74 protein-coding genes (1 of these 74 only partly in view) are annotated in these 81,936 nt (G+C 62.7%); 48 read left to right on the forward strand and 26 right to left on the reverse strand.

Annotation, left to right across the window (positions count from 1 at the left end):
• The 5 genes from HOP51_RS14930 to HOP51_RS14950 form a co-directional block, all read left to right on the forward strand.
• Window positions 1-157 carry the 3' portion of a TRAP transporter substrate-binding protein gene (locus HOP51_RS14930; protein WP_234274701.1) on the forward strand. 842 nt of this gene lie to the left of the window's left edge, so the window shows 157 of its 999 coding nt (coding positions 843-999); the start codon falls outside the window, past its left edge; the stop codon is at window positions 155-157.
• Between the two features lie 73 nt (window positions 158-230).
• Complete coding sequence (locus tag HOP51_RS14935; protein WP_234274702.1) at window positions 231-818, forward strand: TRAP transporter small permease; 588 nt, start codon at window positions 231-233, stop codon at window positions 816-818.
• On the forward strand, window positions 815-2,089 hold the full coding sequence (locus HOP51_RS14940) for a TRAP transporter large permease (RefSeq protein WP_234274703.1): 1,275 nt from the start codon (window positions 815-817) through the stop codon (window positions 2,087-2,089). Before HOP51_RS14935 ends, HOP51_RS14940 begins: the two co-directional genes overlap by 4 nt.
• 61 nt (window positions 2,090-2,150) lie before the next feature.
• Window positions 2,151-3,611 (forward strand): aldehyde dehydrogenase family protein, encoded by a 1,461-nt coding sequence (locus HOP51_RS14945; protein ID WP_234274704.1) that lies wholly within the window; start codon window positions 2,151-2,153, stop codon window positions 3,609-3,611.
• Window positions 3,612-3,657: 46 nt separating this feature from the next.
• Window positions 3,658-4,539: an NAD(P)-dependent oxidoreductase gene (locus HOP51_RS14950; protein WP_234274705.1), complete on the forward strand. Its 882-nt coding sequence runs from the start codon at window positions 3,658-3,660 to the stop codon at window positions 4,537-4,539.
• A gap of 2 nt (window positions 4,540-4,541) precedes the next feature.
• On the opposite strand, the gene HOP51_RS14955 is transcribed toward HOP51_RS14950, so the two are convergent.
• Window positions 4,542-5,360 carry a M90 family metallopeptidase gene (locus tag HOP51_RS14955; protein ID WP_234274706.1) on the reverse strand — a complete coding sequence of 273 codons (819 nt, stop codon included), beginning with the start codon at window positions 5,358-5,360 and terminating at the stop codon, window positions 4,542-4,544.
• Between the two features lie 3 nt (window positions 5,361-5,363).
• Window positions 5,364-6,935 (reverse strand): bifunctional GNAT family N-acetyltransferase/carbon-nitrogen hydrolase family protein, encoded by a 1,572-nt coding sequence (locus HOP51_RS14960; protein ID WP_234274707.1) that lies wholly within the window; start codon window positions 6,933-6,935, stop codon window positions 5,364-5,366.
• 203 nt (window positions 6,936-7,138) lie between these two features.
• Between HOP51_RS14960 and HOP51_RS14965 the strand changes: the two genes are divergently transcribed.
• The 4 genes from HOP51_RS14965 to HOP51_RS14980 are packed head-to-tail and all read left to right on the forward strand — an operon-like array spanning window position 7,139 to window position 11,481.
• A complete protein-coding gene (locus HOP51_RS14965; RefSeq protein ID WP_234274708.1) occupies window positions 7,139-8,392 on the forward strand; it encodes an ABC transporter ATP-binding protein in 1,254 nt (417 codons plus the stop codon).
• Between the two features lie 41 nt (window positions 8,393-8,433).
• A complete protein-coding gene (locus HOP51_RS14970; RefSeq protein ID WP_338073050.1) occupies window positions 8,434-9,693 on the forward strand; it encodes an ABC transporter substrate-binding protein in 1,260 nt (419 codons plus the stop codon).
• Between the two features lie 38 nt (window positions 9,694-9,731).
• Window positions 9,732-10,619: a carbohydrate ABC transporter permease gene (locus tag HOP51_RS14975; RefSeq protein ID WP_234274710.1), complete on the forward strand. Its 888-nt coding sequence runs from the start codon at window positions 9,732-9,734 to the stop codon at window positions 10,617-10,619.
• Between the two features lie 13 nt (window positions 10,620-10,632).
• A complete protein-coding gene (locus HOP51_RS14980; protein WP_234274711.1) occupies window positions 10,633-11,481 on the forward strand; it encodes a carbohydrate ABC transporter permease in 849 nt (282 codons plus the stop codon).
• 37 nt (window positions 11,482-11,518) lie between these two features.
• On the opposite strand, the gene HOP51_RS14985 is transcribed toward HOP51_RS14980, so the two are convergent.
• A complete protein-coding gene (locus HOP51_RS14985; RefSeq protein ID WP_234274712.1) occupies window positions 11,519-12,487 on the reverse strand; it encodes a LysR family transcriptional regulator in 969 nt (322 codons plus the stop codon).
• A 107-nt stretch (window positions 12,488-12,594) separates the two neighbouring features.
• On the opposite strand from HOP51_RS14985, the gene HOP51_RS14990 reads away from it, so the two are divergent.
• From HOP51_RS14990 to HOP51_RS15030, 9 genes are all read left to right on the forward strand, one after another.
• Window positions 12,595-13,704 (forward strand): ABC transporter ATP-binding protein, encoded by a 1,110-nt coding sequence (locus HOP51_RS14990; protein WP_234274713.1) that lies wholly within the window; start codon window positions 12,595-12,597, stop codon window positions 13,702-13,704.
• Window positions 13,705-13,744: 40 nt separating this feature from the next.
• Window positions 13,745-14,443 (forward strand): HAD-IA family hydrolase, encoded by a 699-nt coding sequence (locus HOP51_RS14995; protein WP_234274714.1) that lies wholly within the window; start codon window positions 13,745-13,747, stop codon window positions 14,441-14,443.
• A 1-nt stretch (window position 14,444) separates the two neighbouring features.
• On the forward strand, window positions 14,445-15,752 hold the full coding sequence (locus HOP51_RS15000; RefSeq protein WP_234274715.1) for an NAD(P)/FAD-dependent oxidoreductase: 1,308 nt from the start codon (window positions 14,445-14,447) through the stop codon (window positions 15,750-15,752).
• A 65-nt stretch (window positions 15,753-15,817) separates the two neighbouring features.
• On the forward strand, window positions 15,818-16,873 hold the full coding sequence (locus HOP51_RS15005) for an ABC transporter substrate-binding protein (RefSeq protein WP_234274716.1): 1,056 nt from the start codon (window positions 15,818-15,820) through the stop codon (window positions 16,871-16,873).
• Between the two features lie 8 nt (window positions 16,874-16,881).
• Window positions 16,882-17,094, forward strand: a complete 213-nt coding sequence (locus HOP51_RS15010) for a hypothetical protein (protein WP_234274717.1) — start codon at window positions 16,882-16,884, stop codon at window positions 17,092-17,094.
• The gene (locus tag HOP51_RS15015) at window positions 17,091-17,993 is read left to right on the forward strand and encodes an ABC transporter permease (RefSeq protein ID WP_234274718.1); all 903 of its coding nucleotides are present in this window, start codon (window positions 17,091-17,093) and stop codon (window positions 17,991-17,993) included. The genes HOP51_RS15010 and HOP51_RS15015 overlap by 4 nt, the downstream gene beginning before the upstream one ends.
• The gene (locus HOP51_RS15020; RefSeq protein ID WP_234274719.1) at window positions 17,990-18,778 is read left to right on the forward strand and encodes an ABC transporter permease; all 789 of its coding nucleotides are present in this window, start codon (window positions 17,990-17,992) and stop codon (window positions 18,776-18,778) included. Before HOP51_RS15015 ends, HOP51_RS15020 begins: the two co-directional genes overlap by 4 nt.
• A 52-nt stretch (window positions 18,779-18,830) precedes the next feature.
• A complete protein-coding gene (locus HOP51_RS15025) occupies window positions 18,831-19,682 on the forward strand; it encodes a GNAT family N-acetyltransferase (protein WP_234274720.1) in 852 nt (283 codons plus the stop codon).
• 16 nt (window positions 19,683-19,698) lie between these two features.
• Entirely contained in the window at window positions 19,699-20,622 is a 924-nt protein-coding gene (locus tag HOP51_RS15030) for a 2-hydroxyacid dehydrogenase (RefSeq protein ID WP_234274721.1), read from the forward strand.
• Window positions 20,623-20,669: 47 nt separating this feature from the next.
• On the opposite strand, the gene HOP51_RS15035 is transcribed toward HOP51_RS15030, so the two are convergent.
• Complete coding sequence (locus tag HOP51_RS15035; RefSeq protein WP_234274722.1) at window positions 20,670-21,602, reverse strand: LysR substrate-binding domain-containing protein; 933 nt, start codon at window positions 21,600-21,602, stop codon at window positions 20,670-20,672.
• A 135-nt stretch (window positions 21,603-21,737) separates the two neighbouring features.
• Between HOP51_RS15035 and HOP51_RS15040 the strand changes: the two genes are divergently transcribed.
• From HOP51_RS15040 to HOP51_RS15070, 7 genes are all read left to right on the forward strand, one after another.
• A complete protein-coding gene (locus tag HOP51_RS15040) occupies window positions 21,738-23,267 on the forward strand; it encodes a UxaA family hydrolase (RefSeq protein ID WP_234274723.1) in 1,530 nt (509 codons plus the stop codon).
• 37 nt (window positions 23,268-23,304) lie between these two features.
• Entirely contained in the window at window positions 23,305-24,780 is a 1,476-nt protein-coding gene (locus HOP51_RS15045) for an NAD-dependent succinate-semialdehyde dehydrogenase (RefSeq protein WP_267957761.1), read from the forward strand.
• Window positions 24,781-24,812: 32 nt separating this feature from the next.
• On the forward strand, window positions 24,813-25,634 hold the full coding sequence (gene hpaI / locus HOP51_RS15050) for a 4-hydroxy-2-oxoheptanedioate aldolase (protein WP_234274724.1): 822 nt from the start codon (window positions 24,813-24,815) through the stop codon (window positions 25,632-25,634).
• Window positions 25,635-25,712: 78 nt separating this feature from the next.
• Window positions 25,713-26,663: a tripartite tricarboxylate transporter substrate binding protein gene (locus HOP51_RS15055; RefSeq protein ID WP_234274725.1), complete on the forward strand. Its 951-nt coding sequence runs from the start codon at window positions 25,713-25,715 to the stop codon at window positions 26,661-26,663.
• Between the two features lie 59 nt (window positions 26,664-26,722).
• Complete coding sequence (locus HOP51_RS15060; RefSeq protein ID WP_234274726.1) at window positions 26,723-27,199, forward strand: tripartite tricarboxylate transporter TctB family protein; 477 nt, start codon at window positions 26,723-26,725, stop codon at window positions 27,197-27,199.
• 15 nt (window positions 27,200-27,214) lie between these two features.
• A complete protein-coding gene (locus HOP51_RS15065) occupies window positions 27,215-28,717 on the forward strand; it encodes a tripartite tricarboxylate transporter permease (protein ID WP_234274727.1) in 1,503 nt (500 codons plus the stop codon).
• A 181-nt stretch (window positions 28,718-28,898) separates the two neighbouring features.
• Window positions 28,899-29,666, forward strand: coding sequence for a glutaredoxin (locus HOP51_RS15070; protein ID WP_234274728.1), 768 nt, complete (start codon window positions 28,899-28,901; stop codon window positions 29,664-29,666).
• A 23-nt stretch (window positions 29,667-29,689) separates the two neighbouring features.
• On the opposite strand, the gene HOP51_RS15075 is transcribed toward HOP51_RS15070, so the two are convergent.
• Both HOP51_RS15075 and HOP51_RS15080 read right to left on the reverse strand, forming a co-directional pair.
• Entirely contained in the window at window positions 29,690-30,259 is a 570-nt protein-coding gene (locus HOP51_RS15075; RefSeq protein ID WP_234274729.1) for a gamma-glutamylcyclotransferase, read from the reverse strand.
• Complete coding sequence (locus HOP51_RS15080; protein WP_234274730.1) at window positions 30,256-31,155, reverse strand: DMT family transporter; 900 nt, start codon at window positions 31,153-31,155, stop codon at window positions 30,256-30,258. Before HOP51_RS15080 ends, HOP51_RS15075 begins: the two co-directional genes overlap by 4 nt.
• A 218-nt stretch (window positions 31,156-31,373) precedes the next feature.
• Here HOP51_RS15080 and HOP51_RS15085 point away from each other — a divergent pair, with 218 nt between their 5' ends.
• Window positions 31,374-31,778, forward strand: coding sequence for a hypothetical protein (locus tag HOP51_RS15085; protein WP_234274731.1), 405 nt, complete (start codon window positions 31,374-31,376; stop codon window positions 31,776-31,778).
• 30 nt (window positions 31,779-31,808) lie between these two features.
• On the opposite strand, the gene HOP51_RS15090 is transcribed toward HOP51_RS15085, so the two are convergent.
• The 4 genes from HOP51_RS15090 to betC form a co-directional block, all read right to left on the reverse strand.
• A complete protein-coding gene (locus tag HOP51_RS15090) occupies window positions 31,809-32,075 on the reverse strand; it encodes a DksA/TraR family C4-type zinc finger protein (protein WP_234274732.1) in 267 nt (88 codons plus the stop codon).
• A gap of 170 nt (window positions 32,076-32,245) precedes the next feature.
• On the reverse strand, window positions 32,246-34,306 hold the full coding sequence (betT, locus tag HOP51_RS15095) for a choline BCCT transporter BetT (protein ID WP_234274733.1): 2,061 nt from the start codon (window positions 34,304-34,306) through the stop codon (window positions 32,246-32,248).
• Between the two features lie 12 nt (window positions 34,307-34,318).
• Entirely contained in the window at window positions 34,319-35,971 is a 1,653-nt protein-coding gene (locus HOP51_RS15100) for a SulP family inorganic anion transporter (protein ID WP_234274734.1), read from the reverse strand.
• A gap of 5 nt (window positions 35,972-35,976) precedes the next feature.
• Window positions 35,977-37,503, reverse strand: a complete 1,527-nt coding sequence (gene betC, locus HOP51_RS15105; protein ID WP_234274735.1) for a choline-sulfatase — start codon at window positions 37,501-37,503, stop codon at window positions 35,977-35,979.
• A gap of 136 nt (window positions 37,504-37,639) precedes the next feature.
• Between betC and HOP51_RS15110 the strand changes: the two genes are divergently transcribed.
• Complete coding sequence (locus tag HOP51_RS15110; RefSeq protein ID WP_234274736.1) at window positions 37,640-38,557, forward strand: choline sulfate utilization transcriptional regulator; 918 nt, start codon at window positions 37,640-37,642, stop codon at window positions 38,555-38,557.
• Between the two features lie 60 nt (window positions 38,558-38,617).
• Here the strand turns inward: HOP51_RS15110 and HOP51_RS15115 are convergent, their stop codons facing one another.
• On the reverse strand, window positions 38,618-38,869 hold the full coding sequence (locus tag HOP51_RS15115; RefSeq protein WP_234274737.1) for a hypothetical protein: 252 nt from the start codon (window positions 38,867-38,869) through the stop codon (window positions 38,618-38,620).
• Between the two features lie 283 nt (window positions 38,870-39,152).
• Here HOP51_RS15115 and HOP51_RS15120 point away from each other — a divergent pair, with 283 nt between their 5' ends.
• Entirely contained in the window at window positions 39,153-40,757 is a 1,605-nt protein-coding gene (locus HOP51_RS15120; protein WP_234274738.1) for a BCCT family transporter, read from the forward strand.
• Between the two features lie 84 nt (window positions 40,758-40,841).
• On the opposite strand, the gene HOP51_RS15125 is transcribed toward HOP51_RS15120, so the two are convergent.
• The 4 genes from HOP51_RS15125 to glcD all read right to left on the reverse strand — a co-directional run bounded on the left by HOP51_RS15125 (window position 40,842) and on the right by glcD (window position 45,296).
• Window positions 40,842-41,243, reverse strand: coding sequence for a GlcG/HbpS family heme-binding protein (locus HOP51_RS15125; RefSeq protein ID WP_234274739.1), 402 nt, complete (start codon window positions 41,241-41,243; stop codon window positions 40,842-40,844).
• Between the two features lie 166 nt (window positions 41,244-41,409).
• Window positions 41,410-42,660 (reverse strand): glycolate oxidase subunit GlcF, encoded by a 1,251-nt coding sequence (gene glcF / locus HOP51_RS15130; RefSeq protein WP_234274740.1) that lies wholly within the window; start codon window positions 42,658-42,660, stop codon window positions 41,410-41,412.
• A 20-nt stretch (window positions 42,661-42,680) separates the two neighbouring features.
• Entirely contained in the window at window positions 42,681-43,787 is a 1,107-nt protein-coding gene (gene glcE, locus HOP51_RS15135; protein ID WP_234274741.1) for a glycolate oxidase subunit GlcE, read from the reverse strand.
• Window positions 43,788-43,799: 12 nt separating this feature from the next.
• Window positions 43,800-45,296, reverse strand: a complete 1,497-nt coding sequence (gene glcD / locus HOP51_RS15140) for a glycolate oxidase subunit GlcD (protein WP_234274742.1) — start codon at window positions 45,294-45,296, stop codon at window positions 43,800-43,802.
• 203 nt (window positions 45,297-45,499) lie between these two features.
• Between glcD and glcC the strand changes: the two genes are divergently transcribed.
• From glcC to HOP51_RS15165, 5 genes are all read left to right on the forward strand, one after another.
• Window positions 45,500-46,276 (forward strand): transcriptional regulator GlcC, encoded by a 777-nt coding sequence (glcC, locus tag HOP51_RS15145; protein ID WP_234274743.1) that lies wholly within the window; start codon window positions 45,500-45,502, stop codon window positions 46,274-46,276.
• A gap of 34 nt (window positions 46,277-46,310) precedes the next feature.
• The gene (locus HOP51_RS15150; protein WP_234274744.1) at window positions 46,311-46,835 is read left to right on the forward strand and encodes a gamma carbonic anhydrase family protein; all 525 of its coding nucleotides are present in this window, start codon (window positions 46,311-46,313) and stop codon (window positions 46,833-46,835) included.
• Window positions 46,836-47,074: 239 nt separating this feature from the next.
• A complete protein-coding gene (locus tag HOP51_RS15155) occupies window positions 47,075-49,897 on the forward strand; it encodes a T6SS effector BTH_I2691 family protein (RefSeq protein WP_234274745.1) in 2,823 nt (940 codons plus the stop codon).
• Between the two features lie 3 nt (window positions 49,898-49,900).
• Window positions 49,901-50,941 (forward strand): DUF6708 domain-containing protein, encoded by a 1,041-nt coding sequence (locus tag HOP51_RS15160; RefSeq protein ID WP_234274746.1) that lies wholly within the window; start codon window positions 49,901-49,903, stop codon window positions 50,939-50,941.
• 55 nt (window positions 50,942-50,996) lie between these two features.
• Entirely contained in the window at window positions 50,997-52,019 is a 1,023-nt protein-coding gene (locus tag HOP51_RS15165; protein ID WP_234274747.1) for a DUF6708 domain-containing protein, read from the forward strand.
• Between the two features lie 336 nt (window positions 52,020-52,355).
• On the opposite strand, the gene HOP51_RS15170 is transcribed toward HOP51_RS15165, so the two are convergent.
• Window positions 52,356-54,203 (reverse strand): L-lactate permease, encoded by a 1,848-nt coding sequence (locus HOP51_RS15170; RefSeq protein WP_234274748.1) that lies wholly within the window; start codon window positions 54,201-54,203, stop codon window positions 52,356-52,358.
• 360 nt (window positions 54,204-54,563) lie between these two features.
• Here HOP51_RS15170 and HOP51_RS15175 point away from each other — a divergent pair, with 360 nt between their 5' ends.
• Together HOP51_RS15175 and HOP51_RS15180 are read left to right on the forward strand one after the other, a co-directional pair.
• Window positions 54,564-55,271 (forward strand): glutathione S-transferase N-terminal domain-containing protein, encoded by a 708-nt coding sequence (locus HOP51_RS15175; protein ID WP_234274749.1) that lies wholly within the window; start codon window positions 54,564-54,566, stop codon window positions 55,269-55,271.
• Between the two features lie 142 nt (window positions 55,272-55,413).
• Window positions 55,414-55,767 (forward strand): phasin family protein, encoded by a 354-nt coding sequence (locus HOP51_RS15180; RefSeq protein WP_234274750.1) that lies wholly within the window; start codon window positions 55,414-55,416, stop codon window positions 55,765-55,767.
• A gap of 95 nt (window positions 55,768-55,862) precedes the next feature.
• Here HOP51_RS15180 and HOP51_RS15185 read toward each other — a convergent pair whose 3' ends face one another.
• The 3 genes from HOP51_RS15185 to uraD all read right to left on the reverse strand — a co-directional run bounded on the left by HOP51_RS15185 (window position 55,863) and on the right by uraD (window position 58,830).
• On the reverse strand, window positions 55,863-56,474 hold the full coding sequence (locus HOP51_RS15185; RefSeq protein WP_234274751.1) for a phosphoribosyltransferase: 612 nt from the start codon (window positions 56,472-56,474) through the stop codon (window positions 55,863-55,865).
• 135 nt (window positions 56,475-56,609) lie between these two features.
• Window positions 56,610-57,995: a uracil-xanthine permease family protein gene (locus tag HOP51_RS15190; RefSeq protein WP_234274752.1), complete on the reverse strand. Its 1,386-nt coding sequence runs from the start codon at window positions 57,993-57,995 to the stop codon at window positions 56,610-56,612.
• A 304-nt stretch (window positions 57,996-58,299) separates the two neighbouring features.
• Window positions 58,300-58,830, reverse strand: coding sequence for a 2-oxo-4-hydroxy-4-carboxy-5-ureidoimidazoline decarboxylase (uraD, locus tag HOP51_RS15195; protein ID WP_234274753.1), 531 nt, complete (start codon window positions 58,828-58,830; stop codon window positions 58,300-58,302).
• Between the two features lie 191 nt (window positions 58,831-59,021).
• Here uraD and uraH point away from each other — a divergent pair, with 191 nt between their 5' ends.
• From uraH to HOP51_RS15210, 3 genes are all read left to right on the forward strand, one after another.
• Complete coding sequence (uraH, locus tag HOP51_RS15200; protein WP_234274754.1) at window positions 59,022-59,375, forward strand: hydroxyisourate hydrolase; 354 nt, start codon at window positions 59,022-59,024, stop codon at window positions 59,373-59,375.
• Window positions 59,376-59,585: 210 nt separating this feature from the next.
• The gene (locus tag HOP51_RS15205; RefSeq protein ID WP_234274755.1) at window positions 59,586-60,797 is read left to right on the forward strand and encodes a urate hydroxylase PuuD; all 1,212 of its coding nucleotides are present in this window, start codon (window positions 59,586-59,588) and stop codon (window positions 60,795-60,797) included.
• A gap of 127 nt (window positions 60,798-60,924) precedes the next feature.
• A complete protein-coding gene (locus HOP51_RS15210; RefSeq protein ID WP_407061814.1) occupies window positions 60,925-61,671 on the forward strand; it encodes a GntR family transcriptional regulator in 747 nt (248 codons plus the stop codon).
• Window positions 61,672-61,704: 33 nt separating this feature from the next.
• Here the strand turns inward: HOP51_RS15210 and HOP51_RS15215 are convergent, their stop codons facing one another.
• The 3 genes from HOP51_RS15215 to HOP51_RS15225 all read right to left on the reverse strand — a co-directional run bounded on the left by HOP51_RS15215 (window position 61,705) and on the right by HOP51_RS15225 (window position 65,797).
• Complete coding sequence (locus HOP51_RS15215) at window positions 61,705-63,675, reverse strand: tripartite tricarboxylate transporter permease (protein ID WP_234274756.1); 1,971 nt, start codon at window positions 63,673-63,675, stop codon at window positions 61,705-61,707.
• A 71-nt stretch (window positions 63,676-63,746) separates the two neighbouring features.
• The gene (locus HOP51_RS15220; protein ID WP_234274757.1) at window positions 63,747-64,841 is read right to left on the reverse strand and encodes a type 2 periplasmic-binding domain-containing protein; all 1,095 of its coding nucleotides are present in this window, start codon (window positions 64,839-64,841) and stop codon (window positions 63,747-63,749) included.
• A 71-nt stretch (window positions 64,842-64,912) separates the two neighbouring features.
• Entirely contained in the window at window positions 64,913-65,797 is an 885-nt protein-coding gene (locus HOP51_RS15225) for a fumarylacetoacetate hydrolase family protein (RefSeq protein ID WP_234274758.1), read from the reverse strand.
• Window positions 65,798-65,955: 158 nt separating this feature from the next.
• Here HOP51_RS15225 and HOP51_RS15230 point away from each other — a divergent pair, with 158 nt between their 5' ends.
• Window positions 65,956-66,735 carry a FadR/GntR family transcriptional regulator gene (locus tag HOP51_RS15230; RefSeq protein ID WP_234274759.1) on the forward strand — a complete coding sequence of 260 codons (780 nt, stop codon included), beginning with the start codon at window positions 65,956-65,958 and terminating at the stop codon, window positions 66,733-66,735.
• 74 nt (window positions 66,736-66,809) lie between these two features.
• Here HOP51_RS15230 and HOP51_RS15235 read toward each other — a convergent pair whose 3' ends face one another.
• From HOP51_RS15235 to HOP51_RS15245, 3 genes are all read right to left on the reverse strand, one after another.
• Complete coding sequence (locus tag HOP51_RS15235; protein ID WP_234274760.1) at window positions 66,810-68,267, reverse strand: NCS1 family nucleobase:cation symporter-1; 1,458 nt, start codon at window positions 68,265-68,267, stop codon at window positions 66,810-66,812.
• Window positions 68,268-68,334: 67 nt separating this feature from the next.
• On the reverse strand, window positions 68,335-69,660 hold the full coding sequence (locus HOP51_RS15240) for an NCS1 family transporter (RefSeq protein WP_234274779.1): 1,326 nt from the start codon (window positions 69,658-69,660) through the stop codon (window positions 68,335-68,337).
• A gap of 179 nt (window positions 69,661-69,839) precedes the next feature.
• Window positions 69,840-70,586: an aspartate/glutamate racemase family protein gene (locus HOP51_RS15245; RefSeq protein ID WP_234274761.1), complete on the reverse strand. Its 747-nt coding sequence runs from the start codon at window positions 70,584-70,586 to the stop codon at window positions 69,840-69,842.
• Between the two features lie 580 nt (window positions 70,587-71,166).
• Between HOP51_RS15245 and puuE the strand changes: the two genes are divergently transcribed.
• Complete coding sequence (gene puuE / locus HOP51_RS15250; protein ID WP_234274762.1) at window positions 71,167-72,102, forward strand: allantoinase PuuE; 936 nt, start codon at window positions 71,167-71,169, stop codon at window positions 72,100-72,102.
• 78 nt (window positions 72,103-72,180) lie between these two features.
• Here puuE and HOP51_RS15255 read toward each other — a convergent pair whose 3' ends face one another.
• Entirely contained in the window at window positions 72,181-73,620 is a 1,440-nt protein-coding gene (locus HOP51_RS15255; protein WP_234274763.1) for a YfcC family protein, read from the reverse strand.
• 232 nt (window positions 73,621-73,852) lie between these two features.
• Between HOP51_RS15255 and HOP51_RS15260 the strand changes: the two genes are divergently transcribed.
• From HOP51_RS15260 to HOP51_RS15295, 8 genes are all read left to right on the forward strand, one after another.
• Window positions 73,853-74,716, forward strand: a complete 864-nt coding sequence (locus tag HOP51_RS15260) for a MurR/RpiR family transcriptional regulator (protein WP_234274764.1) — start codon at window positions 73,853-73,855, stop codon at window positions 74,714-74,716.
• 205 nt (window positions 74,717-74,921) lie between these two features.
• A complete protein-coding gene (locus HOP51_RS15265) occupies window positions 74,922-75,755 on the forward strand; it encodes a bifunctional allantoicase/(S)-ureidoglycine aminohydrolase (protein WP_234274765.1) in 834 nt (277 codons plus the stop codon).
• 87 nt (window positions 75,756-75,842) lie between these two features.
• Window positions 75,843-76,328 (forward strand): ureidoglycolate lyase, encoded by a 486-nt coding sequence (locus tag HOP51_RS15270; protein ID WP_234274766.1) that lies wholly within the window; start codon window positions 75,843-75,845, stop codon window positions 76,326-76,328.
• A 175-nt stretch (window positions 76,329-76,503) separates the two neighbouring features.
• Complete coding sequence (gcl, locus tag HOP51_RS15275) at window positions 76,504-78,279, forward strand: glyoxylate carboligase (protein ID WP_234274767.1); 1,776 nt, start codon at window positions 76,504-76,506, stop codon at window positions 78,277-78,279.
• Between the two features lie 155 nt (window positions 78,280-78,434).
• Window positions 78,435-79,205 (forward strand): hydroxypyruvate isomerase, encoded by a 771-nt coding sequence (gene hyi, locus HOP51_RS15280; protein ID WP_234274768.1) that lies wholly within the window; start codon window positions 78,435-78,437, stop codon window positions 79,203-79,205.
• Window positions 79,206-79,376: 171 nt separating this feature from the next.
• Entirely contained in the window at window positions 79,377-80,261 is an 885-nt protein-coding gene (locus tag HOP51_RS15285) for a 2-hydroxy-3-oxopropionate reductase (protein WP_234274769.1), read from the forward strand.
• 220 nt (window positions 80,262-80,481) lie between these two features.
• Window positions 80,482-81,786, forward strand: coding sequence for a glycerate kinase type-2 family protein (locus HOP51_RS15290; protein WP_234274770.1), 1,305 nt, complete (start codon window positions 80,482-80,484; stop codon window positions 81,784-81,786).
• Window positions 81,783-81,936, forward strand: a 154-nt coding sequence (locus HOP51_RS15295) for a pyruvate kinase (RefSeq protein WP_234274780.1), incomplete at its 3' end; no start/stop codon positions are given. The genes HOP51_RS15290 and HOP51_RS15295, both read left to right, overlap by 4 nt.

Here is an 81,936-nt window from a genome sequence, read left to right on the forward strand (position 1 = left end):
GGGCGTGGCACTGCTGCGCGAGAACGGCATGACGGTCAACACGGAGATCGACATCGGCCCCTTCCAGCAGGCCGTGGAGCCGGCCTACGAGATCTTCACCAACCAGCATGGCAGCGAGATGCTGGAGAGGGTGCAGGAGAAGGCCAGTAGCTGTTGAGGCTCCTCACGCTAAATCTCCATGCATGTCCTCGGCGTGATGCCGGGGACATGCCAGCAGGAATCTTGCGCTCATGGTGGACCTGTTTCTTCGTTTCGAACGTCAGTTGACGCGCCTGGCCATGGCGGTCGCGGTGGTCATGCTGGTGGTGTCGGTCTCCTTCAGCTTCTATCAGGTACTGACCCGGTTCGTGTTCAATGCGCCCTCCACCTGGTCGGAGGTGGCGGCACGCACGGCAATGATCTGGTGCGTGTTCATGGCGGCCGCCGCGACCTTCCGCGGCGGCTACATGATGGCTGTGGAAGCGATCTACAAGGTGGTGCCGGGGCGCCTGTTGCCAGTATTGGAGATCGCCATCGTGTTGTGCTGCCTGTTGGTGCTGGCGGTGCTGATCCACTTCGGCATCCTGATGACCCAGCGGGTCAGCAACCAGACCATGTCGGGCATGAACGTCTCCATGGCCTACGCCTATGCTGCGATCCCCGTTGGTGCCGGTTTCGCCATGGTGGCGGTGCTGGCGCGACTCCTGGCGCAGCTCAGCGGGCGTGAGGCGCTTGGTCCCGACCTGGGCGACGCCTCGCCGGAAGTGGAAATGCACGACCCGAGGCAGACGATACCCGAAAGCAACGACGCTCCCCGTCGGGGAGGGACACGCCCATGAATCTGGTCATCGGCCTGTCGCTGATCATCCTGTTCGCCTTCGGTGTGCCGATTGCCGTATCGATCATGCTGGCTTCGATCATCGGCATCGAGTTCTTCACCCGGCTGCCGCTGCTGCTGGTGCCCCAGCAGATGTTCATCGGCATCGACAAGTTCCCGCTGATGGCAATCCCGTTCTTCATTCTCGCCGGCAACCTGATGGCGGCGGGCGGCATCTCCCAGCGGCTGGTGGATCTGGCCAAGTCGATCGTTGGCGGCGTGCAGGGCGGCCTGGCGATGACCTGCGTGCTCACCTGCATGATGTTTGCCGCCGTGTCCGGCTCCAGCGTGGCGACTACCTTCGCCATCGGTGCCATCCTGATCCCGGCGATGGTGCGCCACGGCTACCCCAAGCCGCTGGCGGCCTCGATCCAGGCCTCTTCGGCGGAACTCGGCGTGCTGATCCCGCCGTCGATCCCGTTGATCCTGTTCGGCGTCAGCACCGACACCTCCATCGGTCAGCTGTTCCTGGCCGGCGTGGGGCCGGGATTGCTGATCGGCATGGCGCTGATCCTGTTTCTCTACCTGTTCTGCAAGGTGCGCGGCTACGGCCTGGAGGATCACAAGGACAGCATCAGCTTCGTGGTCTCCTTCAAGCGCGCCTGGGCGGCACTGCTGATGCCGGTGGTGGTGATCGGCGGGATCTACGGTGGCGTGTTCACCCCCACCGAGGCGTCGGCGGTGGCGGTGTTCTACGCCTTGCTGGTCGGCGGGTTCTACTACCGCGAGCTGAAGGCCGCCGACCTGTGGCCGATCCTGCGCCAGAGCGTGATCTCGACGGCTGCGGTGATGCTGATCATCGCCGCCGCCTCGCTGTTCAGCTTCCTGATCAGCCGCACCGGCCTGCCGGGCCACATCGCCGGCTGGGTCACCCAGGTGTTCGACAGCCCGATGACCTTCCTGCTGGCGGTCAACGTGCTGCTGCTGCTCGTCGGCATGTTCATCGAAACCTCCGCTGCCATTCTGGTGCTGGCGCCGATCCTCACGCCGATCGCCATGCAGTTTGGCGTCCATCCGGTGCACTTCGGCCTGATCATGGTGGTCAACCTGGCACTCGGCATGATCACCCCGCCGCTGGGCGTCAATCTGTTTGCCGCCTGTGCGGTGGCCAGGATATCCATCGACCAGATGCTGCCCTGGTTGGCGCGTTTCGTACTGGTGGTGTTGGCTTGCCTGGTGGCGATTACCTACCTGCCGTGGATCTCCATGGGCTTGGTATGGCTGGTCTATTAGCGAAGAAACGAGGCTTCGCTCGAGGAACGACAACGACAATGACAAGAGACAAGGAGGAAACATGACCGCTTTGCCCGTAACCCCCCCGAGCGACGCCCTGATCGGCGGCGAATGGGTGCCGACCCAGGCGCTGCTGGAGGTGCAGACGCCCTCCAGTGGTCAGACCATTGCGCAGATCGCCCGCTGCCAGACGGAGGAGATCATGGTCGCGGTGGATGCCGCGAGACGCGCCTTTGCCGGCAGCGTAGGCAATTGGGCCCGCTGGACGGCCCGGCATCGTGGCGAGTGGCTGCTGGCCTTCGCCGACGCCATTGACGCCGACCGCGACAACCTGGCGGCGCTGGAGTGCGCCGACACCGGCAAGCCGATGACCCAGGCACGCGGCGACATTGCCGCCTGCGCCCGCTATTTCCGTTTCTATGGCGGCGGGGCCGACAAGCTGCACGGCGAGACGATCCCGTTCGACGAAGGCTTCGCCGTGCTTACCCTGCGCGAACCCTATGGCGTATGTGCCCAGATCATTCCCTGGAACTATCCGGCGCAGATCTTCGGTCGCTGCGTGGCGGCGGCCTTGGCTGTTGGCAACACCGTAGTGCTCAAGCCCGCCGAGGACGCCTGTTTGAGCGTGCTGCGGCTGGCCCAGTTGGCCCAGGAGAACGGCTTGCCGCCCGGCGTGTTGAACGTGGTGCCGGGGCTGGGGCATGAAGCGGGGGCGGCCCTGGCGTCGCATCCGGCCATCGACCACCTCTCGTTCACCGGCTCGCCCGAGACAGGCACTCATGTGGCCCAGGCCGCAGCGGCGCACCATGTGCCGGTGACGCTGGAACTGGGTGGCAAGTCACCGCAGATCGTCTTTGCCGATGCCGACCTCGAGGCCGCGCTGGAAGCGGTAGTGCGCGGTATCGTGCAGAACGCCGGCCAGACTTGCTCGGCCGGCAGCCGCCTGCTGGTGGAGGCGAGCTGCGCCGAGGCGCTGTTGCGAGCGCTGGCCGAACGTTTCTCGACGCTGCACTGTGCTGCCGGCGAGGCGGATGCCGACTGCGGGCCGTTGATCAACGCCCGCCAGAAGGCCCGGCTGGAGGCGAGCCTGGAAGCCGCCCAGGCCGATGGCGTGCGGGTGGCGGCCAAGGGGCAACTGGCCGAAGGAGCACCGAGCGGCGGTCACTTCGTCGTGCCACAGTTGCTCACCGACATACCCGCTGGCCACGCCGTGCTACGCGAAGAGCTGTTCGGCCCCGTGCTGGCGGTGCAGGTCTTCCACGACGAAGCTGAGGCGCTGCGGCTGGCCAACGCCACCGACTTCGGTCTGTGTGCAGGCATTTGGACCCGCGACGGGGGTCGTCAGCTGCGCCTGGCCAAGGGCATTCGCAGCGGCCAGGTATTCATCAACAACTATGGTGCGGGCGGCGGCATCGAGCTGCCGTTCGGCGGCGTGGGGCGCTCCGGGCACGGTCGCGAGAAGGGCTTCGAGGGGTTGCGCAGCTATACGCGACTGAAGACCGTGGCACTGAAGCACGGATGATCCGAAAGCGGCCGGCAACGAGACATCGGTGAAGAGGAGAAGTGGCATGAAGCAATCACGCAAGGTTGGCCTGATCGGAGTCGGCCTGATGGGGCATGGCATCGCCGCCAACATTCTGCGCGGAGGGCATGCACTGTGCTTCCTGGATCACCCGGGCAACCAACCGGTGGAGGACCTGCTGGGCGCTGGTGCGGTGGCCAAGAGCAACGGACGCGAGGTGGCCGAGGCCGCCGAGGTAGTGATTCTGTGCGTGACCGGCTCGCCCCAGGTGGAGGCGGTGCTGTTCGAGCCGGGCGGGGTGCTCGAAGGACTGGCGCCCGAAACGGTGATAATCGACTGTTCCACGGCGCTGCCGAGCTCCACCGAACGGGTTGCCGCCCGAGTGGAAGCGGCGGGCGGGCGTTTCATGGACGCCGCCATGACCCGCACGCCCAAGGAAGCCGAGGAGGGGCGGCTGAACCTGATCGTCGGCGCGCCGGAGGCGCTGTTCACCGAGGTGCGCCCGCTGCTCGAGTGCTTCGCCGAGAACATCGCCCACGCCGGGCCGGTAGGAGCGGGCCATACCCTGAAGCTGTTGCACAACTTCGTTTCGCTGGGCTTCACCGCGGTATTGGCCGAAGCCGCGGCAGCCTCGCGCCGGGCCGGCATCGACGACGCGGCGCTGCTCGACGTACTGGGCAAGGGCGGCGGCGGCGGAGTGGTGCTCGAGCGGCTACGCCCTTACATCGAAGCCGACGATCCTTCGGGGTTTCGCTTCAGCGTGGCCAATGCGCTCAAGGACATCGGCTACTACCGCACCATGACCGAGGATCTCGCCGCCGAGCATGGCGTGGCCGAGGCGGTGCTGGCGCTCTATCGGCAGGCCAGCGACTCGGGTCATGCCGAGCGGCCGGTGCCTGAACTGGTCAGCCTGCTGGAGGGAAAATGAACTCAGGCGTGCGTGGTGGCGTCAGCTTCGGGCAGACGGCGTAGCGGGTCCTGGCGGAAGTAGCGCCTGAGCAGGTCGTAGAGTTCGGAGTAGGCGCCGCTGAGCACGTCGGGGGCGCTGAAGAAGTACTCGCAGCATACGGCGAAGCACTCGCCGGGGTGGGTGGCGGCGTAATCGTCGATGGGCGGCGCCTCGCCGCGTTCGAGGTGCGCCTGCAAGTCATCCCACACTGCGGTGAAGACGCGGTGCCACTCCTTCGGGTCCAGGTCGCGAGGCAGCGGCGGGAAACCATCGACGTCGAGCGAGTTGCTCATGTCGAGCTTGTGGGCCACCTCGTGAATGACCACGTTGAAGCCGGTGAAGTCGCCGCTCTCCATCAGGTCGGGAAAGGCCACCACCACCGGGCCCTGGTGCGAGGTCTCTCCCGCCCGCTCGTCCTCGTAGGCGTGCATCACGCCGAATTCGTCCATCTCCTCCACCTGGCGGTGGAAGGCGTCGGGCAGGATCAGGATTTCGTGAAAGCCGCCGAACGCCTCGTCGTGGTCATCTTCCGACCAGCCCAGCGTCAGCAGGCAGGCCTGGGCAGCCAGAGCGAGCTGCGCGGGCTCGTCGAACGGTGTGCTCGCGGCCAGGTCGGGGTGCATGCTCAGGCGCTTGGCATGCAGGAAGCGCCAGGCACGCCGCCCCAGACGCATGGCCTCGTCATCGCCGAGGAAGGCCAGCAGCGGCAGGCGTGAGCGGGCCTCGGCCCAGGCCTTCGCCGGGAACGGGTGGCGGGCCTCGAAGCGTTCGGCCCGCCAGCGGCGCAGGCGACCAAACATGGCTCAGCTCTCTTCCTGCCGTGCGCCGGACTTCCACGACCAGTCGCGCCAGCGCAGGTCGAAGAGATCCTTGCGTCGGTCCTTGAGATTGGTTACCGAGCCCTCGGCGCGCACCACGGTGAGCCGGGTGAGGTCGAGGTCCGAGAAGATCACCATCTCGGTGTTGGGCGTGGTCTCGGAGAGCACGGCGTCGTGAGGGAAGGCGAAGTCCGAGGGCGAGAACACCGCCGACTGGGCGTACTGGATGTCCAGGTTACGAATCGACGGCACGTTGCCCACGCTGCCGCACAGCACCACGTAGCACTCGTTCTCGATGGCTCGCGCCTGGGCGCAGTGGCGCACCCGCAGGTAGCCGTTCTTGGTATCGGTCCAGAACGGCACGAACAGGATGTCCATGTCCTGGTCGGCCAGCAGTCGGCCGAGTTCGGGGAACTCCACGTCATAGCAGATCAGGATGCCGACGCGCCCGGCGTCGGTCTCGAACACGCGCAGTTCGTCGCCGCCTTCGATCACCCACTCGCGACGCTCCTGAGGGGTGATGTGGAGCTTGGACTGGTGCTCCACGTGGCCGTCGCGGTGGCACAAGTAGCTGACGTTGTAGAGCCGGTCGTCCTCGCCCACCTCGATCATCGAGCCGGCAATGATGTTAATGTTGTAGGAGACCGCCATGCGCGATATCTCGGTCTTGAACTGCTCGGTGAAACCGGCCAGGTAGCGAATGGCGGCGAGCTGGTCCTGCTGGGTGGCGCGGTCCTGCAGGCCCATCAGCGGTGCATTGAACAGCTCCGGGAAGACGGCAAAATCGCTCTGGTAGCTGGAGATGGCGTCGACGAAGTACTCCACCTGCTGCAGCACCGACTCCACCGAGGCGCACTCGCGCATCTGCCACTGCACCGCCCCCACGCGCACCTGGGTGGGGCGGTTCTCCAATACCCGCTCGGCGGGTTCATAGAGAATGTTGTTCCACTCCAGCAGAGTGGCGTAACCCTGGGATTTCTCGTCTTCGGGCAGATACTTGCGCAACAGCCGCTTGACCTGGAAGTCGTTGGCCAGTTGGAACGACAGGATCGGGTCGTAGATCGCCTTACGTGCCACCTGTTCGATGTACTCGGTGGGCGAGAGCTCCCCGGCGTGTTCGTGGTACTGGGGGATGCGCCCTCCGGCCAGTATCGCCCGTAGGTTGAGCGAGCGGCACAGCTCCTTGCGCGCTTCGTAGAGGCGTCGGCCCAGGCGGTAGCCGCGATAGGCGGGATGGATCAGCACGTCCAGCCCGTACATGGCATCGCCTTCGGGGTCGTTGAGGATGATCTCGCGGTTACCCACCAGGTCGTCATACTTGTGTGGATTGGAGAACTCGTCGTAGTCGACCCGCACGGTCAGCGCCACGCCCACCAGCCGCTCGTCGTCCTCGATGGCGATCTGGCCGTCGGGGAACTCCTGGATCAGCCGGTCGATGGAATGCTGCGGCCAGGCGCCACCGATGTCGTCGTAGACGGCATCCATCAGCTGCTTGAGCTGAGGGTAATCGTCCTGCGTCAGGTTGCGGAGATTGAGATGCAGGTCGTCAAGGGACATTGCGCTCGGTTCCTGATCAGGGGAAAACCGCCATTCTAGCATGCGGTAAGGCCGCCAGGACGTCGCCATCGGTCGTCATTCCGTCATCGCTTCGTCATCGAAAGGCGCCAGGATGGCCGCAGATTGTCGAATTACCGGCTACGCTGAGTTCGGGAGAATTGATGACAGCCATGCCACGCCTTCACGGGCAACGCGGATGCAGCATGAACCCAGACAATAACAATCAGCGACGCCAGAGTTCGCATGTCGACCTGAGGAACCGTCAGCAAATCCGGCTCGAGAGCGTCAGCAAACGCTGGGGCGAGACCGTGGCCGTCGACAGCATCGGCTTCGACGTGGCGCCGGGCGAGTTCGTCATCCTGCTCGGTCCCTCGGGCTGTGGCAAGTCGACCACACTGCGCATGATCGCCGGGCTCGAGCAGGCCAGCGCCGGGCGTATCCACATCGGTGAGCGTGACGTTACCCACCTGCCGCCTGGCGACCGGGGCATCAGCATGGTGTTCCAGTCCTACGCGCTATTTCCCCACCTCAACGTGGCCGACAACATCGTCTTTGGCCTGCGCAGCCGCAAGGTGCCCAAGACCGAGCGGCGCGATCGGCTGGCGCGAGTGGCCCAACTGGTCGATCTCGAAGCTTATCTCGAACGCAAGCCGGCGCAGCTCTCCGGCGGCCAGCGCCAGCGGGTCGCCCTGGCTCGGGCGATCATCTCCGAACACCCCATCTGCCTGATGGACGAGCCACTCTCCAACCTTGACGCCCGCCTGCGCGGCGAGATGCGCCGCGAGATCAAGGCGTTGCAGCAGCGTCTCGGCATGACGGTAATCTACGTCACCCATGATCAGGTGGAGGCAATGAGCATGGGCGACCGAGTGATTCTGATGCAGGACGGCGGCATCGTGCAGGATGGTACGCCTGAAGAGCTCTACGCCAAGCCGGCGACGGCGTTCGCCGCCGGTTTCATTGGCGGCCCGGCGATGAACCTGGTAATGCTCGCCGCTGCCGCCGACGGTGCGGTGATCGAAGGCGAGCCTCACTGCAGTGTGGCGGCTCACGAGGCCAAGGGCCACTGGCTGGGTGTGCGTCCTGAGGATATCCGCTTGCTGCCGGCCGACGCCCACGGCGTGCCCGCCGAGGTGGTCGACGCCGAATACCTTGGTGCCGACAGCATCGTACGGCTCAAGGTCGGCAGTCAGCAGTTGCGTGCGCGGCTCGACGGCAAGCCGGCCGTCACTGCCGGTTCGGCGTGCCGTCTGCAGTGGCGCCGCGAGGCGGCGCATTTCTTCGACGCAAGCGATGGGCGGCGGCTGGCGATTGTGGGACACGACCTTGCCGCGCCTCCCGGACGTCACCGTATCGAGCCGGGCCTTTCCACCGCGGCGCAGGCGCCATTGCAAGACAACGAGGCCCGAGCCTCGTCCAACCACGTAGGGAACGACTCTTCAGGAGTGAACCGATGAACGCACGCTTCACGCTCACCAAGAGCGGCCGGATGAGCGCAATGGCCCTGGTCGGCCTGCTGGCAAGCGGCCCGCTGACCGCCCAGGCCCAAACCGAACTGACCATGTACTATCCGATCTCTGTGGGTGGGGCCCTGACCGACGTGATCGATGGCTTGGTGGCTGAGTTCGAGAACGAGCATCCCGATATCTCGGTGAATGCCATCTACGCCGGTAACTACGACGATACCCGGGTACGGGCCATGTCGGCCATCGAGGCGGGTAATGCGCCGCAGCTCTCTGTGCTGTTCTCCATCGACCTGTTCGACCTGCTGGAGCAGGACGCCATCATCGCGTTCGATGAAGTCATCGAGACCGACGAGGAGCGCGAATGGCTCGATGGTTTTTATCCGGGGCTGATGGAGAACGGCCAGATCGACGGCCAGACCTACGGGATTCCGTTCCAGCGTTCCACCATCGTGCTCTACTGGAACAAGGACGCCTTCGAGGCAGCCGGGCTCGATCCGGAGACGCCGCCGGAGAACTGGGAGGAAATGGCCGAGATGGCCGCCGCGGTGCGCGAGGCAAGCGGCGGAGAGCAGTGGGGCGTGATGGTACCCTCCACCGGTTATCCCTACTGGATGTTCCAGGCCTTCGCCTTCCAGAACGGCCACCGACTGATGAACGAGGAAGGCACCGAGGTCTACTTCGACGACCCGGCCGCCATCGAGGCACTGGAGTATTGGGTGTCGCTCTCTCGCGATCACCAGGCCATGCCCGACGGCACCATCGAATGGGGCACGCTTCGCCAGAACTTCATTGAGCAGGCCTCCGCCATGATGTGGCACACCACCGGCAACCTCACTGCGGTGCGTAATGAGGCGGGCTTCGATTTCGGCGTGGCGATGCTGCCCATGAACACCCAGCGCGGCAGCCCCACCGGCGGCGGCAACTTCTACCTGTTCAAGGACAGCAGCGAGGAGGAGCAGCGCGCGGCGATGACCTTTATCCGCTGGATGACGGATCCCGAGCGTGCCGCGGCCTGGTCGATCGAGACTGGCTACATGGGCGTAAGCCCGGCGTCCTATGAGACCGAGGCACTGCGCAACTACGTCGAGGAGTTCGCGCCAGCGGCGGTGGCCCGCGACCAGCTCGAGCATGCCACGGCGGAGCTGGCCACCTATCAGGGCGGACGGGTGCGCCGGGCGCTGGACAATGCCGTGCAGGCGGCGCTGACCGGGCAGATGTCGCCGGAGGAGGCGCTCAAGCAGGCCCAGGCCGAAGCCGATGCTGCCTTGCGCCGCTACGCACGCTCCCGCTGAGGTAATGAGACGACGCTAGCAGGGAGCCGGGGCAAGCCATGCTGATCCACAACGCCGACCGACGCATGCAGATCTACGGTGCGCTGTTGCTGCTGCCGGCGGCGGTGTTGCTCGGTACCTTTGCCTATCTGCCCACCGTGGCGACGTTGATCAACAGCTTCTTCCTGCCCGGCTTTCGTGGCGCGCCGCCGGAGTTCGTCGGGCTCGAGAACTACACCGTGCTAATGGAGGACCGTACCTTCTGGCGGGTGGCGCGCAACAACCTTCTCTATGCGCTCGGCACCATTCCGACTTCCATTGCCCTGGCGCTGGGCATGGCGCTGTTCGTCAACGCCCGCCTGCCGGGGCGCGGCCTGGTGCGTATGGCCTACTTCACCCCGACCATCCTGCCGATGATCGCCGCAGCCAATATCTGGATGTTCTTCTACGCGCCGCAGATCGGCCTATTCAACAAGCTGCTCGGCGCGCTGGGGCTCTCCGGCGTCAACTGGCTGGGCGACCCCGGCGTGGCGTTGACCTCGGTGATCGTGATGACGGTGTGGAAGGAGGCCGGCTTCTTCATGATCTTCTACCTGGCGGCGCTGCAGAGCATCCCGCCGGAATTGAAGGAGGCCTCGGACCTGGAAGGTACCAGCCGCTGGAGCTTCTTCTGGCGGGTGACTTTCCCGCTGCTGATGCCGACCACACTGTTCGTGCTGATCAATGCGCTGATCAATGCCGTGCGGGTAGTCGACCACCTGTTCATCCTGACCAAGGGCGGGCCCAACAACGCCACCAACCTGCTGCTCTACTACGTCTACGAGAACGCCTTCTCGTTCTTCGACCGCACCTATGCCGCCACCATCACCGTGGTGATCCTGCTGGTGCTGGCGATGGTGGCCACGCTCAAGTTCACCGTGATCGATCGCAGAACGCACTATCAATAAAGGTCGCGAGACAATGAACCAGACCGCGATTCCAGCTACTGCTCGTAAGTCGTTTCTCTTGAGGATACCGAGCCTCGAGACAACGGCCGCCTGGCTGCTGGCCATCGTCTGGATATTTCCGCTGCTCTACGCTATCTGGGCCGCCTTCCATCCGCCGGCCTACATGGTGCGCTTCGACCTATTCGCCCCGCTGACGCTGGATAACTTCGCCAACGCCTGGGCCCAGGCGCCATTCGCCCGCTACTACCTCAATACCTTCCTGCTGGTCACCGGCGTGGTGCTGGCGCAGTTCGTGGTCTGTACCCTGGCGGGCTTCGCCTTCGCCCGCTTCCCCATCCCCGGTCGCGATGCGCTGTTCATGCTGGTGCTGATTCAGCTGTTCGTTTTTCCCGAGGTGCTGATCGTCGAGAACTATCGTATTGCCAGCGGCCTGGGGCTAGTCGATACCATTACCGGGATCGGGCTGCCTTACGTCGCCAGCGCCTTCGGCATCTTCCTGCTGCGCCAGACCTTCAAGACCATCCCCCGCGAGCTGGAGGAGGCGGCCCGGGTGGAGGGCTGCGGCTGGATGGCGATCCTGCTCAAGGTCTACGTGCCCTTGGCTAAGCCGACCTACCTGGCCTACGGCCTGGTCTCGATTAGCCATCACTGGAACAACTTCCTGTGGCCGCTGGTGGTGACCAACTCGGTGGAGAGCCGCCCGCTCACCGTAGGGCTCGGCATCTTCTCGGCACCCGAGACCGGCGTCAACTGGGCCACCGTCAGTGCCGCTACGCTGCTCAGCATCGCCCCGCTGCTGGTCGCCTTCCTGCTGTTCCAGCGCCAGTTCGTGCAGTCGTTCCTCAGGGCGGGGATTCGCTAGGAAGCATCGTAGTTGCCGGGGGGGCGTACCAAGAAGATCAGCGACGGGTGGGCGCTATCAGCGCTTCCAGTTCAAGTTCTGGATAACGGCTGGCCACCTTGGCGACATCCTTGCGGGTTTCCTCGATGATCCAGTCGCGCACCTCGGCGGCAGCCGAGCTCAGTGGCTTCTTGCGTGAGTGGATGAGATGACAGAGGCGTTCGGTTGCGATGGCGGTTGACTTGGCGGGAGCCGGCATCAGCGCGCCGGTGTCCAGCCAATACGAGACGACATTCATCCAACCTACGGCAATGCCCTGGCCTAGCAGGGCGGCCTGCAACACAACGGCATAGTCCGAGAAGACCAGCGAGTGGGCGCTGCCCAGCGCTTCGCTCTGGAAGCCGGGGAACAGTTCGAACCAGTCGATGCGGCTATCACTCAGGCTGATGAGCGTGACGCCTGAGTCGCGGTGTTCACCAGTCAGATGTTGTTCGTGATAAGCCGGGCTGCACACGGGCACCAGTATCTCTGGCAGAATCAGTGCAGCCTGGTGGTGGACGTCCTCCCCGCTGACGAACCTCATGCCCAGATCGACATCTTCCACCGAACCACCCACCGAACCGGAGATCAGTTGGAAGCGCAGGTCGATGGAAGGAAACTCGGCTTGGAGCTTGTGCATGCGCGGCATCAGCCAATGGGTGGTGAAGGCGGTCGACACCGATAAGGTGACCGTCTCGAGCCCTGTGCTACGGGCTCTGATTTCCTGGATTGCCCTCTCGATGCTCTGAAAGCCCTCAGTGATTCCCTGATACAGAATCTTGCCATTCTCGGTCAGCACGGTGCCGTTTGGCGTGCGCAGGAAGAGCTGCACCTCCAGATGACTCTCCAGAAGCGACAGCATGCGGCTGACCGCCGGCTGGGTGACTCCCAGTTCGGCAGCCGCCTTGGTGAAATTGCCGCAGCGTGCGGCCGATTCGAAGACGAACAGGGCGTTGGCGCTGGGTAGTTGGCGGCGTAAGGTTGGCATGACATAAGGTTATGGAAAGGCAAAGAATTTCGCAATTGCCGGCTATCTTTCGATCTGCTGTACTCAATTCCAATAGCTATTTACACAATAATAAGACGAGGTTTTCCATGAAAAAACGAGACAGTGTCGGCGTCTCTATCCGCTCGGTCAGTAAGCGCTATGGCGGTACGACTGCCCTGGATGACATAACTTTAGATATTGAGCCTGGTGAGTTCGTCTCGCTCCTCGGCCCCTCGGGGTCGGGCAAGACCACGCTGCTTGGTGCCCTCGGTGGGTTCGTGTTGCCTTCATCCGGCTCGGTGTGGGTTGGCGATCAGGACATGACCTACATGCCGCCTCACAAGCGCAATATTGGCGTGGTTTTCCAGAGCTACGCGCTGTTCCCACACATGACGGTCGGCGAGAACGTTGCGTTTCCTCTACGTGCCCGAAGGCTTCCCAAGTCCACCTGGCCGGAGCGAGTGCGCCAGGCGCTGGCAATGGTGGAACTCGACGGCTACCAGGAGCGTGGCATCTCACAGCTCTCGGGTGGGCAGCGCCAACGGGTGGCCCTGGCTCGAGCCATGGTTTTCGAGCCTCGCTTGATCCTGATGGACGAACCGCTGTCTGCGCTGGACAAACAGCTGCGCGAGACGATGCAGATCGAGCTGCGCCAACTGCATCGCAAGCTGGGCGCGACCATCGTCTACGTAACCCATGATCAGCGTGAGGCGCTGACCATGAGCGATCGAGTGGCGATTCTCAAGGACGGCCGGCTGGTGCAGATCGGCACCCCTGAAACGCTGCACAACGAGCCCGAGGATTCCTTCGTGGCAAGCTTCATTGGCGACTCCACATTGTTGCCGGTGACGCGAGTCGATGCGCACAGAGTCAAGCTTGGCAAGCTCACTCTGCACTCGGCAAGACCGCTGCCACCGCATTCTGAACTGCTCCTTGCCGTACAAACCGAGAAGCTGTTGATCGATGACGGGCACCACGAGGCCGGGGTCAACCGCCTGCACTGCCGCGTGCGTGAAATCGTCTACCAGGGTGACAGCCTGCGGCTGTTTCTCGAAATGGACGATGGCTCCGCCATCAGCCTACGCCAACCCAGCCACCATATGGGGCAGCAGAAGATTCCACCGATCGGCGAAAGCCTGACAGTGGTCCTGCATCCGGAGGACACCATCGTCGTGCCCCGCACCGGATGTCGACACCCGGCGGCACACGTCGCCTGACGTTATCTCGAAGCACAAGAAACAGGAGTCATTGACGATCATGGAACTTTCCAACTTCAAAGTTCTGACTTTCGATGTCGTGGGCACGCTGATCGATTTCGAAACGGGTGTGTTGGACGCGGTTCGTCGACTGGGTGGAAGCGCGGCCCTGGACCTGAGCGACACCGCCATCTTCGACGCCTACAAGCGTGGGCGTGACCGCTTCCCGGGGCGGTCGAGCAGCGCCATGGCCGATGTCTACCGCTCCCTGGCCGAGGAGCTGAAGCTGCCTGCTGAGCCAGCAATCGCGGAAGCCTTCCAGATGGCGGTGTTTCGCTGGCCGGCGTTCGAGGATTCGGTGGATGCCCTCAAACGCCTGCGCAAGCACTACCGGCTGGTAGCCATGACCAATGCCGATCGCACCGCCTTTTCATGCTACTCCCATACCCTGGAAGACCCGTTCGACGATAGCGTCACTTGCGACGATACCGGAGTGGCCAAGCCCAACCCCCAGTTCTTTGCCTACAACCGGGGACGTCAGGCGGCCAATGGCTACAAGTTCTCGGAAATCCTGCACGTTGCCCAGAGCCAATACCACGATATCGGCGTTGCCAGCGAGCTTGGCTACACCACCTGCTGGATCGAGCGGCGCCAAGGGCAGCAAGGCTTTGGCGGCACCCCCGAGCCCAAGCAAGTGACTCGACCGGACTTCCACTTCGCTACGCTCAAGGCATTGGCCGACGCCGTGGAGGGCGTGTGACATGAGTGGGCCGTGGCCGGACACCGGCATTGCCTCGCTATGGTGCGACATGGCGGATACAGAGCTCGACCTGCCGTGTCTGCGGGGCGATGCTCAGGCCGATGTCGTCATCATCGGTGCTGGCTATACCGGCCTGACTGCGGCCCATCGCCTGGCACAGCTCGGCGTCGCTCCCCTGGTGGTGGACGCCAAGTCGGTCGGCTGGGGGGCCAGCGGCCGCAATGGCGGCGTAGTATCGGCTAAGTTCCGCCTGGCGTTTCCCGCCATCGCCCAGGGGCATGGCATGGAGGTGGCACGTCGTATGCACCGTCTCGCCCAACAATCGGTGAATGAGGTGGAGTCCCTGGTCGAGGAGTATGGCCTGGTGGGCGCCCGCTTCACCCGCTGCGGCAACCTGCGTTGTGCGCATACCGAGCGGGCGTTTGGCTACATCGCCGAGGAGGCGGAGTGGATGCGCCGTGAGCTGGGCGATGATTCGCTGTTTACGTTATCGGCGAGTGAGGTGGCCGAGGAGACGGGGTCTAGCGCCTTCACTGGCGGTGTCTTGAGTCGTGGTGTCGGCACCCTGCATCCCTTGAACTACGTGCGCGGTCTGGCCGAGGGCCTGACGCAACGTCACGGTGCGATCCTCTTCGAGCGCACACCGGTCACCGGCATTCGTCGCGATGCCAATGGAATTCGGGTCGTGACCGAGCAGGGGGAGATTCGTGCGCGCCAGGCCATCATGGCGACCAATGCTTACTCCGACCTCACCCCAGCAAGCAGCATGGTCAAGTCCCGGTTGGTGCCGTTTCGCAGCTCAATCATCGCCACCGAAGTGCTGCCGGCGGCGCTGCAACAACGACTGCTGGTCCATGCCAGGAGCTATGGAGAAACACGCCGCATGATGCGCTGGTTCCGCAAGGTAGATGGCCGCATCGTATTCGGCGGGCGTGGCGCTTTTGGTAAGCGCGATTCGAAGGCGGCGTTCGATGCCCTGCAGTGGGCGATGGTCGGGCTGTTTCCTGACTTGGCAGAAGTGTCTGTTACCCATCGCTGGTCGGGGCATGTCGGCATGACCATGGATGCGTTACCCCATGTGGGGCGGTTCGACGATCGACTCAGCTATGCGGCCGGCTATAACGGCGCGGGCGTGGCGATGTCCACCCTGCTGGGTCGTTTGGCGGCGGATTTCGCCATTGGCGAATCGCCGAACGTGGCGCTTCTGGAGGCGAGTCGTCTCAAGGCCGTACCGCTCTACCCTTTGCGGGAAGTGGCGGTGCGGCTAGTAGCGGGTTGGTATCAATTTCTCGACGCGATCGGACGCTGAGCCACATATGCAGCTCCTCTGAGTGCATATAGATCGCAAATGTCATCAGCAGCGGAGACAACAAGATGAAACAGACGCATGGCTTGAAGACTTTGATGGTAACCAGCGTGGCCCTAGCGGGAACAGTGGGAGTTTCCCACACCATGGCCGCGGGACAGATCACTTTCGTTTCCCAGGGCGGCGCCTATCAGGAGGCCCAAACGGTGGCCATCCTGGACCCCGTTGCCGAGGCGCTGAATATCACCATTCATCAGGAGAGCGCCCCGGATGCCTGGCCGATGATCCGCACCCAGGGAACCACCGGACAGGCCGTGTGGGACGTAGTCGACACGCCGCCGCTGAACTGCGTTCGTGGCGGCAACCAAGATCTGATCGAGCCGCTCGATTTCAGCCGGGTCCCCAACGCCGAATCGATGCCCGAGGAGTACAAGACCCCTTACTCCGTCGCCTATGAGTTCTATTCCAGCGTGCTGGCTTACAACCCCGATGCCTTCAATGGTAACCCGCCTGAGACGTGGGCGGATTTCTGGAACGTCGAGGAATTTCCCGGCAACCGCGCCCTGCGCAACCACCCCCTGGGAACGCTGGAAGCAGCGCTGCTGGCGGATGGGGTGACACCGGACGAGTTGTATCCACTGGATGTCGATCGCGCCTTCGAGAAACTGGAGGAGATCAAACCGCATATTTCTACCTGGTGGACCTCGGGAGGCCAGTCTGCCCAACTGCTCTACGATGGCGAAGTCGACATGTTGATGATGTGGAACGGGCGCGTCAGTGCCATCATGAACGAGGGCGCCAACGCCGATTTCACCTATAACGAAGGCATTCTTCAGAATACCCACCTCTGCATCATCAAGGGGGCGCCCAACCTCGATATGGCAGTCGAATTCCTCAATGCGGCCATCGACCCGCAATACCAGGCCAACCTGCCGCTGCATATCGACTATGGCCCGGGCAATCCGGCCGCTTTCGATATCGGCAAGATTCCAGAAGAGCGTGCCCGGGAACTGCCGAGCTACCCGGAGAACGCCGAGCGTCAGGTGCTGATGTCCTACGAGTGGTGGTCCTCTGCGGAAGGTGAGCAGGCCGAGCGTCGCTGGCTCGAGTTCATGCAGCAATGAGAACGCCGATGCCGCACACCTTAGGCCTTGTCCGAAAACTGGCTGCGCTCGGCCATACGGCGTTAAAAATCGGCTCAAAGTACTCATTTACACCTCGTAAACTCCATCTTTTTGCCGATTTTTGCCTTGTCTGGCCTTCGCTCGCCGACTTTTCAGACAAAAGCTTGGTGTGTGGCATCGGCTGTGTCGCCTCCACTGTCACGACAGGAGAAGCGCCTTGAAAGCCACCGCGATTCATGACCGCTACGCTGCCGCAAATGCCATCGACCCATCGCTGCGCCATCGGCGTCGTGAGCATGTCTTGATGATGATGCTAATGTCGCCGGCCGTGCTGGTGGTGTTTGCATTACTCATCGTGCCCTTGAGCTGGCTGATCATGCAGTCCTTCTATGCCGATGGTGCACTCAGCCTGGAGCATTACCGGCGAATCTTCACCGAAGGTATTTACTGGAACACCTTTTTCCTTACTTTTCGAATCAGTGTCATCGTTACCTTGCTGGCATTGCTGATGGGTTACCCGGTTGCCTATGCCGCCTCGATATTGCCGCAACGCTGGGCGATGCTGATTCTGGCCCTGGTGATCCTACCTTTCTGGACCAGTGTGCTGGTCAGGGCCTATGCCTGGCTGATCCTGCTGCAGCGCTCCGGCGTGGTCAATCAGACCCTGATAGCCAGCGGCCTCACCGATTCGCCGCTGGCGCTGATGCACAACGAGCTCGGCACTATCATCGCCACCGTGCACATCCTGCTGCCGTTCATGGTGCTGCCGTTGTACGCCACCATGCAGAAGATTCCTCAGGACCTCGTGCAGGCGGGGGCCAGCCTGGGTGGAAGCCCGTTGCACGTTTTCATGCGGGTGTTCTTTCCCTTGTCGCTGAGCGGTGTGTTGGCGGGGATGACGCTCGTGTTCGTGCTGTGCCTGGGTTTCTACATCACACCGGAGCTGGTGGGCGGCGGCCGTACAGTCATGGCATCAATGTTGGTCAGTCGCAATATTCAGCTGTACAGCGATTGGGGTGCCGCCAGTGCCGTCAGCGTGGTGCTGCTGATCTGTGTGCTGGCCATCTTCTATGTGGTCAGCCGCCTGGTTCCCCTTGAGAGAATACTCGGTGCGAAATGAATAAATTATCCTTGGGTCGGATCGTCTTCATTGGTTACGTGGCGTTGGTGCTGGTCTTCCTGATCTTGCCGGTTCTCATCGTGCTACCCATGTCGTTCTCGGACAGCCGCTTCCTCTCCTTTCCACCATCCAATTACTCGTTTCGTTGGTACGAAACGTTCTTCGGCAATCCTGGCTGGATGGCGGCGGCAAAGACCAGCCTGATCGTGGCATTTTCTACGGCCCTGATCGCCACACCGATTGGTATAGCGGCGGCCTATGCCATCAATTGCTCGACGCACCAGCTGATGCGCTACCTGAAGATCGTACTGTTGTTACCGCTGATCGTGCCGATCATCATCGTCGCCACGGGCGTGTTCTTCATCTATGCGTTGTCGGGGATGCTGTACACCATCCCCGGCTTGATCATGGCCGATGTGATGCTGGCGCTACCCTACGTGATCACGGCGGTCACTGCAGGCCTGCATGGATTCGATCAAACGCAAGAAATGGTGGCGAGAAGTCTGGGCATGAACCGCTTTCGCAGCTTTATGGTCGTTACCCTGCCGCAAATCATGCCCAGCGTGGTGACCGGGGCGATCTTCGCCTTCATCCAGGCACTGGATGAAACCATGGTGGCGTTGTTCATTTCCGGTGGTCAGAACCAGACTCTGACGGTGCGTATGTTCACCGCGCTGCGTGATGAGATAGACCCGACCATTGCCGCCATCAGCACGTTGCTGACTGCCACATCATTTGCGCTTGTGATGTTGATGGTCATGGCGCGTAAGCAGGTACCGGCATGAAGGCGGTAATAGACTTGGCAAACCAACCTTGGCTTCGGGGAGAGGAGACTGCATGAGCGCTCGACTCATCCGGTTGGAAAAGCATCATATAGCTCAGGCCGTGAGACTCTCCACCGAGGTGGGCTGGCCACATCGTATCCAGGATTGGCATCTGCTGATGACCCTTGGCCAGGGCTATGCGCTAGTCGAGGAGCAAACGCTAATCGGGACGGTGCTGTACTGGTCGTTCAGCGCCCAGCTTGCGACATTGGGATCCGTCTTGGTGTCTCCAGTCCATCAGCGAAAGGGATTAGGAAAGCGTCTTGCCGAGGCGGCAATGGCGTCGATCACGGCGTCACGCATCGAGCTGTATTCCACCACTGAAGGTATTGGCCTGTATCGTGCTCTGGGGTTTAGCCCGTCTGGCTGGGTTCATCAGTGCCAAGGCATGTCGCGACGTGACGGCGATACGCTGCTAGGGGCTAATCCCTTCCCGCCGCATGGTGTGCGACTGGTCCTGTCAAGAGATGCCAAAGCGTTGTCAGCACTTGATGTCCAGGCCGTAGGCAGTCCGCGTCATGAGCTACTGCATGCCTTGCTGGAAGAGGGGGAAGCCTTGGTAATGGAAGAGCCAGGTGGCCAATTGGCCGGCTTCGCCTTGAATCGAGAATTCGGCCACGGCCATGTCATCGGTCCGGTGATCGCGCTGACCCCGAGAATAGCCCAGACACTGATCGATGCCTGGCTCGAGCAACTGGCGGGGCGTTTCGTAAGACTGGATACCCCAGATGCCGAACTATCCAACTGGCTCGCAAAGCGAGGGCTTAAAGAGGTCGGGCGTGTTCAATGCATGGTGGCTGGCGACACTCTGCCTTCAACAGGGCCCGCATGTCGTTATGCTCTTGCGAGTCATGCTCTAGGCTAAAATGGGAGTTATTTTGGTGAGTTTCGTCTACAACGCCGACCCTGAGCGCGGCTGGGAGTGGCAGCGCTTGTTTGCGCAGCGTGCGCCGGATATTGATTTTCGCTTGTGGCCGGATATTGGTAGTCCCGAAGAGGTGCGCTATCTAGGCACCTGGGCGCCGATAGAAGATCTGGCTCGTTTCTCCAACCTTGAAGTCGTTTTCTCGCTCGGGGCCGGTGTCGATCAGTTCGATTTCGCTGCCATACCCCCCCAGGTACCGCTGGTGCGTATGCAGGAACCAGGCATCGTTGCCACTATGCAGGAGTATGTGGCCATGGCGGTGCTGGCGCTGCATCGCAACCTGATCGATTACATCGCCCAGCAGCGCGAGGCGAACTGGCAGGCCTGGCGGGTACGCCCCGCCTCGCAGTGCCGCGTGGGCATCCTCGGGCTGGGGCAGTTGGGCGCCGCCGCAGCTCAGCGCCTGACCGCCCTGGGCTTTGCCTGTCAGGGTTGGAGCCGCACACGCCGTCAGCTCGAAGGTGTGGCGTGTTTTGCCGGTGACGACGAGTTATCGAGCTTCCTGTCCAGCAGCCAAGTACTGGTCTGTCTGCTGCCGCTGACCGCCGAGACCCGAGGCATTCTCAATGCCGAGCTGTTCGCGCAGTTGCCCCACGGTGCCTCGCTGGTCAATGTTGGCCGCGGCCCGCACCTGGTCATGGCTGACTTGTTGGAGGCGCTGGACAGTGAGCATCTATCGGCAGCCGTGCTGGATGTGCTCGACCCCGAGCCACCTCCCGCGGATCACCCGCTGTGGCGCCATCCGCGTGTTTTGTTGACGCCTCACGTGGCCAGCATGACCCAGCCCGAAAGCGCGATCGAGATGGTGCTGGATAACATTGCCCGACACCGCGTAGGGCAGAAGATGGTAGGCACCGTTGATCGAACGCGTGGCTATTGAGCGATTCTTTTGCATCGTTGGCTCGATCTGCGTGTCGCCCGCGCTCGCTATTGTTCTGCTGCCACCTGACGCAGGCACTCGATCGCCTGTTGGCAGGTGGGTGTCTTCATTTTGCCGCGCAGGGTGATGATGCCCACTGGTGGGAGTTCGATGGGAATCTCCAGCGGCAGGATCTTGAGCAGCCCTTGCGTCTCGAAGTGGTGTGCCACGCCATATGCTAGGTAGCCGATGGCGGGACGCTGCTGCACGAAGGTCAGGGTGGCGAGGAAGGAGGCTGTTTCGATCAGATCGGCAGGCGGATTGAGGCCATGCTTGTAGAACATCTGGTTGAGTTTCACCCGTGACGAGGCCCAGGGGGGAGGCACTACCCAGGCCAGCTCGGCAAGGTCGCCCCATTGAGGTGAAGGGTTGGCGGCAATGGGGTGTGAAGGGGTGGCGACCACGCACATCGCTTCGTCGTAGAGCGCTTCGGTCTCTAAGTCTGGTGCTGCGTAGCCGGGTTCGAGACGGCCGATCAGGAGATCTAGTTCACCCACACGCAGGCGTGGCAGAAGGCGCTTTAGATCGCCCTCTTCGACGAGCGCTGTGCTGTTGGGGGAGTGTGCCTTGAGCCGCTGCATGGCGTGAACCAGCAAACCTGGCGTTGCCACTACCATGGCACCGATGCTAACGCGGCCGGCAGCGCCGCTCTCGACAGCGGCGATCTCGTCCCGCGTGCGGCCGTAATCGGCCAGTACCGAGCGGGCGAAGCGCACCACCGTTTCGCCGTAGGCCGTGGGCTCGGTGCCGCGGGTCGAGCGCAGGAACAGCTTGAGACCGAACATGCGTTCGATTTCGGCCAGCATCTTTGACACGGCGGGCTGGGTCAACGACAGGAACTCGGCGACGCGTCCGATATGACGAAATTCGTCTAGCGCGACCAGCAGCTGTAGATGGCGGAGCTTCAGGTTGGAACGTAGGACGCGATCGATATCGCCCATGACAGTGCACCCCTCCTCTTCATGCCATTAAGGTTATGAAGAGAGTCTATAGTTTCATTTTAACGTCATATAGGGGCAGCTCATACTCAGCGCAACTATATTCCAGCGCCCGACGAAGGAGCCAGGCCTTTGACCATGGAAACTCCCTCCCTCCCGTTGATCCGGCTACATGCCAATGACAATGTTCTGATAGCCCGAGACGGCTTGGGTCTCGGTCAGTGGTTGCCCGAGCTGGGCGTAAAGTCCCGGGCCCAGGTGCCGGCAGGGCATAAGATCGCGGCCCGTGAGATTGCGGCCGGCGAGGCGGTCAAGAAGTACGATACGGTGATCGGTGCGGCGAGCCGCGACATCGCTTCTGGGGAGCATGTGCATACCCATAACGTTACCCTGACCGAGGTCGACCGCGATCCGGCCTTCTGCCAGGAGGTACGACCGGTGGAGTACGTACCGGAGGCTGAGCAGGCCACTTTTCAGGGTATCGTTCGGCCGGACGGCCGGGTCGGCACGCGCAATTTCATCGGTATTCTCTCCTCGGTGAACTGCTCTGCCACGGTGATCAAGCATATCGCCGACCATTTCACGGCGGAGCGACTGGCCGACTATCCCAATGTGGATGGCGTGGTGGCCTTCGCCCAGACCAGCGGCTGCGGCATGTCCTCACCGAGCTATCACTTCGACCTGCTGCGCCGTACCCTGGCCGGCTATGCGCGGCACCCCAATTTCGCCGGAGTGCTGATCGTGGGGTTGGGCTGTGAGCGTAACCAGGTAGCGGGTCTCGTCGAATCCCAGGGGCTTGAGTTGGGTGCCCAGGTGCGCACCCTGGTGATGCAGGAGAGTGGCGGAACTCGTGAAGCCATCGCCGCCGGCATCGCTGCCATCGAGGCGATGCTGCCCGAGGCCGACCGAATCGAGCGCCAGTCGGTAAGTGCCAGCCATCTCAGTATCGGGTTGCAGTGTGGCGGTTCGGACGGCTTCTCTGGAATCTCGGCCAATCCGGCACTGGGGGCAGCCATGGATATCCTGGTGCGCCATGGGGGTACTGCCATCCTATCGGAAACGCCGGAGATCCATGGCGTCGAATTCATGCTCACGCGCCGCGCGGTGTCGCCCGAAGTAGGCCAGAAGCTGCTCGACCGCCTGGCGTGGTGGAAGGAGTACACCCACGGCCACAGCGGCCAGTTCAATGGCGTGGTGGGGCCTGGCAACCAGGCCGGTGGCTTGGTCAACATCGTCGAGAAATCCCTAGGCTCGGCGATGAAGGGCGGTACCACGCCATTGCAGGAAGTGTATGAATATGCCGAACCGATCAAAGCCTCGGGACTGGTATTCATGGACTCACCGGGCTACGACCCGGTATCGGCAACCGGCCAGATTGCCAGTGGCGCCAACTTGATCTGCTTCACCACTGGGCGTGGATCGATGTTCGGCTCCAAGCCGGCGCCCACCATCAAGCTGGCTTCCAACACCGCCATGTTCGAGCGCCTGCGCGACGACATGGACATCAACTGCGGTCAGGTCATCGACGGCACCGTTAGTATCGAGGCGATGGGCGAGCAGATCTTCGCGCATATTCTGCGTGTGGCCTCTGGGGAGCGCAGCTGCAGCGAGCGGCTTGGACTCGGGGACCATGAATTTGTGCCGTGGCACGTCGGCATAGTCAGCTGATGGCAACGTCGACCAAAACAGAGAGGAGCGCGTGACAATGACCCTGACGCTGGAGCGTGGCGACCTGATACTGAACAGCAACTATATCGCCGGGCGCTGGTGCGAAGCCGCCGATGGAGCCACGTTGACGGTATCCAACCCCGCCGACATGCAGCTTATCGCAGAGGTGCCGGACAGTAGCGCCGAGGAGGCACGGGCAGCGGCAGATGCCGCCCATGAGGCCTTCGCTGCTTGGCGTGCGACGCCGGCCAAACGGCGTGGCGAATTGCTCAAGCGCTGGCATGCCCTGGTGATGGCGCATCAGGAGGACCTGGGGCGGCTCATCTCGCTGGAGCAGGGCAAGCCCCTCGTCGAAGGCCAGGGCGAGGTGCTCTATGCGGCCAGCTATATTGAGTGGTTTGCGGAGGAGGCGCCGCGGATAGCCGGAGAGATGATCGCAGCTCCGGTCGCCGGGCGACGCATGCTGGCTGTGAAGGAGCCGGTCGGCGTAGTGGCGGTAATAACACCCTGGAATTTTCCGGCGGCGATGATTGCACGCAAGATCGCGCCGGCTCTGGCGGCGGGATGCACGGTGGTGGCCAAGCCCGCCGAGGACACGCCGCTCACTTCCTTGGCGCTGGTGCGCTTGGCCGAAGAAGCAGGCATTCCTGCCGGAGTAATCAATATCGTCTGCGCCTCGCGTGGACGTACGCCTGAAGTGGTCGACGCCTGGCTCGAGGACGCCCGGGTGCGCAAGATCAGCTTCACTGGCTCCACGCCGGTGGGCAAGCATTTGGCTCGAGCGTCGGCCGATACGCTCAAGAAGCTCTCGCTGGAACTGGGTGGCAACGCGCCCTTCATTGTCTTCAAAGATGCCGATCTCGACGCCGCCGTAGAGGGTTTGATGGCCGCCAAGTTCCGCAACGGTGGCCAGACCTGCGTTTGCCCCAATCGCGTCTACGTGCAGGATGCAGTGCTCGGTGCTTTTGCCGACAAGCTGGCTGTACGTGTCGCCGCTTTGCGGGTGGGGCCGGCCAGTGACCCGGCAAGCCAGATCGGACCGATGATCAATACCCGGGCGGTGGACAAGATTCTGGTGCATATCGACGATGCCCTGACCCAGGGGGCACGCCTTCTGGTGGGTGGCGAGCGGGTGCGAGCCGACTTGGGACCGAACTACGTGTCTCCCACGCTGCTAGCCGATGTCGCGCCCGCCGCGCGGCTGTGCCATGAAGAAACTTTCGGCCCGGTGGTACCGCTGCTGCGCTTCGAAGCGGAGGAGGAAGCCGTGGCCGCATCCAACGCCACACCGTTTGGGCTCGCCAGCTACTTCTACTCGGAGAGCGTTAGCCGTATCCATCGCGTCGCCGATGCGCTGGAGGCCGGCATCGTCGGCATCAATGAAGGTGCCGTGGCGTCCGAAGCGGCGCCTTTCGGTGGCATCAAGGAGTCGGGCTACGGTCGTGAAGGCTCGGTCCATGGCCTTGATGACTATCAGCACATCAAGTACCTCTGCCAGGGCAATCTGCGCTGAGCCGGGGCGAATAGAAAACGACTGGAGTCGCCATGAACTCATCCCACAACGCCGGCCCGGCGCCGGGCAATCCGTTCAAGCGGGCACTGACCGAGGGCAGGTCCCAAGTTGGGCTGTGGCTGTCAATGGGCGATGCCTACAGTGCTGAACTCTGCGCCACGGCGGGTTTCGATTGGCTGTTGATCGACAACGAGCACGCTCCCAACGACGTGCGCAGCACGCTCGCCCAGCTGCAGGCGGTGGCCCCCTATGGCGGCCAGCCCGTGGTGCGTGCGCTGCAGGGCGAGGCGGCGGCGATCAAGCAACTATTGGATATCGGTGCCCAGACCCTGCTGGTACCCATGATCGATACCCCGGAGCAGGCTGCCGCTGTGGTCGCCGCCACACGCTATCCCCCACACGGCATCCGTGGTGTGGGGGCGGCGGTGGCGCGAGCCTCACGCTGGAACGGGCGCCCCGATTATGTGCATCACGCCAATCAGGAAGTCTGCCTGCTGGTGCAGGCCGAAACGGCGACGGCACTCGATAACCTCGAGGCGATCTGTGCGGTGGATGGCGTCGATGGCGTCTTTATCGGCCCGGCAGACCTAGCGGCCTCAATGGGGCACCTCGGGAACCCAGGCCATCCCGAGGTGCAAGCTGCCATCGAGGCGTCGATTCACACCATCGTGTCCTGCGGCAAGGCCGCCGGGACCTTGACCGGCGATGTCGAGCAGGCTAGGCGCTTCCTCGAGCTTGGCGCGACGTTCGTGGCAGTGGGGCTGGACGTCACGCTATTGGCTCAGGCGGTTCGCCAGCGTGCTGCGGATTTCGGACTGAATTGCGGTACGGAACCGTCAGTTGGGCCGTACTGAACCATTTGGGTAGCCTGGCCGGCTCCAGACGGCCATTGATTGCGTCACACGATTAAAACAACGCATGGAGAAAACGTCATGACTCACAAGACCGCTAGATTGCCCGTTCTTCTCGGTGGCCTGCTGGCAGCAGGCATCGCTTTTGCCGATTATCCCACCAAGACCATTACCATGGTGATCCCCTACGGCGCCGGTGGCGGGACCGACGTGCTGGCGCGAACGCTGCAACCTGCATTGGAAGAAGCTCTGGGACAGACCATCGTGGTGTCCAACGTGCCGGGTGGCGGCGGCATTCTTGGTTTCACCCAGGTGGCCAATGCCAAACCTGACGGCTACACGGTAACCATCCCCAATAACGTGATCTTCGCTACAGAGGGAATGGGCAATGCTACCTACACCTATTCGGACTTCGATTACCTCGGCAATGTCATGACAGAGGACTACGTTGTGGCGGTTCGCGCCGATGGCCCCTGGGATAGCTGGGAAGCGTTGGCCGAGGAGATGCAGGCCAACCCAGGCTCGGTGAGCTTCGGCTTCTCTGGTGCTGGCGGCTCGACACATGTAGCGAGCGAGATCCTGGCCGATATGGCGGGCTACCGGGCCCGACAGATTCCCCATGACGGCTCCTCGGATGCGGTGGCCGCCGCCATGGGCGGCCACATCGATGCGCTGATGCTCAATCTGGCCGACCTTGCCTCCGGTCTGCGCTCCGGCAGGCTAACACCGCTGGTCAGCCTCGGCGCGGAGCGTTTGGCGGAGTATCCGGACGTTCCTGCCCTCAGCGAACTCGGTCACGACCTGAACTTGACCAACTGGCGGGGTATTGCGGCACCGGCTGGCGTGGACGAAGAGGTCAAGGTCGCTTGGGCCGAGGCCTTGGAAGCGGCGACCAGCGATCCCCAGGTGCAGGAGGCGATCGCCAACCAGGGGGCCGCGGTGGATTACATGCCGCCCGGCGAGAGGTTGGACGCGCGCATGGCGGAGTTGGCTGAGTCCTTCATCCGCACCGCACAGCGGCTCAAGCAGTAATGACAATGGCCCGGCCCCTTGCAAGGGGCCGGGCTCGATGACAACAAGTGGAGCCCGCCATGACGAGAGTTACCGAGAAGCAGAGCTTCTACCTCTTGCTGATTCTGGGGGCCGGGTATTTCCTTCACCTGGCGAGTACCATCCCCACGATGATGAGGGTGGTTGGCGATCCGGGGCCAGGGTTCCTGCCGTTCTGGGTCAGCGCCATCATCATGCTGCTGATGGGCTACCTGTTGGTCGTGGAAACACTGATCAAGAGAGAGTCCGGCGAGACCGTTCGGCTCGCCCGTCGTGAAGCCGTCACGCTGACGGTGACGCTGACGGCGATCGTGCTCTATCTGGTCATGCTGTCGCTCGCCGGTTTCTTCGTGAGCACCTTGGCCTTCCTGTTCGTCTTTCGCCTGATCGTCAACAGGTTCCTCAACGATGCCTGGCCGACACCGCGAACGCTGCTGGCCTCAGCGCTATTCGCGCTGGCCTCGACCAGCGCCATCTATCTGGTGTTTTCCGTACTTTTCGGATTGTCCATGCCCTGAGGGAGGGAGTTGGTCATGTTTTCCCATTTTGCCGAGGCGGCGACGCTGTTCAATAACGGCTACATCTTCCTGGCGATCGCCGCCGGTACGGTACTTGGCCTGATATTCGGCTCACTACCAGGGCTGACTGCCACCATGGGAATCGCCCTATTGCTGCCCTTGACTTTCGGCATGGAGCCCGTCACCGGCATGGGCATGCTGCTGGGCGTCTATTGCGGTGCCATCTCCGGCGGCTCGATTCCCGCCGCCCTGCTCAATATCCCCGGTACTCCATCGTCGGTAGCCACCACCTTGGATGCTTTCCCCATGGCGCGCAACGGCGAGCCGGGACGCGCACTGGGGCTGTGCATCGTTGCCTCCATGATCGGCGGCATGGTCAGCGTGCTGATCTTCGCCTTCATGTCACCACTGATCGCCGAGGCGGCATTGCGTTTCAGTGCCATCGAGTATGCAACGCTGGGTCTGTTCGGTCTCACAATCATCGCTTCGGTGTCCGACAAGTCACTGATCAAGGGGATCGTGGCAGGCCTGATCGGGGTGCTGATATCGCTGATCGGCATCGACTCGCTGACCGGTGTGGTGCGCCTGACCGCTGGTATCCCCGCTCTGATAGGTGGGGTCGATTTCATGGCGGCATTGATCGGTCTTTTTGCGCTGTCGCAGATCATTACCGATACCACTACGTCGCGTTCCGACCAGGCAAGCGAAGGGCGAGTACGTGTCAACAACGCTTATCCGCGCTTCCGCGAGACCTTCCGGCGTTGGAAGATATGGTCGAGCAGTTCGCTGATCGGTTCGCTGGTCGGGGCGATTCCCGGAGCCGGTGGCAGCATCGCCTCCTTTTTGGCCTACGATCAGGCCAAGAGGATTTCGCGCACGCCTGAGAAGTTCGGCAAGGGACACGATGAAGGCATCATCTCCTGCGAATCGGCCAACAACGGCATGACCGGTGGCGCCCTGATTCCGATGATGACACTGGGGATTCCCGGGGACGCCTCGGCGGCGATCCTGATGGGTGGGCTCTTGATCCATGGGCTGCAACCGGGCCCGATGCTGTTCGATGAACAGGCCAATATCGCCTACGGCATCATTATCGCCTTCTTGGTCGCCAACGTTTTCATGTTCAGCTTCCAGTCGGTGGGCATCAAGCTCTTCGTCAGGGTGCTGCAGATACCGCGCACTTACCTGCTGCCGTTCATCATGGTGATGTGCATCCTCGGCGCCTACGGCATTACCGGTAGCCTGACCTCGGCCTGGATACTGCTGTTCTTCGGTATCTTCGGCTATTTTCTCAACCGCCACGGCTTCAGTGCCGCCCCGGTGGTGCTGGGAATGATCCTGGGCTACATGGTCGAGTCCAACTTCCGGCGCGGCATGACCATGCACGACGGCGATTGGAGCGTCTTCTTCACCCGCCCGATCAGCCTGGCCTTCGTTTTGCTCTCTATACTGGCCATTGCGCTGCCGCTGTATCGCCACCACCGGGGCAGAAGAACGCGCAAGTATGCCAATCCATGATTGCCGCCCTCTGCTTGCCCGATGACGAGCCTGATAAAGATCTCACCAGTAGTGTTCGACGGCCGGTGGCTGTCGGACACGACGTGCCAGCGCCAGTTCGTGCAATCGTTCCTGGGGGAGGTCGCTGATTGAAACCGATTGTCTACCCTTGGGGTGAATGCATGATCCAAGGAGAGATCTCATGGCAGAAGGACAGACGGCAGGACGGGGCAAGACCGCCCAGCTCTACCGCATGGTCATGGAAGAGCACCTGTGCCCCTTCGGCCTGAAGAGCAAGAACCTGCTGGAGCGCAAGGGCTTCGAGGTGGAGGATCACCACCTGACCACACGGGAGGAGACGGAGGATTTCAAGGAGAAGCACGGCGTTGACACGACGCCCCAGGCCTTCATCGATGGCCGGCGCATAGGCGGTTACGACGAGCTGCGTGAGTATTTCGGGTTGGATTCTCCAGGCGGGGACGAGACCACCTACCAGCCGGTGATCGCCTTGTTCGCCACGGCGTTGCTGATGGGGTTCGCCGTGAGCTGGACCGCGACTGGCGCCCTGTTTAGTCCCAGGATGCCGGAGTATTTCGTGGCCATCGCCATGGCCCTGCTGGGGCTGCAGAAGCTCAAGGACGTGGAGAGCTTCAGCACGATGTTCCTCAACTACGATCTGCTGGCTCAGCGTCAGGTGCGCTATGGCTACGTCTATCCCTACACCGAAACGCTGGCGGGTATCCTGATGTTGGCCGGTGCCCTGGTCTGGCTGGCCGCGCCCGTGGCGCTGTTCATCGGTACGGTGGGCGCCGTCTCGGTATTCAAGGCGGTCTATATCGACAAGCGTGCACTCAAGTGCGCCTGCGTCGGCGGTGACAGCAAGGTGCCGCTGGGTTTCGTCTCGCTGACCGAAAACCTGATCATGATCGGCATGGGCATCTGGATGCCGTTGCGCGCATACCTCCTCTAGAATTAGTACTCCGTGAATTCGTTTCACTCAGCACAGCAGTGCCTGACACGTGCGGCCAGGGCAAAAACATGGGGATCATCGGCTCCGAGATCCTCCAGGGCAATGGCCAGGTTGAGCAAGTAGTCGCAGTTGGGGCCGCTCGGGCCGTGGGCGGTGGCAATCTGCCGGGCCATCTCCTCTAGCGGGGCATCGCCGAGGAAGGCGGCGTTATCCTCCGTGGCAAGATAAATCAGCCCTTCGGCGTGGCTGCCGTCGGGGAAATGCAAGACCGCGAGCTCTCGCAGATAGCCGTTCTTCTCGCGAATATCCAGCTGTGCCAGGGTCTCGGCGTCGATGCGGTAGGCCATGCCCTGGCAGACGGTACCGGGTGACTCGACTAACGTGACCACGCGGCCCGGGGCCTCCGGCGTGCCGCGATGATCGTGCGATCCCTGCCAGAAGCGCCGTGTCCAGCCCACGATGTGGGCGGGCCGGCGTTCGTGGTAGTCAAACTCGGCCTTCCAGATCAGAGAGCCATAGCCAAACAGCCAGATCGTCTCGTCGGGTTCGAAGAAGATTCGCTCGCGATTGAGGTGCGTAGTGTCGAGGATCATGATGGACTCGGCGTCTTGCGTACCAGGGGTTGGGTCAGGGTCTGCGCCATGATCACGCCGGCGAGCACCAGCAGGCCGCCGATGAGATGGAACGGTGCGATGTGCTCGCCGAGGAAGAGCATGGCGATCAGCGCGCTGAACAGCGGCATCAGGTTGATGAAAATGCTGGCTTGACTGGCGCCGATCTGGCGGATAGCGCGCATCCACAGGAACGTCGTTACGATCGAGGCGGGAATGCCGGCGTAGAGGATCAGCCACATGTTCTGGCCGTCGACCGGCGTCATCGGTCCCATGAGGTAAGGGGGCAGCAAGAACAGTACGGCGAACACTACCTGAGCGTAGAGCACCACCCAGGGCGGCAGGCCCAGGGGCCAGCGCTTGAGCATCACGCCATAGAGCGCGTAGCAGGTGGCGGCCACTACCATTAGCAGGTCGCCGAGTGCCACCTGCAGATCCAGTATCGCGAGCGGATCACCTCGCCCCAGCAGCACCAGCACACCGAACAGCGCGAGCAGGCCACCGACCGTACCGCCGAGGCTGGGCGCCTCGCGCAGGATCATGGCGCTGAGCAGCACCGTGAGCAACGGTACCATAGCGGCAAGAATGCCCATGTTGGTGGCCGTGGTCGTCTCGGCGGCCACGTAGGCAAGTCCCTGCCACAGCCCCATGCCAAGGAGACCCAGTACGGCCAGCTTGGGCCACTCGCGGCGCAGCGCTTCGCGGTGGCGCCAGGCGGCGGGCAGCACGAAAGGGGTAAGCACGGCCAACGCCAGTAACCAGCGCAGGAAGGCAATGCTGCTGGGAGCGATGGCTCCCACGGTGAGCTGGTTGATGGTCATGTTGCCCGACCAGATCAGCACGGCCCCGAGGGGCGGCAGAAAATAGAGCAGCGGCATGGCGACCTCAGGAGCATGAAGAAGCCCCGCTGAGATCGGGGCTTGCAAAGGCACCATGATATCGAGCCGTCACGGCACTGCAAATGATAAGGAAGCTAAGTGGGTGTCGCGAGGCGCGGTAGCGGCCGCGCGCCTTACCGATAAACGATTCGTGACTATGATGGTAGCGAACGGACAATCTTGACAAGCAGACACGATGAAAGCGCCGAGGTGACATCATGGAGGCAAGGCATTACGCATGGATGACGCTGTGTGCCGCTCTTGTGCTGACCGGCTGTGGCGACGAGCAGGCCGCAGCGCCGGACGATGAGACGGCGCTCCAGGATGCCGTTGCGTATGTGGGACGCTGGGCTGCCGAGCCCGCCTGGTGCGCGCAGGGCGGTGAAGAGCGAGCGATCACGCTTTCTCCTTCGCGCTTCGAGGGATACGAGAATACTTGCAAGATGGAGGCATCGCAGGAGTCCGAGGGCACGTGGACGGCACGGCTCGAATGTTCGGGCGAAGGGATGGAAAGCAGCGAGCGGATTCGCATGCGGCTCGAAGACCACAAGGCGATGACGCTGACCTGGCTCGACCGCGACGATGCCGAGGTGGCACTCATGCGCTGTCCTTTGAGCGAGTAGCCTAAGGCGGCAGTGCATTCCGGCAGGCCGTCAGCGCAGTTGGCTGTCCTTGCTGCCACGCCGGTTGTAGCCGCTGTAGACCGTACGCCGCTTGTCCTGCTCGCTCTGGCAGGCGATGCACAGGCGTACGCCGGGCATGGCCTCGCGGCGAGCCTGAGGAATCGGCTCTTCACACTCCTCGCAGTGCGTCAGGCTCACGCCTCGGGGCAGCTCGCTGCGCGCTCGCTGCAACGCATCCTCTATGGTGCTGTCGATCTGCTCTTGTACCGCTCCGTCTCGCGACCAGCCACCCGCCATGTTTGCCTCCTTCGGCGCTTCGCGTGCCGACTTTCTGGCCTTTCAGTTTGGAGTATCCGGTGGGACCTTGCCAACAGGCGGGGCCTGGTCAACCGGCGGAACCTTTGCAATAAGACGAGCCCCACCTCGGTGGGGCTCTGTTGGTTCAGGCGTTACCGTGAACGGATCGGTTAGGGCGCGGGTTCGGCTTCGGCTTGTGGGACGTTATCCCCTCCCGTGGGCTGGTTGGGAATGGTTTCCAGGTACCCTTGCTCGCTGGCGTGGGCCAGGAAGCGCAAATGGCGCTGATACTCATTGAGCACGTCATGCACGACCTGCATGCGCGTGTAACCGTTAAGGTCCTGGCCCAGGCCGCCTTCGGCCAGATGAACGTCGAGGCGCAGGTAGTAGTCATCGTCCGCGGGCAGGAAGCTCGGCGGCTGCATGCGCTGCGGGCGTATGCCATATACGAAGCTGGGGGCGCCCTCGAAGTCGATCTGTAGGGTCGGGCAGAGCAGTTGGGTGCCATCCACTTGCTGTTCGGTGACGGTGGCCTTCTGGCCGCGGCGGTTCAATTCCTCGGCCAGCTCGATCAGTGCCGGGCGAATGGCATGACGCAGCGTACCCTCGGCGCCGTTCTGCGTGGTGGCGTCCAGAGTTCGATCGAGACGCTCGCGCCAGTCGCTGGTGGCGGCGGCGCTGGCAAGGATGTGATGGCGAGCATCGGCCTTGCCGGTCTCGACCTTCAGCGAGCGGTACATGCTGAACATGGTCAGGAAGATGATCGCCGAGAACGGCAGGGCGGCAATCACCACGGCGCTCTGCAGGGTGCGCAGTCCGCCGGCGATCAGCAGTGCCAGGGTGATCAGGCCAATGATCGCCGACCAGAAGATCCGCAGCCGGGCGGGGGCGTCGTGGTTCACGTCGCGCAGTACATAGGTGAAATTGGATAGTACCAAGGCACCGGAATCGGCCGAGGTGACGAAGAACACGATGCTCAGCATCAGCACCAGGGAAGCGGTGAGTCCGACCAGCGGTAGTTGCTCGAGGAAGGTGTAGATGGTGGCCGGGGGCCGGTTCACGGCCTGCTCCCCGAGTACCACCAGGCCCTGTTCGACCATGTCGATGCCGCTGTTGCCGAACACGGACATCATGATCATCACGAAGATGAGCGGGATGAACAGGGCGCCGGCGACGAATTCCCGGATGGTGCGACCGCGTGAGATGCGCGCCAGGAACAGGCCGACGAACGGTGCCCAGGCGATCCACCAGCCCCAGAAGAACACCGTCCAGCCGCTGAACCAGCCTTGTGCTTCGGGCGAATAGGCATAGGTGTCGAAGCTCTTGCCGGTCAGCGCCACCAGGTAGTCACCGGTGTTCATGACCAGCATGTTGAGCAGCCGGAGCGTGTCGCCCTGGAGCAGCACGAACAGCACCAGGCCCGCGACCAGCAGCAGGTTGAGTTCCGACAGCCGGCGGATACCCCGCTTCACGCCGCTCACCACCGACAGGGTGGCCAGGGTCACCACCAGCAAGATCAGCATGATCTGCGCGGGCAGCCCCTCGGGTATGCCGAACAGGTAGGTCAGCCCGTAGTTCATCTGCATCACGCCGATCCCCAGTGCCGTGGCGATGCCGAACACGGTAGCCAGCACGGCGGTGATGTCCACGGCATCGCCAATGGGGCCGTAGATGCGCTTGCCCAGCAGCGGATAGAGCGTCGAGCGAATCGCCAGGGGCAGCCGATGACGATAGCTGAAATAGGCCAGGGCCATGCCCATCAGCACGTAGAGCCCCCAGCCCGTAATGCCCCAGTGCATGAAGGTCTGCACGATGGCTTGCCGCTGCGCCTCGGCGGTACCGCCTTCGCCGAGGGGCGGATTCAGGTAGTGGGTCAGCGGTTCGGAGACCACGAAGAACAGGATGGCGCCGCCCAGGCCGGCGGCGAACAGCATCGCCGACCAGGATAGCAGCGAGAACTCCGGCCGCGAGTGGTCGGGGCCCAGGCGGATCTTGCCGAATCGCGAGAAGCCGATCATGACCACGAAGACCAGATAGGCGACGACCGCCAGCATGTAGTACCAACCGAACGTGTTGCCGATCCAGTCCAGCCCGGCATTGAAGAATGCCGTGGCGTGGTCGGTGAAGGCGATGGCATAGATCAGGAAGAGCGCTATGCCGGCTACCGAGCCGTGGAACACGGTGGGGTTGAGCCGATTAGTCGACTCGCTGTCGGGGTGTGGGTGTGTCATGGGGAAAGCCTCTCATATTGTTATTGCCATTGGCTTGTCGGGGTTTCGATCGTTGTCGTCAGCGACGAGGCCAGCTCGTTGCAAGCGGGCCATGACGTCGGGCTTGGTCCAGACCAGGTACAGCCTTCCGCCCCGGGCCTGACAGCGACGCGCCTGGCCCTGGAGCAGATGGAGGCCGCTCAGGTCGATGAAGTTGATGCCCGCCGCGAGTACTACCAGGTTCGGCCGGTCGTGAGACTCGAGTTGCCGGGCAACCGATTCGCAGGCGCCGAAGAACAGTGATCCGTCGATCCGGACGACGGTGCAGCATGGCTCCTCCAGGGCCTGCTGCATCTCCGGAGGGGTTTGGGAAAGCGCGCATACGACCACCGGCGGGCGAGTGGTCCTGCGCAGGTAGACGGCCAGCGAGGCCAGTACGCCGAAGTAAATGGCAAACTCCAGCGCCAGCAACAGGGTGCTGAAAAAGGTGATCAGCAGGATCGCCGTTTCCGAGCGGCTGATTGCCAGGGTCTCGCGAATGCCGTGCCGATCGACCAGATTGGCGGCAACCAGCAGCAGCAGGCCGGCCATGGCCGACATCGGCACATGGTGCAGCAGGGGAGCGGCGACCAGCACCATCGGTATCAGGAACACCGCCGACAGTACCGCCGCCAGCGGTGAGCGGGCCCCGGCACTGGCGTTGAGTCCCGAGCGGGTGAACGAGCCCGACGAGACGTAGGCGGAGAAGAAGGCTCCGCCGATGTTGGAGAGCCCCTGGCCGATGAATTCCTGGTTACTGTCCAGTCTTTCGCCCGAGCGAGCGGCGAAGGCCCGCGCGATCGCGGCGGCTTCGACCAGGCCGAGGAGCCCCAGGGCGATGGCGCCGGGCGTCAGCAGGCGCAGGGTGTCGAAGGAGAACTCCGGTGCCGAGAGCGGTGGCAGGCCGGCAGGCACCTCGGCGATACGCAGGATCTCGTTATGCGTAGGATCGAGCCAGGCGGCCAGCAGCGAGGCTGCCACGAGCGCCAGCAACATGCCCGGCCAGCGTGGCAGCCAGCGCTGAAATGCCAGGCAGAGGGTGAGCGTGACGCCGGCGATCAGCACGGCATCGGGACGGATGTCGCCGACCCGGGCGAACAGTTGGGGCCAGGTATCGAGAAAGCCGCTGCTCGCCATGGGGGCCAGCCCCAGCGCATAGGGGAGTTGGCTGGTGGCGATGATCAGCGCCGCGCCGGCGGTGAAGCCTGTCACCACCGAATGCGAGACGAGATCGACCAGCACCCCCAGCCTTGCCAGGCCCAGCAGCAGCTGGAAGGCACCGGCAAGAAAGGTCAGGGTCAACACCAGGACGATGAACTCGCCGCTTCCCGCCTCGGCGAAGGGCTGCAAGGTGGCGAATAGCGCGATCGACAGAGCCGCCGTCGGCCCGCTGACCATGTGCCGCGAGGAGCCGAACAGGGCCGCCAACACCGCCGGGACGACGGCGGTATACAGGCCGTATTCTGGGGGCAGCCCAGCCAGCAAGGCATAGGCCACCCCCTGGGGCACGACCAGTACCGCACCGGTCAATCCGGCGATGGCATCGGCACGCAGCGAACGCGATGTCTGCCGCGGCAGCCAGCCGAGAAACGGCAACCAGCGCTTGAACCTGGCCGGTTGCCGGCGAAGGTCGGTCGCGGTTTCCATCACGACTATTCGACGGAGGCCGCCGGGAAGCGCGCACGCCGCTCGAGATCGTCCAGATCGATGGTGTTGCGCATGTACTGGGTACTGGCGTCGAACGTCGGCTGGTGGTCCCAGGGCGTGACCCTACCCTTCATGAGTGCACGGGAGACGAGCTTGCGCCGCCGCTGGCTGGCGATCACCTCAGCGTGCAGCCGTGCATAGTCCCAGCGGCGGGCGACCTCGTCGCGGAACTGCTTGCACAGGTCCAGGCAGGCAGGGTCTTGCGCCAGGTTGTGGAGCTCCAGCGGGTCGGCCTCGAGATCGAACAACTGGTCCGGATCCGGCGCGCTGTGAACGAACTTGTAGCGCCCGCGGCGGATCATCAGCAGTGGCGCGACGGCACCTTCGCCGAGGTATTCGCCGATCACTTCGTCATGGCCGCCGTTGCCGGTCAGGTGTGGCAGCAGGCTGCGACCGTCGACGGGGACGGCGTAGTCCGGCGCGATACCGCCATGGGCGAGCTCGGCAAAGGTCGGCAGCAAGTCCATGGTCGATACCGACTCGCGCACCCGGCCCGGGGGGAAGCGGCCAGGCGCGTGGACGACCATCGGCACCCGGGCCGAATCCTCGAACCAGCTCATCTTGTACCAGAGGCCGCGCTCGCCAAGCATGTCGCCGTGGTCGCCGGAGAAGACGACGATGGTGTCCTCGTCGAGCCCGGTCTCCTGGAGGACCTTCAGTACGGCGCCGATCTGGTCGTCGACATAACTGATCGCCCCATAGTAGGCGTGGCGTGCGTTGCGGATCTGCGCGTCGCTGAGGGTGTCTTCGTCGAGCTGGTAGACGTGGCGCAGGCGCCTGGAGTGCGGGTCCATCAGCTCGCGGGAGTAAGGCACTCGCGGCATGTCGATGGCGTCGTGGTCGTAGCGGTCCCAGTACTCCTGCGGAATGGTGTAGGGGTCGTGGGGGTGAGTCAGCGACACGGTCAGGCAGAAGGGGCGTCGCTCGCCATTCCTTGCGTAGTCGTAGAGGAAACGCTTGGCGCGGAAAGTGACCTCATCGTCGAAATCGAGCTGGTTCGAGCGTACGCAGGGGCCGGCCTGGGTGACCGAGGACATGTTGTGGTAATAGCTTGGCCGCTCGTCGAAGTTTTCCCAATCGACGAACCAGCCGAAGTCCGCCGGGTAGATGTCGGTGGTCAGGCGTTCCTCGAAGCCGTGGAGCTGGTCAGGGCCGCAGAAGTGCATCTTGCCCGACAGGGCGGTGAGGTAGCCGGCATCACGCAGGTAATGCGCGTAGGTGGGGATATCGGCGGCAAAGTCGGCGGCATTGTCATAGGCACCGATGCGCGACGGCAGCTGGCCGGCCATCAGGGCGAAGCGCGAGGGGGCACACAGCGGGCTGTTGCAGTACGCCGAGTCGAACACGACGCCTTCCTCCGCCAGGCGTGACAGGTTCGGTGCCTTGACCAGTGGATGGCCGTAAAAGGGCAGGGCCGATGCCGTCATCTGGTCGGCCATCAGGAACAGGATATTGGGCTGCTTGCAGGTCATGGGTCCTCCTGTCGTTGTAAAAATCGGGTTGAACAGAGGCTCGAGCCGAACCTTGACTGGCTGTGACGACAGTCTCCCTGCTAATCTAAAGGCCTGTAAACTCGTTGAATTTTAATGGGAGGCATTAGCTGAACTAATGTCGCAGATAGCTAGATCGGTGTCGCCCAGCGGACTTCGGGTGTTCGAGGCGGCGGCGCGACATCTGAGTTTCACTGCTGCAGCGCGCGAACTGCGTTCTACCCAATCGGCAGTCAGCCAGCAGGTGCGCGCACTGGAAGAGCAACTGGGCTTGCCCTTGTTCGAACGCATCTACCGTGGCGTGAGGCTGACCGAAGCGGGGCACGCGCTATTCGTCAGCGTGCAGGAGGGGTTCGCGACCATCGATCGCACCATCGAGCGACTCCAGCACAAGCATCGCCATCCCCACGTGAACATCCTCACCGACTTTTCGTTTGCCGCGTATTGGCTGATGCCGCGGCTGCCGCGATTCCGCGAGCAGCATCCGCATATCGACGTGCGCATCGTGACCAACCAGGGCGTGCTCGACTGGCGAGCCCAGGAAGTCGACGTGGCGATCGTGTTCTGTGACGAGCGCACCCTTGCCGGAGGCGTTCCCCTGCTCATTCGAGAAGAGGTCTTTCCGGTCTGCAGCCCGAGCTTCCTGCAACGCCATGGACCGATCGAAAACCTGGAGGCGCTCAGCCAGGCACCGCTACTGGCCCTGACCGCCGAGCAAGGGCAGAGCTGGCTGGACTGGCCGAGCTATTTCGAGCAACTGGCGGGAACCAGCTATCTGGAATCGCCAGAGCTGACGTTCAACAACTACACGCTGCTGATCCAGGCGGCGATCGCCGGACAGGGCATCGCCATGGGCTGGCATGGCCTGGTCGACGACCTGCTCGCGAACGGCATGCTGGTAGGGTTGAAAGCGCTTCGCTTACGCTCGCCACGGGGCTATGGGCTGATCGATGCACGATCGGACCCACCCGGTAAGGCAAAGCGAGCCTTGCAGGAGTGGGTACTGGAATGCGCAGCGCAGGAGCATGGGGTGTGAGCGAAGGACGAGAGAATAGCGCGGGAGAAGAGATGCCGGGCTGCACGCCCGGCATGAGCATCAAACGCCCAGTATCTCCTTGGCCTCGTTCAGGGCATCGACGGATTGGTCGTGCTCGCCGTCGTTGTGATACTGCTCGCCTTGCTCGCGCAATTCGCGTACGCGTGCGAGTTCATCCTCACTGAGCTGGGAAACCTTGGCGTCATCCTCCAACGCTTGATCGATATCGGACATCAGTGTCGGGCACATGTGCGCCCAGGCGGGCGCCATGAAGGTCATCAGCACCAGTGCGGCAAAGAGTTTCTTGATCATTGCGGTTCCTCCCGTTAGACGCGGCCTTGGCATTGCCATTTGGCCGGCCCTGCAATTTGTCGATACCCGCTAATGTCTGGGCACCACCTTAGGCTGGTGATGCACCGTGTTCTGGTCTGGTGCTGTCAGTATAGATGGCCGCTGTGCTTCCTACCGAAATGATGAAACGGCAATCAACGGACGGGAGCATGTGACAGGATGTATAATAAATTCTTATTCATTTTGGGCAAAAGAGAAGAATATCGTTATGGATAGTCTAGGCGATCCAGCATCGACCAGCGACATGCACACGGATTACACCGTGGGCCAGGACAACATCGAGGGGCGGCTGGGACCTATCGGCTTCGACATACACAATCGGGTCTTCGTCGTCTCGGCGCTCGCCTCCGTCGTTTTCATCATCCTTACCCTGCTGTTCCCGGAAAGAGCGGGTGCCGTCTTCCAGGCCATCGTCGGTTTCGCCACCGGTACCCTCGACTGGTACTTCATGGTGGTGGTGGACTTCTTCATCCTGTTCTGTATCGCGCTCGTCCTGCTGCCCTACGGCTCGGTGCGCCTGGGTGGGCCCGATGCCCGTCCGGATTACGGCTATCTCTCCTGGTTCGCGATGCTGTTTTCCGCCGGTATCGGGATTGGCCTGCTGTTCTTCGGCGTGCTGGAGCCGGTCTATCACGCTAATGTCTCCCTGCCGCTGGGTATCCCTTCCCCATTCGGCGCCGACGGCGAGCTCGACCCGGCGGCCATCCCTGAGGCGACGGCCCTGGGCCTGGCCGGCACCTACCTGCACTGGGGCATTCACGGCTGGGCGGTTTACGTGGTGATGGCGCTGGCTCTGGCGATATTCACCTACAACAAAGGCTTGCCGTTCTCCATCCGTTCGGCCTTCTTCCCGATCCTGGGTGAACGAGTGTGGGGCTGGTGGGGGCATGTGATCGACATCCTGGCGGTGTTCTCCACGCTGTTCGGCCTGGCCACCTCTCTGGGGCTGGGGGCGCAGCAGGCCAATGCGGGGATGAATTTCGTCTTTGGCCTCGAGGTCAGTGCCACGGCCCAGGTGATCATCATCCTGCTTGTCACGGCGGTGGCCCTGGTGTCGGTATGGCGAGGGCTGGAGGGCGGTGTGAAGAAGCTCTCCGAGTTCAACATGATCATGGCGGTGCTGTTCTTCTTCTTCGTGCTGCTGGCCGGGCCGACGCTGGTGGCCCTGAGCGGCTTCTGGACGGGGCTTGTGACCTACGTGACGGAGTTCGTGCCGCTGTCGGCTCCCTTCGGGCGCGAGGATGATGCCTATCGTCAGGACTGGACGATCTTCTACTGGGCCTGGTGGGTGAGCTGGGCGCCGTTCGTGGGCATGTTCATCGCCCGGGTGTCGCGAGGGCGCACGGTGCGTGAGTTCGTCATCTGCGTGCTGTTGATCCCCAGCCTGTTCATCTTCATCTGGATGGGAGTGTTCGGCAGCGTCGCTCTCGATCAGCTCTATGCCGCGCCGGAGATCAGTCTGGTCAAGGAGTACGTGATCGACAGCTACCGCCCCGAACTGTCGCTGTTCGGCATGCTCAACGAGCTGCCGCTGACCGCGCTGATGTCGACCGTTGGCATCGTGCTGGCCTTGATTTTCTTCGTCACCTCGTCGGATTCCGGCTCGCTGGTGATCGACACCATCACCGCCGGCGGCAAGATCGATGCGCCCCGGCCGCAGCGCATGTTCTGGGCCACGGTGGAGGGGCTGATCGCCATTGTGCTGCTGCTCGGCGGCGGTCTTGCCGCGCTGCAGGCGGGGGTGACGGCCACGGCGATTCCGTTTTCCATCGTGATGCTGTTGATGTGCTACTCGATCGTCAAGGCGTTGAACGGCGAGCTGCGTCACCGGCGTCCCGGCAAGGCGTGATCGAGCGCAGCGAAGGCGCATGAAAAAGGCCGGTCGCGGCACCCTGTATCGGCAGGGAACCGCGCCGGCCTGTTGGGCTGCGCCTCAGGCGACGGCGGCGATGCCGGCCTTGGCGACCTGTACGTCCTGGTCGGGCTTGACGCCCGATACCCCGACGGTGCCCGCGACCTCACCGTCGACCAGCACCGGAACACCGCCGGTGAGCAGGCCTGCAAGGGGGGCGGAGAGGAAGGCGTTGCGACCGCCGTTGATCATTTCCTCGAAGACTTGGGTCTCCTTGCGACCGAGAGCGGCGCTACGCGCTTTCTGTGTGGCGACGTCCGGCGTCATCGGCGCGGCCCCGTCGAGGCGGCGCAGGCCGAGCAGGTGGCCGCCGTCGTCGGCCACGGCGATGGTCACTGCCCAGCCGTTGGCTTCGGCTTCTTTCTGGGCCGCGTCGAGGATGGCGTTGACGTCGGTCAGGGTGAGTACGGGTTTGGTCTTCATGGGAATCTCCTTGGTTCGGCTAATGTTGCTGGTGATGAGCTTCCCGTCGACAAGCCTTCGCGAGGGCGCTGTGAACCCTTCCCTGGGCGCTACTTTTGCCATCCATGGCAAAAGACCCTCGCTCCGCCTTGTCCCCGGCGCTCATCTGATGCGCTGCTGATACTCTCTAAGCACTGCCCGCCGAGCCGGGCAGGGCAGCATCGACGATTTCGATCCAGTGCCTGACCGGGGTGCGCCCCGCGCCGTTGAGGTGCGTCTGGCAGCCGATGTTGGCGGTCACGATGGTTTCCGGGTTGCCGGCCTCGAGAGCGTTGAGCTTGTTGTCGCGCAGTTGGGTGGCCAGCTCCGGCTGGGTGATCGAGTAGGTGCCTGCCGAGCCGCAGCAGAGATGGGCGTCCTGGACCGGAGTGAGGGTGAAGCCGAGCTTGACCAACACGCCCTCCACCGCGCCGCCGAGCTTCTGGGCGTGCTGCAGGGTGCAGGGGCAGTGGAAGGCCAGCCGGCGGCCTTCGTTGACCTGGAGGCTCGTCAGTTCCTCGTCGCGCAACACCTCGACCAGGTCCTTGGCCAGGGCGCTGACGCGCTTGGCCTTGCCGGCATAGGCGGGGTCGTCCTTGAGGATATCGCGATATTCCTTGACGAAGGCGCCGCAGCCGCTGGCGGTCTGTACGATGGCTTCTGCGCCGGCCTCGATGTATGGCCACCAGGCGTCGATGTTGGCCCGCGCGCGGGTGCGGCCGTCGTCCTGGGCGTTGAGGTGGAAGTCGATGGCGCCGCAGCAGCCGGCTTCAGCCACCGGCGTGAGGCCGATGCCCAGGCGGTCGAGCACCCGCGCCGTGGCGGCGTTGGTGTTGGGCGAAAGGCCCGGCTGCACGCAGCCTTCGAGAATCAGCATCTGGCGTGCGTGGCGCTTGTGGTCGGGGCGTGTGCCGGCATCCACCGGCTTGGGCGGAAGCTTATCCTTGAGCTTGCCGGGTACCAGCGGGTGGAAGGTCTGGCCCAGCTTGAGCAGCGCCTGGAAGCGCTTGGGCTCCACCAGGGCCTTGCGCAGGGCGTAGCGCTGGGCGCGGTCGGCAGCGCTGCGCGGTACACGGCGCTCGATCTCGGCGCGGCCGATGTCGAGCAGCTTGTGGTACTCCACGCCGGAGGGGCAGGTGGTTTCGCAGTTGCGACAGGTCAGGCAGCGGTCCAGGTGCAGGCGGGTCTGCTCGGTGACGTTCTCGCTATCGTCCGGGTTCTCCAGCATCTGCTTCATCAGGTAGATGCGACCGCGCGGCCCGTCGCGCTCATCGCCCAGCAACTGGTAGGTGGGGCAGGTGGCGTTGCAGAAGCCGCAGTGCACGCAACTGCGCAGGACGCGGTCGGCCTCCTGGATGTGCGGCTGCTTGAGGGCTTCCTCGGTGAAATGCGTCTGCATGTCGAAAGATCCTGTACGTCTCAGAGCGCTGCGTAGAGCCGGCCGGGGTTGAAAATGCCCTTGGGGTCGAGCTGGGCCTTGAGGTTGCGGTGGTATTTCATCAGCACCTCGGGCAGCGGTGTGAAGGGCTCCACGTTGGTCGGTCGCGGGCCGCAGCAAGTGGCGTGGCCGCCGGCGGCCTGGCAGGCGCGGCGCAGGGTGTCGGCGTCGAGTTCGGTATGCAGCCAGCGCTGGGCGCCGGCCCAGTCGTGAATCATTAGCCGCTCGTCGACATCGGGCAGTTCCAGCGCCGGCGTGCGGTGGGGCAGCGAGAGTCGCCACAGCGGTGCTTTGGTTTCGTGGAGCGAGCCGGTGCGGAAGAAGGGCAGGCGCTGATCGCGCAGGGCAGCCCAGAAGCCGTTGTCGAGATCGTTGCCGCCGATGCGCGCGCGGGTGGCGGCCACCGAGCTTGGGCCGCCTTCCAGGCGCAGGTGGAGGGCGCCATCGAGCCAGGCGGCGGCGCTGATCGGCAGTGGTTCGCGCCCCCATTCGGCCAGGCGTCGGCGGGCCTCGTCGAGGGAGAGCTCCAGGTGCAGGCTGTGGGTGGCCCCGGGCTTGGGCAGCACCTTGAACGAGACCTCGGTGATCAGCCCCAGGGTGCCTTGGGCGCCCACCATCAGGCGCGACAAGTCGTAGCCGGCGACGTTCTTCATCACCTCGCCGCCGAAGCGCTGCTCGTTGCCCTCGTGGTTGATCACCCGGACGCCCAGCACGAAGTCGCGCACACTACCGGCCCAGGGACGACGCGGGCCGGACAGGCCTGTGGCTACCATGCCGCCCACGGTGCTTGCTGCGCCATAGCGGGGCGGCTCGAAGGGCAACATCTGGCCATGCTCGGCCAGGGCCGCCTCGAACTCGCCCAACGGCGTGCCGGAGCGTACCGAAACCACCAGCTCCACCGGGTCGTAGAAGCTGATACCGCAGTGCTCGCGAGTCGACAGCTCGTTGCCTTCGACCTCGCGACCGTAGAAGAAGCGCGTGTCGCCGCCGACGATGCGCAGCGGGGCGCCCTCGGCGTTGGCCTCGCGAATACGCTCGGCCAAGGCTGCGCTGGCGTCATGGTCGGAGAGATACGTTGCGTTTGCCATGGTCACTCCAGTTCAGCCATGCAGGGTGCCGGGGGCGGTGTCGGCGCTCGCACTCTTGATGGTGCGGAACTCCGAGCAGCGCGCCGGGGTGGGGATGTTCTTGCCCGGGTTGAGCAGGTCGTTCGGGTCGAAGGCCGCCTTGGCGGCGCGGAAGGTGGCCAGTTCGTCGGGGCGGAACTGGGCGCACATTTGGTTGATCTTCTCGCGGCCGACGCCGTGCTCGCCGGTAATGGTGCCGCCAACCCGGACGCACAGCTCGAGGATCTCGCCGCCCAGTGCCTCGGCTACGGCCAGTTCGCCCTCGCGGTTGGCATCGAACAGGATCAGCGGGTGCATGTTGCCGTCGCCGGCGTGGAACACATTCGCCACGCGTAACCCATAGCGCTCGGAGAGGTCGCTGATGCCCTTGAGCACGCGGGCCAGCTCGCGCCGTGGGATGGTGCCGTCCATGCAGTAGTAGTCGGGTGACATGCGCCCCACGGCGGGGAAGGCATTCTTGCGCCCGGCCCAGAACCTGGCGCGTTCGGCGTCGTCACGGGCCTGCTGGATGCCGGTGGCGCCTGCTTTCTCGAGTACCGCGCGCACGGTCTCGCAGTCGTCATCGACATCGGCCTCGACGCCGTCGAGTTCGCACAGCAGGATGGCCTCGGCATCCACCGGATAGCCGGCGCCGATGAAATCCTCTGCGGCGATGATGGCGAGCTTGTCCATCATCTCGAGCCCGCCAGGGATGATGCCGGCCTCGATGATGGCGCCGACCGCGTTGCCGGCCTTCTCCACGTCGTCGAAGCTGGCCATCAGCACCTTGGCGACTTCGGGCTTGGGCAGCAGCTTGACGGTGATTTCGGTGACTACGCCGAGCATGCCCTCGGAGCCGTTGAACAGTGCCAGCAGGTCGAAGCCCGGCGCGTCGAGCGCCTCGCTACCGAGCGTCATGCGTTCGCCTTCGATGGTGAGAATCTCGACCTTGATCACGTTGTGCACGGTGAGGCCGTATTTCAGGCAGTGCACACCGCCGGCATTCTCCGCCACGTTGCCGCCAATCGAACAGGCGATCTGCGACGAGGGGTCGGGGGCGTAGTAGAGCCCATAGGGCGAGGCCGCCTCGGAGATGGCCAGGTTGCGTACGCCAGGCTCGACCCGAGCGATGCGCGCCTCGGGGTCGATCTCGAGAATGCGCGAAAAGCGCGACATCACCAGCAGCACGCCGTGCTCCAGCGGCAGGGCACCGGCGGAAAGCCCGGTGCCGGCGCCGCGGGTCACCACCGGCACGCCGAGGCGATGGCACTCCACGAGCAGGCGCTGTACCTGATCGAGCGTATCAGGTAGTGCCACCAACATGGGCAGGGTGCGGTAGACCGAGAGCCCGTCGCACTCGAAGGGACGCATGTCCTCCTCACGGTGCAGCAGGGTCATGTCTGGAATGGCCTGGGTGAGGCTGTCGCGAATGGTTGCCCTGTCCAGCTCCGGCGCCGGGCCGTCGAGTCGTTCGTCATAGAGGATGTTCATGCAAGCGCCTCAATTGCGAGTCTTGGCGGCAAGGTTGTCCTTGTGCAGGCCCCCAATCTGCGCCTTGCGGGGCCACCTGTCCAGTCTGCGGTCTACTGGTATGACCAGTTGTTTTTGGCTATGTTGGAAATTATTTTCATGATAAACCATGGCGCATTCGGCCGAGCGACTCAAGGTGAACTTCACAGGCCCGGGAGGAAGGCATGTTTCAGGATAGTGAACAGATGCTGCCGATGCGCACGCCCGATGCGGTGGCGGCGCGCCTCGAACGGCTGATCCTCGATGGCGTGTTCCGCCCGGGGCAACTGCTGCCTTCGGAGCGACGCCTGTGCGATCGCCTCGGCGTCTCGCGGACCTCGTTGAGGGAGGGGCTTCGCGTACTACGCAGCAAGGGCATCATCGTTACCCGGCAGGGGCGTGGGTCGGCGGTAGCGGCACTGGTACCGGGACGAGACGACAGCCCGCTGATGCACCTTTTTCGCGACCACCCACGCACTCTGTACGACCTGCTGGAAGTGCGCTCACTGCTCGAGGGTGAGTCGGCCAGGCTCGCAGCGGAGCGTGCCACCTCGGCGGACCGGGTGATGATCCAGCGTCGCTACGAGGCGATGGTCGAGTACGTCAAGGCTGGCGAAGCGATCGACGTGGAGCGGCTGGCGCATCTGGACCACGCCTTTCATCTGGCGATCTGTCAGGCCTCGCATAACCCGGTCCTGGTGCATACGCTGCAGTCGCTTACCGACCTGTTGCTCAGCTCCGTGTTCGCGTCGGTGAAGAACCTCTACCATCGCGAGGTGCCGCGGCAGATGATCAACCGCCAGCATGCCCGTCTCTATCGGGCAGTGATGGAGAGCAAGCCCGAGTCGGCCCGTCGCGCCGCGCTCGATCATCTTGCCGGCATCGCGGCACAGCTGCGCGAGATCGAAGCCGAGGACCAGCGCCTGGAGCGTTCGGCCATGCGACTGGGGGAGTGGGGGTGAGCATCGGCTTGACAACCAGCGAAGAGGAGGCTGTATGGCAATTTACCGATTCGGCGAACATCGCCCTGATGTGCATGACGAAGTCTACGTTGCGGAAACCGCCGATGTGATCGGGCAGGTGACCCTCAGGCGCGGTGTCAGCATCTGGTATCAGGCGGTGCTGCGCGGCGATACCGAACGCCTGGAGGTCGGCGAGGAGAGCAATATTCAGGATGGGGCCGTGCTGCACGCCGATCCCGGTTTTCCACTCAAGGTCGGCAAGGGCGTGACCGTGGGTCACCAGGCGATGCTGCACGGCTGCACCATTGGTGATGGGAGTCTGGTCGGTATCCAGGCGGTGATCCTGAATGGCGCGATGATCGGTGAGAACTGCCTGGTGGCGGCGGGAGCCGTGGTCAAGGAGGGCGCCGAGTTTCCACCGAACTCGCTGATCGTGGGAGCGCCGGCTCGAGTGGTGCGGGAACTCGACGATGTGGCCATCGAAGGCTTGCGTCTCAATGCGGCGGTCTACGTGGAAAAAGCGCGCCAGCACGAGCGCGACCTCGAACGCATTGGCTAGCCTGGATACTTCATTAGCATCGCAGGCCGGCGCTTTGATGGGCTGCCAATCGGTACCTCCCTCGGCTCTTCACTACGTGGAAAGGGGGCGGTTGGCGTGATACATTCTGTTCTTTCGAATGTTGCGGTTGATTCTTGTTTGCCAAAACGAGAGCGGCGGCATTGTTGTCGTGGACATCGGTGTATTATTGCCAGCCAGGTTGCCGCACTGGAATGAGAACGGCACCCAAAGGAGGCCCCATGAGCGACGCGACCCGACAGCAATCCATCGCGAACTGCCCCTACTGCCAAAAGCGGGGCTTGCCGATCCTGCCTCTGCGTTACGCGATCACCCGTACCGACAGCGAGAGCTGGGCGCCTGCGGGGCCGGCACTGGGAGGGGCCTTCGGTGACGGGGTGACCGATGTCGCCTTGCCGGACGGACAAGCCTATACCCTGCGCCTGCTGCGTGGCGGCTACCTGTACGTGTTCAACGAAGTACGCGGAAGCTGGTCCGGCTATGTCGTGACGGAGCGGGGCTATCTGTTCCCCTATATCAGCGGCATCCAGCACGATGCCCTGGTGCGGATGAATCCGGACCAGGTGCAGGGCATCGACTCCCTGCTGCAACCGCCGCCCCGGGAGGAAGAGTTCACCTGCGCGCTCAACCCGGAGCACCACTATCCGGGCCGCTGCCTGACCATTCCCAACGCCGACCGGGCCGGGAATATCTACCTGGCCTTTTCCGATACCGCCTGGACCAAGCGAGTGTGGCACGAGCATGCCACCAACGCGCCGGTGGGCGACGGCGGCCTGCGGCGGCGGGACCACATGCGAAAACTCTCGCTGGCCGAATGGCGTGGCGGTAGTGCCGATCACGCCGCCCCTCTGGCCGAGCTGGAAGAGCGTGTCGCCGAAGCCGGCTACCCCTGGATACCCGCCGATATGCCGGCGTCCGTTTCTGACGAAGACAGCGTTCCACCGCCCACCCCCTTCGGTCACAGCTTGGCTCCCATGAACGGTATCGAGGAGCAGATCGAGGGTCTGCAACGCTGGGCCGATGCCCAGGCCGAGCCGCTCGGCATGTCGCCGGTGATGGTGGCGCTGGAGGATCCGGTGGGCATTGCCGCCGATCTGGCGGGGCTGATGAATGCCAGACTGAATGACTTCATGCGGCAGGACCATCTGCAGCGTCCGCTGGCGATCTCGACCCTGATCGACACGCTGCAGGAGTCGATCAGCAGCCAGGCCGAGTTGCGGCACATTCAGCAGCGTCAAGAAAGTGAGCTTCAAATGCTGCATATGTCGCCCGTACATTATCGCGGCATGTCCAGACAAGAGCGCGAGGAGTATCAGCGGCAACTTGAGCGGCGGGACCGGCTGAGGAGTGATAACGCCTTCCGCAAGGAAGAAGAAGCGCAAGCCCGGCAACGGGCAGTGGATCGGCTGTCGGCCAGCGACCTTGACGATGCCGCCGAACGTGGCTGGCGCCGATACCGCAGGACACTCGAAGAGGGGCAGCCCGAGCAGTGGCGCAACGATGTCTATCAGAAGGAACTGCAGGACTACGACCGGCAATACCTGACCCCTCTCGCCGAAGTGCACCAGACATGGCTGCAGAGCGAAGCGATGGTGAAGTCCTTCACCTGCAACCATGACGACGCCGATGCCGACTCGGGGACCGGTTACCTCCAGGCGCTGCTGCTGTGCCTGCAGGACACCCAGCAGAACCAGGTCTGCTTCGACAACTACCAGACCTGGCTGGAAGCGGGCACGGCCAATGACGGCAACCTCCTGCAACGGGCGCTGCTGCATAACCAGCAGGCAGTGCTCGACGCCATCGGCGAGGCCGACCTGTCGGCCCGGGCACTCTCCCATGAGCAGTGGGTCAGCCTGATCCGCTTGTACAACGAGACCCTCAAACACCTTGATGTGGCAGGCAAGAACCTCGTTGCGCAACTGATCGCAGCGGTGGGCGGCCCGCTCATGAAGGTGCTCGACCCCATGATCGACCAGGGTATCGGACGGCCCCTGATCTTCCTGGGCGTCATCGGCGAGGCGCCGATCAGCGTGGTCCAGCATCGCGGCACGGTCAGTCAGGCGCTGGATGTGCTAGTGGACATGATGACAGAACTCAACCCCGAAGCGCTGCAAGGCGTGGACACCGAGCTGCTCAAACGGCGGCTGGAGATCCGCTCACGCGGCCAGCGGCGCCAGGTCGGGCTGGAAGGCGGTGAGCAGCAGGTGCGGATGCGCTTCGACCGCTTCGCCTTGGTGCAACTCGACGGGGAAGGATTGGAGCCGCGACAACTGGCCAATCGGGCGGCGGGCACCCTGCTGGAAATGGATGACTGGCCAAGAAACCAGATGGCCAGATTCCGCGCCATGTTCGGCACCCATTCCCGGCTGGCGGTGATTGGGCTGATCCTGGAAGGCTTGGCTGCAGGCCAGATGGCGAAGAAACTGGATGACAGCATGGCCCATCAGCGCACTGAAAATACTTGGCGGCTTAGTGCCAGTGCCGGAGCGATCATCGCGGGGGTAGGGAACCTGATCCATGATGGAATCCGGAACGGCGCCCAGGCGGGAAGTATCCGGCTGGCCCGGATGGCGAACAAGGCTTGGGTGGAATGGATGGGTAGGTTGTCCCGCGGTCTTGGGGTTGTAATGGCAGGGCTGATGGCGGTTCTTGACTTGAAAAATTCAATCCAGGAGGGTTTGAAAGGGGATTTGAGATTGTCTGGGCTTTATTTCTTCTCTGGCGTGGCGGGCATTGGAGCGGCAATTCTATTTACCACATGGGGAGCATCTCTATTCGGGCTCACTGTGGCGGCTGCTACCGGTGTTGGTATCATCCTAGTATTGATTGGTATCGGGGTTTCACTACTGATTGACTATTTCAAGAACAACGCCTTGCAAGATTGGATGGAGCGTTGCCATTTTGGAAAGCTAGTGAGTGACCGATATGAAGGTTTGAGAGTGGAGACGGAAAAATTTGAGGAGGCGATGAAGGCGCTTGGTGTCGAGGGTGAAGGTGAGAGAACGAATAACGTAGCACTGGGCCTCGTCCCGCAAGCGGAGTAAGTTATGGATTACACTGGCTTTGGGAAAGATGGCAAACATAATTATAAGCGAGATTATAAGATAAATCGTTCTTTGACAGAAAAAGAGCGACAAGAAAAGTTGGAGAAGAGTGAGGTCGCTAGTGAGCACCCTTTAGATTGGATGTCGGTGATAAAGATAAATAATACTTTTCTGGAGTTGGTGGATCGTTGGTACCCTGTTAAAGGGTTCGCTGCTTGGCAAGGGGTGATGATTTTAATAATCTCTATAGGAGGGCTTGTTGCCTTTTTATGGTTGGCTATGAAAATGAATGAGCTGGGGTTCTGGGTTCTTTCAGCTATTACGACCTTGTTTTTTTTGTTTTTTATTTGGGTGGGGTATAAGGGTTTACGTTTTGATGTTTTTCGCTTTACTCATTATCCAATTCGTTTGAATCGTAAGGCGCGCCAGGTCCATGTTTATAGACCTCGAGATACAGTCTTGACAACCTCTTGGGATGACTTGTTTGTCTGTGTTATGGAAAATGATATGCCTCTCTTCGATAAAAGTTTTGATATTCGCGCCCATGTGCTTGATGAAGATGGTGAAACTGTTAGAGATACCTTCACCTTGGGTTATGCATATATGGGAGATAAAGAAAGTATTCTGCAGCTTTGGGAATATATCCGGCGCTATATGGAAGAGCCGAATGGAGTGGAGGAAAGTTATAAGTTAACAGAGTTGTGCTTGCCCATTGACGGCCGTCGAGAAGGGGCCGCATTCGGTATTCTTCGCACCTTCGCTCCTGCTGCAAACCGCCCCATCCCTCAATTATTGTTATCTCCAATGGCAGCCTTGATTATTCTTGGCCGCTGGTTTGCCATGTATACCTGCAAGGTGCCTCGCTGGCCGGAAGAAGTGGAGGCGGCGTGCCCCATTGAACCCAACGATCCTTACCGCAAGGACTGGCGCGACAATGGCAAGTACGACTTCTGGGAGCTGGGCTGGCCGCTGATCTGCTTTGTGGTTGGTCTTGCCGTGCTTGGCATTGGCGCTGTGTGGCTGGTGCGGGCGTGGTTCTCCTGATGGCGGACGAGCGTCTGGCATTGAGCGGGCTTGCTCCCGCAAGCGGAGTCAGCAGATGGACTTTACCGGGCTAAATAGATTCCACGCGTACAAGCTTGACCGGCCCTTGACCGAGGAGGAGCGAAAAAGTCAGTTGAATCCCAAGAAGCCCGCCAGCGACGACCCTCTGGACTGGTTGTCGGTCATCAAGATCAATAGCACCTACCTGGAATTGGTGGATCGCTGGTATGCAGGCAAGGGGTTCGCCACTTGGATGGGAGGCATGTTTGCAGTTCCGTTCACGCTGGGGCTTTTTTATATCATATATTCGTCTATCAAGCAGGCCAGCCCGGTCATGTGGATGCTTGACCTGTTATTCTCCTTGGCCGTTATTTTTTTTGCGTGGGTCGGCATTTGGATAATGCGCCATGAAGTGTTTCGCCAAACCCATTACCCCATCCGTCTGAACCGTAAGACCCGACAGGTCTATGCCTATCGACCGGACGGCACGATACTCCGAACTGACTGGGACAAGCTCTTTATATGCGCCATTACTACCGGCTCGTCGGAGATGACCCGTATCGAAGATATCCGTGCTCATGTATTGGCCGAGGATGGCGAGACGGTCAAGGATACCTTCACCCTGGGATACCCCTATCTGGGAAATCGAGAAGGTATGTTGCAGTTGTGGGAGTATATTCGGCGTTATATGGAGGAGCCGGATGGAGTGGAAAAAAACTACAAGCAGACCGAAATTTGCATGCCTCTTGATGGCCGCCGTGAGGGGTTGGTCTTTGGTTTGGTTCGAACTTTTGCACCAATGGCAAAGTGGCCGCTCATGCAACTTCTGGTTTCGCCGTTGTGGGCCTTGACGACCCTAGGCCGCTGGTTTGCCATGTCCACCTGCAAGGTGCCTCGCTGGCCGGAAGAAGTGGAGGCGGCGTGCCCCATTGAACCCAACGATCCTTACCGCAAGGACTGGCGCGACAATGGCAAGTACGACTTCTGGGAGTTGGGCTGGCCATTGGTCTGCTTCGCGGTGGGGCTCACCGTGCTTGGCATCGGCGCTGTGTGGCTGGTGAGGGTGTGGTTCGTCTGATAGTAATGCACGCGATAAGAGGGAGAGCCCGGAGCCCGCTTTTCCTTCTTGATAGGAGGCGGCGCAACCATTTGTAAGGTATGCGGGCACTGACACTCCACGCCAGGGTTTCTTTCGGCTGGAGCCCTTCTTTCAGAATTCTGTGGATCAGTAGGGCCCGGTCATAGGGCATGAGGTGAATATCCATCTGGGCCTCTCGGAGCTGAGTTATTCCGGGTAGGTTTCGGATGAGCAGCCTAAAAGAGAAATCACAGCTAGCTTGTGAAACCATGCACAGATTCTAAGGACGAACGCCCCCGGAGTCGGGGGCGTTGATGGTGGCGTCGCCTCGGGTCGTTACTCTTCCGTGGCGTCGTCCTCTACCGGCGACGGGGGCTCGTCCTCCATGGGCTCCTGCTCTGCCCCATCTAACGTCTCCTCTTGCGGTTCCGTCGCATCGGCTGCTTCAGCAGGCTCCATCTCCTCGATGATGGGCTGCTCCATCTGGCCCACTTCCAACAGCGGGTCGCTGACATTGAGCACGTAGAAGCCAACCATGGCGATCGCACCGGCAAACACCAGGTAGTAGATGGTCGGCAGGATGGTCTTGCGGATCGTCTCACCCTCGCGGCCAAGCAGGCCGACGGTGGCCGAGGCCGCGACTACGTTGTGGATGGCGATCATGTTGCCCGCAGCGGCACCCACGGCTTGTAGCGCCACCATGAAGGCAGTGGAGAGGCCAAGTTGCTGGGCCACGTTGAACTGGAACTCGGCCAGCATCAGGTTGGAAACCGTATTGGAGCCGGCGATGAAGGCACCCAGTGCACCCACGGCGGGGGAGAAGAAGGGATAGATGCCACCCACGCCGTCGGCCACGAATTGGGCCATGGTCACCGGCATGGAGGCGAGATCGGCGGCGTTGACGCCTGAGTTGATCAGAATCCGCACCATGGGCACGGTGAAGATCAGCACGAAACCGGCACCGAAGATGGTCTTGGTCGATTCGGAAACCGCCGCGCTCAGCTTGCGGCCGTTCATCTGGTGCAGGAAGAAGGTCACCAGCACCACCATCAGGATGATGCCGCCGGGCAGGAACAGCGGTTCGATGCTGCCACTGATGCCTTGCTCCCCGAGGATGTTGGCCCAGCCGAAGCTGACGCTGTTGAGCGCGGCGCGCAGCGGCTCGATGGTGCGTGAGGCAACCAGGAAGATGGCCAGCAGGACATAGGGAAGCCAGCCGCGCAGGGGCGACATCGGAGCCTTCTCGCTGAGCTCGTCGAGCTTGATCTGAAAGCTGCCGATCCAAGAGTCGGGCCAGGAGCTGGTTTCGGGGAAGTCCCAGGTATCCTTGGGCAGCAGGAAGCCGCGGCGAGCCGCCGGTACGACGATGGCAAGACCCACCATGGCGCCGATCATCGAGGGGAATTCCGGTCCCAGGAACACGCCCACCAGGACGTAGGGAATGACGAAGGCGAAGCCGGTGAAGATGGCGAACGGGGCAATGGAGAGGCCTTCTGTCCAGGAGCGGTTGGCGCCGAAGAAGCGCACCATCACGGTCACCAGTATCAGCGGCATCAGGATACCGACGATGCCGTGCGTGATGGCGACCTCACTGGTGACAAGCTGGAAGAAGACGTCCCAGCTCGAGCCGCCGGCTTCCAGGGCTTCAGTGATGCTGGCCCGGTCCAGACCGCTCGAGACCCCCACCACGATGGGCGTCCCCACGGCGCCGAAGGAGACCGGAGTCGATTGCAGCATCATGCCGACGACTACTGCGGCCAGTGCGGGGAAGCCCAGCGCCACCATCAGCGGTGCTGCCACCGCGGCGGGCGTACCGAAGCCCGAGGCACCCTCGATGAAACAGCCGAACAGCCAGGCCACGATCAGGGCCTGCACGCGACGGTCGGGACTGATGCCGGAGAAACCGTTGCGAATCGCGGTGATTCCGCCGGAATGCTTCAGTGTATTCAGAAGCAGGATCGCACCGAAGATGATCCATAGCAGGCCAGCGGTCTGGATCAGGCCCTGAAAAGTCGATGCCGCGATGCGGGTAAAGCTCATCTCCCAGGCGGTGAGGGCAATCAGGGCCGTTACCAGGAAGACGATGGGCATGGCGATCTTGGCCGCCACGCGAAAGCCGATCAACAGCACGCCGGCCAGTATCAGTGGCGTAAAGGCGAGTAGTGCTAGGGTTGTATCCGTCATGACGTTTCCTCGGATTTCTCCTTGTTAGAGTCCGGCAGGCGAAGGCCGCCCATCGAAGCGTGTCTACCTGTGCCGGCCGCGGAGGCAACGATACGAAGTGCGCTTAAAAGTTACCATCCTTGGGTAATTGGTATTACCAATCTGCTGCGTAGTGACATCCCATGAGGGCTTCTTGATTTGCATTTCAAATCATGTGGATAAGAGGAATATCTGCGCGTCGCCAAGCATCTGGAAGCCATTCGTTATTAGACTAATGGACAGACTTATGGCTCCAGCGTAGTCGAGCCTGCTGCGGTTGGCATCCTGCCACCAAGGCTGGCACTATCCAGAGACTACTAACGACGTTCCCCAGGAGGCACCATGGCAAGGGTTCTCTTTGACCTCTGCGGTATCGATGAAGGTCTGCGTTTTTCCCCATACTGCTGGCGTGTGCGCTATGCGCTCGCTCACAAGGGACTCGAGGCGGAGACGCGTTCCTGGCACTTCACCGACAAGCAGGCCCTGGCATTCGCCGACCACGACAAGGTGCCGGTACTGGTCGATGGTGACGAGACGGTCATTGATAGCTACGAGATCCTGCGCTACCTGGACCGTACCTATCCCGAGGCGCCCCTGCTGGGCGATGGCGTGGCCGAATCCCGGGCGCGCTTCTTCAAGCATTACGCCGAACGGGCGCTGCATCCGGCGATGATGCGTACCATCGTCATGGACCTGCTCAACGCCATCGATCCCAAAGACCGCGACTATTTTCGCACCAGCCGTGAAAAGCGTTTCGGCCGTTCCCTCGAGGAATTCCATTCACCGGCAAAGGGGTTGGCGCAGCTCGACGCCGCTCTGGCCCCGTTGCGGGGCCAACTGGAAGATAGCGATTTCCTTGATGGCAAGGCGCCTGCCGCGGCCGACTACCTCGTTTTCGGTGCCTTCATGTGGGCGCGGGTAGTGTCGACTGCCGACTTGGTGTCGAATGCCGACCCCGTCTACGGTTGGGTCGAGCGCATGCTCGATCTCCATGGCGGCTTGGGGCGCATGGCCATGCGAATCACGGATATCGAAGGGGCCTATCGCTGAACGGGCGAGGGCGGCGGAAAGCTACAGTCGCGGTGCTCCAGAAACGGTACTCAAAAAATGTTGCACCGCAAAAAACGAGCTGCTATGTTGCAATGCAACAAGGCGCGATCCTGCCTTGATAACGCAACGTAGGAGGTGTCTCATGAGCAAGACCCAAGACAAGGCGACCCAGCAGTTCGAAACTCTGCTCCTCGCTCCGGCGCGTGCCTATGGCTCGCTGACCCTGGAATACTACGAGAAGCTGCTGTCAGCGCAGCTGGACGCCTTCCGTAGCTACTCCGACCTGAGCCTGGCCCAGGCCCGCGCCTGGGTCGATGTCAAGGATTCCGAAGGCTTCAAGCAGGTGTTCGAGACTCAGCAGAAAGCCGTCAAGGAGCTGGGCGAGCGTCTGCAGGGCGACACCAAGAAGGTGGTCGACCTGAGCCAGGAGTTCCTGCAGAAGGGTCAGCAACTGACCGAGCAGAACGTCAAGGCCGCCAGCGCCGCGACCAAGTAAATCGCTACATACCCTGCCGATGCAAAGGCCGTCGCCCCTGAGGGCGGCGGCCTTTTTCTTGCGTGCCGTGTGCCTCCCTCACGCTGCCGACGCGGTCATTCGCCAAGCAGCTCAATGACTTCCTCCTCCTCCACCTGGCCGAAGTCGATATAGAACTGGCCCACCGCCATGAAGCGCTGCGGGACATCGAGACAGACGACCTCATCAGCAATCGCCTCCAGCCGGGTGACGGCGCTCGGCGATGCCACCCCCAAGGCTGCCACAAGCCGTGAGGCACGGCCGTGCAGGGTTTGCAGGGCGGCTTCCATGGTCGCTCCGGTAGCGCTACCGTCGTCGATGATCACCACCACCCGGCTCTCGGGCGGTATCGGCGGGCGAACCGGACTGTAGCGTTGGCGCCGTTGCTGAAGCAGCTTGCGCTGCTGCTCGGCTTCGCGTTCTACCGCTATCTGGGCAAAGTGAGAGGCAGCCTCGTCGAGCTTCATGGTGCCATCTTCGCTGATGGCGCCAATCGCGAATTCGGGGCTGCCCGGGGCACGGATCTTGCGCACCAGCACGACATCGAGTTCCCCCTCGAGAGCGTCGGCAAGGTAGCGCCCCATGGGAACGCCACCACGGGGAATGGCGAGTACCAGAGGGTTGGAGCCCTTGAGATACGCGAGGCGCTCGGCAAGTCGCTCGGCGGCATCCAGGCGGTCGCGAAACATGTCGCGTTCTCCTCCATCCATCATGGATAACCGCAGTGTAGAACGCCCAGGCGGGATGGTCGGGCGCAGCGGTAGTGTATGAGGGAGGAGAAGCTAGACTAGGACAGGCGAGGCGTGGCCTCGCCCTGATGCCTCCTACACGTTGGAGCGTACCTGCTCGCTCTTCGCGGCTACCGGCTCCTGTGGTGCCTGGCGGCGGGGTTTGCCGGGCAGGATGGCGTCCAGCAGCAAGGCGGCGACGGCCGCCGGTACCAGACCCGATTTCAACAGCAGGCCGGCCTGTCCAGGCATGGTTTCGGAGATCGCATCCACCGCGGGCAGGCCGATGCCGAGGCTCAGCGACACCGCAATGATCAGCATGTTGCGCTGATCCAGCTCACATTCCTTGATGATCTTGAGTCCGGCCGAGGCGATCATGCCGAACATGACGATGCCGGCTCCCCCCAGTACGGCATGGGGCATGGCCGCGACCAGACCGCCCAACTTGGGAAACAGACCCATGGCGATCAGCAGTAGGCCACCGATGGTCACCACATGGCGGCTGACCACACCGGTCAGGGTGATCAGGCCGACGTTCTGGGCGTAGGCGGTATTGGGCAGTGTGTTGAACACGGCGGCGAAGGAGGTCGCCACGCCATCGGCCATTACCCCGCCCGAGAGCTCACGATCCTTGGCCGGGCGCCCGGCCCCGCCGGTAGTAATGGCCGAGATGTTGCCGATGGTTTCGAGCCCCACCACGAACATGATCAGCGTCATGCCGATAATGGCGGTCATGGAGAACTCCATGCCGTAGACGAAGGGCTGAGGCAGGGCGAACCAGGCGGCATCGCGCAGGTTGGTGAAATCGACCATGCCCAGCGCGATGGCGACCAGGTAACCGGCCAGCAGGCCGAACAGGATCGATGAGGCCTTGATGAAGCCGCGTCCCAGCTGATGCACGGCGATGGTTACCACCAGCACGAAGAAGGCGAGCGCCAGGTTGGTCGGTGAGGCGAAATTCTCCGAGCCCACGCCGCCCGCCGCATAGTTGAGGCCCACCGGCATCAGGGTGATGCCGATCAACAGCACCACGATGCCGGTCACTACCGGCGAGAACCAGTGGCGGATCTTCTTGAGGAACGCACCCAGCAGGATCTGCAGCAGGCCGGCGATGAACGAAGCCCCCAGTACCGCGGGAAGGCCGAAGGCCTTGGCCAGTGGCAAGGCGACGGGCAGGAAGCCGAAGCTAGTGCCTTGCACGATGGGAAGCCGGGCGCCGATGGGCCCCATGCCGATGGTCTGGACCAGCGTGGAGATACCGGCCACGAACAGCGCGACCTGTATGAGAAAGATCTGCTCGCCGGCGGTGGCGCCGATTACGCCGGCAATGATGATCGGCGGCGTCACGTTGCCGGCGAACATCGCCATGATGTGTTGCAACCCGAGTGGAATCGCCTTGCCCAATGGCGGCATGGCGTCGGGGTTCTGGTTGATCGTGCGTGAGGGCTTGGTTGGCTGAGAAGGCTTTCCAGTGTCGGTCATGGTCAGGCTCTCGGTTGTTGTTATCGCAGTGGTGCGTGTCCATGCACCACACTCTGCCAAGAAATGTACACAATACATTGTCATTTAAAAGACAGTTTTCAATTATTTTTGTCTACTAAAATTGTTTGTTCTTCTATATCAATGGGTTGAATATATCACTCTGACCGTTTGGTCATATTTTGTCGGCTATCCCGATGCTCGAGCAGCAACAAAAAACCCGCCGCGATATCGCTGGCGGGTTTCCCCTGGGCCGATAGCACTGTGCCATATCGCAGGCCGGCCAAAGGCCGGGAAGTCTGCGAGATCAGCGATTCTCGACACGCTCCTCCAGGCGGAAGCGGGCAATGCGGTTGATCTGCTCGATGGCGGTACGGCGCTCTTCCGCGGGTGAGTTCCCCAGGCGCGTCTCGAAGGCCGCCAGAATGGCGTGCCTGTCGCTGCCCTTCACGGCCATGACGAAGGGAAAGCCGAACTTCTCCTTATATGCCGCATTGAGGCGCTCGAAACGGGCCATCTCCTCGGGCGTACATTGGTCGAGGCCCGCGCCGGCCTGCTCGCGGGTGGAGTTGTCGGTCAGCTCGCCGGCGATGGCGGCCTTGCCCGCGAGGTCAGGGTGGGCGCGAATCACCTCGAGCTGGCGTTCCGCTGTGGCGCTGCTTAGCGTCTGGCCCATGGCCTCGGCGAGGCTTGCCGGGGTGTCCTGCGCCGGCTGCAACCCGCGCTTCCAGGTCAGCTCGGCCACCCAGGGGGAGTGCTCGTAGATGTCGCCGAAGCGGGCCACGAATTCGTCGCGGTCGAGCGTGCTGGGGCGCGGCGCGAGTGTCTTGTCGTTCATCGTGATCTCCATGGTCAGTGCTGTCATGCAGTGATCGAAGCGTGTTCTCTCAAAAGTGTATACAAAAAAACTTTGAAATGTACCACCAAAATGGATAAAACTGTCTTCATGGCATGCGGCGAACCTCGGTCAGCGCCAAGGCTCGGGTCAGGGCCGCCGCTCAAGCTCCGGCTGACAACGGGAGAAACGATATGGGACGACTGACCACACACGTTCTGGATACTGCCCAGGGCCGCCCTGGCGAAGGTATCCGCATCGACGTCTATCGCCTGGAGGGCGAGCAGCGTTCGCTGTTGAAGACGGTAACGACCAATGACGACGGCCGCTGCGATGCACCGATTCTGGAAGGTGACGACTTCCGGGCCGGCGAGTACGAACTGGTCTTCCATGCCGGCGACTATCTGCGCCAACAGGGGATCCAGGCGAGCGAGCCGCGTTTCCTCGATGTCATTCCGCTGCGCTTCGGCGTTGCCGACGCCTCGCAGCACTATCATGTGCCGCTGCTGGTGTCGCCCTATGGCTATTCCACTTACCGCGGCAGCTAGGGAAGCACTGAGTCAATGGCTGCGCGGGCGAATCACTGCGTTGCGCAGTGCTCGAAATCCTCACCTATACCCCATAGGCTCCGGTTTCTGTGCGCTGTGCGCCTTGTTCTTCATCCCGCTCGCCAATTGATCAGCACATCCCTTGTTTGTTTCAAACTGGCTGCGCTGGCCCCGGGCCGCTGAACAACAACACCGACCGAGACCCCTCAAATGCAAGCTTACCTGCTGGAATTCGTCAATTTCATGCTGCGCTGGCTGCACGTCATCGCGGCCATCGCCTGGATCGGTGAGTCGATCTATTTCGTCATGCTGGACAACGGACTGCGTAAGCCCAAGGCAGCCGAGGATCGCGACAAGGGCGTGTTCGGCGAAATGTGGGCCGTGCACGGTGGCGGCTTCTATCATAATCAGAAGTACGCGACCGCACCTGCCAAGCTGCCCGAGGATCTCCATTGGTCGTTCTGGAAGTCCTATACCACCTGGCTCTCTGGCTTTGCCCTGTTCGTGTTGCTCTACATGACCAACCCGGGCTTCTATCTGGTCAATCCCAACAGTAGCTGGGAGTGGGCCGCCAACATGAGCGGCTGGCAGGCCAACGTGCTGGCGCTGGTGTTTCTGCTGGCGGGTTGGGTGATCTACAACGAGATGTGCAAGCGCATCAGCCCCAACATGGAGCGCGACGGAGTACTCAGCCTGGCCGTCGCCGTGCTGGTGATCGTAGTCGCTTACCTCAGCGTGCAGATGTTCTCAGGGCGTGCCGCTTTCCTGCTGACCGGTGCGGTCATGGCCACCGCCATGTCGGCCAACGTGTTCTTCTGGATCATTCCCGGCCAGCGGCGCATGGTCAACGCGATGAAGGCCGGCGAGCAGCCGAACCCGCTCGACGGCAAGCGTGGCAAGCAGCGCTCGGTGCACAACACCTACTTTACCCTGCCGGTGGTACTGCTGATGATCAGCAACCACTACTCGTTCGTGTACAACCACGAATACGCCTGGGTACTGATGTCGCTGTTCATCTTTGCCGGTGCGCTGATCCGCCAGTTCTTCGTGCTGATGCACATGGGCAAGATCCAGCCGGCCTACCCGGCGGCGGGCACGGCGCTGATCCTGGTTGTCTTCTGGCTGGCGATGCCCAATGGGCAGGCCACGACCGGTGGAGCGACCCTGGCGGATGCCGAGGGGCCCAGCTTCGAGGAGGTTCACGCCCTGATCGACCAGCACTGTGTGGCTTGTCATTCGCGTCAGCCGACCCAGCCGGGCTTCTCCGCGCCACCTGCCGGCATCGCCTACGACAGCGCGGACCAGGTTCGCGGGCAGAAGGCGCGCATCCAGCAGGTGGTGGGCAGCAAGTACATGCCGCTTGGCAACATGACCGGCATGACCGATGAGGAACGCGAGGTAATCGCCGCCTGGTCGGAGTAGTCACCCACCGTGAACCGCAGACGCCCCAGCCCGCTCTCGGCGGCGCTGGGGCGTCTTCATTGGTTCGATAGTTGATGGAGGTTGCGTATACAATGGCTACCAGTGTTGGCATGCGAGGAGGGGGATCATGAACCAGCGGCAGCGTCTGGCCGAAGCTGGCGATGCGGGCAAGGCCAAGCCCCGGCGCATGGGTAAGAATGGCGATGGTGCCGAACGGCATGAGGCGATCTACCGCACTATCAGCGATGCCATCATCGAACATCGTCTGCGCCCCGGCGCGCGCCTGCGCGAAGATGCCCTGGCCGAGGTATTCGGTATCAGTCGCACCGGCGTGCGCAAGATTCTCCAGCGCCTGGCGCTGGAGCAACTGGTGACCTTGACGCCGCGCCGCGGTGCCAGCGTCACCCGGCCCACCGCCGACGAAGCCAAGGACGTCTTCGATGCTCGCCAGATGGTGGAGTGCGGGCTGATGCCGGAAGTGGCTCGGTGCATCACTGCCGAGGACGTTCGCGAGCTGCGCGACATGGCCCGTCGCGAGCGCGAGGCGCTCAAGTCGGGCGAACAGAGCCGGGCAATCAAGCTCTCCGCCGCCTTCCATGAACGCCTGGCCCAGCTCTCGGGCAATGCCACTCTGGCGGCTTTCGTCGGTCAGCTCTGCTCGCGTTCGTCGTTGATCCTGGCGGTCTACGGCAGCTCCGGGCACCTGGGCTGCGAATCCCACGACCACGACGACCTGATCGGCTATCTCGAGGCACGCAACGGCGAGCGTGCCACGGCCTTCATGAGCCGTCACCTGAAGGCGATCGAGGCGTCACTATCGATCGTCGAAGAGGAGGCGGAAACCCCCGACCTGCATCGCATATTCGGAGCCTGAAGCGCGCCGTCAGGGTAACGGCGCTTTCCTGCATCACCACGGCATGGCGAGATTCAGCAGTGTTCCTTGGGGTGGGGTGAGGCGCATCAGCATGAACATTCCCTGGGCAATGGCGTACACCGTCGCGCCATAGAGCAGGGCCGTTATCCAGCGCATTCGGGCACAGCCGATGAGCAGCCAGGCCAGCAGCAGCAGTGTGGCCAGATTGAACCCTATCAGCCACATGGCGGCACCGTAGAGCAGAATGCCGCCGAGCACGGGCAGTTCCCGGCGGCTGGCGAGACTCACGCTACGCCCCCGGCGTCGTATCCTGACCAGCTGGCGGCCCAGGACGTAAAGGCTGAGCAGCAGCCCTGGCACGATGCCGAGGCTCGGCATCAGTCGCGCATTGGGGCGGTAGCCGAGCATTTCCACCAAGGCGTAGCCAAAAGCCACGGTCATCAGCAGTACCGTGATCAATACGACGCTGCTGTCGTGCCCCGGAAGTTCGCCTTCACCGGCGGTAGCTTCCGTCCGATGCCCCGTATCGTCCTCACCGCCGACTCGCCGCCGCAGTCTTCTTGCCACGTTTAACACTAGTGGAATCACGATCAGCGAGGCGATGATCAGTACGCCGGGGCGAGTCAGCCAAGTGAAGCCGTGGATCTGGGTGGTCAACCAGAAATATTGCTCCATGGGTGTGGCCAGGACGAAGCCGACCAGCACCGGCGCGCGTGGAATACCGGCATTCTTCATCAGCCAGCCGAGCAGGCCAAGCGCAAGGAGGGCGAGGATATCGCCGAAGGTTTGGGTGCCCTGGTAGGCGCCGGCCACCATGATCAGCAACAGCGGGGCGGCGATCAGGGCGAAGTTCACCCGAGTCAGCCGGGCGATGTAGGGTGTCACGGCGAAGCAGATCGCGGCCCCCATCACCGAGGCCAGCGCCACACTCCATACGATCATGTACATCAGATCCGGCGATTCGCTGACCATGCGCGGGCCGGGGTAGAAGCCGAACGAGAACAGCGCGCCGAGGAAAATGGCGGCAGCGGGGCCGCCCGGTACGCTGAACAGCATGGTGGGCACCAGGTCGGAAATTATCGTGGCGTTATTGGCTCCCTCGGCACTGGCCACGCCACGAATCTCGCCCTTGCCGAAGCGTCGCTTGTCCTTGGTGGAACTCATCGCATGACCGTAGGCGATCCAGGTGGAGGCGCTGGCACCTACCGCCGGGACGAAGCCGCCGAAGATACCGATCACCGAGGAGCGGCAGATCAGCCAGCGGCTGCGCCAGAATTCGTGGAAGCTATCCCCCCACTTTCCCAAGGGCGTCGGCTTGGTGGCGATGCCGCCGCCCGAGGCGACCATGCCGATCAGTTCGGCGACGGCAAACAGCCCCAGCGCCACGATGGGTAGCGAAAGGCCATCCATCAGGTAGGACTGGCCGAAGATGAAGCGATAGTTGGCGGCGGCCGGCGCGGCGCCGATCACTCCCAGTAGGATGCCGAAGCAGGCGGCCGTAAGCCCCACGGCAAGGTCCTTGCCGACCATGCTGGCGGCAAAGCAGAGTCCCACCAGGGCGAACATGAACAGCTCCGGCGTACCCAGTGCCAGCACCAGGGGGCCGGCGATGGGAATGGCTACGGAAAGGATCAGGGCGCCGCACAGGCCGCCTACCATCGACGCCAGAAAACCGACGCCGAGCGCCAGCGAGGCCTTGCCCTGCTTAGCCAGCGCGTGGCCCTCGATCGCGGTGGGCGCCGAGGCCGGTGACCCCGGAGCACCGAGTAGCACCGAGGTAATGGTGTCCGAGGTGTAGATCACCGAAATGGCCCCGAGCAGCATGGCCAGCCCGGCGTAGCCGTCCATCAGGTAGATGAACGGCAGCAGGATCGACACGGCGGCCACACCACCCAGTCCCGGCAGCATACCGAAGACCATCCCGGCCAGCATGCCGGCGAACAGCGCCAGCAGCCGCGCGGGTTGGAACAGGATGTCCAGGGCCGAAAGGATATTCTCGAGCACGTGGCGGTTTCCTATGCAGGATCATCGAGTGCGGCCAGCCGTGGCAACGGCTGGCCGTATCGGCACCGAGGCTACAGCTCGACGTCGTACTTGTCGGCGAGCAGGGTACGCAGGTAGTCGCGTACCTCATCGGAGGGTTGCAGGGCTTCACTCAGCGAATCGGTAACCGCTGATGCGGGTAGCAGGTCGTAGCCACCGATGGCTTCCTGGCTCCGTTCCTGATAGTCGGGGTCGGCGTTGATGGCGGCGATCGTTTCTTCGAAGATTTCGATGATTTCGTCCGGTGTGCCCTCAGGCAGGTAGGCGGTCAGGCCAAAGTTGAAAGTGGTAGCGCCAATGGCCTGGAAAGCGTCCCACTCCACGCCGGAAGGTGGCTCGCCGTTAATCTCCTCGTAAACTTCATAGACCGAGGGGTAGTCGGGAAATGCCAGGTCTCGGGCGCTGAGCACGCCGTCATCACCCACCGAGCCGCCGGCCATGATCGGCACCGCGGAGCCCGCTTCGACCATGTCCACTACCTGAGACATGTAGGCGGGTGTGAACTGGAAATCGACATTGGTTTCGCCGCGCTCGAAGGCCAGACGGGCCGGGCCGCGGCCGTCGAAGCCGAGTACCGTGCGCAGGTCGAGTTCCAGCAGGTCGAAGGCCAGCAGCACGGGAAGATCGCTGGCGGCGGCGGCGATACCGCCGTAGATGAGCGGCATATCCGGCGAATGCAGATCGGCTGGCGACTCGATGCCGGTATGCGGTGAGACGTAGATAACCGCCCCGAAGGGTAGGCTATAGGCGGGACGCATCGCGGCCAGATCGTACTCCACCGCATCCATGCCCAGTACGTAGGGGTTGGATGTGGAAGAGGTGGTGAACAGGATCGTCTCGCCATCGGGCTCGGCATTCTGCTGGAACCAGTTGGCGCCGAGAATCGAGCCGCCGCCCGGCCGGGTGCGCACGTTGACCTGGGGATTGCCCGGCAGATGCTTCTCCAGGAAGGGCTCGAGGAACTTGGCCGCCACGTAGGTGGCGCCACCCTCGCCGAACGGTACCACCATCTCGATGGACTTGCCGGCGTAGAAATCCTCGGCCATGGCGGGGGCGCTGGCTAGACCGGCGGCGGCGACCAGCAGGGCGGCAGCGAGGGTTTTCGGTTTGGTATCGGGAATGTTCATGGCGTGCTCCTGTGTTGTTGTCGCGCTCGTTGGCGCTTGTGGAACCTGGTGCCGTGCAGATGACGGGCCGCTCAGTCGCCGACCCGATTTTCCAATGCGCCCATGCCCTCGACCTCGATACGCACGATGTCGCCGGCCTGCAGGAACTTGGGCGGGTTGAAGCCAATGCCGACCCCGACTGGGGTGCCGGTCAGGATCACGTCACCCGGCTTGAGTTCGATGCCGGCCGAGAGCGTCTCGATCAGCGTCGGTACGTCGAAGATCAACTGATCCAGGCGGGCATCCTGGCGCAGCTCGCCGTTGACCCAGCATTTGATGGTGGCATCATCGCGGTCTACTTCGTCGGCGGTAACGATCCACGGCCCCATGGGACAAAGGCCGTCCAGCGACTTGCCGAGATGCCATTGCTTGTGTTGCTGCTGGAGATCGCGGGCGGTCACGTCGTTGGCGATGGTATAACCCCAGACATGATCGTAGGCGTTGGCCCGCTTGATGCTATGGCCCCCCTTGCCGATGATGACGGCGAATTCAGCTTCGTAGTCGAGCTGGCGGGTGACCTCGGCATGGCGGGGAATGTCGTCGCCATGGGCGATCAAGGTGTTGTAGGCCTTGGTGAAGATGATGGGAAACTTGGGTATCACGTCGTCGGCGGTCGTGCTGCTGTCGTAACCGGAGTGACTGAACTCGGCGGCATGCTCGAAGTAGTTCTTGCCGACGCAGAACATGTTGCGATGAGGGTGGATGGGCGGTTCGAGGCGCGCGGCATCGAGGGGGCGTCCTTCACCCTTGGGCACGATCCGGGCAGCCAGGGAGGCCCAGTCGCGCAGCAACTGCTGCATGTCGCCCTGGAACTCGGGCACCAGCTCGTTCAGTGGCCAGTAATGCTGGCCCGCAGCGTCGATCAAGGCGACGAGAGGCGGTTGGTCGGGCGCCGGTCGCAGCGTGGCGAATTTCATGACGATTGGCTCTCCATTGGTTTGTTTTTGGTTCTGTAATTGCCGAGGCTAGAAGCTGATTGGTACTAAATCAAGCTTGATTCTTTGTATTGGTGTACCAAATGGTCTAGATTCAGCAGAAATTGGATCCGCATGAAAGACATGAAAAAGGATGTCCAGTGAGCGAGAGGCCGATACGTGCTAATGACAACCGGGACTCACTGGCCGAGAACGGCATACGTTCGGATGGGGCCAGGGCCCTGGCGCGCTATGTACGGGCCGAGATCGCCAGCGGTCGCTTTCCTCCGGGTCATCGGCTGCCCACGGAGCGTGAGCTGAGCGATCGCTTCGGCGCCTCTCGCGGCGCGGTGAGGCGAGTGCTGGGGCACTTCAAGTCGCTCGGTGCAATCACCCAGGTGGTGGGTAGCGGCACTTTCGTCAGCGAGCGTGCCGCTGAGTCGCTCACCCCTAGCAGGGGCGAGTCTGACGCTGCCTCGGCATCGGCTGGGTCGCCGAGCGTGGGCAGCATGGCGAGGCAGGTGAGCCCGGCTCAGCTGATGGATGCCCGGATGTTGATCGAGCCGCAGATGGTGGCCTTGATCGTGCGCTTTGCCACGGCTGCCGATTTCGCGCGTATGGACGAGTGTCTCGAGCGCTCGGAGTCGGCCACCAGCATCGAAGCGTTCGAGCACTGGGACGGTGCCTTGCACCAGGCCTTTGCCGAAGCCACTCACAACAGCTTCTTCCTGCGCATTCTCGAATTGACCAACGCAGCGCGTGAAGAGGGCGAGTGGGGGCGGCTCAAGCGGATCTCCCTGACACCTGAACGCCGCAAGCGTTACGAGGCGCAGCACCGCGCCATCGTCGCGGTGCTGCGCGACCGCGATGAGCAGACCGCGCGCGTACTGCTAGAGGAACATCTGGGGGAAGTGAAGGCAAACCTGTTCGGGCGCGGCTGATGAACGAAACGCAAACCGCCGAACGCCTGGGCGTTCGGCGGTTTGCGTTTCTCTGTACGTTGTGGATGGTTCGATCAGGTGGCCGGTGCCACCGGCGCGGCGCGGTAGCTGTGCATGAGGCCGTAGTAGAACAGCCCGCCGAGTGCGGCGCCCATCATCCAGCCGTAGCCGTCGAGACCGGAGAGCGCCGGTACGACTACGGTGGAGATGGAGAACAGTGCGGCACCGCCGAATGCCATCAGCGCTCGGGTGTTCCAACCCTTCACGTAGTAATAGGCGGTACCCGGCTCGGAGGAGAACAGCTGCTGCATGTCGAGGTGCTGGCGCTTCACCAGGTAGTAGTCCACCACGATGATGCCGTAGAAGGGCGCGACGATTGCACCGAGCGCGTTGACGAAACCCGGCACGCCGATCTGGCTGATCAGCGAGACCCACAGCGCACCGACGAAGAAGGCCACCACGGCGGTGATCAGCCCGCCTACCTTGAAGCTGATCTTGCTGGGGAAGAGGTTGGCCAGGTCATAGGCGGGAGGGATGAAGTTGGCGACCAGATTGATGCCCACGGTGGCGGCGAAGAAGGTCAGCGCGGCGACGATGGTCAACGGCAGGGAGTCGACCCGCTCGACGATGTCGGCCGGGTTGGTCAGGGCATCGCCGAACAGCACCAGGGTGCCGGCGGTGATGATCAGCGCAATGAAGGAGAAGAAAGCCACGTTGAGCGGCAGCCCCAGCAGGTTGCCGAGCTTCATCTGGCGCTCGGTCCTGACGAAGCGGGTGAAGTCGCCAAAATTGATCACCACCGCGGCGAAGTAGGCCACCATGGTGCCGACGATGGCCAGGAATGCCGCCACGGCGCTGCCGCTACGCTCGCCATCGGCGCTGAAGATGGTTCCAATGGCTGGCAAGAGCTCACTGCCGGCCTGATACCAGACCACGATCATCAATGCCACCATCACCACGTAGACCAAGGGACCGGCCCAGTTGAGGAAGTGCTTGATGCGCTCGATGCCGGACCAGAAGATCGCAATCTGAAACAGCCAGACGATCACGAACGAGACCCAGGCCACCCCGGAAAGTCCGAGGAAGGTGGTTCCGTTGCCGGCGCCGAACAGCGCGACGATCAGCAGCGCCACTGCTGTGGAAGCGAAGTAGGTCTGCACGCCATACCAGAAGATGCCGATGATCGCGCGCAGCATGGCCGGCAGATTGGCGCCGCGTACGCCCATGCTGGCGCGTACCATCACCGGGAAGGGAATGCCGTACTTGACGCTGGGCTTGCCGGTCAGGTTGACCAGGAACATGACGATGAAGCCGGCGAGAATGATCGCTGCCATCACCGCCCAGCCGTTGAGGCCGTAGGTTAGGAACAGCGAGGCCGCCAGGGTATAGCCGAACAGGCTCTGGATGTCGTTGGACCAGACGTTGAAGATCTCGAAGGCCCCCCAGTTGCGGTCTTTGTGCTTCAGCGGGGCCAAGTCTTCGTTGTAGAGCGTCGGGTCGATGCGCTGAATGTCCAGCTCACTCTCTTTCATCGTCGTCACCGTTATCGTTGTGGTCGAGCGTCATCCCCGCCCACGGGGCGGGAATGCGTGTGTGGAGTCACTGGCGAAAGCGCTGGCACGGCGCCCAGTGCTGCATCAGCAGGTAGTAGGTCAGGCCGGCGGGGATCAGGCTGGCGTACCAGGAAACGGCGGAGAAGGTCAGTGCCGCCACGATGCCCACCGCGGTAGCGATGACCGCTGCGAGGTTGACGCCCTGGTAGGGGCCGCTCTCGTTATAGAGGTGGCCGAGGTCCAGCGTGCGGCGCCGAATCAGGTAGTAGTCGACCACCAGGATGGCGAAGATCGGGCCGAGGAAGGCAGAATAGGTCTGCACGAAGAGCTGCAGGCCGGCTGCGGAGTCGGGTTGTACCAGCTTCCAGGGGAACGTGGCGAAGGCCAGCAGGCCGACGATGACCGAGGAGGTGGTGAATTTCAGCTTGAACACGTCCATCAGCACGTAGGTCGGCGGCACCACGTTGTTGAGCACGTTGGTGGTGACCTGGGCGAAGGCGATGAACAGCAGCGTGGTCATCAGCAGCGGCGTGTTGTCCACCGCGTTGGCGAACACCTGGATGGGGTCGGCGGTGCCGGTGGCCTCGGAGACCATGTAGCCGATCAGGCCCATGAACAGCGTGCAGGGCAGGATCGACATAGCGTAAATGGTCGTGAGCAGGCCAGGGCCCGTGCCGCGCTTATGCTCGCGGGAATAGTCGCTGACATTGAGCATCATGGTGCTGTAGATGCCCAGGAACAGCATGGTGGCGCCCCAGAACGGCATGCCCCAGGAGCCTTCCATGGTTAGTAGGCTGGCCGAGAGCTCATCGCCATAGCGCTGCACCGTGGCATAGAACATATACATCAGCGAAACCAGAATGAAGGCACTGCCGATGTTCTCCAGCCATTTGATGCCCTGGAAGCCCATCACCGACAAGCCGATCTGCAGGAACTGGAAGGTGATGAAGTAGAACACCAGGTTGTCGAAGCCGAACAGGGTAGCCGAGACCATGTTCAGAGCCCCCGCGCCGATCCAGCTCTGGAAGCCATACCACACCACCGCTGGCACTGCCCGTACCAGGCCAGGCAAGCGGGTGCCGGCAAAGCCGAAGGCACTGCGCGCCTGCACCATGAAGGGAATGCCGTACTTGTAGCCGGCGGCACCGTTCAGGGCGAGTGCGATGCCGATCACGAAGCAGCCGATGGCGATGGCCAGGGTCGCCTGGATCAGGTTCAGCGTGCCCACCACGCTTGAACCCATGGCAAAGGTGCCGATCGACACGCAGCCACCGAACCAGGCCAGGAAGTAGGAGGTGCGCCCCATGATCCGTGTTTTCTGGGGCGCGAGGGATTCGTCGCCCAGGGCCTTGGAGACACTGGGCGCCGTCATGCCAGGATCCACGCTGGAATCCGCAGCCGCGCTATGGGGAGTGGGGTGTGGCATGGGTCTGTCCTCGCAAGTCGTTGCTCTGTGTTGTGGTTATGCCCGCTGCTGCTGTCGGGCTATGAGACATGACGTGCTTTCAAGTTGGTGTTGTTGTTATGGGATGCTGTTATGAGGCCAAGAGATCAGCGCTCCCTGGTCAGGTTCGAGTAGCCTTCGAAGCGTCCGGTAAAGGCTTTGGGACGAGGGAAGGCCAGGTCGCCATGCTTACTGGTACCGAGCCCCAGTCCGACGAGTGCCTCGGCCAGTTTCACTGCGGCCGTGACCCCCTCGATCATCGGCAGACCGACCTCGCGCGAGATGGTCTCGGTCAGGTCGGCCATCCCGCCGCAGCCAAGCACGATGGCGCCGATACCATCCTCGTCGCGGGCGCGATGGCACTCTTCGATGATGCGTGCCAGCGCCGAGGAACCGTCCTCCTCCAGGTCGAGCACCGGGATCTCGGCGGCGCGGACCCGGCGGCAGTGATGACGGAATCCGTACTGCTCCAACAGGTGTTCGGCGATGATGCCCGTGCGTGACAGGGTCGTGACCACCGAGAAGCGTGTGCTGATCAGGCTTGCCATATGGAAGGCCGCTTCGGCGATGCCGATGACCGGCGCGCGGGTCAGCTCGCGCGCGGCGAGCAGGCCGGGGTCACCGAAACAGGCGATCACGTAGGCATCGGTGGCGTCTTTCTCGCCATTCAACACTTCCTCCATGACCCCCACCGCGCTGATGGCCTCGTCGAAGTGCCCCTCGATGGAAACGGGGCCATCGGCCGGCTGGGTCGCCACGATCGTTGTACCGGGAGCCGCGATGCGTCGCGCTGCCTCGCCGATCTTGTGGGTCATGGCGACCGTGGTGTTGGGGTTGATGATGCGTAGGCGCATGCGAACTCCAAACTTTTCTTGTGAACAATAAAAAATATCTTTGTACACAAAATAGGCGTTGCACCACTTCGACGCAAGAATTTCATACGACCCTCGATGAATTGAGGTTTTTATATCAAATTCAATTGCTTGCCTGGATTTTTGTGCAAGAAGGGCCATGCATGGGTCATTAGACAAAGGTAGGGCAGGCGGGTAAGGGGAAAGGATGGCGACGATTTGTCGATAGAATTGTATACAATTAGGCTGGTAGCGTGTTGCCTGGCTGTTAGGTGCTTTCCCTATCAGCGCCAAGTCATGTTGAACAGCTCGCGTACACATCGTGTTCAAGGGTTGCAGATATCTTTAGTTTTTGTATACAAAGGTGGTGTGGCTGCCAGGTTGCTCGTAATGAAACAGGTCGGTTCTCAGGCAGTTGATACGAACAGAGCTCTTGCCATAACTGCCGGGGGCTAATAGTGGACAACCTGTTGCAACCTCAATGGATACAGTCTATTTTCTGTATTGTATACATATTGACGGGCAGGGCCGATTCAGCAGCATCAAGCCCATGCCCTGCCAGCAAGAACAAGAGGAATTGCCGATGAGCGATAGCCGTGACTATCCCCGTGACCTGATCGGTTACGGTCGGACCCCACCCCATGCCAATTGGCCGGGCCGGGCCAAGATCGCCGTACAATTCGTGCTCAACTACGAAGAGGGTGGGGAGAACTGCGTACTGCATGGCGACCCTGGCTCCGAGCAGTTCCTCTCCGAGATCATCGGGGCGGCTGCCTACCCTGACCGCCACCTCAGCATGGAGTCGATCTACGAGTACGGCTCGCGTGCGGGCGTGTGGCGCATCCTGCGCGAGTTCGAGCGTCGTGGCCTGCCGCTGACGGTGTTCGGCGTGGCCATGGCGCTGGAACGCCACCCCGAGGTAGCGCATGCCTTCAAGGAGCTGGGCCACGAGATCGCCTGTCATGGCTACCGCTGGATCCACTACCAGGAGGTGCCGGAGCACGTCGAGCGTGAACACCTGCAGCGTGCCATGGAGATCTTCCAGCGCCTCTACGGCGAGAAGCCGCTGGGCTGGTACACCGGGCGTGACAGCCCCAACACCCGGCGCCTGGTACTGGATGAGGGCGGCTTCCTCTACGACAGCGACTACTACGGTGACGACCTGCCGTTCTGGACCCGGGTGACCGACAGCCAGGGCAGCGAGCACGATCACCTGATCGTGCCCTATACCCTGGACAGCAACGACATGCGCTTCGCTGCTCCTCAAGGCTTCAACACCGCCGATCACTTCTTCACCTACCTGCGCGACGCCTTCGACGTGCTCTACGCCGAGGGCGAGGACTCACCCAAGATGCTTTCGGTGGGCATGCACTGCCGACTGCTCGGCCGCCCCGGTCGCTTCCGCGCCCTGCAGCGCTTCCTCGACCATATCGAGGCGCACGACCGGGTATGGGTCACCCGACGGGTGGACATCGCGCGGCATTGGGTGGAGCACCACCCGGCGCCATCAGCCGGTTGAGAGGGCGTGCCGATGCTGCCAAACGGAATGCCTCACCGCCCCACTGGGCTGGGCGGTGAGGCATTGGCAGGCAGTACCTCAGCCGACCCATTGCGTTGCCTGGGCGAAGGCGAGGAAGCACACCGCGATCGCTACCCAGACGCAGAACAGGGGAAAGAAGAATTTCACCCACTTCTGCCAGGGTACGCCGGCAATGGCCAGGGTGGCCATGAAGTAGCCCGAGGTGGGGAACAGGATGTTGCCGATGCCGTCGCCCAACTGGTAGGCAAGTACCGCGGTCTGGCGGGTCACGCCGATGATGTCGGAGAGTGGCGCCATGATCGGCATGGTCACCAAGGCCTGGCCGCTGCCGGAGGGCACCACGAAGTTGAAGGCCAACTGGGCGAAATACATGCCGATGGCCGACAGCAGGGTAGGCAATCCGCCGACCAGGTTGCCCAGGCCATAGACCAAGGTATCCATGATCTGGCCATCCTCGAGTACCACGGCCACGCCGCGGGCTACGCCGGCGATCATGGCGCCGACCAGCACGTCACGGAAGCCCTTGTTGAACGCTTCGCAGATGCTCTCGGTGGTCAGGCCGGCGATCAGGCCGACGACGATGCCCATGACGATGAACAGGCCCGCCATCTCCATCATGAACCAGCCCTGACGCAGCACGCCGTAGACCAGGACGCCGAAGAAGGCGAAGGTGGCGATGGTGGCCAGTTTCTGGCGGCCGTTGGCGAGCAGTGCACCTTCGTCGGTGGCATGCTGGTAAAGCGAGCATTTCTCGGCCTCGGTCTCGTCACCGTCCATCAGGCTCAGCCCGGGGTTGGCTTGCACCTGGCGCGCATAGCGCATCACGAAGTAGATGGCGGCGCCGAGTACAACGATGAAAGCCGCAGCGCGCAGGCCGACGCCGGAGTAGAGCGGCAGGTCGGACAGCTTCTGGCCCAGCCCGGTGTTGATCGGATTGAGAATACCGGTGGTGAAGCCCGCCGTAGTGGCGCACAAGGCCACGGCGGCGGCGGTCACCGAGTCGAAGCGCAGGGCGATCATCAGTGGCAGGATCACCGGCACGTAGACCAGGGCCAGCTCCTGGGTGCCGATAATGGTGGCGACCACGGCGAACACCGTCATCAGCACGGGGATCATCAGCAGGCTGCGGTTGGCGAAGCGGCGGCTGAGCTTGTCGACACCGATCTCGATGATGCCGGTGCGGCGCAGCACCATGAACATACCGCCGATCATGAAGGTGAAGAACACCACCTCGCCGGCACTCATCAGGCCTTTGGGGATCGCCAGCATGAAATCGACGATGCCAGTGGGGTTCGATGCCACATACTGGAAGGATTCGGCATCGATGGTGGTGCGGCCGTCGGGGCCTGGTATTCGCTCGAACTCACCGGCCGGGACGAAGTAGGTCGCTACCGCGGCAATGGCGATGAAGACGAACAGGATGACGTAGATATGCGGAATCTGCCAGTGACGCCGCTTGGCGTCGGTAGCCTGGGTCGTCTCGGAGGTTTGAGTCATGGGGATGCCTCGCGTTGTTGTTGGGGGTGTCGCTATAGTGGTGCGGCGCCGAGGTACCCCGGTCACGATAGGCGCCGCGGGGGGGAGTGGGCCGGGGAAGCTTGCCTGGGGCGGCCGTACGTCTCTTCCACGAGCAGGATGCGGCGTGAAGCGGTGACAATCGGCCAAGTAGGACGAGCGATGCCAGGCGGGAAGTTCCCCGTCTGAGCCTTGAACTGTGGGGGAGCTTTTCTTGCGCACGCAACAAACCGGCATGAAGCCGCACATCGGCCAGCGCATCTCGGCGCAGTATGCCGAGCTGACCACCCAGGAACAGCGGGTGGCCGGCTTCATTCTCGACCATTTCGATGATCTGGCAGTCTACAGCGCTGCCGATCTGGCTCGTCTGACTGGGGTTTCCAAGTCCACTGTCAGCCGGCTCTTCCGGCGTCTCGGCTTCGAGAGCTTTCAGGCCGTCAAGCGCCATGCCCGCGAACTGCGCAGCCGCGGCGTGCCCCTGGTGACCGAGCCTGCAGGCGTAGCCGGTAATGGAGAACGATTCAAACGCCACCACGAACGTGAACGGCAAAACCTGCGCAGCGCGCTGGAAGGTATCGAGCCGCGTGTCTTCGACGCCGTGGTGGAGAGGCTCAACGCTGCGCGCCGGGTCGTACTGATCGGTTTTCGTAACGGTTACCCGCTGGCACTCCATTTTCGTCAGCAACTGATCCAGGCCCGTAGTCTGGTCAGTGTCGCTCCCGAGCCGAATCAGTCGCTGGCCGAGGAGCTCGTGGGGCTGGGCGAGGACGACATGGTCGTGCTGTTCGGTTTTCGCCGCCGCCCCAGTCTGTTCGATGACTTGATCAACGAACTGGCCGCGATGCCTTGCCGGCTGTTGCTGATCGCCGATACCACGGCCAGTGGCTATGCAGAACAGGTGGACTGGTGGATGCAATGCCCCATCGACAGCGTTTCCGCCTTCGATAGTTATGCCAGCGCCATGAGCCTTATCAGCCTGCTTGCCAATGGGGTCCTGCATGACCGGCTCGCCGAGGGACGAGCCCGTATCGATGAAGTGAGCGAGCTCTACCAGCGGCTCGACGAACTCTCGCCCTGACGAGGCTTGCTCGCGCTTGGCGGCATCGACTCCGGAACCTGTTACCACCCCAGATACGCCTTGAGGGTCCATGGCTGGGCTCGACTCTTTGAGTGAAACGAAAGTTGCTAGACACCGTAACTCTGGGACGATAGTTTCACAAGATGGGCGGAGCCGGTTTTTTTGATCTATCTCTCAGCCTGAAACGCATATGAAGGATGACACCATGACGACAAGAAAGTACTACGCCCCCCACGGCGGTCACCCGCCCCAGACCCAACTGCTCTCCGACCGGGCGGTGTTCACCGAGGCCTACGCCTTCATTCCCAAGGGAGTGATGCGCGACATCGTGACTAGCAACCTGCCGTTCTGGGAGGCGACCCGGCTGTGGGTGTTGGCACGACCGCTCTCCGGCTTCGCCGAGACCTTCTCCCAATACATCATGGAGGTGGGGCCCGGCGGGGGCAGCGAACGCCCCGAGCTCGATCCCGCCGCCGAGGGTGTGCTGTTCGTGGTGGAAGGCGAGATGACCCTGACCATCGCCGGCGAGCGCCACGAGATGGTACCGGGCGGTTACGCCTACCTGCCGCCAGGCTGCCACTGGCAGCTGCGCAACGAATCCGATGCGCCGGTGCGCTTCCATTGGGTGCGCAAGGCCTACGAATACGTCGAGGGCATCGAGGTGCCGCAGGCCTTCGTGGTCAACGAGAACGACATCGAGCCCAACCCCATGCCGGGCACCGAAGGGCGCTGGGCCACCACCCGCTTCGTCGATCCCGACGACGTGCGCCACGACATGCACGTCAACATTGTCACCTTCCAGCCCGGTGCGGCTATCCCGTTTGACGAAACCCACGTCATGGAGCACGGCCTCTACGTGCTCGAGGGCAAGGCGGTCTATCACCTCAACCAGGATTGGGTCGAAGTCGAGGCCGGCGATTTCATGTGGCTGCGCGCCTTCTGTCCGCAGGCATGTTACGCCGGTGGCCCGGGGCCGTTCCGCTATTTGCTGTATAAAGACGTGAACCGCCACGCGGCGCTGCGCCTGGGCGCTCGCTGAGAGAGCAGAGCGCATCCGCGACCTAGGGGCTCCGGGGGGCAGCCCCGGCGATACGGGCTAACTGCCGACTGAACTCGAGGGGCTAACATGTTGGAACTCAAAGCTGAACCGCTGACGCCGGAGGCCTTCGCGCCCTTCGGCGACGTCATCGACACGCGCACGGCGGACTACTTTCACATCAACGCCGGACGCACCCGGCGCTACCATGATCTGGCCAAGGTCGAGACTCTGGGCGAGCAGGCGAGGGCGCTGATCAGCATCTTCGTCAGCCAACCCGTGTCGATCCCGTTGGAGCTCGATTTTCTCGAACGCCACCCCCAGGGCAGCCAGGCCTTCATGCCGCTGCACGAGGAACGCTTCGTGATCGTGGTGGCACCACCGGGCGATAGCATCGACTCAGCCGAGGTGCGTGCCTTCGTCACCGATGGCCGTCAGGGCGTGAACTACCGCGCCGGCACCTGGCACGCCATCCAGTCGGTGCTGGAGCGCGAAGGGGAGTTTCTGGTGGTGGATCGTGGCGGTGAAGGCAACAACTGCGACGAGTACCCGCTGGCGCTACGCATTACGCTCTGACGTCACCTCAGTAAGTAGAACTCAGGCTGCTGTTTTTGCCTGGGTTTTTTTTGTTTTTTGGATTTTATGAAAATATTTTCCAGTTTGTGTTGACGAACCAGGTTCCGGCTCCTAATCTCGGTATACAGAAATAATTTCCAAAAACAAAAGGCAGCCACTCACGGGAGGAACCGTCATGGCTCGTATGACCGCAGCAGAAGCCGCCGTTCACGTTCTCAGGAAGGAAGGCGTCGATGTCGCTTTCGGCGTGCCGGGTGCCGCCATTAACCCGTTCTACGCTGCCCTGCGCAAGGTCGGCGGTATCGATCACGTGCTGGCGCGCCACGTCGAGGGCGCCTCGCACATGGCCGAGGGCTACACCCGCACCAAGGCCGGCAACATCGGCGTGTGCATCGGCACCTCCGGCCCCGCCGGCACCGACATGATCACCGGGCTCTATTCGGCCAGCGCGGACTCCATCCCGATCCTGTGCATCACCGGCCAGGCGCCACGTTCCAGGCTGCACAAGGAGGACTTCCAGGCCGTCGACATCCAGGCCATCGCCGGGCCGGTGACCAAGTGGGCGATAACCGTGTTGGAGCCGGCGCAGGTGCCGCGCGCCTTCCAGCAGGCCTTTCAACTGATGCGCTCGTCGCGCCCGGGACCGGTGCTGATCGACCTGCCCATCGACGTGCAGATGAGCGAGATCGAGTTCGATCCGGATACCTACGAGCCGCTGCCGGCCTACAAGCCCAGCGCCTCCCGCGCCCAGATCGAGAAGGCCATGGCCATGCTCGACGAGGCGGAACGTCCGCTGATCGTCGCCGGCGGCGGCATCATCAACGCCGATGCCAGCGAGCTGCTCCAGGAGGTCGCCGAACTCACCGGCGTGCCGGTCATTCCCACGCTGATGGGGTGGGGCAGCATTGCCGACGACCACCCGCTGATGGCTGGCATGGTGGGGCTGCAGACCTCGCACCGCTACGGTAACGCCACGCTGCTCGAATCCGACTTCGTGATGGGCATCGGCAACCGCTGGGCCAACCGCCACACCGGCAATCTCGAGACCTATACCAAGGGGCGGAAATTCGTCCACGTCGACATCGAACCGACCCAGATCGGGCGCATCTTTGGCCCCGACTACGGCATCGTCTCCGATGCCAAGGCGGCGCTGGAGCTGTTCGTCGAGCTGGCCCGCGAGAGAAAGGCAGCAGGCACGCTCAAGGATCGCAGCGCCTGGGCCGAGTCGTGCCAGGAGCGCAAGCGCACCCTGCTGCGCAAGACCCACTTCGACGACGTGCCGGTGAAGCCGCAGCGGGTCTACGAGGAGATGAACAAGGTCTTCGGCAAGAACACCCGCTACGTCAGCACCATCGGCTTGTCGCAGATCGCCGGTGCTCAGTTTCTGCATGTGTACAAGCCACGCCACTGGATCAACTGCGGCCAGGCTGGCCCGCTGGGCTGGACCATTCCCGCCGCGCTCGGCGTATGCAAGGCTGACCCCGAAGCCGAGGTGGTGGCGCTCTCCGGCGACTACGACTTCCAGTTCATGGTCGAGGAGCTGGCCGCGGGCGCGCAGTTCAACCTGCCCTACATCCACGTGCTGGTGAACAACTCCTACCTGGGGCTGATCCGCCAGGCCCAGCGCGGCTTCGACATGGACTACTGCGTGCAGCTTTCGTTCGAGAACGTCAACTGCCCGGAGATCAACGAGTACGGCGTCGACCACGTCTCGGTGGTCGAAGGGCTCGGCTGCAAGGCGCTGCGCGTCACCCGGCCGGACGAGATCGTGCCCGCCCTCAAGGAAGCAAAGGAGTTGATGGCCCAGTTCCGGGTTCCGGTGGTGGTGGAGGTGATCCTCGAGCGGGTGACCAATATCTCCATGGGTACCGATCTCGACGCCATCAACGAGTTCGAGGCGCTGGCCGACGAGGGGGCGGATGCGCCGACCTCTATCGCCCAGCTCACCTAAAACCTGCGCACACAGGGGCGCTTGGGGCAGGCCGCAGAGGAGGTCCGACTCCAGGGAAGGAGTCGGTAGCGTACAGGGATGTATCCACAGCGCCTCCTCGCAGGCCTGTCGCAAGACAAGCCCCGAGCCATAACGTACGACCTAAGGAGTTCGACATGCCCAAGTTTGCCGCCAACCTCAGCATGCTGTTCGCCGAGGAGGACTTCCTCGACCGCTTCAAGGCCGCCGCCGAGGCTGGCTTCAAGGGCGTCGAGTATCTCTTCCCCTACGACTATTCCGCCGCCGAACTCAAGGCATGCCTCGACGAGCATGGCCTGACCCAGGTGCTGCACAACCTGCCGGCCGGCGACTGGGGCGCTGGTGAGCGTGGTATCGCCTGCCATCCGGATCGCGTCGAGGAGTTTCGTGCCGGTGTGGAAAAGGCCATCGACTACGCCACCGTGCTCGGCTGCAAGCAGGTCAACTGCCTGGCCGGTATCCAACCCCAAGGCGTGAGCCTGGAGCAGGCGCGGCGCACCCTGGTGGAGAACCTGCGCTACGCTGCCGAGAAGCTCGAGGCCGCCGGTATCCTGCTGCTCGCCGAGCCGATCAATACCCGCGACATTCCCGGCTTCTTCCTCAACCGCACCGAGCAGGCGCTGGCGATCTTCGATGAGGTGGGCAGCCCCAACCTCAAGCTGCAGTACGACATCTACCACATGCAGATCATGGAGGGTGACCTGGCGCCGACCATCGAGAAGCATCTGGGCCGCATCGCCCACGTGCAGTTGGCCGACAATCCGGGCCGTCATGAGCCGGGCAGCGGCGAGATTCATTACCCATTCCTGTTCGCCCATCTCGACCGGCTGGGCTACGACGGCTGGATCGGTTGCGAGTACAAGCCGGCCACGACTACCCAAGAAGGTCTGGGCTGGCTGGATCGGTGAAACGCTGTTGCGCTCGGCATCTCGGCCGCCGGCGGTGCTCGCAATCCTCATTGAGCACCCAGTCAACTCCGGTTGCTGCGCGCCGGCGGCGGCCAACCTGCCTTCGCTCACGACGCGTTTCAGAACGTTTGCCTACGATCACCACAAAGACAAGCTGAAAGGAGAAGCATCATGAGCAAGATCGGTTTCATTGGCCTTGGCATCATGGGCCGCCCCATGGCGGGGCATCTGCTGGATGCCGGCCACGAACTCGTCACCGTCAAGCGCGGCACGCTGGACGCCACCCTGGCCGAGAAGGGGATGCGCGAACTCGACAGCCCCCACGCCGTGGCCGAGCAGGTCGAGGTTGTCATCACCATGGTGCCGGACACCCCCGACGTCGAGCAGGTGCTGTTCGGCGAGGGCGGCGTCATTGAAGGGCTCAAGCCGGGCACCCTGGTGATCGACATGAGCTCCATCGCCCCCATTGCCACCCAGGGCTTCGCCAAGCGCATCCATGAGGCTGGCGGCGAATATGTCGACGCGCCGGTTTCCGGTGGCGAGGGCGGCGCCATCAACGCGGCGCTGACCATCATGGTGGGCGCCACCGAGGAGGGCTTCGAGCGTGCCCGGCCGATTCTCGAGGTGATGGGCAAGACTATCACCCATATTGGCGGCCACGGCGCCGGCCAGACCTGCAAGGTGGCCAACCAGATCGTCGTCGCGCTGACCATCGAGGCGGTGGCCGAAGGCCTGCTGTTCGCCTCGAAGGCGGGCGCCGACGTGGCCAAGGTGCGCGAATCGCTGCTCGGCGGACTGGCGCAATCGAAAATCCTCGACGTGCACGGCGAGCGCATGATCAAGCGTACCTTCGACCCGGGCTTCAAGATCAAGCTGCACCAGAAGGACCTCAACCTAGCCCTGGAAGGGGCGCGCAGCCTCAACCTGGCGCTGCCCGGCACTGCCAACGCCCAGCAGCTGTTCCAGGCCTGCGTCGCGCATGGCGGTGGGGAGTGGGATCATGCCGGTATCCTGCGCGCGCTGGAGGTGTTGGCCGATCATGAGGTGGGCAACTGAGCTGCGTACATTGAGGAGGCGCTATTCGGCCCGCCAGTCGCGCAGACGGTAGGCCAGGCTTCCCTGCGGTGGGCGTCGGGCCGTCGTCCACCAACCGGCCGTACCCCATGCGGCCTTGACCCGGCGGCGGGATTCCGAATTGTACCCGCCCGTCGCCGGGCTTTTTTCTCTCTTTGCCTGCTGCTACCGTCGAAGCCTGTCGCCAGTGAGGTGTATATCCATGACTCCCGATCTTCCTTCCCTCGACTCAACGACGGACGTGGCAGCATGGTTGCGCCAGCTCGCCGATGTTGCCGTGACTGCCGTGCATCCCGATACCCTGGTCGCCGACCTGCTACCCGACCCTCCTCCAGGGCGCACCGTGGTGGTGGGCGCCGGCAAGGCCGCTGCGGCCATGGCGGCCGCGCTGGAGCGCGCCTGGCAAGAGCGCTGTCCCGATGCGCCGCTCTCCGGGCTGGTCGTCACGCGCTACGGACATGGCGAGCCATGCGAGGTGATCGAAGTACTCGAAGCCTCTCACCCGATGCCCGACGGCCTGGGCGAGAAGGCGGCCCGGAGCATGCTTGAAGCCGTTATGGAACTGGGCGAGGACGACCGCGTGATCGCGCTGATCTCCGGCGGCGGCTCGGCGTTGATGACGCTGCCTGCCGAGGGCATCTCACTTGCCGACAAGCAGGCCATCAACCGCGAGCTGCTGCGCTGCGGGGCACCCATCGGCCAGATGAACACGGTGCGTCGCCACCTTTCGGCGATCAAGGGGGGGCGCCTGGCGGCGGCGGCGCATCCGGCCCAGGTGGTGACCTGGCTGATCTCCGACATCCCCGGCGACGTCGCCACGCAGATCGCCTCGGGGCCGACCCTGCCGGATCGCTCGACCCCGGCCGATGCCTTGGCGGTGCTGGAGCGCTATGGCATTGAGGTGCCCGCTCACGTGCGTCGCCATCTGGAGCAGGCTCAAGGAGCGCCATCGCCCGACGACGAAGCCTTCGAACGCGACGACAACGTCACCCTGGCGCGTGCCCGGGATGCGCTGGAGGCGGCCAGGGCTGCGGCCGAAGCGGCCGGCGTGACGGTGAAGGTGCTGGGCGACGACCTGGAGGGCGAGGCCCGCGAGCTGGGGCGTGCGCAGGCGCGCCTGGCGCTCGAGGCCCACGACGAGGTCGCTTCGCCATTGCTGATCCTCTCCGGTGGCGAGACCAGCGTCACCGTGCGCGGCGACGGCCGCGGCGGGCGCAACGTCGAATACTTGCTGGGACTGTTCGAGGCGCTGGAAGGTGCTGCGGGCATCCACGCCCTGGCCATCGATACCGATGGCATCGATGGCTCCGAAGACAATGCCGGCGCGCTGCTCTCGCCTGATGATTGGAACCGTGCCAAGGAGCAGGCCCTCGAACCGGCCCATTACCTGTCACGTAACGACGCGTATACTTTCTTCCAGGCATTGGATCGGCTGATCGTCACTGGGCCGACTCGAACCAATGTCAACGACTTCCGTGCCATTCTGGTCTTGCCGAGGACACCATGACGCTTCCGCCACACGCTCCCATTCACGAGCCCATCCGCCGCACCAAGATCGTTGCCACCTTGGGGCCGGCCAGCGATCGCGAGGGCGTGCTGGAGGCGATGATCCGCACCGGCGTCGACGTAGTACGCCTCAACTTCTCCCACGGCAGCG

It is taken from the genome of Billgrantia zhangzhouensis (assembly GCF_021404465.1).
GTDB lineage: Bacteria > Pseudomonadota > Gammaproteobacteria > Pseudomonadales > Halomonadaceae > Halomonas > Halomonas zhangzhouensis.

What these genes read in the sequence shown, in the direction of transcription:
- HOP51_RS15070 (WP_234274728.1), top strand. Translation starts at nt 28,899, where the DNA reads ATGGCAGAAGGACAGACGGCAGGACGGGGCAAGACCGCCCAGCTCTAC.
- HOP51_RS14995 (WP_234274714.1), top strand. Translation starts at nt 13,745, where the DNA reads ATGGAACTTTCCAACTTCAAAGTTCTGACTTTCGATGTCGTGGGCACG.
- HOP51_RS15080 (WP_234274730.1), bottom strand. Translation starts at nt 31,155, where the DNA reads ATGCCGCTGCTCTATTTTCTGCCGCCCCTCGGGGCCGTGCTGATCTGG.
- betT (WP_234274733.1), bottom strand. Translation starts at nt 34,306, where the DNA reads ATGACACACCCACACCCCGACAGCGAGTCGACTAATCGGCTCAACCCC.
- HOP51_RS15150 (WP_234274744.1), top strand. Translation starts at nt 46,311, where the DNA reads ATGGCAATTTACCGATTCGGCGAACATCGCCCTGATGTGCATGACGAA.
- glcD (WP_234274742.1), bottom strand. Translation starts at nt 45,296, where the DNA reads ATGAACATCCTCTATGACGAACGACTCGACGGCCCGGCGCCGGAGCTG.
- puuE (WP_234274762.1), top strand. Translation starts at nt 71,167, where the DNA reads ATGAGCGATAGCCGTGACTATCCCCGTGACCTGATCGGTTACGGTCGG.
- HOP51_RS15075 (WP_234274729.1), bottom strand. Translation starts at nt 30,259, where the DNA reads ATGATCCTCGACACTACGCACCTCAATCGCGAGCGAATCTTCTTCGAA.
- uraH (WP_234274754.1), top strand. Translation starts at nt 59,022, where the DNA reads ATGGGACGACTGACCACACACGTTCTGGATACTGCCCAGGGCCGCCCT.
- gcl (WP_234274767.1), top strand. Translation starts at nt 76,504, where the DNA reads ATGGCTCGTATGACCGCAGCAGAAGCCGCCGTTCACGTTCTCAGGAAG.
- HOP51_RS15165 (WP_234274747.1), top strand. Translation starts at nt 50,997, where the DNA reads ATGGACTTTACCGGGCTAAATAGATTCCACGCGTACAAGCTTGACCGG.
- HOP51_RS15210 (WP_407061814.1), top strand. Translation starts at nt 60,925, where the DNA reads ATGAACCAGCGGCAGCGTCTGGCCGAAGCTGGCGATGCGGGCAAGGCC.
- HOP51_RS15045 (WP_267957761.1), top strand. Translation starts at nt 23,305, where the DNA reads ATGACCCTGACGCTGGAGCGTGGCGACCTGATACTGAACAGCAACTAT.
- glcF (WP_234274740.1), bottom strand. Translation starts at nt 42,660, where the DNA reads ATGCAGACGCATTTCACCGAGGAAGCCCTCAAGCAGCCGCACATCCAG.
- HOP51_RS15040 (WP_234274723.1), top strand. Translation starts at nt 21,738, where the DNA reads ATGGAAACTCCCTCCCTCCCGTTGATCCGGCTACATGCCAATGACAAT.
- HOP51_RS15115 (WP_234274737.1), bottom strand. Translation starts at nt 38,869, where the DNA reads ATGATCAAGAAACTCTTTGCCGCACTGGTGCTGATGACCTTCATGGCG.
- glcC (WP_234274743.1), top strand. Translation starts at nt 45,500, where the DNA reads ATGTTTCAGGATAGTGAACAGATGCTGCCGATGCGCACGCCCGATGCG.
- uraD (WP_234274753.1), bottom strand. Translation starts at nt 58,830, where the DNA reads ATGAACGACAAGACACTCGCGCCGCGCCCCAGCACGCTCGACCGCGAC.
- HOP51_RS15245 (WP_234274761.1), bottom strand. Translation starts at nt 70,586, where the DNA reads ATGCGCCTACGCATCATCAACCCCAACACCACGGTCGCCATGACCCAC.
- hyi (WP_234274768.1), top strand. Translation starts at nt 78,435, where the DNA reads ATGCCCAAGTTTGCCGCCAACCTCAGCATGCTGTTCGCCGAGGAGGAC.
- HOP51_RS14940 (WP_234274703.1), top strand. Translation starts at nt 815, where the DNA reads ATGAATCTGGTCATCGGCCTGTCGCTGATCATCCTGTTCGCCTTCGGT.
- HOP51_RS15240 (WP_234274779.1), bottom strand. Translation starts at nt 69,660, where the DNA reads ATGACGGCGCCCAGTGTCTCCAAGGCCCTGGGCGACGAATCCCTCGCG.
- HOP51_RS14950 (WP_234274705.1), top strand. Translation starts at nt 3,658, where the DNA reads ATGAAGCAATCACGCAAGGTTGGCCTGATCGGAGTCGGCCTGATGGGG.
- HOP51_RS15160 (WP_234274746.1), top strand. Translation starts at nt 49,901, where the DNA reads ATGGATTACACTGGCTTTGGGAAAGATGGCAAACATAATTATAAGCGA.
- HOP51_RS15155 (WP_234274745.1), top strand. Translation starts at nt 47,075, where the DNA reads ATGAGCGACGCGACCCGACAGCAATCCATCGCGAACTGCCCCTACTGC.
- HOP51_RS15205 (WP_234274755.1), top strand. Translation starts at nt 59,586, where the DNA reads ATGCAAGCTTACCTGCTGGAATTCGTCAATTTCATGCTGCGCTGGCTG.
- HOP51_RS14985 (WP_234274712.1), bottom strand. Translation starts at nt 12,487, where the DNA reads ATGCCAACCTTACGCCGCCAACTACCCAGCGCCAACGCCCTGTTCGTC.
- HOP51_RS14945 (WP_234274704.1), top strand. Translation starts at nt 2,151, where the DNA reads ATGACCGCTTTGCCCGTAACCCCCCCGAGCGACGCCCTGATCGGCGGC.
- HOP51_RS15225 (WP_234274758.1), bottom strand. Translation starts at nt 65,797, where the DNA reads ATGAAATTCGCCACGCTGCGACCGGCGCCCGACCAACCGCCTCTCGTC.
- HOP51_RS14955 (WP_234274706.1), bottom strand. Translation starts at nt 5,360, where the DNA reads ATGTTTGGTCGCCTGCGCCGCTGGCGGGCCGAACGCTTCGAGGCCCGC.
- HOP51_RS15270 (WP_234274766.1), top strand. Translation starts at nt 75,843, where the DNA reads ATGTTGGAACTCAAAGCTGAACCGCTGACGCCGGAGGCCTTCGCGCCC.
- HOP51_RS15185 (WP_234274751.1), bottom strand. Translation starts at nt 56,474, where the DNA reads ATGTTTCGCGACCGCCTGGATGCCGCCGAGCGACTTGCCGAGCGCCTC.
- HOP51_RS15190 (WP_234274752.1), bottom strand. Translation starts at nt 57,995, where the DNA reads ATGACCGACACTGGAAAGCCTTCTCAGCCAACCAAGCCCTCACGCACG.
- HOP51_RS15120 (WP_234274738.1), top strand. Translation starts at nt 39,153, where the DNA reads ATGCACACGGATTACACCGTGGGCCAGGACAACATCGAGGGGCGGCTG.
- HOP51_RS15255 (WP_234274763.1), bottom strand. Translation starts at nt 73,620, where the DNA reads ATGACTCAAACCTCCGAGACGACCCAGGCTACCGACGCCAAGCGGCGT.
- HOP51_RS15085 (WP_234274731.1), top strand. Translation starts at nt 31,374, where the DNA reads ATGGAGGCAAGGCATTACGCATGGATGACGCTGTGTGCCGCTCTTGTG.
- HOP51_RS15025 (WP_234274720.1), top strand. Translation starts at nt 18,831, where the DNA reads ATGAGCGCTCGACTCATCCGGTTGGAAAAGCATCATATAGCTCAGGCC.
- HOP51_RS15100 (WP_234274734.1), bottom strand. Translation starts at nt 35,971, where the DNA reads ATGGAAACCGCGACCGACCTTCGCCGGCAACCGGCCAGGTTCAAGCGC.
- HOP51_RS14975 (WP_234274710.1), top strand. Translation starts at nt 9,732, where the DNA reads ATGCTGATCCACAACGCCGACCGACGCATGCAGATCTACGGTGCGCTG.
- HOP51_RS14960 (WP_234274707.1), bottom strand. Translation starts at nt 6,935, where the DNA reads ATGTCCCTTGACGACCTGCATCTCAATCTCCGCAACCTGACGCAGGAC.
- glcE (WP_234274741.1), bottom strand. Translation starts at nt 43,787, where the DNA reads ATGGCAAACGCAACGTATCTCTCCGACCATGACGCCAGCGCAGCCTTG.
- HOP51_RS14990 (WP_234274713.1), top strand. Translation starts at nt 12,595, where the DNA reads ATGAAAAAACGAGACAGTGTCGGCGTCTCTATCCGCTCGGTCAGTAAG.
- HOP51_RS15175 (WP_234274749.1), top strand. Translation starts at nt 54,564, where the DNA reads ATGGCAAGGGTTCTCTTTGACCTCTGCGGTATCGATGAAGGTCTGCGT.
- HOP51_RS15010 (WP_234274717.1), top strand. Translation starts at nt 16,882, where the DNA reads ATGCCGCACACCTTAGGCCTTGTCCGAAAACTGGCTGCGCTCGGCCAT.
- betC (WP_234274735.1), bottom strand. Translation starts at nt 37,503, where the DNA reads ATGACCTGCAAGCAGCCCAATATCCTGTTCCTGATGGCCGACCAGATG.
- HOP51_RS15055 (WP_234274725.1), top strand. Translation starts at nt 25,713, where the DNA reads ATGACTCACAAGACCGCTAGATTGCCCGTTCTTCTCGGTGGCCTGCTG.
- HOP51_RS15235 (WP_234274760.1), bottom strand. Translation starts at nt 68,267, where the DNA reads ATGAAAGAGAGTGAGCTGGACATTCAGCGCATCGACCCGACGCTCTAC.
- HOP51_RS15265 (WP_234274765.1), top strand. Translation starts at nt 74,922, where the DNA reads ATGACGACAAGAAAGTACTACGCCCCCCACGGCGGTCACCCGCCCCAG.
- HOP51_RS14935 (WP_234274702.1), top strand. Translation starts at nt 231, where the DNA reads ATGGTGGACCTGTTTCTTCGTTTCGAACGTCAGTTGACGCGCCTGGCC.
- HOP51_RS15020 (WP_234274719.1), top strand. Translation starts at nt 17,990, where the DNA reads ATGAATAAATTATCCTTGGGTCGGATCGTCTTCATTGGTTACGTGGCG.
- HOP51_RS15125 (WP_234274739.1), bottom strand. Translation starts at nt 41,243, where the DNA reads ATGAAGACCAAACCCGTACTCACCCTGACCGACGTCAACGCCATCCTC.
- HOP51_RS15005 (WP_234274716.1), top strand. Translation starts at nt 15,818, where the DNA reads ATGAAACAGACGCATGGCTTGAAGACTTTGATGGTAACCAGCGTGGCC.
- HOP51_RS14980 (WP_234274711.1), top strand. Translation starts at nt 10,633, where the DNA reads ATGAACCAGACCGCGATTCCAGCTACTGCTCGTAAGTCGTTTCTCTTG.
- HOP51_RS14965 (WP_234274708.1), top strand. Translation starts at nt 7,139, where the DNA reads ATGAACCCAGACAATAACAATCAGCGACGCCAGAGTTCGCATGTCGAC.
- HOP51_RS15060 (WP_234274726.1), top strand. Translation starts at nt 26,723, where the DNA reads ATGACGAGAGTTACCGAGAAGCAGAGCTTCTACCTCTTGCTGATTCTG.
- HOP51_RS15000 (WP_234274715.1), top strand. Translation starts at nt 14,445, where the DNA reads ATGAGTGGGCCGTGGCCGGACACCGGCATTGCCTCGCTATGGTGCGAC.
- HOP51_RS15180 (WP_234274750.1), top strand. Translation starts at nt 55,414, where the DNA reads ATGAGCAAGACCCAAGACAAGGCGACCCAGCAGTTCGAAACTCTGCTC.
- HOP51_RS15065 (WP_234274727.1), top strand. Translation starts at nt 27,215, where the DNA reads ATGTTTTCCCATTTTGCCGAGGCGGCGACGCTGTTCAATAACGGCTAC.
- HOP51_RS15285 (WP_234274769.1), top strand. Translation starts at nt 79,377, where the DNA reads ATGAGCAAGATCGGTTTCATTGGCCTTGGCATCATGGGCCGCCCCATG.
- HOP51_RS15170 (WP_234274748.1), bottom strand. Translation starts at nt 54,203, where the DNA reads ATGACGGATACAACCCTAGCACTACTCGCCTTTACGCCACTGATACTG.
- HOP51_RS15090 (WP_234274732.1), bottom strand. Translation starts at nt 32,075, where the DNA reads ATGGCGGGTGGCTGGTCGCGAGACGGAGCGGTACAAGAGCAGATCGAC.
- HOP51_RS15110 (WP_234274736.1), top strand. Translation starts at nt 37,640, where the DNA reads ATGTCGCAGATAGCTAGATCGGTGTCGCCCAGCGGACTTCGGGTGTTC.
- HOP51_RS15290 (WP_234274770.1), top strand. Translation starts at nt 80,482, where the DNA reads ATGACTCCCGATCTTCCTTCCCTCGACTCAACGACGGACGTGGCAGCA.
- HOP51_RS15035 (WP_234274722.1), bottom strand. Translation starts at nt 21,602, where the DNA reads ATGGGCGATATCGATCGCGTCCTACGTTCCAACCTGAAGCTCCGCCAT.
- HOP51_RS15220 (WP_234274757.1), bottom strand. Translation starts at nt 64,841, where the DNA reads ATGAACATTCCCGATACCAAACCGAAAACCCTCGCTGCCGCCCTGCTG.
- HOP51_RS14970 (WP_338073050.1), top strand. Translation starts at nt 8,434, where the DNA reads ATGGCCCTGGTCGGCCTGCTGGCAAGCGGCCCGCTGACCGCCCAGGCC.
- hpaI (WP_234274724.1), top strand. Translation starts at nt 24,813, where the DNA reads ATGAACTCATCCCACAACGCCGGCCCGGCGCCGGGCAATCCGTTCAAG.